General features: G+C 62.2%; 92 protein-coding genes, 1 tRNA gene and 1 pseudogene. 28 read left to right on the top strand and 66 right to left on the bottom strand.

Features of this window, described 5'->3' with window-relative positions; genetic code table 11:
- From VNH11_17875 to mtnA, 3 genes are all read right to left on the bottom strand, one after another.
- A partial coding sequence (locus VNH11_17875; protein HVA48239.1) for a hypothetical protein occupies positions 1-386 on the bottom strand: 386 nt, incomplete at its 3' end.
- Positions 387-1,069: 683 nt separating this feature from the next.
- Positions 1,070-1,615 (bottom strand): hypothetical protein, encoded by a 546-nt coding sequence (locus VNH11_17870; protein ID HVA48238.1) that lies wholly within the window; start codon positions 1,613-1,615, stop codon positions 1,070-1,072.
- 62 nt (positions 1,616-1,677) lie between these two features.
- Positions 1,678-2,760, bottom strand: a complete 1,083-nt coding sequence (gene mtnA / locus VNH11_17865) for an S-methyl-5-thioribose-1-phosphate isomerase (GenBank protein ID HVA48237.1) — start codon at positions 2,758-2,760, stop codon at positions 1,678-1,680.
- 215 nt (positions 2,761-2,975) lie between these two features.
- Between mtnA and VNH11_17860 the strand changes: the two genes are divergently transcribed.
- Positions 2,976-3,545 carry a hypothetical protein gene (locus VNH11_17860; protein HVA48236.1) on the top strand — a complete coding sequence of 190 codons (570 nt, stop codon included), beginning with the start codon at positions 2,976-2,978 and terminating at the stop codon, positions 3,543-3,545.
- Here VNH11_17860 and VNH11_17855 read toward each other — a convergent pair.
- The 5 genes from VNH11_17855 to VNH11_17835 form a co-directional block, all read right to left on the bottom strand.
- On the bottom strand, positions 3,476-4,516 hold the full coding sequence (locus VNH11_17855) for a hypothetical protein (GenBank protein ID HVA48235.1): 1,041 nt from the start codon (positions 4,514-4,516) through the stop codon (positions 3,476-3,478). The two genes, VNH11_17860 and VNH11_17855, sit on opposite strands and share 70 nt — an antisense overlap.
- 25 nt (positions 4,517-4,541) lie before the next feature.
- Positions 4,542-5,579: a hypothetical protein gene (locus VNH11_17850; GenBank protein ID HVA48234.1), complete on the bottom strand. Its 1,038-nt coding sequence runs from the start codon at positions 5,577-5,579 to the stop codon at positions 4,542-4,544.
- Positions 5,576-6,322, bottom strand: a complete 747-nt coding sequence (locus tag VNH11_17845; GenBank protein ID HVA48233.1) for a nucleotidyltransferase family protein — start codon at positions 6,320-6,322, stop codon at positions 5,576-5,578. The genes VNH11_17850 and VNH11_17845 overlap by 4 nt, the downstream gene beginning before the upstream one ends.
- Positions 6,323-6,542: 220 nt before the next feature.
- Entirely contained in the window at positions 6,543-7,466 is a 924-nt protein-coding gene (locus VNH11_17840) for an NAD-dependent epimerase/dehydratase family protein (GenBank protein ID HVA48232.1), read from the bottom strand.
- 9 nt (positions 7,467-7,475) lie between these two features.
- Positions 7,476-8,753, bottom strand: a complete 1,278-nt coding sequence (locus VNH11_17835) for a class I SAM-dependent methyltransferase (protein HVA48231.1) — start codon at positions 8,751-8,753, stop codon at positions 7,476-7,478.
- 190 nt (positions 8,754-8,943) lie between these two features.
- Here VNH11_17835 and VNH11_17830 point away from each other — a divergent pair, with 190 nt between their 5' ends.
- A complete protein-coding gene (locus VNH11_17830) occupies positions 8,944-9,672 on the top strand; it encodes an SDR family oxidoreductase (GenBank protein HVA48230.1) in 729 nt (242 codons plus the stop codon).
- A gap of 25 nt (positions 9,673-9,697) precedes the next feature.
- Here VNH11_17830 and VNH11_17825 read toward each other — a convergent pair whose 3' ends face one another.
- Together VNH11_17825 and VNH11_17820 are read right to left on the bottom strand one after the other, a co-directional pair.
- A complete protein-coding gene (locus VNH11_17825) occupies positions 9,698-10,186 on the bottom strand; it encodes a histidine phosphatase family protein (GenBank protein HVA48229.1) in 489 nt (162 codons plus the stop codon).
- Positions 10,187-10,193: 7 nt separating this feature from the next.
- On the bottom strand, positions 10,194-10,898 hold the full coding sequence (locus tag VNH11_17820) for a DUF1080 domain-containing protein (protein ID HVA48228.1): 705 nt from the start codon (positions 10,896-10,898) through the stop codon (positions 10,194-10,196).
- Between the two features lie 258 nt (positions 10,899-11,156).
- Between VNH11_17820 and VNH11_17815 the strand changes: the two genes are divergently transcribed.
- Both VNH11_17815 and VNH11_17810 read left to right on the top strand, forming a co-directional pair.
- Positions 11,157-12,083, top strand: coding sequence for an ABC transporter ATP-binding protein (locus VNH11_17815; protein ID HVA48227.1), 927 nt, complete (start codon positions 11,157-11,159; stop codon positions 12,081-12,083).
- 325 nt (positions 12,084-12,408) lie between these two features.
- Entirely contained in the window at positions 12,409-14,028 is a 1,620-nt protein-coding gene (locus tag VNH11_17810) for a hypothetical protein (GenBank protein HVA48226.1), read from the top strand.
- A gap of 58 nt (positions 14,029-14,086) precedes the next feature.
- Here the strand turns inward: VNH11_17810 and VNH11_17805 are convergent, their stop codons facing one another.
- On the bottom strand, positions 14,087-14,518 hold the full coding sequence (locus VNH11_17805) for a secondary thiamine-phosphate synthase enzyme YjbQ (GenBank protein HVA48225.1): 432 nt from the start codon (positions 14,516-14,518) through the stop codon (positions 14,087-14,089).
- A gap of 101 nt (positions 14,519-14,619) precedes the next feature.
- Between VNH11_17805 and VNH11_17800 the strand changes: the two genes are divergently transcribed.
- On the top strand, positions 14,620-14,835 hold the full coding sequence (locus VNH11_17800) for a hypothetical protein (protein ID HVA48224.1): 216 nt from the start codon (positions 14,620-14,622) through the stop codon (positions 14,833-14,835).
- 232 nt (positions 14,836-15,067) lie between these two features.
- On the opposite strand, the gene VNH11_17795 is transcribed toward VNH11_17800, so the two are convergent.
- From VNH11_17795 to rpsO, 3 genes are all read right to left on the bottom strand, one after another.
- Positions 15,068-15,343, bottom strand: a complete 276-nt coding sequence (locus VNH11_17795) for a hypothetical protein (GenBank protein ID HVA48223.1) — start codon at positions 15,341-15,343, stop codon at positions 15,068-15,070.
- A 90-nt stretch (positions 15,344-15,433) separates the two neighbouring features.
- Positions 15,434-17,551 carry a polyribonucleotide nucleotidyltransferase gene (gene pnp, locus VNH11_17790; protein HVA48222.1) on the bottom strand — a complete coding sequence of 706 codons (2,118 nt, stop codon included), beginning with the start codon at positions 17,549-17,551 and terminating at the stop codon, positions 15,434-15,436.
- 85 nt (positions 17,552-17,636) lie between these two features.
- Positions 17,637-17,906, bottom strand: a complete 270-nt coding sequence (gene rpsO, locus VNH11_17785) for a 30S ribosomal protein S15 (GenBank protein HVA48221.1) — start codon at positions 17,904-17,906, stop codon at positions 17,637-17,639.
- Between the two features lie 243 nt (positions 17,907-18,149).
- On the opposite strand from rpsO, the gene VNH11_17780 reads away from it, so the two are divergent.
- On the top strand, positions 18,150-20,693 hold the full coding sequence (locus tag VNH11_17780; protein HVA48220.1) for a C45 family autoproteolytic acyltransferase/hydrolase: 2,544 nt from the start codon (positions 18,150-18,152) through the stop codon (positions 20,691-20,693).
- Here the strand turns inward: VNH11_17780 and VNH11_17775 are convergent, their stop codons facing one another.
- Positions 20,694-21,146, bottom strand: coding sequence for an antitoxin Xre/MbcA/ParS toxin-binding domain-containing protein (locus VNH11_17775; GenBank protein ID HVA48219.1), 453 nt, complete (start codon positions 21,144-21,146; stop codon positions 20,694-20,696).
- Positions 21,147-21,690: 544 nt separating this feature from the next.
- On the opposite strand from VNH11_17775, the gene VNH11_17770 reads away from it, so the two are divergent.
- Both VNH11_17770 and VNH11_17765 read left to right on the top strand, forming a co-directional pair.
- Positions 21,691-22,020, top strand: a complete 330-nt coding sequence (locus tag VNH11_17770; GenBank protein ID HVA48218.1) for an RNA-binding protein — start codon at positions 21,691-21,693, stop codon at positions 22,018-22,020.
- A gap of 210 nt (positions 22,021-22,230) precedes the next feature.
- Positions 22,231-22,902, top strand: a complete 672-nt coding sequence (locus tag VNH11_17765; protein HVA48217.1) for a hypothetical protein — start codon at positions 22,231-22,233, stop codon at positions 22,900-22,902.
- A gap of 224 nt (positions 22,903-23,126) precedes the next feature.
- Here VNH11_17765 and VNH11_17760 read toward each other — a convergent pair whose 3' ends face one another.
- Positions 23,127-24,281, bottom strand: coding sequence for a hypothetical protein (locus VNH11_17760; protein HVA48216.1), 1,155 nt, complete (start codon positions 24,279-24,281; stop codon positions 23,127-23,129).
- Between the two features lie 308 nt (positions 24,282-24,589).
- On the opposite strand from VNH11_17760, the gene VNH11_17755 reads away from it, so the two are divergent.
- From VNH11_17755 to VNH11_17735, 5 genes are all read left to right on the top strand, one after another.
- Complete coding sequence (locus VNH11_17755; GenBank protein HVA48215.1) at positions 24,590-25,984, top strand: Gfo/Idh/MocA family oxidoreductase; 1,395 nt, start codon at positions 24,590-24,592, stop codon at positions 25,982-25,984.
- A gap of 1,134 nt (positions 25,985-27,118) precedes the next feature.
- Positions 27,119-27,805: a hypothetical protein gene (locus VNH11_17750; GenBank protein HVA48214.1), complete on the top strand. Its 687-nt coding sequence runs from the start codon at positions 27,119-27,121 to the stop codon at positions 27,803-27,805.
- Between the two features lie 858 nt (positions 27,806-28,663).
- A complete protein-coding gene (locus VNH11_17745; protein ID HVA48213.1) occupies positions 28,664-29,485 on the top strand; it encodes a hypothetical protein in 822 nt (273 codons plus the stop codon).
- Positions 29,486-29,992: 507 nt separating this feature from the next.
- Positions 29,993-30,592: a helix-turn-helix domain-containing protein gene (locus VNH11_17740; GenBank protein HVA48212.1), complete on the top strand. Its 600-nt coding sequence runs from the start codon at positions 29,993-29,995 to the stop codon at positions 30,590-30,592.
- Positions 30,567-31,004 (top strand): hypothetical protein, encoded by a 438-nt coding sequence (locus tag VNH11_17735; protein ID HVA48211.1) that lies wholly within the window; start codon positions 30,567-30,569, stop codon positions 31,002-31,004. Before VNH11_17740 ends, VNH11_17735 begins: the two co-directional genes overlap by 26 nt.
- 230 nt (positions 31,005-31,234) lie before the next feature.
- On the opposite strand, the gene VNH11_17730 is transcribed toward VNH11_17735, so the two are convergent.
- Positions 31,235-32,197, bottom strand: coding sequence for a nucleotidyl transferase AbiEii/AbiGii toxin family protein (locus VNH11_17730; protein ID HVA48210.1), 963 nt, complete (start codon positions 32,195-32,197; stop codon positions 31,235-31,237).
- Positions 32,184-32,942 (bottom strand): DUF6088 family protein, encoded by a 759-nt coding sequence (locus tag VNH11_17725; GenBank protein ID HVA48209.1) that lies wholly within the window; start codon positions 32,940-32,942, stop codon positions 32,184-32,186. Before VNH11_17725 ends, VNH11_17730 begins: the two co-directional genes overlap by 14 nt.
- 1,201 nt (positions 32,943-34,143) lie before the next feature.
- Between VNH11_17725 and VNH11_17720 the strand changes: the two genes are divergently transcribed.
- On the top strand, positions 34,144-35,820 hold the full coding sequence (locus VNH11_17720; GenBank protein HVA48208.1) for an ATP-binding protein: 1,677 nt from the start codon (positions 34,144-34,146) through the stop codon (positions 35,818-35,820).
- 537 nt (positions 35,821-36,357) lie between these two features.
- Here VNH11_17720 and VNH11_17715 read toward each other — a convergent pair.
- Together VNH11_17715 and VNH11_17710 are read right to left on the bottom strand one after the other, a co-directional pair.
- Positions 36,358-36,651 (bottom strand): nucleotidyl transferase AbiEii/AbiGii toxin family protein, encoded by a 294-nt coding sequence (locus VNH11_17715; protein HVA48207.1) that lies wholly within the window; start codon positions 36,649-36,651, stop codon positions 36,358-36,360.
- Positions 36,638-37,015, bottom strand: a complete 378-nt coding sequence (locus tag VNH11_17710; protein HVA48206.1) for a hypothetical protein — start codon at positions 37,013-37,015, stop codon at positions 36,638-36,640. Before VNH11_17710 ends, VNH11_17715 begins: the two co-directional genes overlap by 14 nt.
- A 999-nt stretch (positions 37,016-38,014) precedes the next feature.
- Here VNH11_17710 and VNH11_17705 point away from each other — a divergent pair.
- Entirely contained in the window at positions 38,015-38,431 is a 417-nt protein-coding gene (locus VNH11_17705) for a hypothetical protein (protein ID HVA48205.1), read from the top strand.
- 89 nt (positions 38,432-38,520) lie between these two features.
- On the opposite strand, the gene VNH11_17700 is transcribed toward VNH11_17705, so the two are convergent.
- The 13 genes from VNH11_17700 to VNH11_17640 form a co-directional block, all read right to left on the bottom strand.
- Positions 38,521-39,564 carry a DGQHR domain-containing protein gene (locus VNH11_17700; GenBank protein HVA48204.1) on the bottom strand — a complete coding sequence of 348 codons (1,044 nt, stop codon included), beginning with the start codon at positions 39,562-39,564 and terminating at the stop codon, positions 38,521-38,523.
- 612 nt (positions 39,565-40,176) lie between these two features.
- The gene (locus tag VNH11_17695; GenBank protein HVA48203.1) at positions 40,177-40,761 is read right to left on the bottom strand and encodes a hypothetical protein; all 585 of its coding nucleotides are present in this window, start codon (positions 40,759-40,761) and stop codon (positions 40,177-40,179) included.
- Positions 40,715-41,035: a hypothetical protein gene (locus tag VNH11_17690; protein HVA48202.1), complete on the bottom strand. Its 321-nt coding sequence runs from the start codon at positions 41,033-41,035 to the stop codon at positions 40,715-40,717. The genes VNH11_17695 and VNH11_17690 overlap by 47 nt, the downstream gene beginning before the upstream one ends.
- On the bottom strand, positions 41,032-41,838 hold the full coding sequence (locus VNH11_17685) for a TIGR04255 family protein (protein HVA48201.1): 807 nt from the start codon (positions 41,836-41,838) through the stop codon (positions 41,032-41,034). Before VNH11_17685 ends, VNH11_17690 begins: the two co-directional genes overlap by 4 nt.
- Positions 41,839-41,919: 81 nt before the next feature.
- Complete coding sequence (locus VNH11_17680) at positions 41,920-42,096, bottom strand: hypothetical protein (protein HVA48200.1); 177 nt, start codon at positions 42,094-42,096, stop codon at positions 41,920-41,922.
- A 43-nt stretch (positions 42,097-42,139) separates the two neighbouring features.
- The gene (locus VNH11_17675) at positions 42,140-42,343 is read right to left on the bottom strand and encodes a hypothetical protein (protein HVA48199.1); all 204 of its coding nucleotides are present in this window, start codon (positions 42,341-42,343) and stop codon (positions 42,140-42,142) included.
- On the bottom strand, positions 42,324-43,919 hold the full coding sequence (locus tag VNH11_17670; GenBank protein HVA48198.1) for an N-6 DNA methylase: 1,596 nt from the start codon (positions 43,917-43,919) through the stop codon (positions 42,324-42,326). The genes VNH11_17675 and VNH11_17670 overlap by 20 nt, the downstream gene beginning before the upstream one ends.
- 92 nt (positions 43,920-44,011) lie before the next feature.
- Positions 44,012-44,320, bottom strand: a complete 309-nt coding sequence (locus VNH11_17665; protein HVA48197.1) for a hypothetical protein — start codon at positions 44,318-44,320, stop codon at positions 44,012-44,014.
- Positions 44,317-44,793: a hypothetical protein gene (locus VNH11_17660; GenBank protein HVA48196.1), complete on the bottom strand. Its 477-nt coding sequence runs from the start codon at positions 44,791-44,793 to the stop codon at positions 44,317-44,319. Before VNH11_17660 ends, VNH11_17665 begins: the two co-directional genes overlap by 4 nt.
- A gap of 56 nt (positions 44,794-44,849) precedes the next feature.
- The gene (locus VNH11_17655) at positions 44,850-45,530 is read right to left on the bottom strand and encodes a hypothetical protein (GenBank protein ID HVA48195.1); all 681 of its coding nucleotides are present in this window, start codon (positions 45,528-45,530) and stop codon (positions 44,850-44,852) included.
- A 97-nt stretch (positions 45,531-45,627) separates the two neighbouring features.
- A complete protein-coding gene (locus VNH11_17650; GenBank protein ID HVA48194.1) occupies positions 45,628-46,299 on the bottom strand; it encodes a hypothetical protein in 672 nt (223 codons plus the stop codon).
- Positions 46,300-46,357: 58 nt separating this feature from the next.
- Positions 46,358-46,657 carry a hypothetical protein gene (locus VNH11_17645; protein HVA48193.1) on the bottom strand — a complete coding sequence of 100 codons (300 nt, stop codon included), beginning with the start codon at positions 46,655-46,657 and terminating at the stop codon, positions 46,358-46,360.
- A gap of 93 nt (positions 46,658-46,750) precedes the next feature.
- The gene (locus tag VNH11_17640) at positions 46,751-47,185 is read right to left on the bottom strand and encodes a hypothetical protein (GenBank protein HVA48192.1); all 435 of its coding nucleotides are present in this window, start codon (positions 47,183-47,185) and stop codon (positions 46,751-46,753) included.
- A gap of 272 nt (positions 47,186-47,457) precedes the next feature.
- Here VNH11_17640 and VNH11_17635 point away from each other — a divergent pair, with 272 nt between their 5' ends.
- Positions 47,458-48,327 (top strand): Uma2 family endonuclease, encoded by an 870-nt coding sequence (locus VNH11_17635; GenBank protein ID HVA48191.1) that lies wholly within the window; start codon positions 47,458-47,460, stop codon positions 48,325-48,327.
- Positions 48,328-48,430: 103 nt separating this feature from the next.
- Here VNH11_17635 and VNH11_17630 read toward each other — a convergent pair whose 3' ends face one another.
- The gene (locus VNH11_17630; protein HVA48190.1) at positions 48,431-50,143 is read right to left on the bottom strand and encodes a thiamine phosphate synthase; all 1,713 of its coding nucleotides are present in this window, start codon (positions 50,141-50,143) and stop codon (positions 48,431-48,433) included.
- Between the two features lie 60 nt (positions 50,144-50,203).
- Complete coding sequence (gene treZ, locus VNH11_17625) at positions 50,204-51,931, bottom strand: malto-oligosyltrehalose trehalohydrolase (protein ID HVA48189.1); 1,728 nt, start codon at positions 51,929-51,931, stop codon at positions 50,204-50,206.
- A gap of 104 nt (positions 51,932-52,035) precedes the next feature.
- Between treZ and ggt the strand changes: the two genes are divergently transcribed.
- From ggt to VNH11_17610, 3 genes and pseudogenes are all read left to right on the top strand, one after another.
- Entirely contained in the window at positions 52,036-53,745 is a 1,710-nt protein-coding gene (gene ggt / locus VNH11_17620; GenBank protein HVA48188.1) for a gamma-glutamyltransferase, read from the top strand.
- A gap of 167 nt (positions 53,746-53,912) precedes the next feature.
- A complete protein-coding gene (locus VNH11_17615; protein ID HVA48187.1) occupies positions 53,913-54,128 on the top strand; it encodes a cold shock domain-containing protein in 216 nt (71 codons plus the stop codon).
- A gap of 225 nt (positions 54,129-54,353) precedes the next feature.
- Positions 54,354-54,722 (top strand): annotated as a pseudogene (locus VNH11_17610) (GxxExxY protein).
- Positions 54,723-54,881: 159 nt separating this feature from the next.
- On the opposite strand, the gene VNH11_17605 reads toward VNH11_17610, so the two are convergent.
- Both VNH11_17605 and VNH11_17600 read right to left on the bottom strand, forming a co-directional pair.
- Positions 54,882-57,452 carry a chemotaxis protein CheB gene (locus tag VNH11_17605; GenBank protein ID HVA48186.1) on the bottom strand — a complete coding sequence of 857 codons (2,571 nt, stop codon included), beginning with the start codon at positions 57,450-57,452 and terminating at the stop codon, positions 54,882-54,884.
- A 268-nt stretch (positions 57,453-57,720) separates the two neighbouring features.
- Complete coding sequence (locus VNH11_17600) at positions 57,721-58,314, bottom strand: chemotaxis protein CheB (GenBank protein HVA48185.1); 594 nt, start codon at positions 58,312-58,314, stop codon at positions 57,721-57,723.
- A gap of 265 nt (positions 58,315-58,579) precedes the next feature.
- Here VNH11_17600 and VNH11_17595 point away from each other — a divergent pair, with 265 nt between their 5' ends.
- The gene (locus VNH11_17595; protein HVA48184.1) at positions 58,580-59,278 is read left to right on the top strand and encodes a response regulator; all 699 of its coding nucleotides are present in this window, start codon (positions 58,580-58,582) and stop codon (positions 59,276-59,278) included.
- Between the two features lie 76 nt (positions 59,279-59,354).
- Complete coding sequence (locus VNH11_17590; protein ID HVA48183.1) at positions 59,355-61,190, top strand: DUF1549 domain-containing protein; 1,836 nt, start codon at positions 59,355-59,357, stop codon at positions 61,188-61,190.
- 196 nt (positions 61,191-61,386) lie between these two features.
- On the opposite strand, the gene VNH11_17585 is transcribed toward VNH11_17590, so the two are convergent.
- Positions 61,387-62,091, bottom strand: a complete 705-nt coding sequence (locus VNH11_17585) for a sulfite exporter TauE/SafE family protein (GenBank protein ID HVA48182.1) — start codon at positions 62,089-62,091, stop codon at positions 61,387-61,389.
- 130 nt (positions 62,092-62,221) lie between these two features.
- On the opposite strand from VNH11_17585, the gene VNH11_17580 reads away from it, so the two are divergent.
- Positions 62,222-65,539 carry a cation-translocating P-type ATPase family protein gene (locus VNH11_17580; protein ID HVA48181.1) on the top strand — a complete coding sequence of 1,106 codons (3,318 nt, stop codon included), beginning with the start codon at positions 62,222-62,224 and terminating at the stop codon, positions 65,537-65,539.
- Positions 65,540-65,612: 73 nt separating this feature from the next.
- Here the strand turns inward: VNH11_17580 and VNH11_17575 are convergent, their stop codons facing one another.
- The 15 genes from VNH11_17575 to VNH11_17505 form a co-directional block, all read right to left on the bottom strand.
- Entirely contained in the window at positions 65,613-66,209 is a 597-nt protein-coding gene (locus VNH11_17575) for a Uma2 family endonuclease (GenBank protein ID HVA48180.1), read from the bottom strand.
- A gap of 202 nt (positions 66,210-66,411) precedes the next feature.
- Positions 66,412-67,983, bottom strand: coding sequence for an NADH-quinone oxidoreductase subunit N (locus VNH11_17570; GenBank protein ID HVA48179.1), 1,572 nt, complete (start codon positions 67,981-67,983; stop codon positions 66,412-66,414).
- Positions 67,973-69,847, bottom strand: coding sequence for an NADH-quinone oxidoreductase subunit M (locus tag VNH11_17565; protein HVA48178.1), 1,875 nt, complete (start codon positions 69,845-69,847; stop codon positions 67,973-67,975). The genes VNH11_17570 and VNH11_17565 overlap by 11 nt, the downstream gene beginning before the upstream one ends.
- 19 nt (positions 69,848-69,866) lie before the next feature.
- Positions 69,867-70,358, bottom strand: a complete 492-nt coding sequence (locus VNH11_17560; protein HVA48177.1) for a hypothetical protein — start codon at positions 70,356-70,358, stop codon at positions 69,867-69,869.
- Positions 70,359-70,689: 331 nt separating this feature from the next.
- Positions 70,690-70,998, bottom strand: a complete 309-nt coding sequence (locus VNH11_17555) for a nucleotidyltransferase family protein (protein ID HVA48176.1) — start codon at positions 70,996-70,998, stop codon at positions 70,690-70,692.
- 75 nt (positions 70,999-71,073) lie between these two features.
- The gene (locus tag VNH11_17550; protein ID HVA48175.1) at positions 71,074-71,379 is read right to left on the bottom strand and encodes a hypothetical protein; all 306 of its coding nucleotides are present in this window, start codon (positions 71,377-71,379) and stop codon (positions 71,074-71,076) included.
- On the bottom strand, positions 71,372-71,596 hold the full coding sequence (locus VNH11_17545; GenBank protein HVA48174.1) for a colicin E3/pyocin S6 family cytotoxin: 225 nt from the start codon (positions 71,594-71,596) through the stop codon (positions 71,372-71,374). The genes VNH11_17550 and VNH11_17545 overlap by 8 nt, the downstream gene beginning before the upstream one ends.
- Before the next feature lie 27 nt (positions 71,597-71,623).
- A complete protein-coding gene (nuoL, locus tag VNH11_17540; GenBank protein ID HVA48173.1) occupies positions 71,624-73,756 on the bottom strand; it encodes an NADH-quinone oxidoreductase subunit L in 2,133 nt (710 codons plus the stop codon).
- On the bottom strand, positions 73,749-74,192 hold the full coding sequence (nuoK, locus tag VNH11_17535) for an NADH-quinone oxidoreductase subunit NuoK (GenBank protein ID HVA48172.1): 444 nt from the start codon (positions 74,190-74,192) through the stop codon (positions 73,749-73,751). The genes nuoL and nuoK overlap by 8 nt, the downstream gene beginning before the upstream one ends.
- Positions 74,185-74,955, bottom strand: coding sequence for an NADH-quinone oxidoreductase subunit J (locus VNH11_17530; GenBank protein ID HVA48171.1), 771 nt, complete (start codon positions 74,953-74,955; stop codon positions 74,185-74,187). Before VNH11_17530 ends, nuoK begins: the two co-directional genes overlap by 8 nt.
- Positions 74,952-75,485, bottom strand: a complete 534-nt coding sequence (locus tag VNH11_17525; protein ID HVA48170.1) for an NADH-quinone oxidoreductase subunit I — start codon at positions 75,483-75,485, stop codon at positions 74,952-74,954. The genes VNH11_17530 and VNH11_17525 overlap by 4 nt, the downstream gene beginning before the upstream one ends.
- Positions 75,486-75,700: 215 nt before the next feature.
- Positions 75,701-76,936, bottom strand: a complete 1,236-nt coding sequence (nuoH, locus tag VNH11_17520) for an NADH-quinone oxidoreductase subunit NuoH (protein HVA48169.1) — start codon at positions 76,934-76,936, stop codon at positions 75,701-75,703.
- Between the two features lie 240 nt (positions 76,937-77,176).
- Complete coding sequence (locus tag VNH11_17515; GenBank protein HVA48168.1) at positions 77,177-80,515, bottom strand: DUF6797 domain-containing protein; 3,339 nt, start codon at positions 80,513-80,515, stop codon at positions 77,177-77,179.
- A gap of 112 nt (positions 80,516-80,627) precedes the next feature.
- Positions 80,628-82,244, bottom strand: coding sequence for a 2Fe-2S iron-sulfur cluster-binding protein (locus VNH11_17510; GenBank protein HVA48167.1), 1,617 nt, complete (start codon positions 82,242-82,244; stop codon positions 80,628-80,630).
- A gap of 319 nt (positions 82,245-82,563) precedes the next feature.
- On the bottom strand, positions 82,564-82,896 hold the full coding sequence (locus VNH11_17505) for a hypothetical protein (GenBank protein ID HVA48166.1): 333 nt from the start codon (positions 82,894-82,896) through the stop codon (positions 82,564-82,566).
- Between the two features lie 687 nt (positions 82,897-83,583).
- On the opposite strand from VNH11_17505, the gene VNH11_17500 reads away from it, so the two are divergent.
- From VNH11_17500 to VNH11_17490, 3 genes are read left to right on the top strand one after another with little or no spacing between them, the layout of a single operon-like run.
- Entirely contained in the window at positions 83,584-84,045 is a 462-nt protein-coding gene (locus VNH11_17500) for a hypothetical protein (protein HVA48165.1), read from the top strand.
- Positions 84,042-84,263, top strand: a complete 222-nt coding sequence (locus VNH11_17495; GenBank protein ID HVA48164.1) for a DUF433 domain-containing protein — start codon at positions 84,042-84,044, stop codon at positions 84,261-84,263. Before VNH11_17500 ends, VNH11_17495 begins: the two co-directional genes overlap by 4 nt.
- Entirely contained in the window at positions 84,260-84,544 is a 285-nt protein-coding gene (locus VNH11_17490) for a DUF5615 family PIN-like protein (GenBank protein HVA48163.1), read from the top strand. Before VNH11_17495 ends, VNH11_17490 begins: the two co-directional genes overlap by 4 nt.
- 98 nt (positions 84,545-84,642) lie before the next feature.
- Here VNH11_17490 and VNH11_17485 read toward each other — a convergent pair whose 3' ends face one another.
- On the bottom strand, positions 84,643-85,314 hold the full coding sequence (locus VNH11_17485) for a hypothetical protein (GenBank protein ID HVA48162.1): 672 nt from the start codon (positions 85,312-85,314) through the stop codon (positions 84,643-84,645).
- Between the two features lie 150 nt (positions 85,315-85,464).
- Complete coding sequence (locus tag VNH11_17480; protein ID HVA48161.1) at positions 85,465-86,166, bottom strand: hypothetical protein; 702 nt, start codon at positions 86,164-86,166, stop codon at positions 85,465-85,467.
- Positions 86,167-86,279: 113 nt separating this feature from the next.
- Between VNH11_17480 and VNH11_17475 the strand changes: the two genes are divergently transcribed.
- A complete protein-coding gene (locus VNH11_17475; GenBank protein ID HVA48160.1) occupies positions 86,280-88,268 on the top strand; it encodes an ankyrin repeat domain-containing protein in 1,989 nt (662 codons plus the stop codon).
- Positions 88,269-88,355: 87 nt separating this feature from the next.
- Here VNH11_17475 and VNH11_17470 read toward each other — a convergent pair whose 3' ends face one another.
- From VNH11_17470 to ndhC, 9 genes are all read right to left on the bottom strand, one after another.
- Positions 88,356-89,150 (bottom strand): Uma2 family endonuclease, encoded by a 795-nt coding sequence (locus VNH11_17470; protein HVA48159.1) that lies wholly within the window; start codon positions 89,148-89,150, stop codon positions 88,356-88,358.
- Between the two features lie 2 nt (positions 89,151-89,152).
- The gene (locus VNH11_17465; GenBank protein HVA48158.1) at positions 89,153-89,473 is read right to left on the bottom strand and encodes a hypothetical protein; all 321 of its coding nucleotides are present in this window, start codon (positions 89,471-89,473) and stop codon (positions 89,153-89,155) included.
- Between the two features lie 52 nt (positions 89,474-89,525).
- Positions 89,526-90,932, bottom strand: a complete 1,407-nt coding sequence (gene nuoF / locus VNH11_17460; protein HVA48157.1) for an NADH-quinone oxidoreductase subunit NuoF — start codon at positions 90,930-90,932, stop codon at positions 89,526-89,528.
- Between the two features lie 17 nt (positions 90,933-90,949).
- Positions 90,950-91,639, bottom strand: coding sequence for a Uma2 family endonuclease (locus VNH11_17455; protein HVA48156.1), 690 nt, complete (start codon positions 91,637-91,639; stop codon positions 90,950-90,952).
- Positions 91,640-91,653: 14 nt separating this feature from the next.
- Positions 91,654-92,139, bottom strand: a complete 486-nt coding sequence (locus VNH11_17450) for an NAD(P)H-dependent oxidoreductase subunit E (protein HVA48155.1) — start codon at positions 92,137-92,139, stop codon at positions 91,654-91,656.
- A 352-nt stretch (positions 92,140-92,491) separates the two neighbouring features.
- Positions 92,492-93,718: an NADH dehydrogenase (quinone) subunit D gene (gene nuoD, locus VNH11_17445; GenBank protein HVA48154.1), complete on the bottom strand. Its 1,227-nt coding sequence runs from the start codon at positions 93,716-93,718 to the stop codon at positions 92,492-92,494.
- Between the two features lies 1 nt (position 93,719).
- Positions 93,720-94,217, bottom strand: coding sequence for an NADH-quinone oxidoreductase subunit C (locus VNH11_17440; GenBank protein ID HVA48153.1), 498 nt, complete (start codon positions 94,215-94,217; stop codon positions 93,720-93,722).
- Positions 94,218-94,290: 73 nt separating this feature from the next.
- Positions 94,291-94,878, bottom strand: coding sequence for an NADH-quinone oxidoreductase subunit B family protein (locus tag VNH11_17435; protein ID HVA48152.1), 588 nt, complete (start codon positions 94,876-94,878; stop codon positions 94,291-94,293).
- A complete protein-coding gene (gene ndhC / locus VNH11_17430; GenBank protein HVA48151.1) occupies positions 94,869-95,267 on the bottom strand; it encodes an NADH-quinone oxidoreductase subunit A in 399 nt (132 codons plus the stop codon). Before ndhC ends, VNH11_17435 begins: the two co-directional genes overlap by 10 nt.
- A 489-nt stretch (positions 95,268-95,756) precedes the next feature.
- On the opposite strand from ndhC, the gene VNH11_17425 reads away from it, so the two are divergent.
- Positions 95,757-95,829: transfer RNA gene (locus tag VNH11_17425), tRNA-Asn, on the top strand.
- A 490-nt stretch (positions 95,830-96,319) separates the two neighbouring features.
- Here VNH11_17425 and VNH11_17420 read toward each other — a convergent pair.
- Both VNH11_17420 and VNH11_17415 read right to left on the bottom strand, forming a co-directional pair.
- Entirely contained in the window at positions 96,320-96,829 is a 510-nt protein-coding gene (locus VNH11_17420; protein ID HVA48150.1) for a hypothetical protein, read from the bottom strand.
- Between the two features lie 38 nt (positions 96,830-96,867).
- Positions 96,868-97,530 carry a WD40 repeat domain-containing protein gene (locus tag VNH11_17415; protein ID HVA48149.1) on the bottom strand — a complete coding sequence of 221 codons (663 nt, stop codon included), beginning with the start codon at positions 97,528-97,530 and terminating at the stop codon, positions 96,868-96,870.
- 31 nt (positions 97,531-97,561) lie between these two features.
- Here VNH11_17415 and VNH11_17410 point away from each other — a divergent pair, with 31 nt between their 5' ends.
- Positions 97,562-97,843: a hypothetical protein gene (locus tag VNH11_17410; protein HVA48148.1), complete on the top strand. Its 282-nt coding sequence runs from the start codon at positions 97,562-97,564 to the stop codon at positions 97,841-97,843.
- Positions 97,844-98,782 lie beyond the last annotated feature (939 nt).

Below are 98,782 nucleotides of genomic sequence, written 5' to 3'. Positions count from 1 at the left end.
GCCCCGAGCGCCAGCGTAGACGCGCAACTGGCGAAGTTTCGAAGATGGCCAACTCGCGCCAAAAGTTTGCGCCAAGGCCGCCACCTTTCGTTCTGGTGCTTTTTCGAAGGCTGCCAACGCCCTTCGAAGACTGCCACGTTTCCCTGCGCGAAGGCGGCCTTGGTGCGCTTCGAGACTTCGTCGCCCATCAGGAGGCGAATCTTGTCGAGCTTTTGCCATTGGCCGTCGAGCGCCAAGAGCGAGCCGATCTCGAAGTAGCCGGTGGCGACGTCGAGGCCCTTGGAGAGATCGCACCAGTCGCGCAGGTAACGGAGCACCTTCCAGTCGTCGTCACTATTGTCGACAATGAACAGCTCGCCGCCGGTCTTGCTGGTGCGCTTAGGCATGGCGGCCTCTTGGTCGGAAAGGCAATTGCGCGGCGCGTCTGCGGAATGACGTCCGTTCGGGCCTACGGACGCAAGCGAGGACGCTTACGCTACGAGGTTGCGCCCCTAGGCGATCGAAGAACGCCCCTTCGGGGCCACGAACGTTGCTCACCCGATGCCCTCCGCCAACTCACCGCGAGGTGCTTCACGCGCGTGCCCGACGCAGGCAGGCGCGGCAGCGGGTAGATTAGCAGACTGGGCGGTGAATGCAAGCAGGCGGAGGCCTGCCTCCTCCCCACCCGACCGACACCACGAACGACAAAGAGCACCCGAATCGCGGCTACTCGCGCGCCACGCCGAAACCGATACGTCTCTTTTGGGCAGGCGTTGGAGGCGCCATCAGTTGGCGAATGGCTTCGATGTCGGCCATTGGATAAGACGGCTGTCTCTCCGGCAAGGGGCTGCGCAAGTGTGCCGCGCCGCCGACGCCGACGGTTGCCTTTCGCCAGGGATGCGGCGATGATTCGGGGAAAGGATGGTTAAACGGAGTACGCCATGCCGGGCGGTCAGCCAGTTCTTCGCTTTCCGAACTGGGGGAAAGGGGATGGTGTCGGCCCATCGCGACCGCGACGGCCACCGAGACCACGCGCGCGTCCCCGACACTGTCGCCGCTTCCGCGGCGACCACCTCATGAATAATCCGGGCTACCGGCTTAGCGCGGCGGCGCTCTCGTTGGCGACGGGCGACTCTTCGCCGATGTGAAACAGGGAAATATAGTCGCGGTTGCAAAGCACGACGGCCGCCGTGAGGGGATCGCCCTTGCTGCCCGCATGGCCGATCTTGGCCTGTGTGACCGGAATAAAACTCTTCAACTCGTGCGCCATGGCCGAAACCGGGTCGGCCGACCCTCTCAGTTGCAGCCGGCCTTCGATCTCATAGCCCGACACGATCAGGAACGTCGGGTAGCTCTTCTTATCGACGAAGGCGAACCGCCTGGTTTCCGGTGCTTCGTGCCGGCCCCCGCCCAAGACGGCCAGCCGCACGAGTTGTTTGCGGACCACCACTTGTTTCAGCAAAGTGAGGCGGCTGGCTTTCGATTCGCGGCGCGCCACGTGTACGTCGTTCAGATAGACGTACTCGGAATTGGGATCGATCAGCACTTCCAAGAGACGAAGCCCCCGCGTCTCCACCTCCCCAATCAGCAGGTGTTCGTCGGTGACGAAAATCGCGGGTAGCTTCTGCGCAGCCATGTTCAAGGGTAGGTCATATTTTGTGGATTGGGGGTTGGAGGTTGGGGATTGGAAACCAAGACCTAAAGCCCAATGCCTAAGACCGATGCTATGGTCGGGCGATCCACCGGTTCGATGACGCCCCGTTCGCAAATGATGGCCTTAATCAGCCTGGCTGGCGTAACGTCGAAGGCCGGATTGTAGACCTGGATTCCATCGGGGGCCGTTTGTCGGCCAAACCCGTGCGTGATCTCTTGCGCCGGACGCTGCTCGATGGGAATCGTCTCGCCGTCGGCGATCGACCGGTCGAAGGTGCTGGTCGGCGCCGCCACATAGAACGGAATGTCGTGCGCGGCGGCCAGGACCGCGACGCCGTAGGTGCCGATTTTATTGGCCGTATCGCCGTTGGCGGCAATGCGGTCGGCGCCGACCACGACAGCCTGCACGCGGCCTTCGCGCATGACCTGGGCGGCCATTGAGTCGCAAATCAGGGTCACGTCGATCGCCCGTTGCTTCAATTCCCAGGCCGTCAGCCGCGCGCCTTGCAGCAAGGGGCGGGTCTCGTCGGCATAGACGTGCAACCGCTTGCCGGCGTCCTGAGCGGCGAAGAACACCGCCAGGGCGGTGCCGTATTCGGCCGTGGCCAGCCCGCCCGCGTTGCAATGCGTCAACACGCCCTGGCCGTCGCTCAGCAATTCGGCGCCATGACGGCCGATGGCACGGCACATCGCCCGATCTTCTTCGTGGATGGCACGTGCTTCGTCCAACAGCCGCTCGGCGATTTCCCCAGCCGGCGCGCGCCCTCGCCACTCGTGGGCCAGGCGTTTCATCCGCTCCAGCGCCCAAAAAAGATTCACCGCCGTGGGACGGCTCTGGGCGAGATAGGCGACCACCTCGTCAAGGCGTTGAAAGAATTCGCCTACCGGGTCTTGCCCCGATGTGGCAGCGGCGGTCCGCACCCCGAGCACCACGCCATAAGCGGCCGCGATACCGATGGCCGGGGGTCCGCGGACCCGCAGACTGCGAATGGCCTCAAAAACCGCCGTGACCTCAGCGCAGTCAAGATAGGCAAGCTCGGTAGGCAGGCGGGTTTGATCGATCAGCCGCAAGCAGCCCTGCACTCCGCCGACCCAAGCCACCGCCGTCGTGTTTTGAAACGCCTCCATAGGCTGAATCCTTGCACGTTCTCGGCCTGCGGAGTAGTCGAAAAAAAGCGTGCTCCCTAACCCTAGGGCGATGTTGGCGTTGCCGCCCAAAAACGCTACCATCCGCGGCACCGGGTGAGAAGGGACCACACAGGCAGAGAATGAATTGGCTCGATCCTCTCCGAGCTCTGGCTAGGACCGTCCGCAACCGCTGGCACGGTCAACTCCATCGGCAAATGGTCGCACAAGCAGAGCGCCTGGACGGCGCGCTTGGGAAACTGGAACAGCTTGACCATCGGCTTTCCGCGACTTTCGCCGAGGTAGAGCGGCTGCGCGCCGTGGCCGACGATGCCTCGCGAGTTGCAGCATCGCGCGCGGCGGTCAGCGGATCGCTGCTGGAATCCGTCGAGCAGCTTCTCGCTCGCCGGTTGGCCGAGCAAACGAGCGACCTACAGGATGACGCGCAACGGCATGCGGCTGTGATGGCGGCCATCAGCGCACCGCTGCTGGAATCGGTCGAGCAATTGCTCGCTCGGCGGCTGACCGAGCAAGCCGGCAACCTGCACGAGGATCTGCAAAAGCATGCCGCTTCGATGGCCACGTTTGGCGCGCCGCTCTTGGAATCTGTGGAGCAGCTTTTGTCTCGACGGCTGGCCGAGCTGAGCGTCGACGTGCAAGACCACTTGTTATTGAACGCGGCGTCGATTGTGGCCCAGGTCTACGAGCGCCTCGCGGCTCAAGGGGCGAAAACCGGGGAACTTCGCCCCTTTTCGCGGGACCTGCCCGCCCCGCCCCGCGCGGCCTGAAACTTGGTCAGGGCGAAGAACGAATGGAGTTGGCTCTCGCCGAAGCTCCACCACTTCCGCACCGTCTGGTGCTCGAAATCGACCAGGCCAAAACTCGGCCCGCTCTGGCCCACAAGGAACAACTCGCCCTCGAGATGCACCAGCCCGCGCAGCCAACCGGTCCGCGCCGGGCCGCATTGCTGGTGATCGGGAACGGCCGATACCGAAGCCATGAGAGCGCCCGTCCGGGGATGGTGCTTGTTGACCGTCCCTCTGTCCGTGTAGCTGACGTAATGGCCCTGCTTGGGCAGGTAAACGCCGTCGTGAAAACAACCGTCCCAGGCATCGCCGACATTGAATTGAGACAGGAACCAATCGCCGCGCGTCACATTCCATAAGCGGCCGCGGGACGGCACGTTCACGATCAATTCTCCGTTGACGAAAAAGTGATGATTGAAGTGGAATAGGTCGAGATCCTTGCCGGTGTAGAACCGGTAGTCGATGGCCTGGCCCGCGAACAGCTTGGGGCGCGCCCGTGCGTCGTCGGTCAGTCCGACGCGCTGGCACAACTCGTCATCCTCGTGCCCCAAATAGGCCCAGACGACGTTCAAATCGCGGTCGAGGGCCAGGATGGCATTGGCCAGCGGCGACGTGGCATACAGGAATTCGCCTTCGACGCTCAAGCTGTGCAGATCGCCCATCAAGCGATGGCTGCGCTGCGCCAGCAGTTGCCCCAGCGAGCGGTCGTAGAGGCAAACCGAATCATAGGTGGCCACGGCCACGGCGTCGTTGAGGACGGCGATTCCTTTGCCGGCGAACCGCTCCAGCGGCGACACGTGAAAGCTCGGCAGTTTGAGCCGGTGTACGACGTCAAGCGTCAGGCGATCGACATCGACTTCGATCCGCCAGATCTCGCCGGCTTCTTCTCCGCCGCGAGCCCAGGTGCGTGTGGTGGTGCGGCGCACCGTCGACGCCAAAAGTTGATAGCGCATCGCTTGTCTCACGGTTGCAACAGAATCAGGCCACGTTGAGCCGCGCCGCGGGCGCCAGGTCCTGGCCCGAATGCGGCACGACGGATGCATGCACCAGTTGCGTCCCGGGAGCATTGATACCGATCGCGATGGTCTCCAAGGGTCCCAGTGCCCGCAGCACGTCGGCGCGGCGTTCGGGCGGCACAAAGAAGAGCACGAACCCGCCGCCGCCCGCGCCCAACAGCTTGCCGCCCAAGGCCCCTGCTTCCAAACCTTGCTGATAGATGTGGTTGATGGCGTCGTTCGAGACGGAGTCGCACAGCGAGTTCTTCAGCATCCAGCCGTCGTGCAACAGGCGGCCAAAGCCGGCCAGACTTTGCCCGCTGGCCAGGATGTCGTAGGCGTCGTCGACCATCTGCCGCATCTTCTTGAGCTGTTGGACGTTGCGGTCGATTCTTTTCACCTGCTGCGCCGCCACTTGGCTGGCGCGCCGCCGCAGCCCGCTGTAAACCACCAGCAAGTGCTGCTCGAACTCGGCCTTGCGATCGGCCGCCAGCGGCACGCGATGCACCACGATGTCTCGGGTGGTGCGAAACTCGATCAGATTGAAGCCGCCCATGGCGGCGAACGTCTGGTCCTGGCAGCCGACCGACTCGCCCAACACGTCGCGCTCCAACTCGATGGCCTGATAGGCCAGATCGAGCGGGTGAACGAGGCGTCCCTGGAAAGCATAGAGTGCGTTCAGCACGCCCACCACAAAGCTCGATGACGTGCCCAGCCCGACGGACGACGGAAGCTCGGCCACACAGTCGACTTCGATGTCTTTGGTAATGCCCACCCAGCGAAGGCACTCTCGCAACGGGGCGTGCTCGATCTTTTCCAGGTCGGAAACGCACTCGACCTGCCGGTAGGCCAGCCGGATCGAATAGTCGAAGAGGCGCGAATAAAACCGCGTCGCGGCGAGATAGGTACACTTATCGACCGCGGTGCCCAGTACGGCGCCCCCATGGCGCGTGAAGTACTCCGGGTAATCGGTGCCCCCGCCGAAAAAACTCATGCGAAACGGCGTTTTGCTGATAATCATGCCGCCACCTGACGGAAGTGTTGACGAATGAAAGCATCGGCCTGGCCGAGACTTTCGGGAGTGCCGATGTCGAGAAAAGGTGCCCGACAGCGGTGGACTATCAGCTTGGCGCCGCCGGACAACAGTGCCGGAAACACGTCGCGTTCCATGCTCAAGGGCGTCGCTTGTGGAAAGCGGTGCAGCAGCCGTCTGCGGAAAAGATAGATGCCGGCGTTGATCACCGCGGGGCCGGGTTGTTTTTCATCGAAGCGCCGCAGCCGCCCGTCTGCGGCCGTTTCGAGCCGGCCGTAGCGCGAAGCATCGTCAACTTCGATGCCGATAACGACGCCGTCGACCGACTCTTCGCGGAGCAAACGCCAGGCGCCCGACAGGTCGGCCAGCACCAAGGAATCGCCGTTGGCCAGCACCACTGGATCGCTTGTTTCTGTAAGCGGCTCTGCCATCAGCAACGCTCCGCCGGTGCCCAACGGCTTGTTTTCGCGCACGGTCTGTAGGGAGCCCCCGCCGGTCGGGCGCGTGCGGAAATAATCTTCGGCCACCTCGGCCCGGTAGCCCAGCGAAATCACGAAATTCGGAATCCCTTGCCCGGCAAGATAGCGCAGAACCCATGCGATAAAAGGCTCGCCTGCCACGGGAATCATGGGCTTGGGCAGGTTGGGGCAAACAGAGCGGATGCGTGTGCCGAATCCCCCGGCCAAGATGACGGCACAGCTCGATTTGGGACTAAGGGGACTGGTCATCATAGATCACAACGAACGGGGCGGTGTCTGAGGTTAGTTATCGTGCGTAAGTCGTAGGGTGGGACCAGCGAGCTTGCGAGCGCCGGCCCACCATCGTAAGGCATCAGGCATCAGGCATCAGGCATCAGGCATCAGGCGTCAGGTGGTTTGTCCTGACGCCGGACGCCTGAAACCCGACGCCTCAAATCGGCGGGCCGGCGCTCGCCAGCTCGCTTTTTCCACCCTACGCTGCCTGCCGTTTCGCTTCTTCCGCCGTCAGCCAGTCGATCGTGGCCGCAAGTCCGTCGGCCAACGGCGTCAGCCGGATGCCGGGCAAAAGCCGTTGGAGCTTCCGCACGGCCAGGCACTTTGAGCGGGCTCCCACATAACGGCTGGTGTCGAACTGAATGGCGCCGAAATCGTAGCCCACATGCTCGCAAATCAGCCGGGCAAAATGGCGGATCGTAAACTCTTCACCCGCCCCGATGTTCACCAGCTCGTTGTCTACTCCCTCGGCCAAACACAGGGCGATGCGGGCAAAGTCGCCGACAAACACCAACTCGCGCGACTGATAGCCGTCGCCCCATAACACGACCGGCTCGCCATACAGCTTGCCACGCACGATCTTGCGAATCAGGTCGAAGACAAAGTGCATTTGCCGGCCGTCGGTGTGATAACCGGGGCCATAGAGCGTCGACGGGACGAGACAGAGATACTTCAGCCCAAATTGCCGGGCCAGAGCGAGCAGGCCGACGTAGAGCATCCGCTTCGTCATCGCGTAGGTGAAGAGACTTTCAATCGGCAGGCCGTCGAGAAAGCGGTCTTCGCCAAGCTCGCCGTCGGGCGGATAGGCACAGCTCGTGCCCATGGCGATCAGCTTGGCCTGCGGCTGCCGGGCCTGCCACCAGTCGAGCACATTGGTGTTGATGCGCTGGTTGATGAGCCATTGTTCGCCGGGGTGCGAAAGGCAGAAATCGCCGGCCTGCGTCCAGGCCGCCAGATGAAAAATCTGGTCGTATTTCTTCCCATCGAAGGCGTGGAGCGAACCGGGCCTGGTCAAGTCGCAATTCTTCGAGCCGAGGCGCAGCACCTCGTCGCCACGCGCCGCAAGCTGCGCGCACAGCGCCGTCCCCAGGAACCCCGTACCGCCTGTCACAAGAACCCGCATCGGCCGCGTTCACTCCTGAGGGTTGACCGGAAAGTAGAATTCCACGCCGCGGTCGATCAACGCCCGGTTGTTGGAGAGGATTTCCTTCTTGAAGTTCCAGGCCAGAACGTAATACACGTCCGGCGGTTGCGGAAGCTCCTTCTCGATGCGAACGGGAATGTGCATGCCGGGCGAAAACAGGCCGCGCCGCAGCTCGTTCTTCTCCACCAGGCATTCGAGGTACTGGGTGCCTATGCCGAAGTAATTGAGCAGGGTGTTGCCCTTCACCGGCGCCCCCATTCCAAACACGCGTTTGCCGGCCCGACGGGCATTCTCGAGGTAGGCCAGGTTGTCTTCCTTCATCCGCTCGATGCGCTTGGCCAGAATGCGATAGGCGGACGCCTCATTGGAGCCATGGGCCGCTTCGGCCGCACGCAGCTTTTGCAGCCGCTCGCTGGGCGGCCGCCGCCCCTGGTGAGTGGCAAACCCGATCACCGAGCCGCCGTGAATGGGGGCCACGTAAGCGTCGAACAGCGACAGACCGTGCCGCGACAAGAGCGCCTCGATGGTCTGCAGATTGTAGTAGAGGAGGTGTTCGTGGTAGATCTGGTCGAAGGCCACGTTTTCCATGATCCGCTTCATGTAGAGAAACTGGACCACAAAAACGCCGTCGGGCGCCAGCAGCTCGCGGATGCCGTCGCTGACGGAGTGCAGCTCTTCCAGGTGAAAGAACACGCCCGCCGCGTTGACGACGTCGAACTTTCGTTTCAGCCGCCGCGCGACTTCGAGGTTGAAGAACTCGTTGAGCGTCTCGATTCCGGCCTCCTGGGCCAGTCGGGCCGTGGTTTTCGAGCTTTCGACGCCCAGCGCGTTGAAACCCAGCGCGCGGAAATGTTTGAGTTGCGTGCCGTCGTTCGAGCCGATGTCGAGCACCGACTTGGGGCCGGGCCGCGCGGCGAAGAACCGCGAATCGACCTCGACGGCGACAGTGCGAAAATGATCGGAGAGCGATTGGGTGACGCCCGACAAGTAGGTGTGGTCGCCGAACATCGTTTCCTTCTTGACGGTGTAGTCAAGCTGGGCCGTCCGGCAGTCGTGGCAATAGACGACGCGCAGGGGATAGCACGGTTCTTTGCCGATCTCGTCGGCCTTCAGAAAGTGGTTGCACCACGGCTGGCGTCCGAGATCGATAACCGGCTCCAAGCGCCGGGAGTCGCACACGCGGCAGCCGGCCGCTGTGCCGCTGGTCGCGGGCAGGAAAAGCGAGGCGGTTTGGGGGAGGCCTGACGCAAGGGAGTCGGTATTCATGCTGATGGCAGCCAGACCTCTCGCCATGTTAGCTACGGGCGGACGAACTGTCCTGGAAAAGCGGACCGCTGGCGCGAAGAGTATCGACAGCGGTGGGCAGGGGCAAGACCAGTTAGTAGAAATGCGTCTCTCGCGAGGCTACAATCGCGGCGGTTTCTTTGCCGCTGACACGATGGGAAGAAGGTGACGCATGAACAAACTGACGGGCCAAGTGGCGATGGTGACCGGGGCGGGACGCGGACTGGGTCGCGCAATCGCCCTTGGACTGGCACAGCAGGGCGCCGCGGTCGTGCTTACCGCCCGAAGCCAAGACGAATTGGCGGCCACGGCCGCTATGCTGGCGGGCCACGGCGCCGGCACATTCACCGTGCCGGGCGACATCACCGACGAACGCTTCATCGAGCGGCTGTTTGCGCAGACGGTCGAGCGATATCGACGACTCGACTTGCTGGTCAACAACGCGGGAGCATTCGACGGCGGACCGCTCGACGAAATGTCGGCGGAGACCTGGGACAAAGTGATCGCCGTCAACCTGCGGGCGCCGTTTCTCTGCACGCGGGCGGCCCTGCGCGTCATGAAGCCGCAACGCACCGGCCGCATCGTCAACATCGGGTCCATCTCGGCCCAGCGCGTCCGGCCGCAATCGGCGCCTTACTCGGCGTCGAAGCACGGCCTGTGGGGCCTGACGCAGGTCACGGCGCTGGAAGGACGCGAGTTCGGCGTCACCTGTGGCTGCCTGCATCCGGGCAACATCCACGTGGAGCGGCGGCACACCGACAAGCCCGAAGATGCCGAGCCGATGATGACGCCCGACGAGATTGCCGAAGTGGCGGTCCTGATGGCCTCGTTGCCCCCGCACGTCGAGATGCTGGAGGCGATCGTGTTGCCGCACCAGCAGCTTTACGTCGGCCGCGGATAAGCGGACCGCTCGCCTTGGCGAGCGTTCAGCACTTCAGTAGCTCGGCTACGGCAAGCCAGCAAAGCTCGCCCTGGCCGGCGACGGGCGGGCCGCTGAATTCGATTGCCGCCACGGCGCCTTTGTCGAAGCGAATGGCGGCGCGTGCGTCGCCGATGAGCGCGGCGGCAAGCTGATCGACGTCGGGGGCATGGCCCACCCAAGCCACGTCCTGGCCTTCTTGCTTGCGCGTCCAATCGAGCAACGCGTCGAGCTGGCTGCCGGGCCGCAGCGCGTCGAGCTCGGTGATCAGCGGCTCGCTGAGGGTATATTCGGCCAGAATGTCGGCCGTCTGGCGGCAACGCACCAGCGGGCTGGTGGCGATGTGCGCCACGTCGAGGCCCCGCTTCGCCAGCCGCCGGGCGAACCGGCGAAACCGCTTGCGGCCCCTGCGGGCCAATGGCCGCAAGTCGTCGTTCGAATAGACCGCCTCGTCGCGCTCTTCGGCCCAAGCATGCCGCACAACATAGATTTTCATGACAAGGTCATTTTGCCGTCGGAGTAATCTTGACCGCCCGATATGCCACCGGGCCGTGGTCGCCCTGAAACAACAGCGGGCCGGCGGCCGACTCTTTGCCGGTCAGCCCGCCGGGCGTCGGCCCTTTCATCTCCACGTTTTCTTGAATGAGCTGCCCGTTGAGCACCACTTTCACGAACTTTGCCGGGCCGGTCCGTTTGTCGCCGTCGAAGGTCGGGGCGCGAAAGTCGATCTCGTACTTCTGCCATTCGCCGGGCTGTTTGGCGGCGTTCAGCTTGGGCACGCTGGCACTGTAAATGGCGCCCATGTCGTGCTCGCTCGGCGACTCCTTGCCGAAACTATCGAACACCTGCAGCTCGTATTCGCCCATCAGATAGATGCCCGAATTGGAACCCTTGGGCACCATCACCTCCAACTCGATGTACACGTCGCCGAACTTCTGCTCGGTATAGATGTCGACGCCGCCGCCCGCGCCGTTGATCAGCTCCTTGCCGCCGGGGGCCACCTCGATCTGCGCCGGATCGGACGGTTTGAGGGAGGCCTTGCCCAAGGTCCAATGGCTCTTGCTCGCCTCGCCCTTGATCTTCCAGCCTGAAAGATCGATGCCGTTGATCGCTTCAATCGGCTTCTCGTCGGCCCCCAAAGGCAGACACGGCAGGACCGACAGGAGGGATGTTAGGGTGGCCATCCGAATCAACACGAAACGCGACATGGGAGCACCTGCGAAGTAAACCACGGGTTGCGGAACCGGGAGCATGCTTACTACTTTAATTGCTCGGACCCTGTCGTCACCAGTCTATTCGGCGACAAAAAAACGGCAATAATGAGGTGGCCCGTCGCCCGCTTGCTCCGCAAGCGGACCGGCGTGGCAGGCGTGAAACGCTTTACGAGCGGAGGACGGGTTCCATTGAAGGGCCGTTCCGCTCACGGAGTGAGCGGGCTACGTGTTCGCCAAAGGTTGGCTGGGAAAATGATTGAACTCATCGACTTCGGAAAAAACTACGGCGATTTCACCGCCGTCGATCACCTGAATTTGAAGATCGAGGCGGGCGAGATGTTCGGCTTTATCGGCCCCAACGGCGCGGGGAAGAGCACCACCATCCGCTTCCTGGCCACGCTGCTCAAGGCCACGCACGGCGAAGGGATCGTCAACGGCCACAGTGTCACGCGCCGGCCGCTCGACGTGCGCCGCAGCGTGGGTTATATGCCCGACAACTTCGGCGTCTACGACGGCATGAAGGTCTGGGAGTTTCTCGACTTTTTCGCAGTGGCCTATCAGATTCCGCGCGGCAAGCGGAAGCAGGTGATCGGCGACGTGCTGGAGCTGCTCGACCTGACGCACAAGCGAGACGACTACGTCAACGGCCTGTCGCGCGGTATGAAGCAGCGGCTCTGCCTGGCCAAGACGCTGGTCCACGATCCGCCGGTCTTGATCCTCGACGAGCCGTCCAGCGGCCTCGACCCGCGTGCCCGGCTGGAGGTCAAGGCGTTGCTCAAAGAGCTGCGGCGGATGGGCAAGACCATCTTGATATCGAGCCACATCCTGACGGAATTGGCCGACTGCTGCACGTCGATCGGCATCATCGAGCGCGGCCAGCTTCTGATGCACGGCCCGATGGAAGAGGTCTATCGCCGCATCAAGCGCAATCGGATGCTCGAAATCCGGGTGCTGGAGAAGTTCGACACGGCCTTGTCGATGGTCCGCAGCCTGCCCGAAACGCTCGACGTGCAGGTCGATAACCACAAGATCACGGCCGAGTTGGCGGCCGAAGATCACCAGGTGGCCGGACTGCTGGAACGGCTGATCGCCTCGGGCGTGCGGATGCACTCGTTCGCGGAGAAAGATCCGACGCTGGAAGACGTGTTCATGCTGGTCACCAAGGGGCTGGTAATCTAGGGCCCCGTGGGGCGGGCCTCCTGGCCCGTCGCCGCTGCGGTGGCTGGGGCAGAGGTTGGCCCGGTGAGGTCGAACCTACCGATCGACTTTGCGGCCAACCGATGCCCCGGATCGTGCCACTGGGGCATCGCTGGCCGTCAACGCGTTCTTGGAAGTCGCCGGTTAATCTCGGCCAGCTTTGCCCCAGCCACCACCTGACGATCTACACCGCCGGCAAAATTGTTGCCGCCTGCGCCGGTGGAAAACTTGCTACCGGCCTTCCTGCGGGCTATTCTACTTGGGCGTGCCAAGGTGGCCCCTTTTCGTCGGCTCCAGTGAGGTATCCATGAGGTTTTCCGCAGCGTTGTGTCCAGTCTTTGCTCTGTTTGTGGTCATGTCGTCGCAGGCGACGGCCATTCCTGCCACGGACCAACAGAAGATCATCGAGCATATCCGATCGCTTGGCGGCTCGGCCGAAGTCGACGCCAAGCTCGACGGCAAGCCGATCGTGAAAATCGATCTCGGCAATACCGGGGCCACCGACGACGACCTGAAGCTGCTCGACGGCCTGAAGCACCTCCGCTGGCTCAGCCTCTGGCGCACCTTTGTCGGCAACGAAGGACTGGCCCATCTCGAGCGGCTTTCGGCCCTGGAGTGGCTCGATCTCGGAGGCACACGCCTCTCCGACGAAGGAGTAAGCCATCTCAGCGGACTGTCGAAACTCAAGACGCTGACGCTCTTCAACACGCACGTCACCGACGCGGGCCTGGCCCACCTGAAAAAGCTGACCGATCTGGAAGACCTGGCCCTCTCCGACGCCCCCATCACCGGCAGCGGACTGGAAAACCTGGTCGATCTGAAGAAGCTCAAGAACTTGCACCTCTTTCGCACCCGCCTCGCCGACGACGGCCTGGAGCACGTCGGAAAGCTGACCAGCCTCGAGTCGCTCGATTTGGGCGCCACCCATCTGACCGACGCCGGACTCGGCCAGCTCGGCAGCCTCGAACATCTCGAATCGTTGATTCTGAGGCACACGGGCGTGAAAGGGACGCAACTCGGCCGGCTGAGCAAGCTCAAGAAGTTGAGGAGCCTCGACCTCGGCTTCACGGCACTTAGCCCGGAAGGTCTAAAAAATATCAAATCGCTGACCAGCCTGGTGCGGCTCCATCTGACCGACACCCAAATCGACGACGAGAGCCTGGCCGCGGTGGCGGGGCTTGGCAAGCTGCGGCTGCTCGATCTCGGCATGACGCGGATCGGCGATGCGGGGCTGGCCCACTTGAAAGCTCTGAACGGCCTGGAAGAACTCGTGTTGCTGGGCACGCAGGTCAGCGACGCCGGGCTCAAGTCGCTGTCGGGCCTGTCTTACTTGACCACGCTGACCCTGGCAGACGACGAGATCAGCGACGACGGCCTGGTGCATCTCGCCAACTTGACGCGTCTCGTGCAGCTCGAGCTGCGGCACACCCGCGTTCGCGGCCCCGGCCTGGAAAACCTGAAAAAGCTCAGCCTGCTGGAGGTGCTCGATCTGGGAGACACGCCCTTGAACGATGCCGGCCTGGCGCAACTCAAGGCCCTCACGAGCCTGGTCGAACTCAATCTCTACAACACGCGCATCGACGACGACGGGTTGCCGGCGCTCACCGCGTTGAAAAAGCTGGAAGCGCTGACGCTGGTGGGAACCCGCGTTACCGACGCGGGCCTGGCCGCCATCGGCAAGCTTTCGAGTTTGAAAGCGCTGAGCCTGCTCGGCACGAGCATCACGGATGAGGGCCTTGCCCAGCTCAAGGGCTTGAAGAAGCTGGAAGCATTGTCGCTGCAAGGCACCGGCATTACCGACGAGGGGCTGAGCGAATTAGCCGGGCTCACCGGGCTCAAATCGCTGAACGTCGCCGACACGCGGGTGACCGAATCAGGCATCAGGCAATTGCGCGAGAAGCTGCCGCACCTGCATGTGCAGAGATAGCGATGAGGGATGAGGGATGAGGGATAAGGGCGTTAGGCATCTCTCATCTCTTCCCGCATTATGCCGTGTCCCGTTCTCCCTGGACCGTCAACACCAGACTGCGTGCGCCGCCCCGATTGCGGTGCTCGCAAAGATAGATGCCCTGCCAAGTGCCTAATGCCAGGCGGCCATCGCGGATGGGAACGGAAACCGAACTGCCCAGGAGCGCGGCTTTCACGTGCGCCGGCATGTCGTCGGCCCCTTCGCAGGTGTGCCGGTGGGGAAAATCTTCGGGAGCCAGCGCGTTGAACGACCGCTCCAGGTCGAGCGGCACGTCCGGGTCGGCGTTTTCGTTGATCGACAACGAGGCCGACGTGTGTTGGATAAAAACGTGGAGCAGGCCGACCTTGAATTTGGCCAGTTCGGGCAGCGCCTCGACCACTTGCCGCGTGATGAGATGGAAACCTCGCGGGTGGGGCGAAAGCTGAAGGTCGCGTTGGAGCCAGGCCACAGTCGGTCCTCCTTGTTTTTTCTCAAAATGCTTGACAACGGCCGACTCTCTGTAAGAATAACATGCTTTGAGTTAATCGTTAGGGAGGAGCTACTTAAGCGATGCGAAACGTATTTGATGCGATCTTGGAATTCGGTCACGACGAAGACTTTGTTCCCCACGAGACCGACGAGTATGTGCCCACCGAGGCGCCGGCCGGTTCGGCGGAAAAACTCGAGATGTTGGCCCAGCGCGTGCAAGCCGGCGTGCCGTTGTGGCATCCAGACGACCGTGCCGATTACAGCGGCCTGACGGGCGCGGTTCGTCCCCGCGAGTAGGTCTGACCGTCTGAAACGATAAATTGCCAGCCGCTACCGCACGACGACTCCGGTTGCCAGGTGTTCGTTAGGCGGTAGCGGTTGGCTTTTTGCTGCGCGGCTGGCGTCATGGACTTTCAAGGAAACAGGCAGATTCTCGTTTCGCACCTGATCGGAGGCTACTGGTACGCGTCTTTACGGTCCCGGACACGAGTAACCAACACTTGTCGAGCCGCGTCGTCGACTTCGTAGATCACGCGGTAATTGCCAACGCGAATGCGATAGGTCGCTTGCTCGCCACCGAGCTTCCGGCATCCCTTCGGCCGTGGGTTATATCGGCCAGCTTGCGGATCGCGGGAAAGATTCGCTCCACTTCCACGTCAGCCAAGCTCTCGCGAGGCTCTTTTCGTCGAGAACGCGAAACCAACAGGTCTTGAAAGTCTTCCCAAATCCGGCGATGTCTCGCCAGATCGATCAGCACGGCTTGCGGCTCACCCTTCTCGTCCATCACGTAGCTCACGCCTTTCATGACCGTCCTCTTCAAGCGAAGAACTCACAACAGCGAGCCGGAAACCAATTCACTCGATTTCGACCGAAGATGCACGGTGTTCGGGCCCTTTTAGTCGCCGCTCTCGCTGCCGACGGGCTGCTCGGCCTCGGCCATCGCCTGGCGGCGGCTCAGCTTCACGCGGTCCTGATCGTCGATGGCAATCACCTTCACCAGCATCTCGTCGCCCACCTTGCAGACGTCGCCCACGCTGTTCACGTAGCCGTCCGAAAGCTCGCTGATGTGGCACAGGCCGTCCTTGCCGGGCAAAATCTCCACGAAGGCGCCGAACTCCTTGACGCTCGTCACGCGGCCTTCGTAAATTTTGCCGACCTTGACCGTCTCCGTCAGGGCCTCGACCTTCCGCATGGCCGCGGCGGCCGATTCGGCGTCGTGGCTGGCCACCGTCACCGTGCCGTCGTCTTCGACCTCGATGATCGCACCGGTCGCCTCCTGAATGCCGCGGATTGTCTTGCCGCCCGGCCCGATGAGCGCCCCGATCTTGTCGGGGTTGATCGTGGTCCGCAACAGCCGCGGCGCCCAGGCCGAAATCTCCTCGTTGGGCCGCGAAATGGCCGACAGCATGTGCCGCAAGATGGCGATGCGGGCCTCGCGCGATTGCGCCAGCGTGCCTTCGATGATCTCGCGGCTGATCCCCTTGATCTTCAGATCGAGTTGGATGCCCGTGATGCCGAGCTGCGTGCCGGCGATTTTGAAATCCATGTCGCCGAAATGGTCCTCGTCGCCGATAATATCCGTCAGAAGCGTCCAACGGTCGTCGGCCTCTTTCACCAGACCCACCGAGATGCCGGCCACCGGGTTGCTGATCGGTACCCCGGCCGCCATCAGGCCCAACGTGGCGCCGCAGACGCTGGCCATCGAGCTGGAGCCGTTCGACTCCAGGATGTCGGAAATGACGCGAATCGTGTAAGGAAAATCGTCGGGCGAGGGAAGCACCGGCTTGACGCTCCGTTCGGCCAATGCGCCGTGGCCGATTTCTCGCCGGCCGGGGCCGCGAATCGGCCGCACTTCGCCCACCGAGTACGACGGGAAATAATAGTCGAGCATGAACTTCTTCGAATACTCGTCGATCAGCCCGTCCACGCGCTGCTCGTCGCGGTTGGTGCCCAGCGTGACGGTGATCAGCGCCTGGGTTTCGCCGCGTTGAAAGACGGCCGAGCCATGCACGCGCGGCAGCACGTCCACCTCGCAGAGAATGGGCCGCAAATCCTTGGAGCCGCGGCCGTCGGGACGGGTGCCGGCCAGAATCAAATCGCGGACGATGTGCTCTTCCAGCACATGCCAGGCATGGTTGAACTGGCCTTCGCTCGGAGCGCCTGAGGCCGCCGGGTCGGGAATCATTTCGGCCAAAGCACGCTGCTTCAACGCGGTCACGGCGTCGGCACGGGTGTGCTTGCCCGGCGTCTGCTTGGCTTGCCGGAAGGCATCGTAGTAGCGCTGGCGAAGCAGGTCGTAGGTGCCGTCGGCCGGCGGAATGACGTATTCCTTCTTCTCCACGCCTACTTTGCGGAACAACTCGTTCTGCAAATCGCAAATCTCGCGGATCAGCCGATGGCATTCGTCGATGGCCTCCAGCATGCGGCCCTCGCTCATCTCGCGGGCAAAACCCTCGATCATCAGCACCGAGTCGTAGTTGCCCGAAACGATCAGGTCGAGATCGCTCTCTTCCAGTTCGTCTTGCGTGGGAAAGGGAACGAACTCGCCGTTGACCTGGCCCAAGCGGACCGAGGCGACGGGCCCCTGGAACGGCAGCGGCGAAAGGCCCAAGGCGATAGAGGCGCCGTTCATGGCCAGCACGTCGGCGTCGTTCTGGCGGTCGCTGGCCAGCACATTGGCCTGGATCTGCACTTCGTCGTGAAACCAGTCGGGAAAAAGCGGCCGTATGGGGCGGTCCATCAGCCGGCTGGTGAGCGTCTCTTTCATGGTCGGCCGGCCTTCGCGCTTCAAGAAGCCGCCGGGGAATTTGCCGGCCGCAGCCGTCCGCTCGCGATAGTCGCAGGTGAGCGGGAAGAAATCGATGCCTTCGCGTGCGGGGCCCGTGGCCGCCGCGGCGAGGATGACGGTTTCGCCGTATTGCACCAGGCAGCTTCCGGCCGCCTGCTTGGCGAAAAACCCTGTTTCAACGGAAAATGTACTCGCTCCGATTTGTCGTTCTACACGTACTTTCAAGGCTGGTTCCTGTTTGCGTTTGCGTCCCAGCCGGCCACCAGAGTGCGTTTCGGGCACTGCTGGGGTACACCTGTCCTCCGGATGCTTATTTGCGGATATCGAGACGCCGAATGATATCGAGATAACGTTGCGGACTGACCTTTTTCAGGTAGTCCAACAAACGGCGGCGGCGGCTGACCATCATGAGCAGACCGCGCCGACTGGCGTAGTCTTTCTTGTGCGTCTGCAGGTGCCCGGTCAGTTCGCCGATCCTGTTGGTCAGGATCGCGATTTGGATTTCGGGCGAACCGGTGTCGTTGTCACCGCGCCGAAAATCACCGATCAGGGCCTGTTTTCGCTCTTTGGTAATCGCCATTTGCTACCGCAATTCCTCGTTTGGCCAGCGTCGCGTGCTTGGCAAAGCACCGGCCTGTTCCAGGTTGCTGAGACTCTTCCTACCTACATGGTTCGTAACAACTTAAAGGGCTGAATTTACCATCTTGGCGCGGATTTGCAACCCATAAAAACTTTCGAGCGGCGCCGCTGCCAATCGCGTGCCACCCCGATTATACTGACGCGGCGGTTGAGACCATGCACTCCCATCACCTAAAGGCAGTTTATGTCACATCGATCGGCCTTGAATCTCGCTGTCGTGGCGGCGCTGGCCAGCGTTGGGGCAGTCTGCCTTGGTCTTGAAGCTCCGGCCTCATCAGCGGCCGATTTTGTGCCCGATCCGGCGTCGGTGGTCCGCAGCGGGCCGGCCTACCGCTTTCCACAGGCCGGATGGATCGTGCTGCACATCGAGGGGGCACCCTATGATCGGGGCTACCAGCACGGGCAACTTTTGGCCGGCGAAATCGTCGATTACATCAAGACGTTGGCCGACATCAAGAGCGACGAAGGTCCGGCCGAGGCCTGGCGCGACATGCGGATGCTCAGCAACGCCCTCTTTCTGCGACGCTACGACGCCGAGTACCTGGAAGAAATGAAGGGCATCGCCGACGGAGCCGCGGCCGCCGGGGCCAAGTTCCACGGCCGCAAGCTCGACCTGGTCGACATCGTGGCGGTCAACTCGGCCATCGAAGTCGAGTTCTTGCAATCCGGACTCGATGCCAGCGCCACTGGGCTGGAGGGAAAAAAGTTCCGCGAACCGCCCGACGTGCAAGCCTCGGATGAATCCGACGACGACCATTGCAGCGCCTTCGCCGCGGTTGGACCCGCCACGGCCGACGGCGGCATCGTCTTCGGCCACATCACCATGTTCAAGCTTCCCTTCGTGCGGCACTTCAACGTCTGGCTCGACGTGAAGCCGGCGGAGGGCCATCGCGTCATCATGCAAGGCTATCCGGGCGCGATCATGAGCGGACTCGACTACTATATGAACGACGCCGGCCTGCTGGTGGCCGAGACCACGCTGCGGCAGACCACGTTCGACGGCGACGGCCTGACCGTGGCCACGCGCATCCGCCGCGCCCTGCAATATGCCGATTCCATCGACCGGGCCGTCGAGATTCTCAACTCCTCGAACAACGGCCTGTATACGAACGAGTGGCTGCTGGCCGACATCAAGACCAACGAGATCGCCATGTTCGAGCTCGGCACCCGGCAGACGAAGCTCTGGCGCAGCAGCAAGAACCAATGGCCCGGCGGCACCAAGGGTTTTTATTGGGGCTGCAACAACGCCAAGGACGTGGGAGTGCGGCAGGAGACCGTGCCCAGCCTGGGTGACAAGCCGGCCAATCTCGTGCTGCGGCCCAGCGACCGCGACCTTTGCTGGCAGCGGCTGTTCGACAGCGCCACTGGCAAGGGGGCCACGGGCAAGATCGACGTCAACTTCGGCTTCCAGGCGTTCACCACGCCACCCTTGGCCGCCTTTCCTTCCTGCGACGCCAAGTTCACGACGACAAAACTGGCTAAGGAACTGAAGAGTTGGGCGTTGTTTGGACCGCCGTTGGGGCGCATCTGGGAGCCGACGGTGGAAGAACGTTCGCAGTACGACACGATCGCTCCGCTGGTGCCGAACGACTGGGCGCTGGTGGGCGTCGATGCGCCCGCCAAGCCGAGCGGCGACGCGAAGCCGGCGGTTGATCTGAAGCCCTTCCCCGACGACGAAAAGCCGCCCTTTGAGCTGGACGGGGCCGTCTATCCGCCTGCTTGGCACGGCACGCTACTGGCGGCCAGCGACGCCGACACCTGGTTGGCAACCGCCTTCGCCGATTACGAGAAGATCGCGGCGCACGAAAAGGCGCTTCGCTACCAGGTGAAGCACGACAAGCACGGCAACGAGCATTCGCGACGCGTGAAAGAGCGGCTCGAACTCGATCTGTTCGCTCCGCGGTCGCGCTGGCTGACGGCCGTTCGCCGGCTGGGACACGACCTGCCCCTGAATGCCACCAAGTTCGATTGGCGATCCAACGAATGGTACGACGTCGCGGCCGGCAAAGGCGTCTTCCTGCTGGCCGCGCTGCGGCGAGAGTTGGGCGACGGGCCCTTCTTCAGCTTCATGGACGACTTCGGCCGCGGCCACGCCGGCAAGCAAACGAGCACCGCCGAGTTCCGCGACGCCGCCGAAAAAGCCGCGGGCAAGTCGCTGTCGAGCGTGTTCGATGCCTGGATGAAGGAAAAGACCGACGCGGCGCTCTCCGACGGGCACTTTTGGGCGATCGAGAGCTACGATCCCGAGCCGGACAAGGCGTTGATCGTCTACGGCACGAAGCACGACGTTCATCTCCAGCGCGAAGCCGCCACGCTGTTGCAGCGCAAGATTGCCCGGCGTTGGAGCAACGTCACGGTACCCGTTCAATCGGAGGACGAGGTGAGCGAAGACGACTTGCGCAGCCACCATCTGCTGTTGATCGGCCGGCCCGCGACGAACGGCGTCGCGGCCCGGTGCCAGGATGAAGGCGAGCTGCCGGTCCGCTTCGGCAGAGCGTCGTTCGACTTGAAGGGCCAGACGTACGCGCATGCCCGGAGTGCCGTGGTTTTTGCCGCTGCCAACCCGTTCAACGACCGCTATCAGGTCGTTGTTTACGCCGGCCTGAGCGCGGAGGCGACGCACCACGCGATCGATCACCGCGACGAGCGCCACAGTCCCGCCGCGGAAATAATGCTCTATCCTGCCGGGCGCCGCCCGCGGCGGTTGTGCATCGCGGTGGGGCCGTAGCTAACTTGGCACACCCGACCGCAGGTAAAAGATCCTCTGCCAGATGCGGTCGACTTCGCCGCGCTCGATGACGTCGATCGGCTTCTGCCCCTCGAAGGCATCGTTGGGCTGTTCCAGCCAGCGGCCAATCGCGTCTTTCTGAACCACCTCGGAAAGCGCATCGATTAGTCGGCGGATCCCATGCAACTGTCGAAGAACGTTGGCGCTGGGCGGCTTGCCGCTTTCGATGAAGGCCAGATTTCGAGTCGACATGGACGCCAGACGAGCGAAGCGTTGGCGGCTCATGCCGAGCTGCGCGCGGAGCCGCAGGGCGCGCCCCGACTCGCTTTCGACGAGCGGAACTTGTCCCGATGAGACGGTCGCGGCGGGCCGATATCGCCTTTTGGCGACCGGCTTCCGGCGTGTGGCGGCTTTTTTGCGGGCATTTGGCCTCGCAGTGCTCTTCTTGCGCATGGCGGATTCTTTCTCTCGCTGCATTGATTGGCGGAACCGTCGCCGAAGCTTCAATCATACATGCAAAAATGCATGCGGTCGAGTCGGCGAGTACCGGCAGTAGCCGTTTTTTGTCGCCGCGCATGCTAGCATTGACCATCGTCCGGAGGCAATAATGGCTCCCTACGACTTCCCCTTTTTGAAAAACTCATGGAACCAGCGATGCACACCTCAAGAATTCGTCTCGCTCTCGGCGCAATTGCGATGATCTCTTTGCTTTCCACCTGCCCTGCGCCCAAGAAAATCTGGATTTTGCTCTGGCAAAGCGGGCCGCCTTCGATTATAGAAATCCAACAGTAGGGTCTCTCTTAGCGCCAGCGGGCAGCACGCCCGCTGAAAAGACCCGATCGTCCCGAGCGAGCAATCCATCGACACGCGGCTGAACCGGCCGCCCTGGTCCACTTCTTTTCCGCCCATGCTCGCTTCTCGCTTTCTGGTGTGTTCGCTCCGTGGATTCCACCACGGTTGGCCATTGTTTCGTGTTTGTTACTAAAGGGTCGTTCGAATGAAGATGTACGTAGGCAACCTGGCCTGGTCGGTCACCAATGCGGATCTGGAGGGGCTGTTCGGCACTTACGGGCCGGTGAGCTCGGCCGAGGTGATCATGGACCGGGAAACCGGCCGTTCGCGCGGGTTCGGGTTCGTCGAGATGGAGGGCCAGGATGCCGCGCAGCAGGCCATGCAGGCGCTCAACGGGTCGCCGTTCCAGGGCCGCAATCTGACCGTGAACGAGGCCCGCGAACGCACTCCGCGCCCCGATGGCGGCGGCGGGGGCGGTGGTGGCGGCCGCGGCGGTTACGGCGGTTACGGCGGCGGAAGATCGCGGGAATACTAATCCGGCCGGCGGGCACCGTCGGGTCGTAATGCAAACCGATGAGGGATGAGGGACAAGCGATGAGAGATGGCCGGCGGCCACCCTCATCGTGATCTTTCATCCTCATCATTTCGTCCGTCGTCGGGGATGCCGGCGCGGTATAATGGAAATGCCATGCCGCCGTCGAAGCGACCGTTGACAAAACGCGAATACCACCGTTCGGATCCTGGGATGGGTCACGACTTGCCGATCGACACGCGCCGTCCGGTCGATCATCAAGCGGCCCTGGAAACGAGCCGCGGGCTGTGCCGTGTCTTTGCGCGTATGTATCCCGAGGCCGTGCTGATGATCGATCCAGCCGACGTATTCGACGCCTTGAATCAGGCCGGTGTGGAGTTTGTGCTGTTCGGCGCGCATGGCATCGGCGGCTGGATGCAACAGGCACGCGCCACGAACGACGTCGACGTCGTCGTCCGCAAGTCGCATTTCAAAAAGGGCGTCAAAGCCATCTCAAAAGCGTTCCCGGATCTGCTTGTCGACGAGCACGCCGTGGTTGCGCGGTTTCTCGATCCGTCGAAAATGGAACCGGTTATCGATGTGATGCGCCCGATCGATCTTTACCAACATGCGTTCGACAACGCCGTGCAAGTTGCCGGCGGGCACCGCGTGCCGAACGTGGAGATGGCGGCCGCCTCCAAGTTCGCGGACATGGTCTCTCGCAATCGAGCGGAGGCGAAGCTGTACCTCGACGCCTCGGATTTCATTCAGATCATCCAGCGCAACCACGAGCGCTTCGACCGCCAGCGGTTGCGCGAGCTGGGCGACGCTGTTTATCCCCACGGCGGTGACGAGCTTTTGCGGATGGTGGACGACGTGCTCGCCGGACGCAAGTTGAGAGTCTGAGGCAAGTGTAGACTGCCCACGTGAAGCTCCGCCCGGCAAGCGGGCGGCATCCGCGTAAAGCTTCGCCGAACCCGTTCTCATTTCACACTAACCCGAAGCGCAAGCGAGGTTTTGCCGCCTTTTTCACGTTCCTCGCTGGCGCTTCGGGTTGGTGTACGGCGTACCGGGTTTGGCGAAGCTTTACGCATCGGCCGGAGCAAGTTCGCGACGCGCAGCGAGTTGAATCACCTCTCGACCTTCAACCCCGGCAGCTTGGCCGTCAACTTCTCGACCGCGTCCGGCGAAATCTTCGTCAGCTTCACGTTCAGTGACTTGAGGTTCTTCAGGTCGTAAAGATGGGCGAGCCCCTCGTTGGTCACGGCCGTGTCTTCGAGGCTGAGTGCCTGCAGGTTCCTGAGACCTTCCAGATGCTTCAGGCCGGCGTCGGTGATGCGCGTGTGCCAGAGATCAAGATCGACCAGACTTGTGAAGCCGTGGATCTTTTCCAGTCCGGCGTCTTTGACCAGGGTTTCGCTTAGTTCGAGCGTCCGCAGGTTCTTGCACTCTTTCAGCGCACCGAGTCCTGTGCCGTCGATATAGATTCCGCGCAGTGAGAGCTTCTTGAGCTTCTTGTATCCGGCCAGGTAGACCAGCCCGTCGTCGTCGAGGCCGATGCAGCGCATGACGTCGAGATCCTGCACGTTCGGCAGGTCTTGGATCAGCTTGAGGCCGTCGTTGGTGATGCCGGTGTCTTCCAACGCCAGCACTTTCAGCTTGGTCATGTGGGCGATGTATTTCAGCGAGGGATCGTTGACGCCGGGATTGCGAAGTTTGAGCTGCTCGAGGTTGGTCAGGTTCTGGAGGTGGGCGATGCCCGTGTCGGAGATCTGCACGCAACCACGCAGGTCGAGTATGCGGAGGCGGGTCATGCCGGCGATCTGTTCCAGCCCGGCGTTCGAGGTGTTGGTGAATAGCAGGTGCAGTTGCTCCAGGGCGGGAAATTCGCGAACGTACTGCAGGCCCGCGTCGGTGGTGTTCGAGCGCCGCAGGTTGAGCGACTTCAGTTTATTGAGCGTCGTCAGCAGTTTGAGGCCGACATCGGTGACGGCGGTGTTCTCGAGCACGAGCTCGGTGAGTCCGCTGAGCTTCGCGACCTGCGGCATGCCGGCATCGGTGATTTCGGAGCCGTAAAGTTTGAGACTGTGCAGGTGCGTCAGACCGGCCAGCGCCTTCAGGTCGTCGTCTTTGGGCTCTCGCTGCAAGAGGTCGATGCCCACGACGTGCTTTTGTTCGTCATAGTCGACCTTGCCGCCGAGCTGCTCGACCACCCGCACGGCTTCGGCTTCGGGTGCGAATGTTAAGGTGGCCAGGCAAACTGTGGAAAGAACGAGACCGTGCATGGGGCGATCCTGCGGATATCGAGCGTTGGTAGGGTGGGACCAGCGAGCTTGCGAGCGCCGGCCCACCGATTCCGACGTCGTTCTACTACAATGCTTTTTGCACCGTCCCTCGATGGGCGACTGCCAGAGCACTAGGTTAATCACCGCTTCCGCGGATAGCAAATGGCATCCGTGACGCCCCCCCATTCGTGGCCGTCCGGAACGTGCCGGTCAGATTTTTTTGGTGGTGGACGGGCGGCTGGCGCGTTATCCTAGGGAGCTCCGTAGCACCCGCTTTTTCCATCCCTACCCGGCAAGGAGTTTCCGCAATGCCCCGCAATTCAAGTCGTCGTCAGTTTCTTCAGACCACCGCCGCCACGGGCGTCGGTTTTTGGGCCGCGGCCGGCCTGCAGGCCGAAGAGAGCAAGTCGCCCAATGAAAAAATCCGCATGGCCTGCGTGGGCATCGGCGGCAAAGGCGAGAGCGACTCAGCCGACGCCGGCAAGCACGGAGACGTGGTCGCCATTTGCGACATCGACGATCGCCGGCTGACTGCGGCCTCGAAGAAATTCGAGGGCGCCAAGAAGTACAACGACTTCCGCAAGATGCTGGAGGAAATGGGTTCCAGCATCGACGCCGTGACGGTCAGCACGCCCGACCACTGCCACGCCGTGGTGGCCGCGATGGCCATGCAGATGGGCAAGCACTGCTTCTGCCAGAAGCCGCTCACGCACTCGATTTGGGAAGCGCGTCGGCTGGGCGAGATTGCCCGTGCCAAAAAGGTCGCCACGCAAATGGGCAACCAGGGGACGGCCAACGATTCGCTCCGCCGGGCGGCGGCGATCATTCAGTCGGGCGCGTTGGGCAAAGTGATCGAAGTCCATGTCTGGACGAACCGGCCGATCTGGGCGCAGGGCGTCGCCCGGCCATCGCCGGTGGAAGTGCCTTCGGTCATTCACTGGGAGGAGTGGCTCGGCCCTGCTCCTTATCGTCCCTATGGCGAAGGCTACCATCCGTTCTCTTGGCGTGGCTGGTGGGATTTCGGCACCGGGGCGTTGGGCGATATGGCCTGCCACACGGTGAACATGCCCTACATGGCGCTCGCCCTAAAAGACCCGACCGCGGTCCAGGCGAAAACCTCCGGCCACAACCGCGACAGCTATCCCAAGTGGTCGGTGATCGATTTCGACTTCCCCGCCAACGACAAGCGGCCGGCTGTGAAGTTTGCCTGGTACGACGGCGGACAGAAGCCGGGCAAGGAGTTGTTCGACGGCGCCGATCCGACCCAGAGCGGCTGCTTGGTGCTGGGCGACAAAGAGGGATATGCCAAAGAGTATAAGGAGGGCAAGCACGCTGCCAGCAGCGGCTGCCTGGTGATCGGCGAGAAGGGCAAGCTCTACGCACCGGGCGACTATGCCGAGCGGCAGATCGTGTTGACCGGCGGCATCGACGAGCCGAAGGTCGATTTTGTCCACTCGCCGGGCCACTTCGAGGAGTGGGTGCGGGCAATCCGCGGCGGCGAACAGGCCCGGTCGAACTTCGCCGACTATGCCGGCGGACTGACCGAGACGATCCTGCTGGGCAACCTGGCGGTCTGGGCGGCGCCCGAGGCCGACCAGCCCGGCAAGAAGATCGAGTGGGACGCCAAGAACCTCGTGGCGACCAACGCCCCGGAAGTCGCCGAAATCGTCAAGCCCAAGTACCGCGACGGCTACAAAGTTTAGGTGCAAGCGATATTGCACCTCTTGGAACTGGAATCGTCGGTCCGCCGGAGACGAACGGGCCGCACGCACTTTGGCCGCGCGCGGCCAAAGTGCCGACCGTAGCCCTTTCGCTCCTCGAGAGAAAAGCCGCTTACTCCGCGCCCATGCGACACGCGTGTCGCCTCGGCGCGTGCCGCCTCGGCGCGTGCCGCCGGTGACGAACCGGCCGCAGGCAGTTTGGCCGCGCGCGGCCAAACTGCCGACCGTAGCCCTTTCGCTCCGCGAGAGGAAAGCCGTTGACTCCGTGCCCATGCGACACGCGTGTCGCCTCGGCGCGGGCTGCCGCAGACGAGCGGGCCCGCTGGCACTTTGGCTGCGCGCAGCCAAAGTGAGCAGGATCACGGATGACACTCCTCCAACGGATAAGTCGCAAACCCTCGTCGCCAAATATTTTGCGCTTCCGCGACGGAATGCGTCGGCATCCGTTTCTACAACGGCGCCTTCCGGGCGTTTTGAAGATGGCCAATTCGCGCCAAGCGAAGCAGAGCGATGAACATCGACTTTTGCATACGTTGGCAGGCACTGCTCGTCGCGACGCGGAGGAACCCCCCCACAATTGGCCAACTGTCGGATTCCGCCAGTTGCGCAGCCGTTCCCCGTCCCGCCGGTAAGTCAAGCGAAGATCACCGGATCTTAAACACTTGTGAAGAATAAAAGCATTCAGCGTCACTGCCCGGAGGTAACACCAATCCGGACATGCCTTTACAGCCACGCGCGAACGCATCAACGTTCGCTTATAAAAGCTTTTAAGCCGGCTCGGTTTGCGTTCGTTGGTCGTTTGCCGGATTCGCGCCCGGGCCACCACCGCCGTCGTGGAAAGGTCAAAAACCATGCGCCGGCGAAGACGCGCAACTCGACGCCGAAGATGCGCCAAACCGCCAATCAACGTTGCGTCGTGCGTGCTGCCTTCTGCCTCGGCGTCCGGCTCGACGCGCCCGCGCAGCGCGCGGCGCGACCTGTCCGGTCTGGTCCCGCGGAAGGTATTCAGCAGTAAGTTGTCAAAGACCCGCGGCGTCGCTTGAGCGTCGCGCTGCCCAACTCGTCACGAACGCGCCGGCGACGGGCCGCCGCCCTCGTGCTCATCATCGCCAGGCGATGGGTTCTCAGCAGCCGAACGGCGGGCGGTTCGGCCGCCTTGCCGTCGGCGAACTACCGTTGCGGAAAAACAATTACCGTTGTCAAAAACAAAAATCGTCTCAGCAGGATCCTTGCCCTAAAGCCATTGCACCACACAGGTTGCGGCAACGGCAACTCGGCCTGCAAACCGTGGCCGCAACGGTAAATCTGGGGGGCTGGCTGATTTTGGATTTTCGATTTCGGGATTTCGATTGGCGGTCGCCGTCGCTCATTTTTCTGTCGGGTAATCTTTCTGTCGTTTATCTGTGGTTCTACCTCCTGACTGGCTTGGCATGGATCACCGTTGAACGGTCAGCACGAACACGGGACCGGACCGCGTTCGGTTCTCCCGCTATAAGGCGATACGCTTTTGCAGTCCCGAATGATCCGCTCCCGCGCGAAAAAACTCGTCGGCCTTTGCCATCGTTGCTCTTGTTCTACCTCCTGGCTGGCTTGGCATGTTGCACTGTCATTCCTCTCGTTCTATCGCGCGGCTGGCTTGGCATGGATCTGCAGCGGGCGCTGGCCCGCATCGTTCCCGTTGTTCTACCGCGCCGTTGGCTTGGGACCGGACCGTTTCGCCTTCTCACCGCAGCTCGCCGAACGCCGGCGGGCTGCTTCGCCGCACGGACAAAAGAATTGCTCAAAGATCAGGCAGCCAGATGACCACTATGCACATCATTTGAGCAGCCGCCAAAAACCCTCTGTCAGGTTTAACCGATTGGCAAAAACGCCGTGTTTCATCGGCGTCCGCAAATTTGCGCAAGCCGACGGGCACCGGCGGCCGCCCGACGCCGCTGCTCAATTCTTAGGCACGGCTGACACTCTGCCAACCACCAACCACTGACCACTGACCACCGACCACTGGCCACTAACAGTTAGACGCTCTTCCGCTCTAACCCGGATTATTCACCGGCCCACACCAACCCGAAGCGCAAGCGAGGATCAGCAACGGACTTAGCTCGCTTGCGCTTCGGGTTGGTGTTCGCGCAGTCTGCGCGCCAAGTTCGGGGGCCGGTGAATCATCCGGGCTAAAAGTTCCACATTCCTCCTGCCGCGGGGCACGCATGGCCGGCCATCGGCCCGCTGTTTTTCCGCTCTGCCAGTAATACGACATGGAGTCGCCCAAAATCCCACGGCAGCCTCTCTCATTCTTTTTTTTTCGTTGAAGGTGACGCGGGCCGCCGCTTCCCGACCGCCGATCCGCTCGCGGAGCGAGCGGGCTACGTAGCCCGCTTGCTCCGCAAGCGGGAGGGTGACCGGGAAGCGGCGGCCCGCTGCCGGAAGCGGTTGTTGGGCGCCTCGTTCTGTAGACTGCCAACGTACACCTCCGCCGGGCAAGCCGGCGGCATCCGATCGGAACCAAAACTGGCGTCAGGTACACGCTCGTCGTCCCGCGTTCATTCTTTGTTCTATCTCGCGACTGGCTTGGGTTGGACCGGTTGCAGGCGCCCGCCTGCCTGGCGCCCTCGCAAGGTCGTCGGTAGCCAGGCGTTTGCCGACCTGGAGCGGACCAAGGCCGGATTGATCGAAAAGCTCCGCCTGCGCATTGACGCGCAGGAAATCGTACGCCCGGACGGCCGCGTGTTGGTGTTCACGGCGCCGTCGCGGCCCATCGGCGTACCTATCGCCGTCGATGGAGCGTATTGGATGCGTGCCGGCGAAGACCTGGCGCCGATGACGCCCGACATGCTGCGCCGCATCTTCGATGAAGCCGGCCCAGACTTCTCGGCCGAAATCTGCCCGAAAGCCGCGATGGCCGACCTCGATCCCGCGGCGATCGAATCGCTTCGTCGCCGTTGGACCAAGCATTCCGGCAACAACGCCTTGTCGAAGCGGCCGGCCGACAAACTGCTGAGAGACGCCGAGTTGGTCCTGCCCGGCGGCGTCACCTATGCCGCGCTCATTCTGCTGGGCAGCCGTGCGGCGCTCGGACGATTTCTGGCGCAGGCCGAAGTCGTCTTCGAGTATCGCTCGACGCCGCGACCTGGCCCCGCCAATCAACGCGAGGAATTCCGCCAGGCTTTCTTGTCGTTCTACGACCGCGTTTGGGAACTCGTGGACCTGCGGAACGACAAGCAACACTTCCAGGAACGCCTCGTGATGCATCCTGTGCGCACCTTCAGCGAGATCGCAGTCCGCGAGGCACTTTTGAATGCGGTCAGTCACCGAGACTACCGTCATCCGGGGTCGGTGTTCGTGCGGCAGTTTCCGCGACGCATTGAAATCGTCAGCCCCGGCGGCTTTCCGCCGGGCATCACGCCCGACAACATCCTCGACCAGGGTCGGAGAATTAGCCATGAACCCAAAATATGGCCCAAATCATCAAACGTTTGCATCGCGTAACTATTTGGACAATAGACACTTGCGCCGGTCAGATTTGGGTCGAAGAATCGAAGCGAAAGCCGAAATCTGAGCCAATAGGGCGAATGCGGCTGGTGGCCCATTGGCCAGATGTTGCATGGGGTGGCGATCGGCCCCTTGTCACGCACGAACGTGGCGTCCGCCGAGGGGCGCTATTGTGCTGACCAGTGCGGTGGAAGCGAGCGACCGAAACAAGCCAGCCTGTCGAGCCATGTCTCCGCGTCGATCACCAGCCGCTCGAGAATCGGTCGCAACTCCGCGGGAACCACGCCGCGCGGGTCGCGGAACCACCGGGCGGCTCAGCCTCGGTCAGGCCCCCGACTGCGGGGCACCGCGGAACCGGGCCAACCGCTCTCCGCAGCCGGATTTCTCACCACGTTTGCTCGGTCCCCGTTCGCGTGCGTAAATCATGGGTTTGGGTATCTTGCCGTCTTCTATCCCTCAGATGCGACTTGACTTTTACGCAGTTTGCGTTCATATTTACGCAGTATGCGTAACAACCGCGCCATCGATGCCCTGCTGCCGAAGACCCGTCAGGGAATCCTTGCGGCCATGCTGATCCGACCGGAGAAGGCGTGGTACGTGTCGGAGTTGGCGCGCCGCATGGGTGTTCCCTCATCGAGCCTCCAACGCGAACTACACGACCTGGAAAAAGCGGGGGTATTGAAAACGCGCCGGCAGGGGCGAATGGCCTACTATCAGGCCAACACCAATTCACCGGTGTTTCCCGAGCTTCGCGGCCTGATGCTGAAGACGGCCGGCCTGGTCGATGTGCTGGCCGATGCCATCGAGCCGCTTGCCCGCAAACTGCGGATCGTGTTCGTTTATGGCTCCATCGCCGCGGGTGGTGAGCGGAGCGACAGCGACATCGACCTGATGGTCATCGGCAACGTTTCGCCGCTGGACCTTGCGGTGCCGCTACGAAATGCCAGAGAATTGCTCGGCCGCGAGATCAATCCGACCGTTTACACGCCGGCGGAATTCGCCAAGAAGCGGGCGGCCAGGGACCACTTCCTGACGCGAGTGTTGGAGAAGCCGAAGCTGTTCGTGCGAGGCGATAAGGATGAGCTGGAAAAAACTGCTCGCTAATAAGAACGTCACGCATGAAGCGCCGAGCAAAGCCGAGCTCGACAATCTGCGCTCGATTGTCGCCCGCAGCATGAAGGATGTCGCGGCACCGGGGTTGTCGGCCGACGCGCGGTTCGTCATGGCCTACGACGCTGCTCGCACCCTTTCGCTGATGGTCGTGCGCGCGGCGGGCTATCGCCCCCGCGCTATCGGCGGCCACTACAATACCTTCCTGGCGCTGGAAGCGGCCGATGCCGCGTTTGCAAGGCTGTCGGCGTATTTTGATGGTTGCCGGCTCAAGCGGAATGGCTGCGAGTACGATTTCGCCGGCGGAGTAACCGACACGGACGCCGAAGGATTGCTCAAGACGGTGAAGCAATTCGCGGTCGACGCGGAAGCGTGGATAAAAGCCAATCACCCTGGGCTGGCTTGAAAGTCGATGAACGGAGCAAAGCGCGCGTTAACGGCCATTCGAACGTGGCATCCGCCGAGGGGTGCTTTTGTGCTGACGAGCCCGTCTGCCGCGCCGGACAGGGCGGCCAACACGCGCCGTCGTGAAACCGTTTCGGCAATCATGGAGAAACCCCGCCGGTGCGTTGGCGCCCCGTTGGCCGCAATCAGGAAAAAAAGCGAATAATTGGGCATGTCCCCGGCAAGAGAGGGTCACAAAAGCTCACGCAGTTCTTCAAGCCGCGCCATAACGTCGGCCCAAGCCGGAAAATGCCCGTAGCAGAGGATGCGGCATTGCGTCTCATACTCGGCAGCCAACTCCGCCGCCAAGTCGGCTGGCGGGAACAGTGCATCGCTCACAGCAAAACGCATGTCGTCAGGATGGAAGTAGCTCTTGGGAAAATGCTCGCGGCTAACCCGATCGTAATCGACTTTGATCGCGGCGTACTCGGAACTTCGCAGCATGGCCAAGACTTCGGCCTCCGCCGCGAGTTGATACAGATCGTAGTAATGGCGGGCGTAGCCGCCGAGCGGTTGCCTGTCGCGCTTGAAAAGCTCGACCTTGCTATGGATGGCGAACATCTTTTCGACGAACGTGCGCCGAAAGTGCAACAGCCGCATCGAAAACGCGTCTCCGTCGTCGATTGCCAGCGTGGTGCCGGAGTCGGCCAAGAACTGGGCGAGATACGAGCGTAGCTCGACGATGCTCGTAGGCTCGCGGCCGCTCGCCGTACCGGCTTCCAACAGCACGCGGTTGGTCACTTCGCCTGGGCCGCCGAAACGCTGCGGGTAGGAGAAGCGGTCGCTGCGGCCGAAACCGCCGATGGTCCGGCTTTCCTCGGGAACGAAGCTTAGCGCCGGATGCGAGGCGACGATTTCGCGGAGTTTCTTAAGCTCGCGGTCGATGGCCTTTTTGCCTAACGGCGGGTCGAAGGCGAGCGGGTCGAGGAAGATGTCGATGTCTTCGGAAAACCGCTGGATAAGATTCCAGCCTTTCGACAGGCTGGTGCCGCCTTTGAAAATGATCGTGTCGCGGGCCGCGCCGGCGATGAGGCGAAGCGCCTCGGTGACATAGTAATCCTTTTCGATGATCGCCGGCCGCAGGCCCTGGTCGCCGAAATAGTCGGCGGCGCGGATGATCGCCTGCTCAAAGTCGGGATGTTCAAACAATCGCACGGCGGTGGCGCTCCTTTGCCTGCCATTTACGGGCATAGGTCAGCCCGGCCAGGCGGCCGAAGTCAAACCGGGAGAGTGGATTCAGCGATGCCCGCAGGCGGCCGAGGACGTTGGTTCTCTTGCCGAGTTGTTCGCCGAGCGCGCCGAGGATTGCCCGAACACGCGGCGGTTCGGAGTGCGCCGCTTTGAGCAGCCGCTCGAAGCGCCCCCCTTCGTCGATCAGCGTCAGCGTTCGGCGGACGGTGTCATCCGGTGATAATTCGCTCGGCTCGGCTTTGCGGCGAAGAAAGTCGAGCATGGCCGCGTCGGTCTTGGAGAGGTTGGCCCATGCTGCAGGGCGGCGAAAATGGATCACCGTCTTGTCGCCCACGAGTTTGCGCGGCAAGCTCAGCGCGGTGGTCGCGACTTCGCCGCGCTTCGGTTGTTGGGTGGTGAACCCAAGCAGACTTGCCGCCGCGATTCCCGACGGGAAGATGGCTTTGCGGGGGCTGGCAAGCTTCTGGATGGCGGCGGGGTTGGGCCGACTTTCGCCAAAAGCGGTCTGACGGGGCCGGTAGTAGATGCCTTTGCTGAGGCGTTGAATTTCGCCGGCGCGTGCCAGGCGGGAAAGCGCCTGGGCGACGGACGCGAATGGCAGTTCGTGAAAATCCGCGTAGCGCCATAGGCGTTCGCCTCCGCGTTCGATCCGCTGGCGGACCAAACCCGTGACACGACGCGAGGCTGCTGCGGTGCGAATGGTTTTCATGCTGCAAGTATCGGCCTTTGCCGGCCGCATGTCAAGTTTTTGTGATGTAAAACTTGACATGCGGCGGGAAAAGGGCGGCAAGGCGGAGCCAGACACCGTGGCTTATCTAGGCCCCGACGGAGCGGGCAATCCTGGCGAACCAGCGGCTGGCCAGACCCGTAGGTCGCTTGGCATGCGGTCGAAGCGTTCGGATGTGCTCGATGCGGCTGGTGTAGCCCGTTGGCCACAGGTTGCGTTGGGGTGGCGACCGCCGCTTGGTCACGCACGAACGTGGCATCCGCCGAGGGGCGCGTTTGTGCTGACAAGCCAGTCTGCCGCGCCCGACAGGGCTGCCAACACACGCCATCGTGAAACGGTTGCCGCAATCATGGAGAAACCCCGTTGGTGGGTTGGCGCCCGGTTGGCGGCAATCAGGAAAAAAGCGAATCATTGGATCCGGTTTAGTCGCCCCGGCCACCGAAACAGTGGCCGCAGGCCGCCGACCCCGAAGTGGGTCGTATTCGATAGCCCAGGGTGCAGCGCAGCGGAACCCTGGGTGTAACGGCCCCACGAGATCATCGTAAGCCCCAACGGGGCGTCATCCCGCGAGAAGTTCTACCTCGGGAATGACGCCCATTCAGGGCTACGGAATCGTTGGTGTCTTCGACAACCTGGGGTTTCACCCCAGGCTATCGAATAACGCCCGTTCCGGGCTACGCACGGTGTGGAAGCCGTCCGGCAAGTTTGGGCGAAGCGTTAATCGCCATGCTCGACACGCGGTCCAACCGTGCGGTGCAAGCGAGCGACCAAAGCAAGCCAGTCTGTCGAGCCAGGTCTCCGCGTCGATCGCCAGCCGCTGGAGAATCGGTCGCCACTCCGTGGGAACCACGCCGCGCGGGTCGCGGAACCACCGCGCGGCTCAGCCTTCGTCACGACCTATCTACGCTGCCGGGCGTAGCGGAGCCGGGCCAACCGCGCGCCGCAGCCGGATCGCTCACCACGTTTGCTCGGTCCCCGTTCGCGCCCGTAAGCTAAGGCAGGGCCTTTGCTTTTTTTAGCACACTTGCGCGACAAACGGCTGCTTGACAGGTCTGCCATCCCAGGATACGAGTTGCATCAAGTCCCGCAGTGCAGCCGTCAACCGAAAGGCAGGGAGACGCGCTGCCTTCAGCGAACCCAAACGACGACATTACGGTGCTTCTGCACGCGCCCAGGAACCAGCATGAGCAGCCCGCAAATCGAGGAATGGCTGAGAACAAAAGAAGGCGAACACCTTGAATTCAAGGAAGCCAAGAGCAACTTCCACTTCGAGAAGCTCGTCAAATACTGCGCCGCGCTCGCCAACGAGGGAGGCGGTTCCATCGTTCTCGGCGTGACTGACCGACGCCCGCGCAAGGTCGTTGGTAGCCAGGCGTTTGCCGACCTGGAGCGGACCAAGGCCGGATTGATCGAAAAACTCCGCCTTCGCATTGACGCCCAAGAAATCGTACGCCCGGACGGCCGCGTGCTGGTGTTCACGGCGCCGTCGCGGCCCATCGGCGTGCCTGTCGCCGTCGACGGAGCATATTGGATGCGCGCCGGCGAAGACCTGGCGCCGATGACGCCCGACATGCTGCGCCGCATCTTCGACGAGGCCGGCCCGGACTTCTCGGCCGAAATCTGCGCGAAAGCCGCGATGGCCGACCTCGATCCCGCCGCGATCGAATCGCTTCGTCGCCGTTGGGCCAAGCATTCCGGCAACAAGGCCTTGTCGAAGCGGCCGGCCGACAAACTGCTGCGAGACGCCGAGTTGGTCCTGCCCGGCGGCGTCACCTATGCCGCGCTCATTCTGCTAGGCAGCCGTGCGGCGCTCGGACGATTTCTGGCGCAGGCCGAAGTCGTCTTCGAGTATCGCTCGACGCCACGACCTGGCCCCGCCAATCAACGCGAGGAATTCCGCCAGGCTTTCTTCTCGTTCGACGACCGCGTTTGGGAACTCGTCGATCTGCGGAACGACAAGCAACACTTCCAGGAACGCCTCGTGATGCATCCTGTGCCCACCTTCAGCGAGATCGCAGTCCGCGAGGCACTTTTGAATGCGGTCAGTCACCGAGACTACCGTCATCCGGGGTCGGTGTTCGTGCGACAGTTTCCACGGCGCATTGAAATCGTCAGCCCCGGCGGCTTTCCGCCGGGCATCACGCCCGACAACATCCTCGACCAGCAGTCGCCGCGCAACCGCCGTATCGCCGAGACTTTTGCGCGTTGCGGCCTGATCGAGCGCTCGGGCCAAGGGGCCGATCGTATCGTGGAACAGTGCGTCCGCCACGGTCAGCCGTTGCCGGACTATTCACGGTCCGACGCTCATCAAGTTTGGCTCACGCTCGACGGCGAAATTCGCGACGAGAACTTCCTCAAGTTCTTGGAACGTGTCGGCGACGAAACGCTGGCAACGCTCGATCCGCACGACTTCCTGATACTGGGATTGATCGCATCGGGCAAGCGCCTGCCGGTCGAGTTGCAGCCGCAGGTGCCCAAACTGCTGGAACTCGGTATTCTGGATCGAACGGGCCGGGGAAAGCCGCTACTCTCTCGTAAGCTGAGCGGAGCCACCAAGGGGCGATCGCCCGACGCTCAAAGAAGGCTCGATGCGCGCGCACAGAATAGGGCTCGATTGCTTGACCACCTAGAGTCGCATGCCGAGGACGGCCGTGCGATGGACGACTTGCTTGCCGAGTTCCCGGCGGTCAGTCGCAGCACAATTAAGCGGCTCCTCGACGAGCTACGGGCCGAAGGTCTGATTCATGCCGTTGGAGCAAAACGCTTGGCACGCTGGTTTCCCGGTGCGAGCGAACCGATTGGCCCAGAGAATTCAATGACGGAGCCAAAAACGGGCCATAGAAAGGCGAAGCGGCGATGACGAAATCAAGGAGATACAGGGAGTTACGATCCTCTGCATTGGCCCAGAGAATCGAAGCGAAAGCCGAAATCTGAGCCAATAGGGCGAATGCGGCTGGTAGCCCGTTGACCAGATGTTGCATGAGGTGGCGATCGCCGCTTGGTCACGCACGACGCGGCATCCGCCGCGGGATGCCTTTGTGGGAACCACGTCGGGCGGGTCGCGGAACCACCGCGCGGCTCAGCCTTGGTCAGGCCCTCGGCTGCGGGGCGTAGCGGAGCCGGACGAAGAAGGCTGTGGGCGGTCTTGCGACCGAGCCACCGTGCGCGTCGCGGACAGGCGCCAAGCCCGTGCGGAGGGCGAAGACGCGCAACTGCTGAACCCTGAACCCTGAACCCTGAACCCTTGCCAGGTGGTGATCGCCGCTCGGTCGCGCACGAACGTGGCAGCCGCCGAGGGGTGCTTTTGTGCTCACGAGCCGGTCTGCCGCGCCGCAAAGGGCTGCGCAGACGCGCCGTCGTGAAACGGTTGCGGCAATCACGCACCGCGCTCTGGCGATCACTTCGCGATGATGCGCGCCTCCCGCAGCGCGCGGCGCACGACGCGAAAGACTTCGCCAAACTCCGGCAACTCCGCCATCTGTGCCGACAGGCGCACCTCCCACAGCTTCTTGTAGCGTGCCTCCTTCGCTGCGTACAGCTTGCGGGCATCCGGCGCCGGCCTGTTGCGGAACCTCCATTTCTTTTCGATGGCGTGCGTCGCGTCGACAAGCTGGACGTGCCCGAACGACGTGAGGAACCACAGGTCATAAAGATCGCGGGGTTCGTTCCTCGCTGAATCAAGCAGCGCCACCACTTTCTCGGCGGCGATTTCTTCCAGCGAATATGTCGTGGAGGTCCATGGCCGAGGCGTGCGAGAGGAAGTACGGCTTGCCGCCGGCCAGCTCCCGCGCCACGACGTAGGAGTTGCCGAGATAGTCACGTTCGCGGCCGAGTTCGAGCGGCACCATCTGGAACATGCCCGGCCTGAGCCGGGTCGCCATGCCGCGCGCCACCAGCTTATGCACCAGCGTTCTCGCCGAACCCGGCTTCAGGCCGGTGATGTCCTCGACATCAGCCAACGTGAAAATCGGCCGGCCGCGCGCATATAAAGAGGTCACGAGCCACGCCGACCGCTTGCCCAGTGTTTTGCTCGGAGGATTGGATTCAGCCATCATTGCGTCCCGTTTTTTGGGAACGAATAGCACTCAAAACGCAATTCGGTCAAGGCAATTATAGCACTTCATCGGCTGTTTGTTCCCTAATTGGGAACGAATTACACTCAGAATACAAGTTCCACCGAAGGAAGAACCCCAGGGATGATCCAGGCTCCGTCGAACCGGGCAATTCTGGCGAATCACCGGCTGGCCAGGCCCGTCCAGACCCGTACGGTCGCTTGACATGCGGTCGAAGTGTTCGGATGTGCTCGCTGCGGCTGGCGTAGCCCGTTGGCCAGAGGTTGCCCTGGGGGTGGTGATCGCCGCTTTTTGACGCACGAAGTTGGCATCCGCCGAGGGCCGCTTTTGTGCTGACCAGCGCGGTGCAGGCGAGCGACCAAAGCAAGCCAGCCTGTCGAGCCAAGCCTCCGCGTCGATCGCCGGACGCTGGAGAACGGGTCGCAAGTGGGAGCCACGCCGGGCGGGCCGCGGAACCACCGGGCGGCTCAGCCTTGGTCAGGGCCTAGACTGCGGGGCGCAGCGGAGCCGGGCCAACCGCGCGCCGCAGCCGGATCTCTCACCACGTTTGCTCGGTCCCCGTTCGCGCGAGTAAACTAGCGGCGTCTTGCTCTGCTTTCGGCAGCGGCGCACCGCGGAACGGTTGCGCCCTGACAATTGGACCTGTCCCCGTTGGCTTCCTGGCTTCCCCGGTGCCGGGGTGCCAGAATCTTCGACCTGCGGGAGACCGGCCACCGGATCGTGACCATCAAGGAAGCGATTGATTGAGGGTCGCAGGACGCGGGCGAGGTACGTCCTGCAATAAAAATGTCGCGGCGGCTATTGCCCGGCTCATGGGACGCGCGTAGACTTGTCGCTGGTGGGTGGCACCGGCCGCCCGCGGCCTTAACCCCGGAGACCAATATATATCGCGATAACTACGGCGCTAAATAAACATTATAATCTAACTCGCCCGTACAATTTAATTTCCACGTACAAAGTGATTGCTTTTTGGAGCCTACGATGCAAATCGTCGGCTTTCATCGTTTTTGGGTCCGTATTTTTGCGTTTTTGCTGTCGCCCGGAGTTTTTATGCACGAAGAAATATCCGAATTGCTCAAAAATCGAACTGCAATGATCTCAGAGAAAACCGAATTTGGCACACTCGTTCACCATGAAATTGAAATGCTTGAAGAATTACTTGCCGGACACGATGCAAAGTGCGATTTGCAAGTATCAGAGATCGACAATAAAATTAAATTACGGCTGCGGCATTTTTACGGCAGAGGTGCGGTGAGAATACTGCTGACGTTCAAAGACGGAGTGACTGCTCGTGAATTGTGGAAATTCATTCCGCGGTATGAAGAGTCGTCCATCGTTACCTGGTGCTACACGGTCGGCGCGTTCATGGTGAACGGCAGGTTTTACTTGAGAAGGTAGCCCCTAGTAGCTGAGTGGCACGTGGGCGGCTGGAGGATCTATGCGATCCCCTGCCGCCCACTGCTCAGGGGGCACCCTGCTTGCGGGTTTTAGACGGGAGGCGCCTTCAGCCTTAGCGCCTCCTTCAGTTGCCCGAGAAAGTTCTTGCGCTTTGCGGCGGTTGATATTGCATCCTCGACCGCAGCTTTTTTCCAGTCGCCGAGAATTGCCGCGTCGGCAAGTGGAGCAATCTGTCGCTCGAACGTATCAGCGGTATAACTGAAGCTCTCATAAAAGTCACATCGCTGCATGGCATCGGGGACTAAACTCAGCGCTAATTGCAGCCCGCTGGTCTGCAAGAGCGAATAGGATTTTGCTTTGTCGTCGGCCCAAGCGTTCGGAAAGGTCGTCTTCACGGCATCAAGATATGCGATTAGGATGCGCTTTCGCTCCGCCTGGGTCTTATCGTGAAGGCAGCCGCCGGGGGACAGCAGCCCGAGAATCACCGGCTGTAACTGATTGGTCTTGATCCACTTACCGCGTTCCTGTGGGTAGCGAAGAATCCGACCCTGGAGGGGTGAAGAAGGATCTTCATCGAGCGAATGAATCAGTTCGATAGACGTTTTTTCAATGTCGCTGTCGAGAAGGCCGAGAATGGCTTTCATTTGCGTGAGCAAGTCACGATTCACAGGTTTCTGGTTGCAGTTGATCGCGACGAAGGTGGCGCCGACGACTTCCTCAGTGGCATTGTGCAGGGCGACAACAGGCAATTCAAATATCTCGTCATCGGGTAATTGCCGGTAGGTGTCGTCAAACGAGAAGAGTCGGTGTTGTCCATCGACTATGAATGCATACTCCCCTTCGTCGGATGGAAAGGTGATCGTGACAATGCCAGTGTCGCCCTCCGGTGAGATAGTGACATCCGGCTTAAGGTTGAGGATAATGTTGTTTGGCAGCAGAGCATTCACGCCGCTGGCGAGATACTCGCCAATTTCTCGAAGACGGGACGCCTCGGTGACTCGTTGCAAGCCGCGCTTTTTGTCGCGAGTGGCGGCTTCCACATAGCAGAGAGGCTCCAGTTCCATCGCGCTCATAGCAAAGCAGTATAGGGTGGTCTCTTTTTGCTTCAGGGTTAAGGCCCTAACGGTTTTCATATGTGGTTCCTCATGGGGATTAGGTAACTATTCGCCAAACGTCGGCCCAGCGGAAACGGTTCCCGCGGCTAATGTTGTGGAATTGGCAAAGGAATCGAAGATTGAAGTGAGCGTCCGTCCCGCCGCGCGAAACTGGAAGAATATGGTCGATGTGCAAAGCGACCTCTGGTGGCCGCCGGTTGCAAATATAACATTTCTGGTCGGCTCTCACGGCGATGATCAAATAATCTTGAAACGTGAATGCCCTTCGCACCCTTTTCGTGAGTGTTAGATCAATGCAATCCCAAATGTCATGGACCTCATCGGCGCTCAGCGGGACGGCGAGTTTGGAGTTCGCGTATCCCCAGAACTTGAATAGGCCGTCTTTTTGCCGGCGCCATTCGTGGAATTGGGTCGGCTCTGGCGTTACACGATTAATTCTCTCCTCGCCTAGCGCCCAGTAGAGTTCTAGCGTAACGGACGAAACATCCATCTTTAGTTGAGCGGCTAGCGCCTCAATTTGTTGAAGGTCCGCCAATGCTATGATTCCGCAACCAGTGAAGGATTGGGCTACCTGGGGGCCTCACGATTCAGCCGACATGCTGGCGACAACTCGCGCAATGAATCAATGAATTAGGCGGCCTGTTCCGCATCGTGCGGATTCGGGAGGCCGATTCGAGACAGGAACGCTGCAAACCGTTGCGAGATGTCCTCGCGGTAAAGTGCGTCAACCTTGCACACGAAATGCTTCTCCTTGTGGCGTGTCAGTCGTTCGATGTTCACCGAGAAGTAATGCTTGAAGTCGATGACGCTATTGACGATTTCGACCCCCGCATCGAATTCAAGAAAATGATAACGTGGGGTGCTGTTTTGAACGAGTGTCTTTCCCGGATGCTTGCCTTTGTTGATGGTTTGCATGGTCATTTTCAGCTCGCTCAGATGCTCGCCGGCGAAAACATGCTCGGCGTTATACAACGGCGCGAGGAGGGCCGAGATGAGTTTTTTGTCTTGAGTGGTGGGAGCTTTCCCAGCGGGCCATCGTGTGCCGTGGTCTTGCTGTAGATCGCAATCCTGGGTCAAGACGATGACGTAGGGAAATAATATCCGCTTCACGTCGATCCATTCTCCGTCGGTAGTGACATCTTCGATGTAATGAACATCGGAGAGGATATCACCCTGACAGATGCGGGGTTCGTGTTGTTTGGTTGTGCCTATCATGGGTTAGAAAAAGTCGCGCCCTGATGTTGTCGTAGCGCGGCTTACCGGCGGGATACGCGGACAAGTCGAGAGGGGGTTCTTCTTGCGGAATAAGTTCAGCAAAGCGGCTAGGAACTGTTACTGCTTTTGTAAGCTCATCAAATAGGCTGTCTGGGAAATGACCGACGCTAATAGGTTCACTGGCTTCGCGGATGGCTTTGGCGACATCGAATCCTGGGGGAGTTTCTTGGGCTGGCTGAGGGGTAAAAATGTTGGGGTCGGGCAGATCGGTCATGGCTTGTTCATGAGGTCGCGGAGGTCGTCCTTAATCAATGACTCGAACAATGTCTTTGCTGCGGAATGCAGATCGGGGAGGGCTTGCCGCACCTCATTAGGGGTGAGCAAATTGAGGTTGACGTGGTCGGTGTCAATGATGAACGACTTCTTTTTGATGATGGCGGGATAATTGGGGTTTACCATCCCGTATTGAAGTTTTGATCGGAAATCGCCGTGATTGCGTTCGACGACGTGAAAGCTTCGGGTGAGGTTGCTCGGATCGCCGAGGGTGAAGGTTGTCGTTAATGGCTCGACGAAATAATTGGTCCAGTCGTAAAGTTGGGCGTTGTCTTTGTCGGGTTCGATGGTGTTGACATACCGTAGGCCCAGGCGCTTGGACTGGAGTTGCTTGAATCGTCCACTAAGCGGAGTCAACAGAGCATTGAAGTCGCCCATGAGGGCGATGAATGAGTGATACTTTTTGTATTCGACGGAGAAATTATCACGGGCAATAGTGGCAACTTTCTGGCGGTCTTTCGACCAAAACTTGAAAACTTTCCGCGGTTGGCCGGTCGATGCTGAAGCCCCGGCACCGGTGACGGCAAAGGTGGCATCAACCTCTGCTTCCTCCTCGTAGATGGGGAAGGTGGGGGTGATGTGCTTCAAGATACCCGGTGGTGGCCCTCCCTCGGGGAGATTAATGGGCGATGCGAAGTCAACGCGAGCAACAACCATCGTGAGGAAGCTAGACGGATATCGGTGGGCCGTTGGCTCAGCTGGAGTGCTTCGGGTCGGTTTGGTGGCTGTGTGGGGGTTCGCCATGCGATTCTCGTGAGACTAAGGGGAAGCGGCACCAGAGCCGGTACGCGACTGGAATTCAGGATAGCAACGCGGTGGCCAGAATCAATGGGCGCGAAGCGTTTTCATGTACCGCTCGACGGCCGCCTGCCGCCGCTCCCTCGCTGCCTTGAGCCGGTCGTCGCGGTCATCGGGCGGCAGGCTGGGATAATCGCGTAGAGCCTGCTGGTAATGCCGCCGGGCGAGCCGCAATTCCTGCCGGGCCGCCGCTAAACCCGCCATGACTCCGGCCCGATCTGGTCGATGTCGTTGGCTTTGAGCCGCTCTATGTCGGGAGCTTGATCGGCTTGCTGTGGTGGGTCATGGTCAGCCGGTCGAACCCCTCCACCCATTTCTGGGCGACCGCGAGCGGGTCGGGCTTGGCGTGCTGCTCTGTGGGTCGCTCCCGCAACCGTGGCGTCATGCGGGGATTGGCTTTCAGGCCGAGGCGTTTGCGCGCTTTGGCCACCTCAGCAGGCGGGAAGTTCATCCGGCCGCCGATCTCGTGGTCGCTCAGGCGCAGGTGATATCGTGAGATAAACGCCCACGCGCTCGCTTTCGGCCAGCGGCACGCCGGCCGATTGCAGCGTCAGGCCAAGCTGCAGGTGCGAGACGACGAACGGGGCGGGCATGATCTCGAAGCCGAACACGCGGTTCATGGCCGCCTCTTTCAGATCGGAGGCCACCAGCGCGTCGCCGCCCTTGTCGCGCAGCGTGGCCGCGATTGATCGCAAGACTTCGACCAGATACGCCCCGGTGCCGCAACAAGGATCGAGCACCACCACGTTCGGATCGGCCAGCCCGTCGGCCAGGTCGAGCTCCTCGCGCAGCACGGTATCGACCCGCGCCACCTGGTACTTTACGATCTCGCGCGGCGTATACCACACGCCCAGCTCCTTGCGCAGGTCGGGATCGTAGGCTTCCAGGAACGGCTCGTAAAAGTATTGCACGGCATGTTCGTCTTCGAACGACTGAAAGAACTCGCCGCGCGACACGCGGTTGAGCGCGGCGGCCGTCCAGTCGAGCAGCTCGACCAGGCCCAGCGGCCCCAAGCGGCTGGGCTTGGCCACTTCTTCGTACAGCACGCGGATGAACGGCACGTGCAGCGACCACTCGGCCTTTTGCCAATCGAATTTCAAGGCAGGCGGAGGGCCGCCCGTGCCGGCGGAAGTGCCGCCGGCCGTAGAGTCAAACAGACTGGCGGAGTATTGGCCCGTGCCCGGATTGTCGCGGTGCCAACGGACCCAGGCGGAGAACACGCCATAGAACAGCGTCTGCACCAGCGTCGAGCGAAAGAAGTGCTCGCCCTTTTCGTCGGTGAACTTCATGCCCAGCGCTTCTTCGAGCGCCGCGCGCACCGCTTGCAAGGCGGGCAACTCCTTTTGCCGTTCGACACGGGCCAAGGCGTCGCGCGCATAAGAGGCGACGAACCAGGCCAGGTCCTTGGGCTTGGCCAGCGGCGCCGCGTGCAGGCAGGCCCGTTTGACGAACTCCAGAAACTGCGGACCCAGCTCGTCGGCCGCGACCCGCGGGTGCGCGGCCTTCTGCCGCCAAAACTCCTGCTCGTTGGCCGCCAGGTGGAATGCTTCACGCGGCGTCGGCTTTCCGCCGGGACCGCGATCGACGATCACGAAGCTGCGCAGGTTGGTGACCAGCACGATGCCGTAGGTCTTCAGGTATCCGGCCACTTGCGGGCTGTCGGCCACGGCCATCACGTCGGGCTTCGTTCCCTTGACCTCGATGGCGCCGCGGCTGGGGAGTTGGCCGGGCTTCGGCTCGCCGGCCGATTGCCGTTGAAACTGATCGGCGGTATAAAGTCCGCCGTCGGGGATGCCGGCGCCCTGATTGCGCGGATGAAGGTTGCAGCGGACCTTCGGTTTTAGCGTTCGGCCGACGGCGTTGAAGAGATTGATCAGGGCGGGGTAGTACGACGTTTCTTCCACGGCGGCGCCGGTGGCGCGAATCTGGTTCAGCTCGGTGAGATACTCCTGGAGCACGCGCTGGACGGCCGTCGAGCCGTCGCCTAGATGCGCGGCATCATCGGCGCTTTTCGCCCGCTTGGCCATGACCGTCCCCCAATTCGCTGGTTTGTTTGGGGGTTAAGATAGCACAGCGCGGGGCGAGCGACCAGCGGCCCATTGATCCACCGCGACTTGCGTTAGTGTCGCTCGGCGCGATCCGGCCTGGGCAGGATGCCGTGGTCGCCGTTGGCCGCGGTGAGATTCGCTTCGATCCATTGTCGCGCGGCGGCAACCTGGTCGGGGGCGGGCGGAAGCCCGTAGTTCGTTCTCATGGCCCCCGGTCGGTAGCTCTCGGCATAAGCGAGCATCCGCTCGAGAACACCTTGCGGTAAGGCCGCCAGCACGAGGGCCGGGGCCGCGGGATTGAGCTTGTGCAACGATTCAACCACCAGATGGTCGGCGGTGATCGCACCGTTCTCGTACATGTCGACTAGTTCTTGCATCATTCTCGCCCTCCCTTCCGCATTTGCTCCACTAAGCGATCCGCGAATTCCCAAGCCTGATCGTGCAAGTTGCCGGGATTGCCCGGACAGGTCATCGCAATGAACTCGCCGATCGTGGTTTTTCCGCTCTTGAGCAACGGCCGTAGCCGCTGCAACTCGTACATTTCATGCCCCAAGACGGCGACGATCGCTTCGTCGCTCTTGAGGATGCCCTCCCACACACGAAATGGTACTTTCCCGGTCCTATCATGCACCAAATCGGCCCAATAAACGATCGCCTCATCGGGTTTATCGACCCGCGGCCCGCAAGCCGTTCGGTCGGGCCCCAGCTCGCCAAGCTCGTCGACCCAAAATGAAACGTCTTCCGGTATGTCGACACCGCCGTCTCTTGCGATGGCAACGGCTTCGTCAATGGTGCGCGCTTGCGCGGCCGGATTCTCCCGCCAGTGAAAACTCGATGATTGACCCGCGATCATTTCCCATTCGCCGACCGCATCCTGTGCCCCACAACCATTGTACTGGGTGGCGTCAATTACGGCGATATGTCACAGACGTCGCGGGCGTAAGAGGCGACGAACCAGGCCAGGTCCTTGGGCTTGGCCAGCGGCGCCGCGTGCAGGCAGGCCCGTTTGACGAACTCCAGAAACTGCGGACCCCGCTCGTCGGCCGCGACGCGCGGGTGCGCGGCCTTCTGCCGCCAGAACTCCTGCTCGTTGGCCGCCAGGTGAAACGCTTCACGCGGCGTGGGCTTTCCGCCCGGACCGCGATCGACGATCACGAAGCTGCGCAGGTTCGTGACCAGCACGATGCCGTAGGTCTTCAGGTATCCGGCCACTTGTGGGCTGTCGGCGACGGCCATCGCGTCGGGCTTCGTTCCCTTGATCTCGATGGCGCCGCGGCTGGGGAGCTGCCCGGGCTTCGGCTGGCCGGCCGATTGCCGCTGAAACTGGTCGGCGGTATAGAGTCCGCCGTCGGGGATGCCGGCACCCAGGTTGCGCGGATGAAGGTTGCAGCGGACCTTGGGTTTCAGGGTGCGGCCGACGGCGTTGAAGAGATTGGCCAGGGCGGGGTAGTACGAGGTTTCTTCCACGGCCGCGCCGGTGGCGCGAATCTGGTTCAACTCGGTGAGATACTCCTGGAGCACACGCTGGACGGCGGTCGCCCCCTCGCCCGCCTGCGCGGCATCGTCGGCGCGCTTCGCCCGCTTGGCCATGATCTTCCCCGATGTGGTCGCGTGGTTATGGGATGAAGATAGCAGAGCGCGGGGCGGGTGGCCAGCAGGTGTGCGCATCGCTCTACCGCGCGCCGACTCAGGAGCCGTGCGTTCGTTGATAGGCCGAACGTGGGCCAGTTTGATGAGCGTCCGGCCAATCATTCTGGGCAGCGCCGCAGCCATCTCGATTGCGGCCACGACTACTGGCTCGCGCAGTTGGCCGCCGGCGAAACGGGCTTTGACATCGCCTTGGGCTTCGCGGCCAGCAAAAAACGCGAAGGTCTGCGGGCAAAGCAACCGCGCCCGCTGGGTCGAGTTGGTTCGCGGCGAGTTGCGGAATGCCGATCGACGACAGCGGCCAGGCGGCGGCGACGCACAACAATTCCGCCACGAGCACGTCTTGCTCGGCCACGGTGCGGGCCATGGTCAGCAGGTCGCGCAAATAGTGCAAAGCCAAGTCGGCCGAATAGATGGCGCCCGGTGAAAGCGGCGCCGGGCAGGCAATGCCCAACGCCTGCTTGACCGCCTGGCCGTCGAGCTTTCGATAGACGAGAAGCTGGCAACCTCGATACATGAGCGTCGCCGCCCAACGTGCAGCGTCGGGAACATATTCCGGGGCGGTGAGGGCCAACTCCTTACGTGCCCGTGCGTCGAAAACCAGCAGCAACTCATCGGCTTCGCCGGCATGGGTTTCCAGCGGCGCTTCTGGGTCGTCGACCGGTACGCGGCCGGTTTCATAGAGCGCATTGAGAAATGAAGGCAGGGCCAACGAAATCCCCTCCACCGGGCACGTGGCGCCGGGCGCCACCTGGCCCTGGCGATTTGATCTACCGATTGGCGGGCCTGGGGGGCCGGCGGGCGGCGCTCGTCTCGCCGGCTTCAGCCCATCGCTGCAACACTGCAAGCTGCTGCTGGGTGCGTTTTTGCCGCCATCGCCAGGCCCCGATCATGATGGACAAGATCACCAGCGTGGCCGCGCCTTTGGCCCACCAGCCAAGGCCGCTCGGTCCGAAAAAGATATAGGTCCAAACGACCCCCAAGCCAACGATGGCCGAGACCACGATCAGCCCGGCATAGGATTGTTGATTTTCGGGCGGTGCGCCCCGGTTTGCGTCGTTGGTTGACATGGACGGGCTCTACGAGGCCACGGGCGGAAAGAAATCAATCGCACGCCCATCCTTATCGTCGCAGACCCGGCGGCAAATCGCAAGCCGGGGCATCTACCGCCGCGACATGACGAACCGCCCCCGATCGTCCTGGGAGGTGTAATGGGCCACAAAGTCGGTCGGCGTGGCATGGCCCTGAAAGCGATACACGCCCAGCAGGCGGCCCAGGTCTTTTTGCCCGTGCAGGTCGAAATGATCGTCGTGCCGCACGGCGGTGAGCGTCATTTTGTATTGGAAGGGAATGACCTTGAAGAAGGTGCCGCGGAAACGGGCCTCGTAATGGCACGGGTCCTGGCGGCAGATGATGGCCTTCAAGTTGCCTTGGTGCCCGGTGCATTGGCTGTCCCAGCAACCTTGCCAACAGCCGCCCAGGTTGTCGCCGTGCGGCGCACACGCGCAGCATTGCCAATCGCGATGAAAGCCCGACACGATCGAGCAACCGCTCGACGAAACGAGCGCCACGCCAAGCATCAGTGCGGCCATCCTCATATCACGATTGATCGGAGGGCGGAACGACGCGGCTTGAATGAGGGGACCCGCGGGGCCGGTTGTATGGGCGGAGCGGTGGCGCTACCTGGGCATCGCCGCGACGTCAGCGGCGCGCTTGACAAGTTTGTCATAGCAGCTACTCCACCAGTGGCACCATGATTGACAGTCGCCGCCAAGTGGCCAACAATCAGATTATCTTGGCGATGGCGCATCGGCCGCCCTCAAAAGAAGGCAAAAATCCGCATCCGCCCCGCCATCAGGAGCGCGATACTATGCACCTTACCTCGTTGCCGCGGCCGCCCGACGTCGATGCGGACAACTTCTATCCCACTGGAGACGGTCGTCCCATGGCCGAAACCCCGGTCCATCGCCGCAACTTGACGACCATGATCGACGTCTTGGAACGCTGGTTCGCCGAAGACCCCCTGGCCTATGTGTCGGGCAACATGTTCATCTACTACGAGCCCGGCAACCGGCTGAAACACGTTTCGCCCGACGTCTTTGTGGTACTGGGCGTGCCCAAAGACAAAGAACGCGACGCGTACTTCGTCTGGTTGGAAGGCCGCGGCCCGGACTTGGTCATCGAGCTGACCAGCGCCACTACTCGCGGGGAAGACACCGGCGAGAAGAAGCGGATCTATCAGGACATTCTAGGGGTTCCGGAGTACATCTTGTTCGATCCCTACGGCGAATACCTCAAGCCGGCCCTGCAGGGCTTTCGGCTACAGCAGGGCAAATACGTCGAGATCGAAGCTGTCGACGGTCGGCTGCCCAGCGAAGTGCTAGGTTTGCAGTTCGAAGGCCACGGCAAGGAACTTCGGCTTTACGATCCGGCTGCGGGCCGCTGGCTTGCCACAGCGCCGGAGCGCGAGTTCCAGATCGAAGCCAAACTGGGCCAGACCGAAGCCAAACTGGGCCAGACCGAAGCCAGATTGGGCCAGACTGAAGCCAAATTGGGCCAGACCGAAGCCAAATTGGGCCAGAGCGAAGCCAAATTGGGCCAGACCGCGGCGGAGCTGGGCCAGACCGAAGTGAGACTTCGACAGACCGCCGCCGAGCGCGACCGCGCCACCGCCGAGAGAGAGAAACTGGAGAAAGAACTGGCTGAACTTCGACGGCGCGTGGGGGAGACGGAAACGTAAACGACCGTCGCGGCCAGCAACGGGTCGTTCGTAAGACATCGGCGACCGACTCGGCACAAACCTGGACACGTGTCGCTCTCTGCTTCGCCACCTACCGGCACGCTCACGCCTCGCCTGCCTCATTGTCGGCCGCCGAATTCTGCCGGTCTGACGTCGTCGCCGAGCAGCGGCCAACGGCTCTCGCGATCTCGCGGGCTGCCTTGCTTGGCTCGTCGTCCGACAGCACGGCACCGCTCACGGCGATGCGGGTAAAACCAGTCGCGAGAACGTCTCGCACATTGCTTTGATCGACGCCGCCAATGGCAAAGGCCGGCAAGCGGACCTCGGCTTGCACCGCACGCAGCAACTCGAGGCCGCGCAAATCGGCATCGGTGAAATGCTTGGTGCGCGATGCGAAGGTCGGGCCGACGCCGATATAGTTCGCGCCGTCGAGCACGGCCCGGCGAGCTTGTTCGAGCGAATGCGTCGAAACGCCCACCAGCATTCGCGGGCCGACAATCGCCCGGCATTCACGCACCGATAGTTCGTCTTGCCCGACGTGAACGCCGTCGGCATCGGCCAAGACCGCCAGGTCGGGGCGGTCGTTCATGACAAACAGCGTGGCCGTAGGGAGCGTCAACTCGCGCAGCCGACGAGCGCGGGCCAGCAGCTCCGCGTCGGCGAGCCGCTTGTCGCGAAGCTGCAACACATCGACCCCGGCTGCCACCAGTTCCCGCGCCAACTCGGTGTACGCGGCGAGGTCGCTGCGGCCGTCGATGAGGACATACAGCCGCGCGTCGGCCAGCCGGTCGAGGCCGAATGACGTTGTTGCCACGGCACGTTCGAGCGTGTAGCTGCGGTAGCGAAGCTGCTCGATCGATTGGGCCATCGCCGGGTCGAGCAGTTTGCCAAACTCCTCGATGCTGCGAAGCGATTCTTGCAAGCGTTTGAAATTCGCCGTGACGACGCTGGCCATGTCGGGCCGCTCGTGTTCGGCATCGGTCGAAACCGTCGTGCCCACGTCGCCCGTGGTGTCGCGCGAGGCCAGTAGCTCCGGCACTGCGAATCTCGACAGCGCGGCCGCCAAATCGTGCCGCAACTGCTTACAGTGGCGCATCAGGTGGCGGTCGTCCCAAATAAAGCGGACGAAATCCTCCACCACGCGCAGCCCCTCACGAGCACGATTCGCCGCCGCGTCGATGAGACGTAGTAGTCCGTGGTCCGTGGTCCGTTGTTTGTGGTCCGTGGTCCGTGGTCCATGGTCCGTGGCCAGCGGTCTATCGTCTGGCGTTAATTCGTCACCGGCTGCCGGCGCCACCTCATCGCAACTGACTACGGACCACGGACCACGGACCACGGACTGATACCCGTACAACCGGCAGATGTCAGCCGTCAGCCCGGCGGCGGTAAAACCTCGCTCCGCCAACCAATCGGCAGATTCGTTCTCCGCGGCAACCAGCCCCAACAGGAGATGCTCGGTGGCGAACTCAAGCGGACGCGAGAATTCGGCCAGGTGGCTGGCGGCCGCGGCCAAGGCAGCTTCGAGTTCGAACGATAAGCCCGCCTTGCTACCCGCGACATCGTGCGGCGTCAAAGACGGCCAGCGGGCCAAGACCGCGGCCGTGTCGATGCCGCGGGCGGCCAGCATTTCGGCCGCGCGCGACTCGGCCTCGGCCAGCAGGCCCAACAGCAGCTTGGGCGGCGAAATAACCTCGGATTCCGCGCCGTTGGCCCATCCGGCGGCCGCCGCCAGCGCGCGTTCGGCCGCTGCCGTAAACGGATAGTAGCTCCGCTGAATTTCCGCGTGCTGTTCTACGCTCCGACGATCCGCCACCATTTTACTCCCGCTGGTCTGAGATTGCCCTCATTGTGCTTTCGCATTTCCATCAGAGCAAATTCAGACGCCCAGAATCGCGACCGAGTCGGGCGGAAGCTCGATGCCCGTCTCGCGGATCTCGATCTGCGGCTCCGAAGCCAGCCGCAACGACCTGGGCCGATGCGAGCCGATCGGCACAAGCTGGCGGCGGTCGGCCAGGTTGCAAGCCACCGTGATGCCGCCTCGCTCGACGACCAGCCAGCGGGCCTGCTCGTCGAAGTCGACGCCCACCTCTTCCAGCCGGCCGTCGGTCAGACACGATTCGCGGCGGCGCAGGGCGATCAACTTCGTGTGCCAGTCGAGCAACTCCGCGTGCGGTGGGGAGTTCAACTCGTCCCATTTGAGCTTGGAATTCTCAAACGTCCCCGGATCTTGCGGATCGGGAATCTCTTCGGGCGACCAGCCAAAGGCCACGAACTCGCGTCGCCTCCCTTCGCGCACCGCTTGGGCCAGTTCCGGCTCCTCAAAGTCGGTGAAAAACTGGAAAGGCGAGGTCGTTCCCCATTCTTCGCCCTGAAACAGCATCGGCACGAAGGGCGACGTGAGCACCAGCGCGGCGCCGACCTTCAGCCGGCCACGGCTCATCAAGTGGCTGCTGCGGTCGCCGCGTGCCCGGTTGCCCGACTGGTCGTGGTTCTGCAAATAGCCGAGAAAGCGGTGACCGCTCAGTCCCCGTATCGCTTGGCCGTGCTGTCGTCGGCGAAACGCCGAATAACGGCCGGCATACACAAAACTCTGCCGCAGGGCGGTCGCCAGGTCTGAGATCGTGCCAAAGTCGGCGTAGTATCCGTCCCTTTCGCCGGTGAGCGCCGTGTGCAGCGCGTGGTGAAAATCGTCGCTCCATTGGGCGTCGTAACCGAAGCCGCCCGCCTCCCGGTTTCGCACCACGCGGGGATCGTTGAGGTCGCTTTCGGCGATCAGAACCAGGTGTCGGCCGAGATGGGCCGACAACGCCGACACCTCGGTGGCGAGCTGTTGCAAGAACGGAATCGCCGAGGTATCGACGATGGCATGGATGGCGTCGAGCCGCAACCCGTCGGCGTGATAGTCGCGAAGCCACATCAGGGCATTGTCGATGAAGAACCGCCGCACATCGTCGCTCCGCGGGCCGTCGAAGTTGACGGCTTTTCCCCAAGGCGTGAAGTGACGCTCGCTGAAATATGGGCCGAACTCCTCCAGGTAGTTTCCCGCGGGGCCCAGATGGTTGTAAACCACGTCGATCAGCACGGCCAGGCCCGCGCGGTGGCAGGCGGCCACCAGACGCTTCAGGCCTTCGGGACCGCCGTATCCGTGGTGGGCCGCGTAGATATCGACGCTGTCGTAGCCCCAGCCTCGCTTGCCCGGAAACTCGTGTACCGGCATCAACTCGACGTGCGTGACGCCCAGCCGCACCAGGTGCGGCAGCTTGTCGATGACCGCCTCAAAGGTCGCTTCGGACGTATAAGTGCCCACGTGCAATTCATAAACGACGGCGGACGGCAGCGGCGGCGATTGCCAGCGGGCGTCGTCCCACTTGAAGCTCGATTGGTCGATGATCCGCGACGGGCCGTGGATGCCCCGCGGCTGAGAGTGCGAGCGCGGATCGGGCCGCGGCGGGCCGCCGTCGAGGCAAAAGGCGTAGTCGGTGCCTACAGGCAACTCGGCCTGGGCCTGCCACCATCCGCCGCCGGTTTCCGTCATGGCAGAGCGTTTTCCGCCGGTTTCCAGCTCCACCTGTTTGGCGTCGGGCGCCCAAACGCGCAAGGCCATGATTACCTCTCTTTCGGTGCTGTATTGTTCGATCAAACTTCGGCAGGCCAGCACTTGTCGTACCTAGTTGGCGATAGAGGTGTAAATCGAGGTAAGATTGGTGGATGCACCTGCGCCTCCTGAACTTAACGGCCGTGTTGGCGATTGTCAGCACCCTTGCCGCACCACGCACGCTTGTGGCCGCCGACGAGCAGTCCAGCGAGGTTGTGACGACCGCGGGCGGACTCGTGGTCTCCGATTCGGCGCCGGCTTCCGACGTGGGCGCGGCGATTCTCGCTCAGGGCGGCAATGCGGTCGATGCGGCCGTGGCCACAGCCCTGGCGTTGGCCGTGACGTTGCCGGAAGCGGGCAACCTGGGCGGCGGCGGTTTCATGTTGATTTGCCCCGGCGACGGACGCGAGCCGGTGTGCATCGACTATCGCGAGACCGCGCCGGCCAAGGCCACGCCCGACATGTTCTCGCTTGCGGAAAGCCGCCTGGGACACAAGGTGGTCGGCGTGCCGGGCACGCTGCGCGGCCTGGAGCTGGCCCACCGTCGCTTTGGCAAGCTTGCGTGGCAGACGCTCGTCGGGCCCGCGGTCCATCTGGCCGAAGAAGGCTTTACGCTCGGCCCGCGGCTGGCGAAGGACCTCAACAATCTGCTCAAATCGTCGGCCGAGTTCGCCGAGCTGCGCCGCGTATTCGGCAAGCAGGGAGGCGCCGACGAATGGACGGCCGACGACCGGCTGCTGCAGCCCGAACTGGCTGCGACGCTGCGCCTGTTAGCCGGCCAAGGTCCACCGGCCTTCTATGAGGGACGGATCGCCGAACAGATTGTGGCCGAGATGGAGTCCGGCGGCGGGCTGATCGCGCGGGCCGATCTCGCCGCCTATCAGGCCAAAGAGCGCCGTCCGGTGCGCGGCAAATATCGCGGCTACGAGATTCTCGGCGCTCCGCCGCCCAGTTCCGGGGGCATGGCCACCATCGAGGCGCTCCAAATCCTCGAACCATTCGAGCTTCGTCAATACGACCGCGGCTCGTCGCGCGCCCAGCACCTGATCGTAGAAGCGCTGCGTCGCGCCTTCTGCGACCGGGCACGATGGCTGGGCGACCCCGACTTCGTCGAAGTGCCGGCCAATCTCATCACCAAAGAGCATGCCCGACAACGCGGCTCTGACATCGACCTGGCCCATGCCACGCCGAGCGCGCGGCTCGCGCCGGAGATCGAGCCGGCGGCGGAGGGAAACGACACGACGCATTTCTCGGTCATCGACGCCGACGGTATGGCGGTGGCCAACACTTACACGTTGGAACACAGCTATGGCTCGCGGGTGGTGGTGCATGGAGCGGGGTTTTTGTTGAACAACGAGATGACCGATTTCAACTGGCAGCCCGGCCGCACCGACCGCCTGGGACACATCGGCACGCCGCCCAACACCATCGCACCGGGCAAGCGGATGCTCAGCTCGCAATCGCCCACGATCGTGCTGCGCGACGGCCGCCCGGTGCTCGTCACCGGCAGTCCGGGCGGGCGGACGATCATCAGCACGGTCGTTTGCTTGCTCGTCAACTCGCTGGAATATGAAATGGACCTGCGGCAGGCCGTCGATGCCCCGCGGCTGCACCACGGCTGGTTTCCCGACGTGGTGCTCATTGAGGGTGCCGACAACCCGGCGTCGGTGCCCTTCTTGACCGAGCTTGCGGAACTCGGTCATCGCATCGAGCGCAAGCCTCATCGACAGGGCTCGGCCAATTCGATCCGGATCGACCTTGCCAGCGGCACGCGATATGGCGTCGCCGATCGCCGCCGCGGCGGAAAAGCGTCGGGCCAGTAATAAGGCGAACAACATTACAAAGCCGTCAAGTTGGTTGAAGCCCGCCGCGCAAAACGTTAAGATCGCGCGGCGGCTTGCACGGAAGACGCCCCTGGTGTGAGCGTGTCGCGCGACATTCGTCCGGGCGAATGGTTGCCGGGAGTTTTTTCATTCGGGAGTTTCGTGAGATGCCAGAAGGCAAAGTGAAGAAGATCGTGGCGGAAAAAGGGTTCGGTTTCATTGAAGCGGCGGACGGGCAGGACGTGTTCTTCCATCACTCCACCGTGACCGGCAAAGGTTTCGACAACCTGGCGCCGGGGCAGCGCGTGGAGTACGAGTTGGAAGCCGGCGGCGGCAAAGGCGGCAAAGGCCCGCGGGCCAGCTCCGTCAAGCCCATTCAGTAAGCGGTATCGCCGTAAGGATTATCCAGCCACGGATGAAACACCGATGAAACACGGATTAGAAACGACGAAAGTCAGTATTGAACAGGCACAACGACGATCGACGCCGCCCGAAAACGGAAGGTTGGCTGGCTTTGCGGCGGTGGCCAGAATCCGCCGGGCAGGCCACTTTCATTCTTTATCCGTGTTTCATCAGTGTTTCATCCGTGGCTAATTAGGTAAAAGGCCATGGAACTTCCACATCAAGATGTCACCGAAGCGATTATCGGGGCGGCGTTCGAGGTCTATAATGTGCTTGGATATGGCTTCTTGGAGGGAGTCTATTAGCGCGCGATGCAGGTGGAGTTGATACGGCGCGGGTTCGAGGCGCAAATCGAGGCCGAGATTCGCGTGATGTATAAGGGCGTTGAAGTCGGCTTCTACAAAGCCGATCTGTGGGTCAACCACTGCGTGATGGTCGAACTGAAAGCCGCCAAAGCCTACACCCAGGAAAATGAGCCCCAGCTCCTGAACGAACTGAAAGCGACCGGCGTCAAGGTCGGCTTGCTGATCAACTTTGGCAGAACCAAGGTCGAGTTCAAACGCTTTGTCTTTTAGCAGCCATCGACGAAACACCGCTCATTCTTTCAAGCCACGGATAAAACACAGATGAAACACGGATTGATCCTTGGCGAACGTCTACCCGCAGATCGTCGCCTTTGATTCTTTATTTATTTATCCGTGTTGCATCGGTGTTTCATCCGTGGCTGAGATCCGTCAGCGCCCGTGCCTCACGGTGTCGACGTTCAACAGCACGATCACCGCGCCTTCGATGCGGTTGTCGATCGTGCAATAGGGCCGCACGCGCAGCAAGTACCAAGTTCCCCGCACGTCGCGGATCTCCTCCTCGAGCGGCGCCACCTTCTCGATCACCTGCTGAATGCGCTGTTCCAGCTCGGGGTAGACGATGTTCGGCTTGATGTGCTGCATCGGCCGGCCCACGTCGCCGGGAATGAGATTGAACAGCTTCTCCGCGGCGGGCGTGAAACGGCGGATGCAGAGGCCGCGATCGACCATGATCACGGCCAGATCGACGCTGCTCAGCAGGTTGATCAGGTCGCTGTTCAGCAGGCTCAGTTCTTCGTTGCGGCTGTGCAGTTCGGCGTTCAGGGTGTTGAGCTCTTCATTGGTGCTTTGCAACTCTTCCTTGGCGGTGTCGAGCTCTTCGTTGGTGCTTTGCAGCTCCTCGTTGCTGGAAAGCACCTCTTCGTTGGCCGACTGCAGCTCCTCGTTGGTGATCTCCAGGTCCTGGATGGCCGACTGCAAGTATTTGCGCGTGGTCTCCAACTCGCGGCGAAGCTGTTCCAGATCGGCCGACGGTTTGACCGCGCTCGTGGCCTTGCGAGGCGCCGCGCGCGTCCGGCGGCCAGACGCGTCCGGCCGCCCGTCGGCGGTCATGTCCTCGAACAAGATCAGATAGTGGAGCGGTTCGTCGGGCATCGACACCGGCATGACTTGCAAATTGACGTCGCGGCCGTGGCCGTTGAAGTCGACGTGCAGGCCCTCTTTGCGGACCGACGATTGCGATTTGCGGGCCTCGGCCAGCGCTTCCTGCAACTCGTACAACAGGCCCGGCCGGACCATCTTCAGCACGTGCAAATCGGCCTCGCCCGGCGCGGGCTCGATAAAGTAGCCGGTTTGTCCGCGGAACTGCACGATCTCGAAGCGGTCGTTCACCAGCACGCCCGGCGGAGCGTACTTGTTCAACAAAAGCTGGCTCACTTCCTGCTGCACGCTGCGGCGCAGCAGGTGCTCGCCGGCCGGCGCGGGGGCGATGGAAGTCAGGCGGGGCGCGTGTTTGCCGTCGGTGAAGCTCAGCTCCAAGGGCGCCGGGGAAGCGGCCCGCTTGCTGTACAGTCTGTGTTTTTTATCGACCACCGCGAACAGGTCGCTGTGCAGCCCGACCGACTCGGCGCTGCCCAACATCAAAAAGCCGGTCGATTTGAGAGCGTAGTGAAAGGCCGCGAACAGCCGCTTCTGCAACGCCAGGTCGAGATAGATCAGCACGTTGCGGCAGACGATCAGGTCGAGCCGCGAAAACGGCGGATCGCGCGTCAGATCGTGCCGCGCGAAGACGCACATGTCGCGAATCTTCTTGTTGATGCGATACTTGCCGTCGACTTGCGTGAAATACCGCCGCAGCCGCTCCGGCGACACCGGCCGCACCACGGGCTCCGGATAAAGCCCGCCGCGGGCCAGCTCGATCTCCTGTTCGCCGACGTCGGTGGCGAAAATCTGCACCGACACGTCGTCGGCCTTGTCGGTCAAGAACTCCGAGAGCGCAATGGCGATGGAATAGGGTTCCTCGCCCGACGAACACCCCGGCACCCAAATGCGCACCGCATCGTCCGGCCGCCGCCCCTCGAACAGCTTGGGAAACGCCTTGTCGCTGAGCGTGGTGAACGAAGCCGGCTCGCGGAAGAAGAAGGTCACGTGAATCAGAATGTCGCGGTAAAGCTCGTTCACCTCCTGAGGCTGCTTCTGGAGACGCTCCAGGTAGTCGGCGGCGCTGGTCGTTTTTTGCAAGGCCATCCGCCGCAACAGCCGGCGTTCGATGGTGGGACGTTTGTAGTGCGCAAAGTCGATGCCGCTGGAGGTGCGCAACAGCGAGAAGATGCGCTGAAACTGCTCTTCACTGGGCCGCAGATCGGGGGTGGCCGCGCGCTCGTCGCTGAGCGCGATGTAGGGATGCTGCGCCAGTTCGACCAGGGAGCGGCCGATTTCCGCCGGCGAGAGCATGAAGTCGGCGTCGCCCGTGGCCATCGCCGCTCGGGGCATTTCATCGCGCTCGGCCGAACCTGGCAACTGACAAAAAGTGACGCCGCCCGCCTCCTTGATCTGCCTCAGGCCGATGGCGCCGTCGCTGCCCATGCCGGAGAGCACCACCCCGATGGCCCGTTCGCCCACGTCGGTGGCCAGCGAGATGAAGAAGCGGTCGATGGGCAAGAAGGCGCCTTCGCCGCCGCGCGGCGCCAGTGTGAAGCGGCCGTCGCGGACTTCGATGTACACGTCGGGCGGAATGATGTAGACGTGGCCGGTCTCGAGCGGCATGCCGTCCTCGGCCTGCGAGACTTGCATGGCCGTGGTCTTCGAGAGCAGCTCGGTGAGCATGCTCTTGTGGGTCGGCAACAGGTGCTGGATGAAGACGATGGCCAGCGGCGAGCCGGCCGGCAGGTTTTCGATCAGGCGTTGAAAGGCCTCGAATCCGCCCGCCGAGGCGCCGACCCCGACGATCGGCAGCGGATTGTTTTTTGGCTTGTCGGGCGGCGGCGATGTTTTTTTGGCCATGTGTCGGAAGGCTGTGGGCTTTGATGTAGGGTGGGACCAGCGAGCTTGCGAGCGCCGGCCCACCATCGTTCGGCGTCCCCTGACTAAATCTCTCCCCACTCTGGATCGTCCCAGCCCGGCGTTGGATCCGTCCCGCCCCAATCCAAATCATACTCGCCGGCGCCCGCAAACCGATGAAACGACGACCATTGCCAATCTCTGACGCGCGACGTGGCCGTGCTTGCGAGGGTTCCAATGAATATAATCCACGCACCGCTTCAGGTCGTGCTCATCGTCGACATCCCAACGCGGCGTCGGATCTCTGCGCGAGCCGCACGATCAGCGGGGCCATTTCCGAGGCCGGTATGATATGGTCAATTTGCGTGCCGCGCAGCGCACTGAGTGGCATATTGGGTATGGTGGCCTCTTCCGGATCTTGCACGATCGTGATGCCGCCCGACTGTTTGATGGCGGCCAGACCGTGACTCCCGTCGCCCAGGCTGCCGGAGAGTACTATGCCGGCCAGCCGCGGACCGTAGCAGCGGGCCGCGCTGCGAAACAGAGGGTCGAGCGCCGGTCGAAAGCCGTTTTCTCTCGGCCCCTGGCTCACGCGCAGCTTGCCGTCGTCGATCAACAGGTGCCGGTCGACGAGAGCGAAATAAATGCGACCGGGCAGGATCGCCTGTTCGTCGTCGGCGAACAGGCACGGCAAGGGTGTACGGCGCCCCACGATTTGCGGCAGTTTGCCGGGGCTGTCAGGCGACATGTGAATGGCGACGCATAGGGCGGCCGGCAGGTCCGCGGGCAAATCGCGCACCACTTTCAACAGCGCGGGCAGGCCCCCCGCCGAGCCGCCGATCACGATAAGGTCGATTTCTGGCAACGAACATGCTCCGGGCAAGGTTCTGGCTGTGCCCGAGAGGTCCTCGGTACTGCATCAAGGCATTGGGCAAATTCTACACCGTTGATGCCTTTTTCACCAGCAGCGCGCCGGCTCGCGAAGTCACTAAAGTCACGAACGCGAAGCTTGCACGTTTTAGTCGGCACGGTATACTGAACCTTGTTTGTCAACCTTGCCTCTTTTCTTTTTTATTCTGCCTCTCCTAGGTGACGGTTTGGCACAAGTAGCACAAGATGGAGCAGCAGCGATGGCGGTCGCCCCCATGCGAGTTCTTGTCGTCGACGACGATCGAGACACCACGGAATGTATGCGGCTGTTGATCCGACACTGGGGTCACGACGTCCACGTGGCCAACCAGGGAAGCACGGCCATCGAGCAAGCGCCCCTGATCAAACCCGACGTCATGCTCGTCGACCTGGGCATGCCGCAAATCGACGGATTGACCGTCGCCCGCAACGTTCGACTGGTGCCCGATCTGGCAACGACTTCGCTGGTGGCGTTGACCGGCTACGCCGATGAAGGTCATCGCCAACAGGCCCTGAAGGCGGGCTTCGACGAATTCCTGGTCAAGCCGTTGCGCGTCGAAGCGCTGCAGGCGCTGCTGGAACGCGTCCGTGCCCGCGTCGCCGACAGCCAGGAGAGAACGGCGCAAGCCCAAGAAGCCGCGGCCAAGAGCCGCCGGCTCACGGCCAAGTCGTCGCACTCAGCGGCCGAGCTGCCGGGCGACCCGGTTCCGGTACACATCCAGAAGTCGGGCATCAGCGACCTGATTTTGCTGGCCGACCGCGGCGCCGCCGAGTATCTGCGGCAATGGTTGCGGGAGCAATCCTGCCGCGTCGGTCCTGTGTTTGAGCCCCAGCCCGGCCAAGTCGCCTTCTACACGTATTCTCGCCGCCAAACGCGGTCTCTGCTGAGCGAACATCCCAAGGTCCGGCTCGATATTTGACTTCGCCGCAGGGTCCCTTATGATAGCAACTTGGGGATGCTATCGGCAATTCGAGCTTAGTGAAGAGGCACGTCCCATGATGCGGCACATCCAAGCATGTTCGGCGGCGGTACAATGCGGTAAACCGGGGCGCCTGGTTCTGCTCTGCGCGGCGGCCCTCGCCGCCGCCTGGGTCGCTTCCGTCCGCTATCAGGCCGCGACGGCTGCTGAAAAAAAGTCGACCGGGCGAGTCGCGGCGGCCGACGCCAAGAAAGAACTCGGCGGCAAGTCGTTGGGCGATAAGGGCGGCGGCGAGTTGAGCGACGCCGTTTCGACGAGCGGCACCAGCGACGCCGACATTATCGCCTACATCAACGAACAAATCCGCAAGGGCTGGAACGACGCGGAAGTCACCGCCTCGCCCGAGGCCACCGAGAACGAATGGTGCCGCCGCCTCTTTCTGGACGTGCTGGGCCGCATCCCGTCGGTCTCGGAACTGCAAGGCTTTCTGGCCGACAAGTCGAAGAATAAAAAGCAGGCCCTGGTCGACCGTCTGCTCGACAGCGACGAGTATGTGGAAGAGTACGCCCGAAACTGGATGACCCTCTGGACCAACATCCTCATCGGCCGCCCCAAGAACGCCCGTGACGAAGCCCGCGACTTGGTCGACCGCGACGGCATGCAGCAATATCTCCGCCGCAACTTTTTGACCAACAAGCCCTACGACAAAATGGTGTTTGAGCTGATCAGCGCCACCGGCTCGAACAAGCCGGGCGAAGACGGTTACAACGGCGCGGTCAACTTCGTGCTCGACAACCTGCAAGAGAACGCCACCACCGCCACCGCCAAGACCGCCCGATATTTCCTCGGCCTGCAGGTGCAATGCACGCAGTGCCACAATCATCCCTTCAACGACTGGAAGCAGGACCAGTTTTGGGGCATGAACGCCTTCTTCCGCCAGACCAAGGCCCTGCGCACCTTCCAAGGGCGCGAAATCGTGGCCGTCCGGTTGGAAAACGAAGATTTTCCCGGCGAGGGGGGCGACCCGCGGGAAGCCGAGATTTACTATGAACTGCGAAACGGCATCTTGCAGGTGGCCTATCCGACGTTCGTCGACGGCACCAAGATCAACCCCAGCGGTTACGCCGACGAGGTCAATCGCCGCCTGGAGCTGGCCAAGTTGGTGGTCAAATCGGAGTACCTGGGCAAGTCGATCGTCAACCGCATGTGGGCGCACTTCCTGGGCTATGGCTTTACCAAGCCGATCGACGACCTGGGGCCGCACAATGCGGCTTCACACCCTGATTTGCTGGAATATCTCGGCAAGCAATTCAGCGGGCACGGGCACGACCTGCGCCGGCTGATTCGCTGGATCGTGCTCAGCGAGCCTTACGCGTTATCGAGCAAGTACGGAGCGAGAATCGCCAAGAACAAGCAGGACGACCCGACGCTGGGCAACAAGCCGCTGTTCAGTCATTTTTATGTGCGGCAGATGCAGGCCGAAGAACTTTACGAATCGTTGCTGGTCGCCACCGAGGCGCACAAGACCAAGGGCAGCTTCCAGGAGCAAGAGAAGACCAAGGGCGACTGGCTGCGGCAGTTCACGATCGCGTTCGGCACCGACGAAGGCGACGAGACGACGACCTTCAACGGTACGATCCCGCAGACGTTGATGATGATGAACGGCGATCTGATCAAGAAGGCCACCAGCCTGGAGAAGGGCGGCTTCTTGCACAAGATGATCGCGGGCAGCATGAAGCCGCACTCACGAATCGACTATCTGTATGAAGCGGCCTTGGCCCGCAAGCCGTCGAAGCAAGAGATGACGATTGCCAACCAGTTGTTGGCATTGCGCGGCGGCGATCCGGCCGCGGCGATGCAGGATGTCTGGTGGGCGGTGCTGAATAGCAACGAGTTTATTCTGAACCACTAGCCCGTAGCCCCGTAGCCCGCTTGCTCCGCAAGCGGAAAGGCCTAGCGTTGCTAATTGGTTTACATTTGGGGCGATCGTTGCAGTTTCGTCGGTAGGGTGGGACCAGCGAGCTTGCGAGCGCCGGCCCACCGGGATCGCGGTCTATGATGGTGGGCCGGCGCTCGCAAGCTCGCTGGTCCCACCCTACGCCCAAATCCTACCAGCCCGCCTTGATCGCCAGTCCGCACGACAAAACCACCAGCCCGGCCAGCGCGTGGCTGTAGCGGTCGAGCTTGGCGAACTTGAGCGCACCGACCCCGCTCGAAAGCGCGACGACCATGCCGGTCATCGTGGCCAAGGTGGTCAGCGCGAAGAGCGCGGTCACGCAGGCCACGCTGAACAGGTCGGCTTTGGCCGCCGGATAGATCAAGAGCGGAATCAGCGGCTCGCAGGGACCGAAGGCGAAAATCGCAAACAGCACCCACGGCGTCAGCGAGGGGGAGGCGGCATGCGCGTGCAGGTGCTCGGCTGAATGGGCGTGCTCATGGTCATGCACGGTCCCGTCGAGATGGGCGTGCAAGTGCGCGTGAGACCGGCTGCGGACCGCTTGCACCAGGCCCCACACCGAGTAAGCCACTCCGAATCCGATCAGCAGCCAGCCCGCCACGTTGCCGCGGCGGCCTTCAATCTCTTCCAACTGAAACACGATCAGCCCCAGGGCCAGTCCGATAAAACCGAGCAGCACCGAGCTGCCGACGTGTGCCAGGCCGCAGAGCAAGGTGACGACCAGCGTTTTGCGCCGGCTCCAGCCGCCGAGGCGCGACATGGCCACAAACGGCACGTAATGGTCGGGTCCCAGCAGCGTGTGGAAAAACCCGATCGATACGGCGGCGACGCTCAAGGCGCCCAGGTCGGCGTTCATAAGTGGGAGGTTCGTCTGGCGGGCGTGGTTCAAGGCACTTGCCAAGCGTAGCACGAAGGGGGAAAGACCGCTACCGTTGACACGCGCCACTGGCCCACCTAGCCTGGAGCGGGCAAAATGATTTTGGATTTTGGATTTTGGATTTTGGATTCCGCACAATCCAAAATCCAAAATTGCGGGGAGCTCGCTGGTCCCACCCTACCAATTCCACACGATCATGCAAACGCAGCACGACGGCGACGATGCTTTAAGACTGCCGTCGTTTCGCGCGCTGTACCTGCTGACGGCCGCGGTCGGGCTGCTGGTGTCGGGCGATCTGCTCTTCGCCTGGCTGGGCTACGCAAACCTCCGCAATCCCTGGGGAGTCAACCTTGCCCTTGTCGCCGCGGTGCTGGGCGGCGCGCGGATCGTCTATGCGTCGCTGGCCGGCCTCATTGAGGGCCATGTTGGGGCCGATTTGGCCCTGGCCATCGCTCTGCTGGCGTCGCTGGCGCTCAAAGAATACTGGGTCGGCGCCGAGGTGGTGCTGATCGCCATGATCGGGGAATCGCTGGAAGCGATTACGTTTGCCCGGACGCATCGCGAGCTGGAACGCTTTTTGGAGCTTCGGCCGCGGCGGGTGCGGGTCCGGCGCGGCGACGAACAGGTCGAGCTGCCGGTCGAGTCGCTGGCGATCGGCGATATTGTGGTGGTGCGGCCCGGAGAGCGGATCGCCGTGGATGGCGCCGTGCTGGCGGGCCGGTCGGCGGTCGATGAAAGCACGCTCACCGGCGAGAGCATGCCCGCCGACAAGGCGGAAGGCGACGCGGTTTACGCCGGCACGCTCAACCAGTTCGGTGCGCTGGAGATTCGCACCGACGCCGTGGGCGACGCCACCACGCTCGGTCAGGTGATCCGCATCGTCGCGGCGGCGCAGCGAGACAAGGCGCGCGTCGAGCGGATCGCCGATCGGCTGGCCCGCTGGTTTCTGCCGTTCGTGCTTGTCTGCGCCGCGGCCACCTTCGCGGCCACCAATCGGCTGGCGCTTTCGCAAGCGATCTGGCCCGCGCTCGATCGTTGGAACTGGATGCCGACGTTGGCGGTGCTGGTCGTGGCCTGCCCCTGCGCGTTGGTGTTGGCGACCCCGGCGGCGATGATGGCCGCGGTCGCCTGGCTGGCGCGGCGCGGAGTGCTGATCAAAGGCGGGGCGGCACTGGAACGCCTGGCAGCGGTCCGTCGCATCGCCTTCGACAAGACCGGCACGTTGACCACCGGCAAGCTCGTGCTAGGCGAATGCTTACCTTTAGCCGGCCGCACGCCGGATGAGATTCTGCGGGCGGCCGCGGCGGCCGAGCAAACGAGCGAGCACCTGATCGCGCGGGTGCTCGTGGCGGCGGCAAAAGAGCGAGGAATAAGCTTGCCCGCCGTGGGTGAATTCGAGGCTCTGCCCGGCGCCGGCGTGGCGGCCCGCCTACTCGCCGACTCTGCGGCAAGTGTTGTCGTCGGTAACCGCCGTCTGATGTGCGACCGCGAGATCGAATTGCCCGACGAAGTCGAGGGACTGATTGCGAGGCTCGAAGCAGCCGGCCAGACGCCGCTGTTGGTGGCCATCGACGGCAAACTGGCCGGGGCGATTGGCGTGCGCGACGCGGTGCGGCCCGAAGCGGCCGGCGTGCTGGCCGAGCTGCGGGCGATGGGCATCGACGAGGTCGTGCTCTTGACGGGCGACCGGCCGCGCACGACCGCCGAGATCGCGCGGCAACTTGGCATCGAGCGCTGGCAGGCGGAGTTGCGGCCTGATGAGAAGGCGCAGTGGCTGGCCGGCTGGCGCGCGGAGCGCGGCGCGGGCCGGCCGTCGGATGAAGCCGCCGTGGCGATGGTCGGCGACGGCGTGAACGACGCCCCGGCGCTGGCCAGGGCCGACGTGGGCCTGGCGATTGCCGGGGCGGGCAGCGATCTGGCCGCCGAGGCGGGCGACCTGGTCTTGATGGGCGACCCGTTGGCCTCGTTGCCGGCCACGCTTCGGCTGGCCCGCGAAACGGTGCGCGTCATCCGGCAGAACATCGTGCTGTTCGCGTTCTTCGTCAACTTGCTGGGCATCGCGCTCACGGCCTGGATCATGCCTACCTGGTCGCAGGCCTGGCTCAGACGCGCCCCGGTGGCCGCGGCCATTTTTCACCAGTGCGGCTCGCTGCTGGTGCTCGTCAATTCAATGCGGCTCATCTGGTTCGACCGCTGGCAAGCGAGCTGGTTCGGTCGCATCGAGTCGCTGCTGGCCCGTGGCTGCGCCGGCTTCGGCCGGCAGTTCGAGCCTCTCGTTCGGGCATGCGAAGCGTTGTGGTGGTGGCGATGGCTGCTGTTGCGGGCCGCCCTGTTGTTGGCGGTCGTGGCGTACCTGGCCCAGATCGTCGTGTTCGTCGGCCCCGACGAAGTGGCGGTCGTGCGGCGTTTTGGCCGCTTTCGCGCGGCGCTGGGGCCGGGCCCGCACCTGCGCCTGCCGCCGCCTTGGGACACGATCGTCAAAGACCGCCCGGCACGGGTGCGGACGATTGAAGTCGGCTTGCAAAGCACGCGCGCGGCCGAGGCGGGCGCGAAGCAGGCGATCGAGTGGAACACGCCCCACGGCGTCCGACGCAGCGACGACGAGGCGATTGCCCTGACCGGCGACCAGAGCCTGGTCGAGGTCGGCGCCGCGGTGCAATATCGCATCGACGACGTGCGTGCCTGGCACTTTGCCGCGCGAGATCCGCAGAACTTGTTGCAGGTCGCGGCCCAGAGCGTCGTTCGCGAAGTGCTGGCCGAGAGGCCGCTGTTGAACAGTGGCGCCAAGGGAAACCGCGAACCGGCCGAGATCCTGACCACCGGCCGGGCCGATTTGGAACGCGAGATCGGGCGGCGGCTGCAAGCGGAACTCGACCGGCTGGGCTGCGGCGTTAGGCTACTCGACGACGGCGTCTGCCTGGTTGACGTGCATCCGCCGCTGGCCGTCGTGGATGCCTTTCGCGACGTCTCGCGGGCGTTCAAGGAGCGCGAGCGGCGCAAGAACGAGGCCGATGCTTTCCTGCGAGATCGCGTGATCAAGGCGGGCGGGTTGGCGGCGTGGCGCGAGCTGGTCCGTGACGAGGGCGAACTGACCGACGAGCGCTGGGCGGGGCTGCAAGCCGACCTTGCCGGTGAGGCGGCCGGCGAACTTGCCGCGGCCCAGGCGGCGGCCCACGAACAGCAGGAATTAGCCGCCGGCGACGCGGCAAGTTTTCTCGAAGTGCAAGCCAGTCACGCGGCCAATCCGCGGCTCACCGAGTGGCGCATGCTGTATGAAACATTGTCCGCCGCCCTGGCCGGCAAGCGCAAAATGATCTTCGACGCCCGCACGGGCAGCCGCCGCCATCTCTTCCTCGGAAGCCAACCCGCTCCGCCTTCGCCGGCCATCCCGATCATTGCCTCGCCGGCCCGCGACGAAGAAGATTGATCAACTGGCAAGTACAGTTCCGTATCGCCGGCGACGAAGTGATTATCGAGCGCGTCGGCCACCACGACGGCTTTTATGACTGAGAGTGAAGCATGTTGGCTACCAGGCTGCCATCAAACACGACCGGCACCGTGTCGCCTGTTCGATAGAACTGGCTGGCCGCGTACTCGGCGGCGGCGTCACCGCCGGACGGCTGACGGTAGACTTCAATCCGGCGGTCCACCAGATTAACCACCCAATAAACCGGCACGTTTGCGTTGGCGTAAATTCTCGCTTTATCGTGCTGATCGCGCGCCAGCGAAGTATCGGCGACTTCGATCAGCAAGCCCACGTCCGCGGCGAAGGGATGGTGACCCTCATAGTCCGCCGACGATCCGCGGACGATCGCAAAATCGGGTTCCGGCTCGCTGTCGCTTAACGTGATCGCCGATTGCACTCGCAAATCCCAGCCGGCCGGCAGCGACCTCAGCAGCGGCCGCAACATTCGTTGAATCGTGCTGTCGTGAGGCGGTTTGTGCGGCATCTTCAACACCACGTAGTGCTCGAGTAACTCCACTCGGTCTTCCGACGTGAGCGCGCCCGCGGCGATCATGCACTGATAGCTTGCCACCGAGAAACGGGCAACTGAAGCGTCGTGGCCGTAGGTCAGGGGTGTTGCCGCGATGGCCATATTACAGCATTGGGCGAGGGACAACTCAAGACTGGAGTATAAACTCCATTGTTCGTCGAGCGTCGGACCGCTGTCAAGCGTGCCGAATAGCAAATGGTTTGTGTATCAATCCCGGCGGTTCGACGAAAGTCGCTACGAAGCCAGCCGTGCCGGCCCAGGACACCTCCGGCGGCGACGTGGCTAAATCGGGCCAGGCGTTGCGCTACCGCGATCGATCGGCGACCACGGCGGCCGGAACTTGACGCAACCCCACGGCCGCCTCGGTCGATTGGCTGGCCAGCGGCGTGGGAACCAGGCCGACGAGCACGACTAAGAGCGCACACAACGCGGCGGCGAAGGCGGCGCCGCGGCCGCCCAGGCTCACGGGCGTGGTCTGCGGCGCGCGGAAATAGAGGGCCGCCACCACACGCAAATAATAGCCCGCCGCGATCGTCGCGTTGAGCACCCCGATCACGGCCAGGGCCAGAAACCAGGTCCGCACATGCGGGTCGGCCAGGCCGGCCTCGTTCAAAGTCAAAGCGCTGCCGAAGATCAGGAATTTGCCCGTGAAGCCGGCCAGCGGCGGTATGCCCATCAGGCTGAAGAGAAACACGGCCAGGAAAAGGGCCGTGAGCGGATTCGAACGGGCCAGCCCGGCCAGCTCGTCGACGGTGTCAACCTGCTTGCCTTGCCCGCCCAAGTAAGTCAGCGCGGCGAACGTGCCCGCGGTCGCCAAGGAGTAAACAGCCAGGTAGAAGAACATGGCGCCGATGCCGTCCAGCGTAACGCCCCCGTCCGCAGTGGGAGCGGCAGCCAGTCCCACGGAAAGGCCGATCAGCATGTAGCCGCTGTGCGCGATCGACGAGTAAGCAAGCAGGCGGCGGATGTTGTCTTGCCACAGGCCGAGTAAGTTGCCCAAGGTCATTGTGAGCACCGAGAGCACCAGCGCGATGCGCCAGCCGTAGCTCTCCAGGCCCGGCATGGCGGCCACGATCCGGGCCAGCACCACAAAGCCGGCGATCTTCGGCAGCACGGCCAGCACGCCCGCGTTGCCGTTGGTCGTGGCCTGGTAAACGTCCGGAGCGTAAAAATGGAACGGCACCGCCGTGATCTTGAAGCCGATGCCGGCAAACAGCAGCACCAGCGCGATGACGGCCAGCGAAGTCAGCCCCGTCGGCTCGTCGGGCTGCGACGCCAACGCCGACTGCACGGCGGCCAGATCGGTCGAGCCGCCGATGCCATACAGAAAGCTGAAGCCGTACAGCGTCAGCGCCGACGACAAGATGCTGAGGAAGAAATACTTCACGGCCGCTTCGGGCGACGAAGCGTCGCGCCGGCCCAGATAGAGCAGCACATAGGTCGGAATGGAGATCAATTCGATGCCCAGAAACAAGAGCACCAGGTCGCGCGTGGTCGCCACCAGCATCGCGCCGGAGACGGCCAAAAGCAGCGTTCCGATCAACTCCGGCTCCTGCGCATCGTCGTCGGGGTGCGACGAGAGCAGCACTAGCACGAATCCCACCACCAACGCCAGCCAGCGAATGTACTGCCCGAGGGCATCGATGCGGCCCGACAGGTCGAGGGCCAGCGTGCCCGCTGAGCTTGCGGCCGCGGACGGTCCCTCGCCGCCAAAACCTTGGCTCGCCAGCGCCACGGCCGACAGCACCATTGCCGTGGCGGCCACGACCGCCCAGACGCGCCGAACGGTCACGAAGGCGCCCACCACATAGATGAGCGAAGCGACGACAATCAGGATCGCTTCGGGCAGTAGGCGATAGATGGTCTCACTCGACACGGGCAACTTCTCCTCTGTGTTCCGTTTCGGGCCTTGCGCCGACAGGCTCTCTGTAGGGAACGCCCTCCGTGGCGTTCCGTGAACCGCCAGACGACGTCAACTTGTGATTCACGGAGCGCCACGGAGGGCGTTCCCTACAGACCATCGCGTAGGGCGGGGACAGCGAGCTTGCGAGCGCCGGCCCATCATCATCGACGTTGCTATCGGTGGGATCAACGTCGCTATCGGTGGGCCGGCGCTCGCAAGCTCGCTGGTCCCACCCTACACGGAATGATTTCGCGACGACAACGGGACGCTCCTCGATCTCCTGATATCGCTGGTTGAACGACGGAACCGTAACGGCCAGCACCTTGTCGAGGTCACGCTCCATCGGCCGCAGGAAATGCTGCGGAAAGAGGCCAATCCAGAACACGAACACCAACAGCGGCGCCAGGGCCAGCACTTCGCGCGGCGACATGTCGCGGACCGGCGGCCCTTCGTGATGGGCCGGCTCTCGCAGCCGATTGAAGAACACCCGCTCGAACAGCCACAGCATGTACCAGGCCCCCAGCACCACCCCCGACACCGCCAGCACCGCGATCACCAGCCACTGCGTGGCGTAAATCACCGGCGCTTCGGCATAACCCCGTTGAAACATGCCCAGCAGGATGAGAAACTCCCCCGCAAAACCGTTCATGCCGGGCAGACCGATGCTCGATAGCGTGAACAGGCCCATGAACGTCGCCAACAGCGGCAGCCGGCGGGCCAGGCCGCCCAGGTCGGCGATCTCGCGGGTGTGATAACGCTCGTAAACCATGCCCACCAACGCGAACAGTCCGCCGGTGGAAAGGCCGTGGTTGACCATCTGCAGCACGCCGCCGTAGAGGGCCGGCTTGTTCAGCGCGAACGTGCCCAACATGCAAAAGCCGAGGTGGCTGACGCTGGAATAGGCGATCAGTTTCTTGATGTTGGTCTGGGCCAGCGCCAGCAGGGCGCCGTAGACGATGCCCGCCACCGAAAGCCACAACAGCCAGGGGATGCAGAACGCGGTGGCATCGGGCAGCAGCGGCAGATTGAACCGCAAGAAGCCGTAGCCGCCGATCTTCAGCAGGATGCCGGCCAGAATCACGCTGCCGGCCGTGGGCGCCTCGGTGTGGGCCAGCGGCAGCCAGGTGTGCAGCGGAAAGAGCGGCACCTTGATGGCGAAGCCGGCGAACAGCGCCAGGAACATCAACAACTGCGGGTAGAACGGTATCGGCTGGGCCGCGAGGTTCTGTTGCAGCGTCTGGATGGAAAACGTCATCACGCGGGGCTCGGCGTGGTAATAGTTCCAGAGCACGATCGCCACCAGACCCAGGAACGTCAGCAGGCTGCCGCCGAGCGTGAAGAGAAAGAACTTGATGGCCGCATAGCGGCGGTCGGAGCTTCCCCAGATGCCAATCAGGAAGAAGAGCGGTATGAGCGTGAACTCGAAAAACACGTAGAACAAGATGATGTCGCGCGCGGCGAACACGCCCAACATGCCTGTTTCGAGCAGCAACAGCAGCGAATAGAACGCGGGCGCCCGGTCGTCGATCGCTTCCCAGCTCACCAGGATCGCGGTGAGGGTAAGCAGTGCGCTGAGCCCAAAGAACCACAGACCGATTCCGTCGAGCCCCAGGCTGAAACGAATGTCGATGGGATCCGACGAGAACCAGGGCCAATCGATGCCATCGGTTGCCGCAGGGTCGAACTGCAGTACCACGGCGGCCGCCAGGCCCAGCGTGGCGAGCGACACCGCCAGCGCGATGCGCCGGGCAAGGACTTTGCCCGCCTCGGACAGCACCCAAATGAGCGCGGCCCCGGCGAGAGGGAGGAAGATGGTGAGCAATAAAAGTGTGGGCATGTAAAGCGTCGCGGAGTTGCTACGATTGAACGGGGTTCTCGGCAATCAAGACAGGGCTCGAAACGTCAATGAGGGCGTTTCTCGCGCCCAGGGCGTCGCTGAATGGAATCACCCATTCGGAGATTCGTTCGCCAGTTTCGCTGGTGGTGCTTCTTTCTGGAACATGCGGATACGGGTTGTCTGGATCAAAGGCTCCCTTGATTTCCGAGAAGAAGAGCACGTGGTTTTGAAAATGGAGATTCTGGCCGATCAGATACACCGGCCACCAAAACAGGAAATTCGCGGTGGCGGGGTCGGTGATGGAAGTGATCAAACAGGACTTTGGCGAGTTTGGGCCGAGTCGGTTAAGCCCTTCGGCCCACTGCGATTTATAGCGTGCGGGAGTCCAGAACTCGGTCGACGCCTCGAATCGCTCCTCGAAGTCGCCGATTTTGATAACGCCAAGCCGCGTGCCGATGTGCGGATCAGCGTCCGCCGCAAGCGGCAATAATTCAATGGAAAATCGGCTCATGGGGTCAGTCTCCAATCCGGTTCATCTCGTCATCGTAGGTGCCAAGTCGGCGGCCCTGGCGGTCAAATTTCTTCCACGCGCCACCGACGTGCGAATCAATATCGGCGGTGATGTACGTCTCTCCATTCGAGTATATCTCTTGGCCATGGGAATTGAACGGGGCTTTCTGCGGTGCAATTCGCTGGTCGTATCCGAGGGCCTTGGCAGACTCACGTAGTTAGTTGTTCCTTGCGATATTTCTGACGCCACAGCGCGCGTCGTTGCTCTACTTCCCGCGGATGCCATGGGCTCTCTGACAGGGCCGGCGACATCGGATGCTGCTGCACCGCGTTCAAGGCACTGTTATCGCCTCCTCGCCAATCCGCGACCGAATCTCGCGCCGTAAATCCGACTCGATGGCCAAATCAACCGATATTCCAAACAACTCTTCCAGGTACAGCTTCAGCCCCGTGTAGCTCTCAAAAGTTGACCGGCCAGTGAACTCCACCAGCACGTCAAGATCGCTTTCCGAACGCGCTTCGTTCCTGGCAACGGAACCGAAGATCGCCAGCGATTGCGCGCCGAACCTTCGCCGGATTTCCGGCATGTGCTTCGACAGCAATTGGAGAGCGTCGTTAGCATTCATCGGGCGCGGCCTCAATCGATACTCGATACTCTTCTGTTCGACCCATCAATCATGACGGCGAACACGCTTTCGTTGTTTGTTTCACCTGCTTCAACGAGTCCCGAGAACGAAACGTTTCCGCCACCAGGCGTCGGACTTCATATCGTCGGGAACTTCTGGATCCTCTGGTTCCAGGCCAAGATGTTCAAGTTGGTCGAACCATTCATCGCGAAGACTCTCCGGCAAGCGAGAGCCGCACCACGGGCAGAAATCAATCAATTGTATCGCCGAACCCCCATCGAGGATCTTCAAAGCGTACTCGCGAAAGCGCGGCGAGTACGTCACAGGCACATCCTCGTCGGCGAGATGCGCGGCCATCACATCACAGCAGTGCTTGGTTTCTTGGTCGTTAGTCATCGATCTTGATGCGTCTTCCATCGACGGGTGGCTTGTAGATCTCGCCGGTGTCCGGATTCATCGAGCCAAGGTGCTCGCCTCTACTATTGTAGACCTCGATGTCACCGTGGGTGTGGTCCCATTCATAATAGCGCCGATCCTTGCCCGAAAGGCCGTTCGTTTTCGTTTGGCCGCGAAAGCGTTTGAGTTTTCTCCAAATTGGCGAATCTTGTTTCATAGCCGCCGTAAGCGCAGCAACACCTCATCACTGAGCCGGCCACATCAACAACGTCCCCACCAACACCAACATGCCGAGCATCATCGCCAGAGCGTAAAACTGCACCAGGCCGTTTTGCAGCGACCGCAGCGCCGAGCCGACCGCCAGGGGTATCTTGCCGACCAGATTCACCAGGCCGTCGATCACCCAGCGGTCGAACCAGTAGGCCGATTGCGCCAGCATCCACAGCGGCCAAATGACGAACACGTTGTAAATCGCATCGATGAAAAAGCGGTTGTAGGAGAGTTGATAGAGGCCCAACTCGTAAATTCGGGCGGAACTGGCGGCCTTGCCCACCGCTTCGATTTCTTTGCGACCGCCCAGATACAAGAAGGCCGCCAGGCCGATGCCCGCAAAACCCGCCAGACTGCCCAGGGCCATGATCTGGCCGTGGGCGCCTGTTTCGCCGGCGTGCTCGGCCGGTTGCAAGGGGGCGTAGCTCAGCGAGGGCGTTTGTTGCAAGAATTCGTCGAACCGATGTTTGCCGAAAGCCCATTCCGAATCGATGATGCCGATCCCCAAAGCACATGCCGCCAGAATGAACAGCGGCACGAGCATGCTCCGCGGCGACTCGTGAGCATGGTGGCCGGCCTCGTGCGGCACGTGCGTCTCGCCGAAAAACGTCATGAAAAACGCCCGGAAGGTGTAGACCGCCGTCAGGAAGGCGGTGAACAGGCCGATGTAACAGAGCAATTGGTAAAAGCCGATCTCCAAAGCGGTGCCGACAAACAACGTGCCTCCGTGCTGCGTTTCGAGGGCCGAGGCGAGAATGGCGTCCTTGCTCCAAAAGCCGGCGAAGGGCCAGATGCCGCACAACGCCAGGCAGCCGGAGGCAAACGTCAGGCAGGTCCAGGGCATGATCCGCCGCAGGCCGCCGAAGCGGGTCATGTCGACGATGCCGCCCATGGCGTGCATCACGCTGCCCGCACCGAGAAACAACAGGCCTTTGAAAAAGGCGTGCGTGAAGAGGTGAAACATGCCGCTGGTCACGCCGGCCAGCGTTCCCACACCCACGCCCAAAAACATGTAGCCCAACTGACTGATCGTGGAATAGGCCATCACCCGCTTCAGGTCGTTCTGCGTCAGGGCGATCAAGGCGGCCAAGAGCGCCGTGAAGCAACCGACGACGGCCACCGCGGTGCGGGCCGCCGGCGCGGCCACCACCAGCGGCGTGACGCGCGTGAACATATAGACGCCCGCCGTGACCATCGTGGCCGCGTGAATCAAGGCGCTGACCGGCGTCGGGCCTTCCATCGCGTCGGGCAGCCAAACGTGCAGCGGAAACTGAGCGCTCTTGCCGCAGGCCCCGGCCAGCAGACAGAGGCAGATGGCCACGCCCACCGCACCGCCGACGTAACCTTCGCTCGTCTCTTTGGCCAGGCGTGTTTGCCCGAACACGCCTTCGACTGCCACTTCCTCTCCCGCGGCCACTGGGTTCCCGGCGGCGTTCACGTCGTGAAAGTTGAGCGTGCCGTAGGTCGTCCAGATCAGGAACAGGCCGATGATGAAGCCGAAATCGCCCACGCGATTGACGAGAAACGCCTTCTTGCCGGCCGCCGCCGCCGCGGGCTTCTCGTACCAGAAGCCGATCAGCAGATAGCTGCACAAACCGACCGCCTCCCAGAACACAAAGAGCAGCATGAAGTTGCTCACCGACACCAGCATCGTCATCGAAAAGACGAACAGCGACACGTAGGCGAAGAAGCGCCAGTAGCCCGGATCGCCGTGCATGTAACCGACCGAATAGATAGCCACCAGCGACGAAATGAACGTGACCATCGCCAACATGATGGCCGTCAGCGGATCGGCCCGCAGCGTCACGTCGATGTTCAATGCGCGGCCGGCGGCATCCGTTCCGAGCTGGTACGCGCCCGGCAGATCGGCCCATGTCCAAAGAGGATAGATACGTTCGACGCCGACCGCGTCGTCGCCGGCCGCGGCGGAGAGGTTGTTCACGGCGAACAACAAGATCAGGCTGCAAACGAACGAACCGACGAGCGCCGCGATGATCGGCCAGTGGCTCCGCTCGCGCAGCAGCTTGGCCCCGGCCAGCGCCGTGATCAGGCAGGCCGCCAGCGGCAGGCCGGGGATCAAGATCAGTAAGGTTTCGATGCTAAACATGACTGCGGTGAATCATTTCGTCGAGGGAGTGGACCGGCTCGACGCCGGAGTGCGGCAACGTGGGAAAATGCTCGATGGTCAGCGGCTCGTCGGGCAACTCGCGATCGACGTACCGCGGCTGGTTCGCTTCGCGCACCGTCTGCCAGAATGCCACGTCGAGTTTGCCGCTGCGATGATAGAGCATCAATACCAGGGCCAGCGCGATGGCCGCTTCGCAGGCCGCCACAGTGAGAATGAAGATCACCAGCATCTGCCCGCCCCAATCGTTGTGGAACCGGCCCCAGGCCACCAGGCTGAGCGAAATGCCTTGCAGCATCATTTCGGCCGCCAGGAACATGACGATCATGTTGCGGCGGCTGACGAAGCCCACCAGCCCGATGCCGAACAGCAGGGCGCCGATGAACAGATAGCGTTCGAGCAACTGGACTTCATCCATGCTGGGCCTCCCCGCGTTCCACGGGGACCGCCGTCAACGGCGTTGCCAGTCCCGCCTTGCTCCCTTGGGCCACAATGGCCACCGCGCCCACCAGCGCCACCAACAGCAGCGTGCCCGCCACTTCGACGGCGACCAGATAGCGGCTGAACAGTTGCCGGCCAAGGTGGGCCACGTGCTCCGTGTTGAGAATCTCCGTTTGCCGCGCCTCGGCGCCCGCACCCTCGGTCTTCCAACCCGACTGCGCGGCCTTGCCCTCCGCGGGCAAAAAGATGACGGCGGTCAACAGGCCGACCAGCACCGCGCCGGTGCAGGCGGAAAGCATCGGTTCCCAGGAGACGCGGTCGTAATACGTGTGCCCTTCGGGCTGGGCCAGCATCAGCACGAACAGAAACGTCACCAGGATCGCCCCCGCATAGACCACGATCGTGGCCACGCCGAGAAACTGCGCTCCCTGCAACAAGAAAAGTGCGGCCGTGCTCAGCAGCGTCAGCGCGAACCAGAGGGCACAGTAGACGGGGCTGCGCATGGTGACGGCGCCGAAGGCCGACACGATCGTCGTCACGGCAACGGCGAAGAAGACGCCCTCGCCGATCCAATGCTCGCGCTGGAAATGCACGAACAGCGAGGCGAGCATGCCGATGCCCACGGCCGCCAAGAGGACGCCCCACCAGCGGCCGCGCGTCGTGCCGCGCGGCAATTGCAGCCACAGCCCGCCGGCCAAGAGTGCCGAAGCGATCGCGATCGTCTGGGCGGCGCCGGTCATGTCGTGCCTCCCAGCTCGTGCGATTTCATCGGCTCGCTGTCTTTGGTCATGTCGTAGACGCTGAGCAACTTTTCCTTGTCGAAGATCATCTCTTCGCGGCTGCGGCCCGTCAGGTCGAGAAAGCTGGTCAGCTCGATGGCGTCGACCGGGCAGGCTTCTTCGCACATGCCGCAGAAGATGCACCGCAACTCGTCGATGACGAACGTCTGCGGGTACTTCTCGCGGTCGGGCCAGGGACTTTCAACCCCTACGATGTCGATGCAATGGGCCGGGCAGGCCGTCGCGCAGAGGAAGCAGGCCACGCACTTGACCCGTCCCTGCTCGTCCTTGTTCAGCCGGTGAACGCCGCGATAGATGAGCGGATTGCCGACTTTCGGCCGGGCTTCGGGAAAGCTGACCGTCACCTTTGGGCCAAACAGGTGCCGCGTGGTGGTGGCGAAGCCTTGCACGAAGAGCGGCAAGTACATTTTGCCCGCCAGGCCGAGCGGCGGCTCGTCGATCCACTGAATGTCCGGGTCGTCAGGTTTCATCCGATGCCCTTCATTAAGGATGTAGGGTGGGACCAGCGAGCTTGCGAGCGCCGGCCCACCGCAAACGACGTCGCCCCACGTTGATGCCCGCGCGCGTCCAACCGGGGCATCGCTTGGCCGCGGCGCGTGTTGCCGCGGTCCAGTCGCGCGTGGCCAAGCTCTGCCCCAGCCACCGAGATTACGCTGCACATTGTCACGTAAGAATTATTCATTGGCTATTGTACTGGACGGCCTGGGAAGGCCATCCTCCCGTCGTTGGGCCACTTGGGGCGGTTGTCGGTGTGCAGCGGCGCGTACGTTCCGGCGACGGCAAAGGCGATGACCGCCGCGATCCACATCAGGCCCATCAACAGCCAGCGAGCGCCCGTATCGAGCGAGTGCCCCGCGGCCTCGACGAGCGCCGCCACCAACACCAGATTCACCACGCCCAGCGGCAGCATGACTTTCCACGACAGGTTCATCAATTGGTCGAAGCGGAAACGGGGCCAGCTCCAGCGGGCCAGCATGAAAAACAAGATCACCAGCAGAATCTTCGTCATCAGAACCAGAATCCGCAAGATGGCCGTGACCCAGGTCACGTTGTTGTCGCTGCCGGTCAGCCCCCACAGATGCCAGCCACCGAAATAAAGCATCACGATCAAGAACGATGCCGTGACCATGTGCAGAAACTCGGCAATCAGGAACATCAACAGCCGCATGCCCGCATATTCGGTGTGATAGCCGCCCACCAATTCCTGCTCGGCTTCGGGCAAGTCGAACGGCAGCCGGGCGCTCTCCGCGAACGATGCCACCAGAAAGACCACAAAGCCGATCGGCTGCCAGAGAATATTCCAGACGCCGCTTTTGGCTTGTTCGCCGATGATCGTCTCCAGCCGCAACGAGCCGGAGAACAGCACGACGCCCAGAATGCCCAGCCCCAGCGGCAGCTCGTAGGCGATCAACTGGGCGCTCGACCGCAGCCCGCCCAAAAAACTGTATTTGCTGTTGCTGGCCCATCCGCCCAGGATCACGCCGTACACGGCGATGCTGCTCAACGCGAAGATGTAGATCAGCGCCACGTCGAGTTGCGGGGCGACGACCAGATCGATCTGATGATCGACGCCGGGAATCCCCGCGTCGGCCGGCAGAACGCTGCCGAACGGCACTGCGGCGAAGATCGCCAGGGCCGTGGCCAGAATCACGATCGGGGCCACGGTATAGAGCACCTTGTCGACATGGTGCGGCGTGATTTCTTCTTTGAAGATGAACTTCAGGCCGTCGGCCAGCGGCTGCCCCAGGCCGAACAGGCGGATCTTGGTGAGCGGAATGCCGACGCGGTTTGGCCCCAGGCGGTCTTGCACCCAGGCGGCCATCCACCGCTCCAGCAGCACGAGATAGGCCGCCGCCGTCATCAACCCGCCTATCAGGATGGCGATCTTGACCAGCGCTTCGATGATGAATTCGGTCGTCATGTGCTGAAAGATAGGCGATGATGATTGAAAAAGGAAGGGTTGTCATTCCCACGGCATCGGTATGAACGCGGATGCTTTCGTTGGCACGAATACTTTGCCTATACGATCGACGAAGATCCGGCTTCGGCTTCGAAGCGTCAAGCTGGGGCGATCGATCATCTTGAGACGGGGGCGGCGTCGCCCCGCATGATCCATCGTTGGCCCACCGGCGGCTTCAGGTACGCAGCTTCCGGATGAACCCTATTTATTGCCCGAAGGTAGCCGATGGATGGTGTTGTGTACCTGGCCGACGGCCGGCGTTCCGTCCGACGCCTTCAGGCGGTAGTCTATGGCCATGCACCAGGTGGGGGCGATGTCGCGAAGCTCGAGGAAGACGCCGCGGTTGTCGGGCGTGAGCGACGCGGATGCCACAGCCAGCTCGTGCTCGCCATAATGGTCGGAGCCATAGTTTGCAGTTCGCTTTAAGGACCACGCGCGAACGCGGTAACGCTTGGTGTCGCGGGCCAGGTTGCCATCGAGCGGAGCGCAGAAAGTGATCTCGATACCCTTCGGGCGCGCTCGGAGCGAAAGCGGAATACACACAGGCTTGTTCGTGTAGCGAACGCGGTAGAAGCCGCCGGGTGCCGTCTGATTGCCGGCCCAGGCGAACATCCCGCAGGCGTAGAGCTGGCCGTTCGTCGGATGAAACCGCCCGCGCATCACGCCGGTGGGAAAGATCGGCATCGGCAACGGGCAAATTCCGCCTTGCATTTGGCCGTCTAGCTTTTCATGGGGCACGATAAAGACCTTGCCGGCCCCATACGACAATTCGAGCAGTGAGCCTTTCAGTGGCCCCCAGGCCTCGCTGGTGACCCACAGCAGCTCGCCGGGCGAACGATCGAACGCATTGGTGATCCAGCACAGCGGCTGCCGCATCCGCCCGTCGGCGGTGTCGGTCACGTCGTGGTAACCGAACATATTTCCATAGAAACCTCCGGTTTGTACCCAATTGATGCGGTTCTTGGGCGTCCAATGGCCCTCCTGGTCGGAGACGAAAAACGTGCCGTCCGCGTTCAGGCACACCCCATTTGCGGCGCGAAATCCGGTCGCCAGGATGTCGGTGCGGAGGCCGTCGTGGCTGACGCGGAGCAAAGTGCCATGATGCGGCACCACCGCGGACAGCCCGTGCCGGGCCGACTTGGCGTAGTAGAAATTCCCCTCCGCGTCGGTCTGCAAGCCCATCGCAAATTCATGAAAATGCTCGGTGACCTGATGATCGCTGTTGAAGTTCTCGTAGTAATCGGTTTCGCCGTCGCCGTTCAGGTCGTGCAAAATGACGATCTGGTCGCGGCAGCCCACGTAGATTTCCCCGTTCCAGACCTTTAGCCCCAGAGGCTGAAACAGGCCTGAAGCGATGCGCCGCCAGGTAAGTCCCTGCTCCGGCCGATCGACGCCCCGCACCAACCACACGTCGCCGTCCCACGTGCAGACGGCCGCCGCCTTTCCATCGTCGAGAAAGTCGAAGCCCGTGAACCGCATCTGGCATGACCAGGGATTACCGGCCGGGTGAGTCAGGACATCGATCGCGAACGGGCCGTCGTCGGCGCCCAGAACGGGTGCGGCGGCGAGCGACTCTGGCCAGCGCGGAGGGCCGCCTTCGATCGCTTCGTTGAGGGCAGTTTGCGGTAAATCCACGTCCTTCAGCACTACCTGCTTGCCGCCGACGCTCGTCCAGAGGGTGAATTGAAGGGGCTCGTCGCCGGCGGGAATCCGCAGCCGAAGCTGGCCGTCTTCCAACGTCCAATGCGCGTTGGCGATGTCAGGCGCCAAACCAGCCTCGAACTTGAGCTTCGATTCGCCGCTCGGCTGCGACGGATCCGGTTCCACAACCGCGCGACATTTGCCAAGTGGGCCGTCGGGTGCTTCACGGAGGCGGGCATGCTCGCCAGGATGTTCCGCCACTGCGACTACCATATCGTTCGGCCGCGGACCAATGCGGAACGATCGCGTGAAGACGAAGGACGCGTTGCTGCCGACGTTGGCGATATGCGGTATTTCGAGAATCGGCGTCTGGCCGACCGAATACGAGAGAACGATGCGGCCGTTATTGTCGTAGAGGCCGTTAAAGTGCCCCCAGGCACGCGGCAACGGCCCGTAAGGTTTGTCGTCGCGCCCGCGCAGCCGTACGTCGTCGAAGCCGCCCGTCTCCGGGTTTGCCCACCCCAGGCCATGGTTAACCACCCGCAGCTCGCCGGCGATACGTGGATGCACCTCGTGGCGGCCGTTAAAATGAATTCCGTTGTAGTCGATAAAGGCGGGATGCTCGTCATCGGTTTTGCTCCAGACCGCGGCGACACGTAGCGTGTCGTGGTCGAAGATCATCCAGTCTCGTCCCTGTGAAACTCCGCCCGAACCGGGGTCAAGCCTCACCGCGATCCCCTTATAGGCGAAGTTCGAACCGTCGCTGCCAATCTCATAGGTATTGATGAGGCTGCGGCCGTAATCCATGGCGACCCAGGGCTCGTGCGTATTCGGTGCAGGGCCGCGGGTGTCGCCCTTCGGCAGGCCGGCCAGATACGCGTTGTCGACGGCCACAAATTGCGTCGGATTGTGCGGCTTCAAGTAAGCTTCACGCACGTAATGGATCACAGCGTATTTGTCCTGGGGAACCATCGAGCTTTGTGGCGCCATGAGGCCAAAGCCGAACGTCAGTGTGCGGTAGATGCCGTAGGGGTCCGCGCCGTTTTTGAAACGGCCGGACGCGAACGCAAGCGCCGCGGGCAGCGAACCGGGCCGGTCAACTGTACCATGACAGTTGGCGCAGACCCGCTGGTAGATGGCCTCGCCCCGCTCGAACACGGCGTCGCCCGCTTCGGACAGCAGGCCGGCATGGTCGAGGTGTTGCTCATACTCCGGTAAAGGCGGCGATGAGAATAGTCCCGGCGGAGGACGCAACTGGGCCACGCGTTGCCGTCCGAACTCGCTGATTTCGAAGAGATACCGTAACAAGTCGAGGAAGTCTTGTCGGCCCGCGAGTTGATTGGCCAGACCGGCCGGCATAGCCGAAAGGGGGCTTTTCTCGTGCTCGTCAATCGCCTGCTTGTCGATGCGCTGAAGTTCCGAGTTCCCGTCGGCGCTGCGCAGAACAAGCGCTTTGGGGAGATCCTCCACCAACAAACCGACAATCGTGTGGCCGTCGTCGGTGACCACGCGAATCGTCTCGAAGCCCTTACGGATGCTTTTCGACGGCATCAGAACCGAATCAACCAAATACGCGTCATCGACATCCGCCGGCGGCCGTGTCAAATCGGGGCCCACTGCGGGCCGACCATCGTCGGGCAAATGGCATAAAGCGCAGCCGACGCTGCGTTGATGAAACAGCACGGCGCCCCGCTGCGCGTCGCCGTATTTGCGAGCCGCGGCGGCTAATTTCGCGGGATCTTCGCGTAGAAGCAGCCGTTCGAGAGGCTCGACGGCGCCAGCCGTTGGTACCCCTGGAGCGAGCCACAGGCCAAGCAGCGCCGGCAACAAGGCCGGCCCGGCGAATCGCCGCGAAACGACGATGGAACTCTTTTTGACTGGCCTTTGGTCAATAATCATCTGGTCTAGACAACTCCGCGCTAGCCACGAGCGGTCCTCCAGAAAAAGAAGCCTGCCTCACAGATGCGTACAACAGCTAACTTTCGCACTCCTTGCTCCGATTAATGCCTCTTCAAACGCTCGCCAATTGGTTGATCTTCAAGTCGATGCCCGTCGCCGGTATCTCGTCGGCCGCCGCGGAGAAGTAAATGATCTCGGCCGCCACGTCGCTGAGCACCTTCCGCGAGTTGAACAGCCCCGGCATGCCCAACAGCCTCCAATAAAGTTGCCCTTCGACCCAGGCGCCGGCCGGCGGACGCACCGCCCATTTCACGCTCTGCAACCGGTCGGCATGGTGTACGTACGAGCCGTCGCGCTCGGCAAACGTCCCGCCGGAAAGCTGATAATGGGCCATCGTCCACAGCGGCGACTCGAAAATGTCCTGCACGATCAGCAGGTTCACCGGGCTGAACCGATCGGCAATCGCTTTGCTGAATTCCGGCTCTTTGTATCCGCCGGTCACCCACACGCCGCCGAACTCGCCCTGCTCGATGCGCGGCAACATTTCCTCGAACGTCGGGCAGCTTCCCGTGAAATGCCGAATCACCGCCTCCACGCCACGGCGGTTCGGGCATTTCTCGGCGCGAATGGTGAAGCCGTTCTTGAACCGCTCATCGTCACCCACGAACGGCACCGGCCCCAATGCCAGCACGGCGTCGCGATCGTAGCCGCGGAGATACTTGGCCAGCAAGTACGCTTCTTCCACGGTCAGGTGCGGCGAAAGAACTCCCGCCAGGCGGCCCGCCGAAGACAATTTGGTCTGTAGCTCGCCGGGCAACGCCGACCAATCCATTTCGACATAGCCGGCATCCGTGCGGCGACGCAAGCCGATCAGCCGGGCGTCGCTGTGAACGTAGTGAAACTGATAGCGGCCTTCGTCGCACATCCACCAGTGGTTGACGAACGGGTTTTCACGCGGCTTCAAGCGGTAGACGTGGTCCTGGTTTTCTTCCACCCAGATCGAGCAGCCCGTCGAACAGCCGGTGCAGACGCCGGGGTGCTTCTTCATGAACCAGACGCGCTGCTGATACAAAAAGTCCTTGTCGCCCAACGCGCCGACGGGGCAGAGATCGACCACGTTGCCCGACAGCTTGTTGGCCAGCGGATAGCCCGGCACGGTGTCGATCTCTTCGTGGCTGCCGCGGTTGATGACCATCAGCTCGCTGCTGCCGGCAATCTCGCGTGTGAACCGCACGCACCGGCTGCACATCACGCAACGATCGACGAACAGCGTGACCGTCGGTCCCACGTCGCGGCGGCGGCTGGTGAAGGGCCGGATGTCTGCCCGGCGTTCTTTCTGGCCGTGCTCGAAGTGATAGTCCTGCAGATAGCACTCGCCCGCCTTGTCGCAGATCGGGCAATCGACCGGGTGCCGCAGCAGCAGGTCTTCTTCCACGCGGGCACGCGCCTCGTGAACCTTCTGGCTGTTGGTGACGAATACGGTGCCGTCTTTGGCCGGCGTCTGGCAGGCGGGCACGAGCTTGGGCATCATCTGGATTTCGCCCGTTTCGGCGTTGCGTGTGCCGGTCTCGACCAGGCACATGCGGCAGCTTGCCACCACCGTCAAGCCGGGATGCCAGCAATAGCGAGGAATGTCGATGCCCAACCGCTCGGCGGCCTGGATGCCATTGAGGCGTTCTTTGTCGCCAATTTCGACTTCGTTGCCGTCGATGTAAACCTTACCCATCATTCCTTCCATTTCTGGCAATCGCCCAACCATCCGGCAGGATGGGCTTCCTGGCCCGTCAGGTTGCAGCGGCGTTCTCCCGGACCGGGTGGAGGTAGTTTAACAGGTTGCCCGGCGGCAGCCTAGCAGCAAGCTGGAAGACTCCGCGACACACTGCTTCGCCGCTATTTTTATCGCACCGGGCAACGACCATCTAGCCAACCAGTCAGCCCCATTGTGGCGGAACACATCAGCACGACGCCGACCACGTGGAGCGAGCGATTCTGCACGGGTCAGGATGCTACCGTCGACGACGATGTCGATGGTTTCCGAGTTTCTCCGCCTAGATCGCAGCCCGTTCATTCTCCTGCTCTGCTCGCAGTCGGGCAAAGAACCCCTCCTCACAGAGAGCGTGAACGGCCTCTTGTACGGCTTCGACGGTGACTTCGGGCAAGACAATCAGGCCCGGATCGGCGAGGTACGGCCTGCCGCGCTGCGCGTTCTCGTCCAAATCCTGCCGCAGGCGGACTGGATCAATGAAGTAGACGGAATAATGCCTGCCGTCAGTCAGCTCGACTCGGGCGCTCAACCAGCCCTTCAGGGACATCTCGAACGCGCCCCGCTCGTCAAAGCCCTCGGGAAAAATAACCCGCGCACAAGTTTGGGCCTTCATCATCGAATCTCCTCTTTAACTGCTTGCCTCCACGGCGCGAAGCACGACTTGCTCGAGTAGCTCCACATATCTCTCAAAGGTCATTGGTTCCGCGGGCATCAATTCATAATGCCCTGGGTCTCTGCCGCGCTGCTGGACCTTGAGGCCGTCGGGGACCGACTCCACTTCATAGGCTCCGCCGAAGCGCGTCACTCTTGCCGGATCGTCGAATAACGATATTCCTCGGTCGGTTCGGAGCCAACCGGTCGTTCGATCCGCCAGCACGTCCGTTCCAAGCCGAGGGGCGAGATCGGATCCGCCACGGAACAATCGTTGTGCTTGCAGCATGGTTACCTTCCAATTATACGACGCGCAGCGATCCGATCACAAGCCGCGGTTCGCGGGCCTGCTTGCCACGCGATTCTCGTTGCCGGTTCTTGATCGGTCCGCTGGCCGCCACTATTCTATGTTCGTCTTCCCGTCATCGGAGCGGTCCCCCATGGCAGACAGGTTCTATCAGGTGGTGACGGCGAAACACGATTCAGGATGCCGGTCGAGCGCATCGAAAACTTCACGCCCTAGAGCTAGACAAGCGAGTGCGCCATGTCGGTTTACTCATTGATCCACTCGCTCGGCTCGCTCGGACTCTTTCCGTCGCGGGCATTCCTGCCCGCGTTTGTCGCGGCCCTGCTCTTGCGATTTGGCGATTCGATGCCGCTGGTCGCGCATTCGGGGATGTTGGGCAAGGTCGATGCGCCGTCGTGGTTCGTCTGCAATACGTCGCTCGCGATCCTCGCGCTCCTTTCCTGCCTGGAATGCTGGGCGGCAAAAAACGCCGACGTGCGCCAGTTCCTCGACCAGCTCGACGCGCCGGTGAAGTCGCTCATGACCTTGCTCACATCGTTCGGCATCGCCAGCGTTCATGACGCCGAGTTGGTGCGGGCGATTCAACAGGCCGGCCTTTCCGACGGATTATTCGGGCTGATGGCCGCGGGCGCGGTCTTCTTCCTCACTTCGGCCCGACGGTCGCTTTACGATCTGCTGATCGAGATTGACCACGACGACTCCTTGGGATTGCAAAAGCTCTGCAGTTGGGCCGAAGAGGCCTGCCTGGGTCGTTCTGGGCGCGATCATGCTCGTCGTGTTCCCGATCGTGATGCTTCTTTCATATGAATGGCCAATGGCAATCACGCATCACCGTCGATCCGGGCAAGAGGAGCGGCCAACCGTGCATCCGCGGCATGCGCATGACCGTGCAGGACGTGCTGGAATACCTGGCGGGAGGCATGACGGCCGCGGAAGTCCTCGCCGACTTTCCTGAGCTGACCGCGGAAGATGTTCAGGCCTGCCTCGCCTTCGCAGCCGACCGCGAGCGGCGCGTGCGCGCATGAACCTTCTGTTCGATCAGAATTTGTCGCGACGATTGGTCGCGTTATTGGCGGCGGAATATCCTGGATCCGAGCACGTCAGCGGCGCCGGCCTGCTCGGCGCCGACGACATAGCCGTCTGGCGGTACGCCGCCGGCAAGGGTCTGGTGGTCGTCTCGAAGGATTCCGATTTCCGGCGCATGGCGGTCGTGCATGTCCGCCGCCGAAAGCGATCTGGCTCCGGGTCGGCAATAGCCCGACAGCCGACATCGTCGATCTGCTTCGCGATCGGTCGGCCGACGTGACAGCGTTTATTACCGACCCGGCGCTTGCCCTGCTGGTGTTGCCATGATCTGCAAAGGATCTTTCAAGCCCTTCGGCGCATCGGCGTCATCCGCGGAAATCATGTGATCTGAATGAACAGCATCCGCCCTTTTTTGTCGAGCTTCTCCAACACCGACAGCAAGGCATCGTAATCGTTGATGACGTCTTTTTTGTTCGCGCTCTCAATTGCCGGCGCAATCGAACGGAGCTCTTTGAGCATTTTCCGTACCTCCTCGGGTGCGTGCATGCTGTGCATCGGCAGCCACGCGTCAAAAGCCGTCTTGGTCCTTTGCTGCGACGTCCTTCGCGCCAGCCTATAACGGTATGGACGGCGGCCGAACGCCGATAATGCGACATCAGGATGTATCTTATCGTCAGGAACTTTAAGAAGCTTCCACGCAATCTCAAGCAAGTCGAAATAAATCTGATGCTCGGCGCGAAAGCCGACGCCCGCGCGATTCTCCATGCAACAAAAGCCCCATACAGCCTGTGACCAAACCTCCTTGCCCGCCTCGGACAAGTCGCCGTACCAGTCGCGCCGCGCGACCCGCCGCTTCACTAGGCCGTGAAGTTGTTCCGGTTCCGTGGGCCAGTCTTGAACGGGATCACCTTTTTCAAAGTCACCGTCATAGCCATACAACAGCTCCTCCGATACGCGCTTGGCGAGAAGTAGGAGTTGTTTGTCGGTGGGATCGTTGACAAAGCTTTGGAACTTGTCCCAGTCGAGCGAGTAGATCGCGTAACCAGCCACGAGCGTCCTTCCAAATTAAATCTTTCGACGAGAGAGAGTAGGCTAAGCCGGTTGCCGGGGCCCTGGCGGTACGCCGCCGGGAAGGGCCTGGCGGTCGTTTTGAAGGATTGCTTTTCAATCGCTTTTGCACATCGGCGCGATCCGCGGAGATCAGGTATCGACCTGAATGAACAGCATGCGCCCTTCTTCGGCGAGCCGCTCCAGCACCGGAACCAAGGCATCGTAGTCGTTGATCGCCTGTTTATTCTTTGCGCCCTCGACAGCGGGGGCGATCGATTCCAGCTCGGCTAGCATTTTCCGCACCTCGTCGGGCGTGTGCATGCTGTGCATCGGTTGCCAGGCGTCGTAATCGTCTTCATCCTCCTCCGAGCCATCCGTTGCGGCGGGCGTATAGCGGTACGGACGGCGGCCGAACGCCGATAACGCGACGTCGGGATGGATTTCTTCCCCCGGAATTTTGAGCATTTTCCAGGCAAGCTCAAGCAAATCCCAATAAATGCCGTCATGATCGACGCGAAAGCCGACGCCGCCGGGGCCCTCTTCTTCGCAAAAGTAGCAGACCGCGCAGCTCCAGGCATCCTTCCCCCCGTCGGATAGATCGCCATACCAGTCGGGCCGCGCCAAGCGCTCCTTCACGAACTTCCGCAACGCATCCGGCTCAGTGGGCCACTCGCGCACCGGATCAGCTCCTTCTTCGTCATCGTCACCATAGTCATCGTCGTCGTCATCCTCACCGCCCGCGAGTTGCTCCGACACGCGCTTGGCGAACGCCGTGAGTTGCTTCTTCGTGGGGTTGCTGACGAAGTTCTGGAACTTGTCCCAGCCGAGCGAATAGATTCTGTAACCAGCCATGAGCGGTCCTCCCAAATTGACGTTTTCGAGGAGCGAGAATAGACTAAGTGGGTTTGCCGAGGCCAGTTTATCAAATGCGGCCGGAGGTAAAAGCACCACGAGCGAGATGTATCATGGCTGCACGCAAGAAAGCAACCGCGGGCAAAAACAAGGCCGCCGCCGCCCTGGCCAGGGCCGTCGACCGGTGCGATCCCGACGGCATCCGCCAGGCCGTCGCCGAGGGTGCGTCGCTGACGTACGTGCCCGAAACCTCGATGTCGCCGTTGATGGCGGCGCTCTCAAAAGTTGAGGACGCAGAGTGGAAAGAGTGCGCCGAACTGCTGATCGAGCTGGGTTGCCCTGTCGATGGAGTGAACAACGATCCGCCGATCGTCCATTGTGTTGACGAAGACTTCGACGAACCGGACGCGCTGGAGATGGTGGAACTGCTGCTGGCGCACGGCGCAGATGTCAACGCCGCCGATAGCTACGGAAACACGGCCCTTTTCCGTTGCGTTGTCGACAACCGAGTCGAACTTGTCCGGTTCCTATTGGCGCACGGCGCCGATCCGAACATCAAGCACGAAAGGCTCGGCATGTCGTCCGTCGCCTGGGTGTGCAAAAGATACGAAGATAAGGATAAGACGGAGCTGCGCCAACGCGCCCAATATGCCGACCTTTTGGGCTTGCTGACGGGCGAAGCGGTGGAGAAGCCGAAAGCGGCGACGTTAAGCCCCGCGCTGGCGGCGGAAAACGAACGGTTCCGCAGGTGCGTTACCGCCCGCCGCCTGCTTCCGCTGCTGGACGCGAACCTCAGCATTCGCCGCAAAAAGTCGGCGCCGTTCGAGAAGCGGCGTTGGTATCGCGATTGGCGGCAGCAACTTCTCGACACGGGCTTCGAGTTCGCGCAGCATTTTGACCTCGGACTTTCCGACAAGAGCGCCTTTACCAACTCCCACCTGGGCTTCGACGCACTGCTTTCGGGGGATGCAAAGGGCCGCTGTGAGATCATTGCCTACCATCGCGATTATACGACGACGACCGTCGCGAGCTTCGCGGACGCGGTTGGCGGGGAGTTCGCCCCGCCATCGCGCGACATGAAGGAGTTCAAGGGAGCGTCGCCCGCGGAGTTAGTCGATCACTTGAAGGAGCTAGTGCGCGGAAAAGAGATGATGCGCGTCGATGCCTCATCATTCGCGTCGCGTTACACGGAGGCATTGAACCGTGTCGCGCACGAAACCGGCGAGCGGGCGCTCGAAGTGCTCAAGACGCCAACCATTTTCATCGATGGGATGCCCGCCCGGTTCGAGCGCCTCGGGTGTTATTTCGACTTCGTGGGCGCGGGCTGGAAAGACCCTGGCTTCTCGAGCCAAAACTGGGTGCGAGACTGGCGGGACGAATTTGCCAAAGCGAACACCGATCCGCCGGACAGCACCGACTACGCTCTCGACGCCGCGATGAAACTGGTGGCGATGAGTCATTTCCAGTTCGCCTCGGCGCCGGAAGCTAGCGAGTTCTTAGCGGCCGCGAGCGACGCGGCGCTGGCTCACTTTCAGGCGATCGCTGAAGCGGGCAAGGACTGCGTTGAAGCCGCGCCGTGGTTTCAGTTCCGGGCGCTGCTGCGAGGATTGCTCCTGTGCGCCCTTGCCGGCCGCTGGGAAACCTTCAAGCAGGTTTGCAACCTCGTTCAGCCGAAGCTGGCTTCGGCGAAAACGGCCGGTGAGGAAGACCTCGAATTCGCTGCGGTATTGCTGCTGCTCGTGTCGAGCTATCGCGATCGCGCGCTGAAGAATGCAGCCACCCTGGAGCAGGAAGTGGCGAAGCGTCTGGCCAAGCCGCCGCGTTTGCTTCTCGACCTATGGCGGGCGATCGCCGCCGGCCAATCGGCCGAAGTCGAGCGATCGCTTCAATCTTCGCTCGCGCACTTTATGGAACTACGCGGCGACAAAATTGTGCCTGCCCAGCGGCTGCCGCACAAGAAATGGAACGACCTTTTTTCTTTTATTGCTCTTCCAGAAAGTTTGTTTTACCTGGCCGCGCGGCATCGCGGCTTACATTTGTCGCCTCTGCCTACGCGGTTCGCCGACATGCTCGTCACCCCCGAAACGACTCGGGTAACGTGAATAATGGGATACGATTGCATGGCGCGATTACTGAGCTAAGACGATGACCCGCCGAGACGATTTTGAGGAACGATCGACTCTACCAGGTTATGCAAACAGTTGCTGCACCGCGATCCGCAAGCCGGACAAAGGGGCCGGAAAGGTCAATTCGTCGCCGCCCTTCAAGATGCGGCTTGGCTCGTCGCTTGCGGCGTCGAAGACGGTGGCCAGTTCTTTCTTGGCATCAACCACGTAGATGGCCAGCACCCCCGCGTTCAGAAACTCGCTCACGCGCTCGAGAATCCTTGGCCATCGGTCGCCGGGCGAACGCACTTCAAAAACGACTTCCGGCGCCACCTGGGCATAGCCCTCAAGGCTCGCTCCTTTGGGAATGCGCGAATAGCTGAAGAAGGAAATATCAGGACCGCGCACCGTATCCGGATTGCGCTCGGTGATCATGCCCGCGTCGTTGCCTAAAACACGTCCCAGCTCATGGTCATCGACATAGTTTGCCAGGAGCTTCGCTACCCGGACACAGAGCCAACCGTGGCGAAAGGCTGGAATATCCAGATCGACAATTCTTCCTCGCACCAACTCGGTGGGTGCGCCGTTGTCAGGAAGCTGAGCGTATTCCTCGGCGGTAAGCAAGCGTTCAATTGTGGCCATAAAGATCGAAGTCGATTGGTCGCACTTGTGGCCCCATCCGCATTTTACTTCCTGAGCAGTACCTTCAATAGCCGGCCACCGCCGTCCCGTCGCTGATAAAAACGCGGCGCTCGTTGAATATCCATGATGATTTGCCTCCGGCCACCAGGGGGCGGCTCGTTCGGCCGCCTGGATGCCGTCGAGGCGCTCCATGTCGCCGATCTCAACCACGTTGCCGTCGATGTGGCCTTTAGCCATAGTCACGGCGCTCGGAGGTTCTCAAAGGCTTGCACCCAATCCTCCGGTGAGATGCCGAATTCGTGCTGCGCCTGCTGTTTTGCTTCCGTCAAACTGCTGTGCCACGTGTCTGCAATGCACACTCCCTCTGAGCTAAAATGATACAAATAAAACGCGTCGCCTTCCTCCGCTATTTCCAACCATTCAGGGTTCGGGATCTCGGTTACCGCAACGGGCTTTCCGTCAACGATTGTCCCGATGGCGTGCCTTGCGCGCCCGGTGGAGTTGCCTACAAATGCCTTTAGCCGAACTGCCATAATGTCACCGTAGAATTTGCCATGCATTGGCACCTCGCATAACTTGCGGAGTTTTGGGGTCTGCTCCCCCATCATCGCGCTAACCATGTTGCGCCTCCGGCCACCAAGGCGCGATTTCGACGACGTCGCTGTGTTCGCTGCGCCGCGGGTCGAGCGACAGCACCGCGTCGGTCTGGTTGTAGCCACTGGGGTTCGTGCGGCGGATGTAGTCTTCGAACTCCTGCCGAAACTTGCGAATCGCGTTCTTGATGGGCCACGCCGCGCCGTCGGCCAGGCCGCAGATCGTGGTGCCGGGAATAATGCCGATCGTATCGCCAATCTCCAGCAGCAGGTCGAGATCGCGAAGCCGTCCCTTGCCGGCCTTGATGCGTTCGAGCATTTCCAGGCTCCAGCGAGTTCCTTCGCGGCAAGGCGTGCATTGCCCGCAACTCTCGTGCGAGAAAAAGCGGCAGGTGTTGTGCAGAAAATCGACCATGCTGACCGTTTCATCCATGACGGTTACGGCCGCGGTGCCCAGGCCCAGGCAGCCGACCTTGGCCAGGGCGTTGAAATCGAGCGGCGTGTCGAACTCCGGCTCGGTGAGCAGTCCCATGCTGATGCCGCCGGGAACGGCGGCCTTGGCACGACGCCCCTTCCAGACGCCGCCGCCAAAGCGGTCGATCAGCTCGCGGCACGTCAGGCCGAGCGGGGCTTCGTAGCAGCCGGGCTTGTTTACATGGCCGCTGAGGCAATAGAGCTTGGGACCATAACTGCCCGGATCGCGCGGGTTCTTGGGATCGGACGGCACGCCGATCGACTTGAACCATTCGGCCCCACGGGCGGCGATGTGCGTGACGCAAGCCACCGTCTCGATGTTGTTGACGACGGTCGGCTTGCGAAACACGCCTTCGACCGCGGGAAAGGGCGGCTTGATCCGCGGCCAGGCCCGTTTGCCTTCCAGGCTTTCGATCAGTCCGGTTTCTTCGCCGCAGATGTAGGCCGCGGCCCCGCGATGCAGATAAATATCGAGCGAGAACTCGGTGCCTTGGATGTTCTTGCCCAGGTAGCCGGCGGCGTAGCACTCGTCGATCGCCTGCTGCAATCGCCGCAGGCTGAGCGGGTACTCATAGCGGATATAGATGTAGGCCGTGGTGGCCCGCGTGGCAAAGCAGCTCAGGATCGTCCCTTCCAGCACTTGGTGCGGGTCGAGTTCCATCAGGATGCGGTTATTGAAGGTGGCGGGCTCGCTTTCGTCGGCGTTGATGCACATGTAGATCGGGCCGGGGTGGTCCTTGGGCAGGAAGGTCCACTTCAGCCCGGTGGGAAATCCCGCGCCGCCGCGGCCGCGCAGGTTGCTCGACTTGACCAACTCGACGAACTTGGGCGGGTCCATCTCCCGCAGCACTTTTTTGAGCGCCGAATATCCGCCGCCTTGTTCATACACGCGCAGCGTGTGGCTGTCGGGCTTGTTGATGTTGGCCAGCAGTACGGGTTCGAAGTCAGGCAAGGCGGTGCTCCCGCTGGTTAAGTTGCGGCATCTTTCGTCTTCAGGAACTCTTCCCGGACCCAGGCCCGAAACTGGCGCAGCCAGGCGGTTTCGTCTTCCGCCAAATCAAAGTCGAGAAAGGGTCCGAGATCTTTCACGCGCAGCATCGGCAGGTTCAGACTGAATTCTCGCTCGACGTATTTTCCATCCTCGCCGAGCGAATAGGCGGTCAATCCGGTTTTGCGCCACCGCCAGATCTCCGGGACGCCGAGGGCGGAATAAATGCGCAACCGCGACACCACGCTCCGACTGACTTCGGTCTCGATGGCCAGATCGGGCGGTGGATTGATTGCCAAATCGAACTGCCGCAGCCGGCGAACACGGTGATGGTTCAGGATGTAATAGCACTCGTCCGCTTCCAGTCCCTTATCGAGTTCGCGGCGCTTCCAGGTCGTCGATCTGAGGCTGCGCCGAGGAATACCCATTTCTTCGGTGAACGCTTCAATCAACTGGGCAATCAGCTTCGTCACTCTTTCGTGATCGGGCGAGGGGCTCATCAACTCAAGCCTCCCTCGGTCGTAGGCCATGTGGATATACCAGTTGTCCTCGCTCTCGCGCAACTGCTCATACAGATCCCAGGAAATGCCCGAAAGCAGGATACGGCGTTCGCCTCGCAGCACCACTTTTTCAACCGTCGCCACGGCAAACACTTCGCTCGGGATGTTCATCGTCTCATTTATCACTAGATCGACCGCAGAAACGCATCCGCCTTTTCGTTCGTCAAATCCTTATGCAGCGTCTCGCCCACCAGCATGCAGGGGGCAAAATCGCACCCGCCCAGGCATTCGGCAAACTCGACGGTCAGTTTCCCGTCGGGCGTGGTCTCTCCAGGATGGATTCCGGCCCGATGGCAAAGGTGCTCGAGCACTTCTTCGCCGCCCCGCAACGCGCACGCGATCGAGCGGCAAACCCACGCTCGCTGTTCGCCGTGCGGCTTGTCTTGCTTGAAAAAGCCATAAAAGCTCAGCGTGTCCTGCACCACGGCGGGAGCCAACTCGAGCAGTTCGGCAATCTCGATCACGGCTTGCAGGGGCACATAGCGCAACCGTTCGTTGACAATGTGCAGCGCCGGCAGCGTGACCGCCTGCTTGTTCGGATAACGAGGAAAGTAAGCCTTGATGGCCTCAGTCATCTCGTCGGTAAGGATGCGTTCGGTTGCGACACTCATGGCAGGCGCCTCCAGTGTGGCGCCTGGCGCCGTGTCTCGGTTCGCGACCGTTCTGTGTTTTTCAGGGCGCCCTCGCCGTAGTTTCCGACCCCGAAGGGGTCGGATTCGACAGCCCAGCGGAACCCTGGGTGAGCGGCCGCATTGGAATCGGCCGCCCCAACGGGGCGGGACTCCCCTAATGCGTGCTTTTGAAGTTGGAAGCGCAAACGACGCAGCACGCGCACCAGAGAGTGACGCCCTTTCAGGACTACGGTGTGTTGGGTCTCTCCGTAACCCAGGGTTGCACCCTGGGCTATCGAATGACGCACCTTCGGTGCTACGCCTGCGTCTGGCCTTAGTTTTGCCACTGACATTAGCGGTCGAGCTCCGCGGCAATGATGTTCAAACTTCCCAGCACGGCCACAATGTCGGAGAGCATGTGGCCGCGAATCAAGTACGGAAACATGGCAAAGTGAATGTACGACGGCGGCCGGCAACGGGCACGATACGCCACGTCGCTGCCATCGCCCACCACATAAAATCCCAGTTCGCCGTTGGGGCTTTCGATGGCCGCGTAGCTCTCTTCGTGGGGCGTCTCGAAACCGCGGTTGCTCATCGACAGCTCGAAGTGCGAGATCAGCCCCTCGATCGTCGAGTACACCTGCCGCTTGCCGGGCAACACCGTCCGCTGGTCGATGCCCACGTTCACCGGTCCCGGCGGCAAGTTCTCGATCGCTTGATCGACAATCCTCAGGCTCTCGCGCATCTCGGCCATCCGCACGAGATACCGGGCATAGCAATCGCCGCCCGTCGAACAACAAACCTTGAAATCGAAATCCGCGTACGACAAGTATGGCTCGTCCTTGCGCAGATCGCGCGTCACGCCGCTGGCCCGCGCGATCGGCCCGCTCGCGCCGCGGTTGATCGCCTCTTCCTTCGGCAAGACGCCCACGCCCTTCGTCCGGTCGACAAAGATGCGGTTGCGGTTGAGCAGCTTCTCCATGTCGTCGAGCGTCTTGGGGAAAGTGCGGACAAATGCCCGGACCTTCTCGATGAACACCGGCGTGGTGTCATACATCAGCCCGCCGACGCGCGTGTAGCTGTTGGTGAATCGGGCGCCGCAAATCGTCTCGAAGATGTCGTAAATGTCTTCGCGGCGATTGAAGGCATAGAGAAAGTAGGTGAAGGCACCCGTATCGAGTCCGGCCGCGCCGTTGCAGAGCAAGTGGTCGCTGATGCGGGCCAATTCGGACACGATCACACGCAGGTACTTGCAGCGGGGCGTAAGCTCGATGCCCAGCAGTTTCTCGACCGCGCCGTGCCAGGCCACGTTGTTGGCCATCGGCGAGATGTAGTTCATGCGGTCGGTGATGGTCACATACTGATTGTAGTCGAGGTGCTCGGCCAGTTTTTCGAAGCCCGAGTGCAGATAGCCGATGTCGGGCACGGCCTCCACCACCCGCTCGCCGTCGAGCTTGAGCACGATCCGCAACGTCGTGTGCGTGGCCGGATGCTGGGGGCCGAAGTTCAGCGTCCAGAGATAGTCCTGGTCGGCTGCTTCCGCTTCTTCCTGATTCAACACCGACGGCGTCAACGGCATGTCAGCTCCGATTCCTGGTTAACACCGGCAGATTGTGACGCTCGCCCCGGCCTTGCAGCGGGTAGTCTTTGCGCAGCGGAAACGCCGTGAACTCTTCGGGCAACAAAATGCGGCGCAGGTCGGGATGTCCGTCAAAGCGAATGCCGAACATGTCCCATACCTCGCGCTCCATCCAGTTCGCGCCTTCCCACAACGGCACGGCCGAAGGCACGTTCAAATCGGGCTCGTTCAAAAACACCCGCAAGGTCAGCCGCTCGTTCGTGACCGTCGAGGCCAGCAAATACACCAGCCCGAAACGATCGACCGCGTCGCGATAGTGCAAGTAATCGACGCAAGTAATGTCGACTAGTAGATCAAAGCCGCACTCGTCGCGAAGCATCTTGAGGGCGTCGAACAGTGTCGCCTTGGGCACCACGGCGCGCGTCTCTCCCCGAAATTCGCTCGTATGCACGCTCTCGACGGCGGCTTGAAACTTGCTGAGCGTTTCGGGGTGAATCATTGGGATTTTGGATTTTGGATTGCGACGATGCAACGTAGGGTGGGACCAGCGAGCTTGCGAGCGCCGGCCCACCCTACCCATGCCCAACGCGCAAGACCCCCTCGGCCGACGAGGCCGTGCCCGGCAACTTGAGCACTGGCAACTCGATCAAGGCCCGCTTCTTTCCCTGCCGCGACGGCAGATCGAATTCCTTGCCGGTGATCGTGCCTTCGGCCTGAATCTTGTCCTGCAAGTCGATGATGCTCTGAATCAACTGTTCGGGCCGCGGCGGGCAGCCCGGCACGTACATATCGACCGGAAGGAACCGGTCGATGCCTTGCACCACGCAATAGGTGTCGAACACGCCGCCCGTCGAGGCACAAGCGCCCATCGAAATGCACCACTTCGGCTCCAGCATCTGCTGCCAGATCCGCTGCAAGACGGGCATCATCTTCATCACCACGCGGCCGGCGACGATCATCAAATCGCATTGCCGCGGGCTGAAGCGAAACACTTCGGCCCCAAAGCGGGCCAGATCGTGGCGGCTGGCCCCGGTGGCCATCAGCTCGATGCCGCAGCAGGCGGTGGCAAATGGCATGGGCCACAGGCTGTTCTTGCGGCACCAGCTCGCCAACTCGTCGAGCTTGCTGACCACCACGTTTTCGGGCAGATCTATCGCCATTGAAAAACCCCTTTCCGCCAGGTATAAACGTAGCCCAGCACTAGCAATACTAAAAACAGCATCACTTCGCCGAATACCAATCCCCGGCTGGAAACCAGATCCTGGGAGACGGCGGCGTCGATGCCGACAGGATTGCGGCTGGCCACCGCCCATGGATAAAGAAACAGCAATTCGACATCGAACACCAAGAATGCGATGGCGACCAAGTAGAACCGCACGTCAAAGCGACGGCGGGTGTCGTGGATTGGGTCCATGCCGCTTTCGTAGGGCATCAGCTTGACCGGAATCTCGCGGTGCGGCCCGATCATTCGGCCCACCATGAGCAGGCCGACGCAAAGTGCGGTCGTACACACGGCGAAGAGCAAAATCGGCACGACTTCGATTTGCATAACACCTCCCGCCGTAATGAGTTCCAACGTTAGAGCCGACGACTTTGTGAAAGCTTTCACGAAGTCGGGCCCAGAAACAAGACCCGGCAAAACCGTCGAGTCCGCCCGCATCGTAGCGGCATGGGAAAGTCTGGTCAAGCCAGCGCCGCCTGCGCCTTGTAACGCGCACATAGAAATGTCCCCCTGTTTCTGACCGATCCAGGTAGCGATCGGCCGACTCCAAATCCGAGATGCCGGCTCGAGTTAGCTCTTTCACCAGACGGTCTTGCAACGTGCGATTGACCCGCTCCACTCGACCGCCTGCCCGAGTGTGACAGCCGCACACCGGAAACCTTCCAGGCGTGGTATGCGGGGCTGCAATGGGAGTTGCAACAGGAACAGATCGAGCCACGGCGAAATCGCGTCAATCCTCGCCATTCATGAGAGCCGAGGTGGCGAGCCCGACTTGCCGCAACTCTTGTGATGAAGTAGGATTATAGCTCGCCTTTTTCCCCGATAGCTCAGTTGGTAGAGCGAGCGGCTGTTAACCGCTAAGTCCAAGGTTCGAGTCCTTGTCGGGGAGCTCCTTTCTCGGCCACGAACTCGGCCGACCATCCGGTTAACGCCCAGACTCCGAGAGACACGCATCTCGGCGTTTCACGCGTCACGCGTTTGCTGGCAAGGGTTTACGGCGACGGGCATGATCCGCCGCCTCTCTGCCTTTCGTGCTGCCGCCCGAAATCGGTAGGGTTCCTTGCGGGCGCCCGAAAAATCGCCACCGTACTCTCGCGCTCTCTCGCTTAACAGCCGCGCCGGGTTAACAACCCGGTTCCCGCCGCGGCCCGGTCGGAACCGTTACGAATTGCCGACGCATCGCGCTGCCAGGTAGCCCTCGTCCACATGCTGGAGCAGCAGCCTTTCGCCCGCAGACCGGCCAGTTTCGAGGCGGTCGAAACCTGCGGATTCGTGCGGCGGTGTGTCGGACCGAAGCGACTGAGTTGAGAAAGACTCAAGGCGACTCGGCGCATCGTACCGAAACCGCATGATCCCATCACCAAAGACTCCCGCCCCCTTTAATCCTCTGCGGCAATGAGCCGGTCGAGATACCACCGGGCAACCTGCGAGCGCCTGGCAACCGAAGCCCCCGCGGCGGCGTGGCTGTACCAATCCGCCAGGGCCTCGCCGGCCCCGTTCCGGGCGGCCCGGGCAAAAGCGGCCTCGGCGTCGGCAAAGTCCTCGTTGTCGGCCAGCGCGGTCCCGCGGCGGGCCTGGAGACGCCAGTCGTCGGGCCGCTGTTCGGCCAGGCGGTCGAGGTGCCAGAGCAGGCCGTAGGCGTTGCCGGTCGCCTCGGCTTCGCGGGCGCGGTCGTCGTGCGAGGCGGCCAGCTCGGCGCCCGGGTCGGCGCCGCGCTGCTCGGCAAGTGCCGCGGCCGCCTCCGGCCAGCGCTCCTCCAACTGGCGGCAGCGCTCGCGCCACGTGGCCGGATCCAGCAGCGCCGTGTCGCTGCCGCTGGGCTTGCATCCCGCGGCGGCCTCCATCCACAACGTCAGCCGCTCGGGATCGTCCGGAAAAGTCTCCGGCAAGTGCCAGTCGTGAATGTCACCCGCGGCGCTGGCGGTGATCAGGTGGTACGCCTCACTCTTGCTCCGGGGGCGTCGGCGACGGGCGCGAAGCACAGCGACAGCACCGGGGCGACGTGCAGCAGCGGCGGTCCAAGCGGCAGGCCCGTCGCGCTGTCCCACAAACGGACGCTGTTGTCGGCGAAAACCGTGGCCAGCATCCGGCCATCCGGACTGTACTGCATCCGCGACACCGGCGAAGGATGCACCATCGGCTCGCCCACCGCATGTCCGGCGGCGGCGTCCCATTGCTCGACGGTCCCGGCGCTCGATCGGAAGGCGAACACAGCGTCCCGTGAGCGCACGGCAATGGCGTTATTTGACCAATCGTCCGAAACGATGTCACCGGGGGGCAAGGCGGCAGGCGACGGCCGGCCGGTTTGCCGATCGAAGAGCTGCGGCCGAGTGACGTCGCTGTGATTTAGCGTCAGCACGGTTTGCCCCTGGTCCATGAAGCGAACTCCCGCGCAGTTGAACGGCTGGAACGGGCCGATGGGCAAAGCCCTGGTGAGGTCCCAGAGCCGGAAGCCCGGCCCGTCGCCGGGCCAACCCCGGTGGTAGCCGATCGCCAGTGCCTGGCCGTCGGGGCTGACGGCCAGTTGAGTCGGCGCGCTGGCCTGTTTAAGCAAACCGCGCGGCTGGCCGCTCTGCGCATCGAGGAGCACGGTTTGCGGTTCGCAGCCGACGGCGAGGGACGTGCCCGCACCTTGCGCGAGGCCGCCGAACTGCAAGGCGGCGGAAATCGAGAGGCGGCGGAAGCGGGCGACAAGGACGGCGTACCGTCAGCGCGGCGACGAATTCAAAGTGAAGCCAAAAGGCTTCGCGCGCGATCTCGATAATCTCCTGCGGCGCGTGGACGCCATGACCGCCGCTTGCGGCGGCGGCAATCCGCATACTGACCGCATGCGCGACTGCCTTCGACGCCTGATCGACCACTTTCGCGACTTCGTCCGCCATTTTCTGCCAGCGGAAAAGTAGCGTGGCGCGAAAACGCCCCGCTATGATCGGTCAGACTTTTCCAGCCTGACGGCCTGTCGGGCTGGACAGGGTCGGCAGGCCGAAACGACCAAGCGTGTTTACGACTCCCCTTATAGAACCGCGATCGGCGTGGGCACAATCGCGCCGGGGAAGAAAGGGGGAAGGAAACCAGTGCTCCGATGAGCGTGGATCAGCGTTGATTCGTGTTCCGATTTTCCGGTCGTCCCGCGTGCTTCTAGAACACTGCCCGCGTGCGACTACTATATCTACCACGAAACCGCCGAGCCGCCCTTGGCGCCGGACGACGCCGCCAGAGCCGCCCCATTCCTGCCGAATCCGGATTATCATGCCCGCGATCCGACGCAACGCCATGATAGAAGCACGCGATCACCGGCCGCCGCCGATTTGTTCGCGCCGATTTTCGCTTTCAGGGCCTTCGCTTCCGCGAACTCGCGTTCGGCTGACGAATGCACCAGCGACGGCATTGCGGCTCGCCCCGAATTTGCCTTTTCTGCTGGGATCACCTGTTATGTTGGCGGTCGCTGCAGAGGCTGGGCGTCTTGGTTCGTCGTATCCGCCGGGCTCGCCCCGGTGCGGGGCCGACTGGCTGGCTAAACGGCAGCCGCCCCCCTCTCGTCTCTGCCGAGGTGGCCTGGGCGGAACGCACGACTCCGGTAGAATAGGATTGATGTCGAGGGATTGGGAGGAAGTCGCCGTGCAAACGCTTCAAGTCATAAAACAAGCGGGGCCTGACGGTGTCATACACTTGTCGATACCGGTTGATGAAGCAGAGCAAAGCTATCGCTTGACGGTCATGATCGAACCCGAGAAAGCGCCTGCCGAAATCGCGACCGCGGACGCTTGGCCGCAGGACTTCCTGGACCGGGTCGTGGGAGCATGGGAGGGCGACTTTGAGGCCGGCTACGAGGGCGACTTCGA

It is taken from the genome of Pirellulales bacterium (assembly GCA_035533075.1).
GTDB lineage: Bacteria > Planctomycetota > Planctomycetia > Pirellulales > JAICIG01 > DASSFG01.
The sequence above is the reverse complement of the archived record's forward strand: the minus strand, read 5'-3'. Positions and strand labels throughout refer to the sequence as shown.

Coding starts and splice junctions, on each gene's coding strand:
- VNH11_17480 (HVA48161.1), bottom strand. CDS start 86,166: ATGGCTGGTTACAGAATCTATTCGCTCGGCTGGGACAAGTTCCAGAAC.
- VNH11_17615 (HVA48187.1), top strand. CDS start 53,913: ATGCCAGAAGGCAAAGTGAAGAAGATCGTGGCGGAAAAAGGGTTCGGT.
- VNH11_17585 (HVA48182.1), bottom strand. CDS start 62,091: ATGAACGCCGACCTGGGCGCCTTGAGCGTCGCCGCCGTATCGATCGGG.
- VNH11_17665 (HVA48197.1), bottom strand. CDS start 44,320: ATGATGCAAGAACTAGTCGACATGTACGAGAACGGTGCGATCACCGCC.
- treZ (HVA48189.1), bottom strand. CDS start 51,931: ATGGCCTTGCGCGTTTGGGCGCCCGACGCCAAACAGGTGGAGCTGGAA.
- VNH11_17645 (HVA48193.1), bottom strand. CDS start 46,657: ATGTCAACCAACGACGCAAACCGGGGCGCACCGCCCGAAAATCAACAA.
- VNH11_17800 (HVA48224.1), top strand. CDS start 14,620: ATGCGAAACGTATTTGATGCGATCTTGGAATTCGGTCACGACGAAGAC.
- VNH11_17845 (HVA48233.1), bottom strand. CDS start 6,322: ATGATGACCAGTCCCCTTAGTCCCAAATCGAGCTGTGCCGTCATCTTG.
- VNH11_17710 (HVA48206.1), bottom strand. CDS start 37,015: ATGATGGCTGAATCCAATCCTCCGAGCAAAACACTGGGCAAGCGGTCG.
- VNH11_17525 (HVA48170.1), bottom strand. CDS start 75,485: ATGAAACCTGACGACCCGGACATTCAGTGGATCGACGAGCCGCCGCTC.
- nuoH (HVA48169.1), bottom strand. CDS start 76,936: ATGACGACCGAATTCATCATCGAAGCGCTGGTCAAGATCGCCATCCTG.
- nuoK (HVA48172.1), bottom strand. CDS start 74,192: ATGGATGAAGTCCAGTTGCTCGAACGCTATCTGTTCATCGGCGCCCTG.
- ggt (HVA48188.1), top strand. CDS start 52,036: ATGCACCTGCGCCTCCTGAACTTAACGGCCGTGTTGGCGATTGTCAGC.
- VNH11_17770 (HVA48218.1), top strand. CDS start 21,691: ATGAAGATGTACGTAGGCAACCTGGCCTGGTCGGTCACCAATGCGGAT.
- VNH11_17655 (HVA48195.1), bottom strand. CDS start 45,530: ATGGCCAAGCGGGCGAAGCGCGCCGACGATGCCGCGCAGGCGGGCGAG.
- nuoD (HVA48154.1), bottom strand. CDS start 93,718: ATGCCGTTGACGCCGTCGGTGTTGAATCAGGAAGAAGCGGAAGCAGCC.
- nuoL (HVA48173.1), bottom strand. CDS start 73,756: ATGTTTAGCATCGAAACCTTACTGATCTTGATCCCCGGCCTGCCGCTG.
- VNH11_17695 (HVA48203.1), bottom strand. CDS start 40,761: ATGATAGGCACAACCAAACAACACGAACCCCGCATCTGTCAGGGTGAT.
- VNH11_17855 (HVA48235.1), bottom strand. CDS start 4,516: ATGCGCTATCAACTTTTGGCGTCGACGGTGCGCCGCACCACCACACGC.
- VNH11_17820 (HVA48228.1), bottom strand. CDS start 10,898: ATGTCGCGTTTCGTGTTGATTCGGATGGCCACCCTAACATCCCTCCTG.
- VNH11_17630 (HVA48190.1), bottom strand. CDS start 50,143: ATGGTGGCGGATCGTCGGAGCGTAGAACAGCACGCGGAAATTCAGCGG.
- ndhC (HVA48151.1), bottom strand. CDS start 95,267: ATGCAAATCGAAGTCGTGCCGATTTTGCTCTTCGCCGTGTGTACGACC.
- VNH11_17700 (HVA48204.1), bottom strand. CDS start 39,564: ATGAAAACCGTTAGGGCCTTAACCCTGAAGCAAAAAGAGACCACCCTA.
- VNH11_17750 (HVA48214.1), top strand. CDS start 27,119: ATGGGTTCTCAGCAGCCGAACGGCGGGCGGTTCGGCCGCCTTGCCGTC.
- VNH11_17840 (HVA48232.1), bottom strand. CDS start 7,466: ATGCGGGTTCTTGTGACAGGCGGTACGGGGTTCCTGGGGACGGCGCTG.
- VNH11_17490 (HVA48163.1), top strand. CDS start 84,260: ATGAACCTTCTGTTCGATCAGAATTTGTCGCGACGATTGGTCGCGTTA.
- VNH11_17690 (HVA48202.1), bottom strand. CDS start 41,035: ATGACCGATCTGCCCGACCCCAACATTTTTACCCCTCAGCCAGCCCAA.
- VNH11_17435 (HVA48152.1), bottom strand. CDS start 94,878: ATGGCGATAGATCTGCCCGAAAACGTGGTGGTCAGCAAGCTCGACGAG.
- VNH11_17830 (HVA48230.1), top strand. CDS start 8,944: ATGAACAAACTGACGGGCCAAGTGGCGATGGTGACCGGGGCGGGACGC.
- VNH11_17765 (HVA48217.1), top strand. CDS start 22,231: ATGGGTCACGACTTGCCGATCGACACGCGCCGTCCGGTCGATCATCAA.
- mtnA (HVA48237.1), bottom strand. CDS start 2,760: ATGGAGGCGTTTCAAAACACGACGGCGGTGGCTTGGGTCGGCGGAGTG.
- VNH11_17605 (HVA48186.1), bottom strand. CDS start 57,452: ATGGCCAAAAAAACATCGCCGCCGCCCGACAAGCCAAAAAACAATCCG.
- VNH11_17675 (HVA48199.1), bottom strand. CDS start 42,343: ATGAACTTCCCGCCTGCTGAGGTGGCCAAAGCGCGCAAACGCCTCGGC.
- VNH11_17550 (HVA48175.1), bottom strand. CDS start 71,379: ATGACTAACGACCAAGAAACCAAGCACTGCTGTGATGTGATGGCCGCG.
- VNH11_17510 (HVA48167.1), bottom strand. CDS start 82,244: ATGATGGGTAAGGTTTACATCGACGGCAACGAAGTCGAAATTGGCGAC.
- VNH11_17720 (HVA48208.1), top strand. CDS start 34,144: ATGAGCAGCCCGCAAATCGAGGAATGGCTGAGAACAAAAGAAGGCGAA.
- VNH11_17685 (HVA48201.1), bottom strand. CDS start 41,838: ATGGCGAACCCCCACACAGCCACCAAACCGACCCGAAGCACTCCAGCT.
- VNH11_17465 (HVA48158.1), bottom strand. CDS start 89,473: ATGCATGGCAAATTCTACGGTGACATTATGGCAGTTCGGCTAAAGGCA.
- VNH11_17505 (HVA48166.1), bottom strand. CDS start 82,896: ATGATGAAGGCCCAAACTTGTGCGCGGGTTATTTTTCCCGAGGGCTTT.
- VNH11_17590 (HVA48183.1), top strand. CDS start 59,355: ATGATGCGGCACATCCAAGCATGTTCGGCGGCGGTACAATGCGGTAAA.
- VNH11_17705 (HVA48205.1), top strand. CDS start 38,015: ATGCAAATCGTCGGCTTTCATCGTTTTTGGGTCCGTATTTTTGCGTTT.
- VNH11_17835 (HVA48231.1), bottom strand. CDS start 8,753: ATGAATACCGACTCCCTTGCGTCAGGCCTCCCCCAAACCGCCTCGCTT.
- VNH11_17810 (HVA48226.1), top strand. CDS start 12,409: ATGAGGTTTTCCGCAGCGTTGTGTCCAGTCTTTGCTCTGTTTGTGGTC.
- VNH11_17670 (HVA48198.1), bottom strand. CDS start 43,919: ATGGCCAAGCGGGCGAAAAGCGCCGATGATGCCGCGCATCTAGGCGAC.
- VNH11_17440 (HVA48153.1), bottom strand. CDS start 94,217: ATGATTCACCCCGAAACGCTCAGCAAGTTTCAAGCCGCCGTCGAGAGC.
- VNH11_17780 (HVA48220.1), top strand. CDS start 18,150: ATGTCACATCGATCGGCCTTGAATCTCGCTGTCGTGGCGGCGCTGGCC.
- VNH11_17470 (HVA48159.1), bottom strand. CDS start 89,150: ATGGCTAAAGGCCACATCGACGGCAACGTGGTTGAGATCGGCGACATG.
- VNH11_17595 (HVA48184.1), top strand. CDS start 58,580: ATGGCGGTCGCCCCCATGCGAGTTCTTGTCGTCGACGACGATCGAGAC.
- VNH11_17565 (HVA48178.1), bottom strand. CDS start 69,847: ATGCCCACACTTTTATTGCTCACCATCTTCCTCCCTCTCGCCGGGGCC.
- VNH11_17755 (HVA48215.1), top strand. CDS start 24,590: ATGCCCCGCAATTCAAGTCGTCGTCAGTTTCTTCAGACCACCGCCGCC.
- rpsO (HVA48221.1), bottom strand. CDS start 17,906: ATGGCGATTACCAAAGAGCGAAAACAGGCCCTGATCGGTGATTTTCGG.
- VNH11_17740 (HVA48212.1), top strand. CDS start 29,993: ATGCGTAACAACCGCGCCATCGATGCCCTGCTGCCGAAGACCCGTCAG.
- VNH11_17500 (HVA48165.1), top strand. CDS start 83,584: ATGCCGCTGGTCGCGCATTCGGGGATGTTGGGCAAGGTCGATGCGCCG.
- VNH11_17760 (HVA48216.1), bottom strand. CDS start 24,281: ATGCACGGTCTCGTTCTTTCCACAGTTTGCCTGGCCACCTTAACATTC.
- VNH11_17545 (HVA48174.1), bottom strand. CDS start 71,596: ATGAAACAAGATTCGCCAATTTGGAGAAAACTCAAACGCTTTCGCGGC.
- VNH11_17850 (HVA48234.1), bottom strand. CDS start 5,579: ATGATTATCAGCAAAACGCCGTTTCGCATGAGTTTTTTCGGCGGGGGC.
- VNH11_17560 (HVA48177.1), bottom strand. CDS start 70,358: ATGAGCCGATTTTCCATTGAATTATTGCCGCTTGCGGCGGACGCTGAT.
- VNH11_17455 (HVA48156.1), bottom strand. CDS start 91,639: ATGAACATCCCGAGCGAAGTGTTTGCCGTGGCGACGGTTGAAAAAGTG.
- VNH11_17530 (HVA48171.1), bottom strand. CDS start 74,955: ATGACCGGCGCCGCCCAGACGATCGCGATCGCTTCGGCACTCTTGGCC.
- VNH11_17815 (HVA48227.1), top strand. CDS start 11,157: ATGATTGAACTCATCGACTTCGGAAAAAACTACGGCGATTTCACCGCC.
- VNH11_17825 (HVA48229.1), bottom strand. CDS start 10,186: ATGAAAATCTATGTTGTGCGGCATGCTTGGGCCGAAGAGCGCGACGAG.
- VNH11_17860 (HVA48236.1), top strand. CDS start 2,976: ATGGTCGCACAAGCAGAGCGCCTGGACGGCGCGCTTGGGAAACTGGAA.
- VNH11_17680 (HVA48200.1), bottom strand. CDS start 42,096: ATGGCGGGTTTAGCGGCGGCCCGGCAGGAATTGCGGCTCGCCCGGCGG.
- VNH11_17775 (HVA48219.1), bottom strand. CDS start 21,146: ATGCGCAAGAAGAGCACTGCGAGGCCAAATGCCCGCAAAAAAGCCGCC.
- VNH11_17795 (HVA48223.1), bottom strand. CDS start 15,343: ATGAAAGGCGTGAGCTACGTGATGGACGAGAAGGGTGAGCCGCAAGCC.
- VNH11_17515 (HVA48168.1), bottom strand. CDS start 80,515: ATGATTATTGACCAAAGGCCAGTCAAAAAGAGTTCCATCGTCGTTTCG.
- VNH11_17660 (HVA48196.1), bottom strand. CDS start 44,793: ATGATCGCGGGTCAATCATCGAGTTTTCACTGGCGGGAGAATCCGGCC.
- VNH11_17575 (HVA48180.1), bottom strand. CDS start 66,209: ATGGCCATCGCGGCAACACCCCTGACCTACGGCCACGACGCTTCAGTT.
- VNH11_17450 (HVA48155.1), bottom strand. CDS start 92,139: ATGAGTGTCGCAACCGAACGCATCCTTACCGACGAGATGACTGAGGCC.
- VNH11_17635 (HVA48191.1), top strand. CDS start 47,458: ATGCACCTTACCTCGTTGCCGCGGCCGCCCGACGTCGATGCGGACAAC.
- VNH11_17640 (HVA48192.1), bottom strand. CDS start 47,185: ATGAGGATGGCCGCACTGATGCTTGGCGTGGCGCTCGTTTCGTCGAGC.
- VNH11_17725 (HVA48209.1), bottom strand. CDS start 32,942: ATGAAAACCATTCGCACCGCAGCAGCCTCGCGTCGTGTCACGGGTTTG.
- VNH11_17870 (HVA48238.1), bottom strand. CDS start 1,615: ATGGCTGCGCAGAAGCTACCCGCGATTTTCGTCACCGACGAACACCTG.
- VNH11_17475 (HVA48160.1), top strand. CDS start 86,280: ATGGCTGCACGCAAGAAAGCAACCGCGGGCAAAAACAAGGCCGCCGCC.
- VNH11_17735 (HVA48211.1), top strand. CDS start 30,567: ATGAGCTGGAAAAAACTGCTCGCTAATAAGAACGTCACGCATGAAGCG.
- VNH11_17495 (HVA48164.1), top strand. CDS start 84,042: ATGAATGGCCAATGGCAATCACGCATCACCGTCGATCCGGGCAAGAGG.